The sequence below is a fragment of the Sphingomonas sp. BK580 genome, from assembly GCF_014194975.1.
Taxonomy (GTDB): Bacteria; Pseudomonadota; Alphaproteobacteria; order Sphingomonadales; family Sphingomonadaceae; genus Sphingomonas.
In genome coordinates, this window is sequence record NZ_JACIAY010000007.1 from 1 (window position 1) to 114,629 (window position 114,629).

General features: G+C 71.5%; 94 protein-coding genes, 1 tRNA gene and 1 other RNA gene (1 of these 96 running past the window's edge). 44 read left to right on the forward strand and 52 right to left on the reverse strand.

Going from position 1 to position 114,629, the window contains the following annotated elements; all coding sequences use genetic code 11:
* Window positions 1-1,440 (reverse strand): IlvD/Edd family dehydratase (locus FHY05_RS13200; RefSeq protein ID WP_183944936.1); only part of this gene is annotated, 1,440 nt, incomplete at its 3' end.
* A gap of 13 nt (window positions 1,441-1,453) precedes the next feature.
* Window positions 1,454-2,599 (reverse strand): aldose epimerase family protein, encoded by a 1,146-nt coding sequence (locus FHY05_RS13205; protein ID WP_183944937.1) that lies wholly within the window; start codon window positions 2,597-2,599, stop codon window positions 1,454-1,456.
* A 144-nt stretch (window positions 2,600-2,743) separates the two neighbouring features.
* Between FHY05_RS13205 and FHY05_RS13210 the strand changes: the two genes are divergently transcribed.
* The 3 genes from FHY05_RS13210 (at window position 2,744) to FHY05_RS13220 (ending at window position 5,691) form a co-directional block, all read left to right on the forward strand.
* Entirely contained in the window at window positions 2,744-4,063 is a 1,320-nt protein-coding gene (locus tag FHY05_RS13210) for a sugar MFS transporter (RefSeq protein ID WP_183944938.1), read from the forward strand.
* A 212-nt stretch (window positions 4,064-4,275) separates the two neighbouring features.
* Entirely contained in the window at window positions 4,276-4,698 is a 423-nt protein-coding gene (locus FHY05_RS13215; protein ID WP_183944939.1) for a 23S rRNA (pseudouridine(1915)-N(3))-methyltransferase RlmH, read from the forward strand.
* A 3-nt stretch (window positions 4,699-4,701) separates the two neighbouring features.
* Window positions 4,702-5,691, forward strand: coding sequence for a murein hydrolase activator EnvC (locus FHY05_RS13220; RefSeq protein WP_260181551.1), 990 nt, complete (start codon window positions 4,702-4,704; stop codon window positions 5,689-5,691).
* Window positions 5,692-6,061: 370 nt separating this feature from the next.
* Here FHY05_RS13220 and FHY05_RS13225 read toward each other — a convergent pair whose 3' ends face one another.
* From FHY05_RS13225 to FHY05_RS13240, 4 genes are read right to left on the reverse strand one after another with little or no spacing between them, the layout of a single operon-like run.
* Window positions 6,062-7,003: a Gfo/Idh/MocA family protein gene (locus FHY05_RS13225; RefSeq protein ID WP_183944940.1), complete on the reverse strand. Its 942-nt coding sequence runs from the start codon at window positions 7,001-7,003 to the stop codon at window positions 6,062-6,064.
* On the reverse strand, window positions 7,000-7,995 hold the full coding sequence (araD1, locus tag FHY05_RS13230) for an AraD1 family protein (protein ID WP_183944941.1): 996 nt from the start codon (window positions 7,993-7,995) through the stop codon (window positions 7,000-7,002). Before araD1 ends, FHY05_RS13225 begins: the two co-directional genes overlap by 4 nt.
* A complete protein-coding gene (locus tag FHY05_RS13235) occupies window positions 7,992-8,630 on the reverse strand; it encodes a 2-dehydro-3-deoxy-6-phosphogalactonate aldolase (RefSeq protein WP_183944942.1) in 639 nt (212 codons plus the stop codon). The genes araD1 and FHY05_RS13235 overlap by 4 nt, the downstream gene beginning before the upstream one ends.
* Window positions 8,627-9,505: a 2-dehydro-3-deoxygalactonokinase gene (locus FHY05_RS13240; protein ID WP_183944943.1), complete on the reverse strand. Its 879-nt coding sequence runs from the start codon at window positions 9,503-9,505 to the stop codon at window positions 8,627-8,629. The genes FHY05_RS13235 and FHY05_RS13240 overlap by 4 nt, the downstream gene beginning before the upstream one ends.
* Window positions 9,506-9,601: 96 nt before the next feature.
* On the opposite strand from FHY05_RS13240, the gene FHY05_RS13245 reads away from it, so the two are divergent.
* Window positions 9,602-10,480, forward strand: a complete 879-nt coding sequence (locus tag FHY05_RS13245) for an SMP-30/gluconolactonase/LRE family protein (RefSeq protein WP_183944944.1) — start codon at window positions 9,602-9,604, stop codon at window positions 10,478-10,480.
* A 242-nt stretch (window positions 10,481-10,722) separates the two neighbouring features.
* Here FHY05_RS13245 and rsfS read toward each other — a convergent pair whose 3' ends face one another.
* The 6 genes from rsfS to FHY05_RS13275 are packed head-to-tail and all read right to left on the reverse strand — an operon-like array spanning window position 10,723 to window position 14,029.
* The gene (gene rsfS, locus FHY05_RS13250) at window positions 10,723-11,112 is read right to left on the reverse strand and encodes a ribosome silencing factor (protein WP_183944945.1); all 390 of its coding nucleotides are present in this window, start codon (window positions 11,110-11,112) and stop codon (window positions 10,723-10,725) included.
* 9 nt (window positions 11,113-11,121) lie between these two features.
* Window positions 11,122-11,760, reverse strand: coding sequence for a nicotinate-nucleotide adenylyltransferase (locus FHY05_RS13255; RefSeq protein WP_183944946.1), 639 nt, complete (start codon window positions 11,758-11,760; stop codon window positions 11,122-11,124).
* On the reverse strand, window positions 11,757-12,152 hold the full coding sequence (locus FHY05_RS13260) for a type II toxin-antitoxin system RelE/ParE family toxin (RefSeq protein ID WP_183944947.1): 396 nt from the start codon (window positions 12,150-12,152) through the stop codon (window positions 11,757-11,759). Before FHY05_RS13260 ends, FHY05_RS13255 begins: the two co-directional genes overlap by 4 nt.
* Window positions 12,153-12,192: 40 nt before the next feature.
* Window positions 12,193-12,450: a CopG family ribbon-helix-helix protein gene (locus FHY05_RS13265; protein ID WP_183944948.1), complete on the reverse strand. Its 258-nt coding sequence runs from the start codon at window positions 12,448-12,450 to the stop codon at window positions 12,193-12,195.
* The gene (locus FHY05_RS13270; RefSeq protein WP_183944949.1) at window positions 12,447-13,709 is read right to left on the reverse strand and encodes a glutamate-5-semialdehyde dehydrogenase; all 1,263 of its coding nucleotides are present in this window, start codon (window positions 13,707-13,709) and stop codon (window positions 12,447-12,449) included. Before FHY05_RS13270 ends, FHY05_RS13265 begins: the two co-directional genes overlap by 4 nt.
* Before the next feature lie 47 nt (window positions 13,710-13,756).
* A complete protein-coding gene (locus tag FHY05_RS13275) occupies window positions 13,757-14,029 on the reverse strand; it encodes a hypothetical protein (protein WP_183944950.1) in 273 nt (90 codons plus the stop codon).
* Between the two features lie 93 nt (window positions 14,030-14,122).
* On the opposite strand from FHY05_RS13275, the gene msrB reads away from it, so the two are divergent.
* The gene (gene msrB / locus FHY05_RS13280) at window positions 14,123-14,620 is read left to right on the forward strand and encodes a peptide-methionine (R)-S-oxide reductase MsrB (RefSeq protein WP_183944951.1); all 498 of its coding nucleotides are present in this window, start codon (window positions 14,123-14,125) and stop codon (window positions 14,618-14,620) included.
* 40 nt (window positions 14,621-14,660) lie between these two features.
* Here msrB and FHY05_RS13285 read toward each other — a convergent pair whose 3' ends face one another.
* Window positions 14,661-15,158, reverse strand: coding sequence for a CHAP domain-containing protein (locus FHY05_RS13285; protein WP_183944952.1), 498 nt, complete (start codon window positions 15,156-15,158; stop codon window positions 14,661-14,663).
* Between the two features lie 443 nt (window positions 15,159-15,601).
* On the opposite strand from FHY05_RS13285, the gene FHY05_RS13290 reads away from it, so the two are divergent.
* From FHY05_RS13290 to FHY05_RS13310, 5 genes are all read left to right on the forward strand, one after another.
* Window positions 15,602-16,747, forward strand: coding sequence for an acyl-CoA dehydrogenase family protein (locus FHY05_RS13290; RefSeq protein ID WP_183944953.1), 1,146 nt, complete (start codon window positions 15,602-15,604; stop codon window positions 16,745-16,747).
* Window positions 16,748-16,888: 141 nt separating this feature from the next.
* Window positions 16,889-17,677, forward strand: coding sequence for an SDR family oxidoreductase (locus FHY05_RS13295; RefSeq protein ID WP_183944954.1), 789 nt, complete (start codon window positions 16,889-16,891; stop codon window positions 17,675-17,677).
* A 254-nt stretch (window positions 17,678-17,931) separates the two neighbouring features.
* Window positions 17,932-18,096, forward strand: a complete 165-nt coding sequence (locus FHY05_RS13300; protein ID WP_183944955.1) for a hypothetical protein — start codon at window positions 17,932-17,934, stop codon at window positions 18,094-18,096.
* Between the two features lie 212 nt (window positions 18,097-18,308).
* The gene (locus FHY05_RS13305) at window positions 18,309-18,587 is read left to right on the forward strand and encodes a hypothetical protein (protein WP_183944956.1); all 279 of its coding nucleotides are present in this window, start codon (window positions 18,309-18,311) and stop codon (window positions 18,585-18,587) included.
* Window positions 18,584-19,474, forward strand: coding sequence for a bestrophin family protein (locus FHY05_RS13310; RefSeq protein ID WP_183944957.1), 891 nt, complete (start codon window positions 18,584-18,586; stop codon window positions 19,472-19,474). The genes FHY05_RS13305 and FHY05_RS13310 overlap by 4 nt, the downstream gene beginning before the upstream one ends.
* 357 nt (window positions 19,475-19,831) lie before the next feature.
* Here FHY05_RS13310 and ssrA read toward each other — a convergent pair.
* Window positions 19,832-20,172, reverse strand: a transfer-messenger RNA (tmRNA) gene (gene ssrA / locus FHY05_RS13315).
* A gap of 45 nt (window positions 20,173-20,217) precedes the next feature.
* Here ssrA and FHY05_RS13320 point away from each other — a divergent pair.
* The gene (locus FHY05_RS13320) at window positions 20,218-20,649 is read left to right on the forward strand and encodes an Rrf2 family transcriptional regulator (RefSeq protein WP_132908900.1); all 432 of its coding nucleotides are present in this window, start codon (window positions 20,218-20,220) and stop codon (window positions 20,647-20,649) included.
* Between the two features lie 204 nt (window positions 20,650-20,853).
* Window positions 20,854-22,992: an NAD-dependent DNA ligase LigA gene (gene ligA, locus FHY05_RS13325; protein ID WP_183944958.1), complete on the forward strand. Its 2,139-nt coding sequence runs from the start codon at window positions 20,854-20,856 to the stop codon at window positions 22,990-22,992.
* 358 nt (window positions 22,993-23,350) lie between these two features.
* Here the strand turns inward: ligA and ftsH are convergent, their stop codons facing one another.
* From ftsH to ptsP, 5 genes are all read right to left on the reverse strand, one after another.
* Window positions 23,351-25,333, reverse strand: coding sequence for an ATP-dependent zinc metalloprotease FtsH (gene ftsH / locus FHY05_RS13330; protein ID WP_308462256.1), 1,983 nt, complete (start codon window positions 25,331-25,333; stop codon window positions 23,351-23,353).
* A 64-nt stretch (window positions 25,334-25,397) separates the two neighbouring features.
* Complete coding sequence (gene tilS, locus FHY05_RS13335; protein ID WP_183944959.1) at window positions 25,398-26,396, reverse strand: tRNA lysidine(34) synthetase TilS; 999 nt, start codon at window positions 26,394-26,396, stop codon at window positions 25,398-25,400.
* A 7-nt stretch (window positions 26,397-26,403) separates the two neighbouring features.
* On the reverse strand, window positions 26,404-27,285 hold the full coding sequence (locus FHY05_RS13340) for a YbgF trimerization domain-containing protein (RefSeq protein ID WP_183944960.1): 882 nt from the start codon (window positions 27,283-27,285) through the stop codon (window positions 26,404-26,406).
* A gap of 297 nt (window positions 27,286-27,582) precedes the next feature.
* Window positions 27,583-28,464, reverse strand: coding sequence for a helix-turn-helix domain-containing protein (locus FHY05_RS13345; protein ID WP_183944961.1), 882 nt, complete (start codon window positions 28,462-28,464; stop codon window positions 27,583-27,585).
* Window positions 28,465-28,578: 114 nt separating this feature from the next.
* The gene (gene ptsP, locus FHY05_RS13350) at window positions 28,579-30,846 is read right to left on the reverse strand and encodes a phosphoenolpyruvate--protein phosphotransferase (protein WP_183944962.1); all 2,268 of its coding nucleotides are present in this window, start codon (window positions 30,844-30,846) and stop codon (window positions 28,579-28,581) included.
* Between the two features lie 138 nt (window positions 30,847-30,984).
* Here ptsP and FHY05_RS13355 point away from each other — a divergent pair, with 138 nt between their 5' ends.
* Window positions 30,985-32,265 (forward strand): dicarboxylate/amino acid:cation symporter, encoded by a 1,281-nt coding sequence (locus FHY05_RS13355; RefSeq protein ID WP_183944963.1) that lies wholly within the window; start codon window positions 30,985-30,987, stop codon window positions 32,263-32,265.
* A 58-nt stretch (window positions 32,266-32,323) separates the two neighbouring features.
* Window positions 32,324-32,710 carry a glycine zipper 2TM domain-containing protein gene (locus FHY05_RS13360; RefSeq protein WP_183944964.1) on the forward strand — a complete coding sequence of 129 codons (387 nt, stop codon included), beginning with the start codon at window positions 32,324-32,326 and terminating at the stop codon, window positions 32,708-32,710.
* A 174-nt stretch (window positions 32,711-32,884) separates the two neighbouring features.
* On the opposite strand, the gene FHY05_RS13365 is transcribed toward FHY05_RS13360, so the two are convergent.
* Entirely contained in the window at window positions 32,885-35,854 is a 2,970-nt protein-coding gene (locus tag FHY05_RS13365) for an L-glutamate gamma-semialdehyde dehydrogenase (protein WP_183944965.1), read from the reverse strand.
* Window positions 35,855-35,967: 113 nt separating this feature from the next.
* Between FHY05_RS13365 and FHY05_RS13370 the strand changes: the two genes are divergently transcribed.
* Together FHY05_RS13370 and FHY05_RS13375 are read left to right on the forward strand one after the other, a co-directional pair.
* Window positions 35,968-36,402, forward strand: coding sequence for a MaoC family dehydratase (locus FHY05_RS13370; protein ID WP_183945124.1), 435 nt, complete (start codon window positions 35,968-35,970; stop codon window positions 36,400-36,402).
* 131 nt (window positions 36,403-36,533) lie between these two features.
* Entirely contained in the window at window positions 36,534-37,712 is a 1,179-nt protein-coding gene (locus FHY05_RS13375) for an acetyl-CoA C-acyltransferase (RefSeq protein WP_183944966.1), read from the forward strand.
* A gap of 162 nt (window positions 37,713-37,874) precedes the next feature.
* Here FHY05_RS13375 and FHY05_RS13380 read toward each other — a convergent pair whose 3' ends face one another.
* Window positions 37,875-39,905 carry a S9 family peptidase gene (locus tag FHY05_RS13380; protein ID WP_183944967.1) on the reverse strand — a complete coding sequence of 677 codons (2,031 nt, stop codon included), beginning with the start codon at window positions 39,903-39,905 and terminating at the stop codon, window positions 37,875-37,877.
* A 119-nt stretch (window positions 39,906-40,024) separates the two neighbouring features.
* Here FHY05_RS13380 and FHY05_RS13385 point away from each other — a divergent pair, with 119 nt between their 5' ends.
* The 5 genes from FHY05_RS13385 (at window position 40,025) to FHY05_RS13405 (ending at window position 45,559) form a co-directional block, all read left to right on the forward strand.
* A complete protein-coding gene (locus FHY05_RS13385; RefSeq protein WP_183944968.1) occupies window positions 40,025-41,677 on the forward strand; it encodes a M28 family peptidase in 1,653 nt (550 codons plus the stop codon).
* A 15-nt stretch (window positions 41,678-41,692) separates the two neighbouring features.
* Complete coding sequence (locus tag FHY05_RS13390; protein WP_183944969.1) at window positions 41,693-42,658, forward strand: agmatine deiminase family protein; 966 nt, start codon at window positions 41,693-41,695, stop codon at window positions 42,656-42,658.
* Between the two features lie 430 nt (window positions 42,659-43,088).
* Entirely contained in the window at window positions 43,089-44,417 is a 1,329-nt protein-coding gene (locus tag FHY05_RS13395) for an amidohydrolase family protein (RefSeq protein ID WP_183944970.1), read from the forward strand.
* A 245-nt stretch (window positions 44,418-44,662) separates the two neighbouring features.
* Entirely contained in the window at window positions 44,663-44,929 is a 267-nt protein-coding gene (locus FHY05_RS13400) for a DUF2312 domain-containing protein (RefSeq protein ID WP_132909494.1), read from the forward strand.
* Between the two features lie 99 nt (window positions 44,930-45,028).
* The gene (locus tag FHY05_RS13405) at window positions 45,029-45,559 is read left to right on the forward strand and encodes a PilZ domain-containing protein (RefSeq protein ID WP_183944971.1); all 531 of its coding nucleotides are present in this window, start codon (window positions 45,029-45,031) and stop codon (window positions 45,557-45,559) included.
* Window positions 45,560-45,685: 126 nt separating this feature from the next.
* Here the strand turns inward: FHY05_RS13405 and FHY05_RS13410 are convergent, their stop codons facing one another.
* From FHY05_RS13410 to FHY05_RS13430, 5 genes are all read right to left on the reverse strand, one after another.
* Window positions 45,686-47,398: a long-chain fatty acid--CoA ligase gene (locus tag FHY05_RS13410; RefSeq protein ID WP_183944972.1), complete on the reverse strand. Its 1,713-nt coding sequence runs from the start codon at window positions 47,396-47,398 to the stop codon at window positions 45,686-45,688.
* Window positions 47,399-47,438: 40 nt separating this feature from the next.
* Window positions 47,439-47,654 (reverse strand): hypothetical protein, encoded by a 216-nt coding sequence (locus FHY05_RS13415; protein WP_183944973.1) that lies wholly within the window; start codon window positions 47,652-47,654, stop codon window positions 47,439-47,441.
* Between the two features lie 397 nt (window positions 47,655-48,051).
* Window positions 48,052-49,716, reverse strand: a complete 1,665-nt coding sequence (locus FHY05_RS13420) for a diguanylate cyclase (protein WP_183944974.1) — start codon at window positions 49,714-49,716, stop codon at window positions 48,052-48,054.
* 344 nt (window positions 49,717-50,060) lie between these two features.
* A complete protein-coding gene (gene clpA / locus FHY05_RS13425) occupies window positions 50,061-52,388 on the reverse strand; it encodes an ATP-dependent Clp protease ATP-binding subunit ClpA (RefSeq protein ID WP_183944975.1) in 2,328 nt (775 codons plus the stop codon).
* Between the two features lie 130 nt (window positions 52,389-52,518).
* A complete protein-coding gene (locus tag FHY05_RS13430) occupies window positions 52,519-52,716 on the reverse strand; it encodes a DUF1192 family protein (RefSeq protein ID WP_183944976.1) in 198 nt (65 codons plus the stop codon).
* Window positions 52,717-52,847: 131 nt separating this feature from the next.
* Between FHY05_RS13430 and FHY05_RS13435 the strand changes: the two genes are divergently transcribed.
* Window positions 52,848-53,849, forward strand: a complete 1,002-nt coding sequence (locus tag FHY05_RS13435; protein WP_183944977.1) for an NAD(P)H-quinone oxidoreductase — start codon at window positions 52,848-52,850, stop codon at window positions 53,847-53,849.
* A gap of 150 nt (window positions 53,850-53,999) precedes the next feature.
* Here FHY05_RS13435 and FHY05_RS13440 read toward each other — a convergent pair whose 3' ends face one another.
* Window positions 54,000-55,313: an MFS transporter gene (locus FHY05_RS13440; RefSeq protein WP_183944978.1), complete on the reverse strand. Its 1,314-nt coding sequence runs from the start codon at window positions 55,311-55,313 to the stop codon at window positions 54,000-54,002.
* A 178-nt stretch (window positions 55,314-55,491) separates the two neighbouring features.
* Window positions 55,492-56,982: an alginate export family protein gene (locus FHY05_RS13445; protein ID WP_260181553.1), complete on the reverse strand. Its 1,491-nt coding sequence runs from the start codon at window positions 56,980-56,982 to the stop codon at window positions 55,492-55,494.
* A 182-nt stretch (window positions 56,983-57,164) separates the two neighbouring features.
* On the opposite strand from FHY05_RS13445, the gene FHY05_RS13450 reads away from it, so the two are divergent.
* Genes FHY05_RS13450 through FHY05_RS13460 form a run of 3 tightly spaced genes read left to right on the forward strand, consistent with a single transcriptional unit; the run spans window position 57,165 to window position 61,187 of the window.
* On the forward strand, window positions 57,165-58,916 hold the full coding sequence (locus FHY05_RS13450; protein WP_221191194.1) for an ATP-binding protein: 1,752 nt from the start codon (window positions 57,165-57,167) through the stop codon (window positions 58,914-58,916).
* Window positions 58,913-60,220, forward strand: a complete 1,308-nt coding sequence (locus FHY05_RS13455) for a sigma-54 dependent transcriptional regulator (protein ID WP_183944980.1) — start codon at window positions 58,913-58,915, stop codon at window positions 60,218-60,220. Before FHY05_RS13450 ends, FHY05_RS13455 begins: the two co-directional genes overlap by 4 nt.
* A 10-nt stretch (window positions 60,221-60,230) precedes the next feature.
* The gene (locus FHY05_RS13460) at window positions 60,231-61,187 is read left to right on the forward strand and encodes a M48 family metallopeptidase (protein ID WP_183944981.1); all 957 of its coding nucleotides are present in this window, start codon (window positions 60,231-60,233) and stop codon (window positions 61,185-61,187) included.
* A 120-nt stretch (window positions 61,188-61,307) separates the two neighbouring features.
* On the opposite strand, the gene murA is transcribed toward FHY05_RS13460, so the two are convergent.
* Window positions 61,308-62,591, reverse strand: a complete 1,284-nt coding sequence (gene murA, locus FHY05_RS13465) for a UDP-N-acetylglucosamine 1-carboxyvinyltransferase (protein ID WP_183944982.1) — start codon at window positions 62,589-62,591, stop codon at window positions 61,308-61,310.
* A gap of 138 nt (window positions 62,592-62,729) precedes the next feature.
* Here murA and FHY05_RS13470 point away from each other — a divergent pair, with 138 nt between their 5' ends.
* Window positions 62,730-63,470, forward strand: coding sequence for a Crp/Fnr family transcriptional regulator (locus FHY05_RS13470; RefSeq protein ID WP_311732478.1), 741 nt, complete (start codon window positions 62,730-62,732; stop codon window positions 63,468-63,470).
* A 113-nt stretch (window positions 63,471-63,583) separates the two neighbouring features.
* Here FHY05_RS13470 and pgmG read toward each other — a convergent pair whose 3' ends face one another.
* The 3 genes from pgmG to FHY05_RS13485 all read right to left on the reverse strand — a co-directional run bounded on the left by pgmG (window position 63,584) and on the right by FHY05_RS13485 (window position 66,345).
* Complete coding sequence (pgmG, locus tag FHY05_RS13475; RefSeq protein ID WP_183944983.1) at window positions 63,584-64,960, reverse strand: phosphoglucomutase/phosphomannomutase PgmG; 1,377 nt, start codon at window positions 64,958-64,960, stop codon at window positions 63,584-63,586.
* Window positions 64,961-64,973: 13 nt separating this feature from the next.
* A complete protein-coding gene (locus tag FHY05_RS13480) occupies window positions 64,974-65,234 on the reverse strand; it encodes a J domain-containing protein (RefSeq protein ID WP_183944984.1) in 261 nt (86 codons plus the stop codon).
* A gap of 295 nt (window positions 65,235-65,529) precedes the next feature.
* Window positions 65,530-66,345: a division plane positioning ATPase MipZ gene (locus FHY05_RS13485; RefSeq protein WP_183944985.1), complete on the reverse strand. Its 816-nt coding sequence runs from the start codon at window positions 66,343-66,345 to the stop codon at window positions 65,530-65,532.
* A 95-nt stretch (window positions 66,346-66,440) separates the two neighbouring features.
* Between FHY05_RS13485 and panC the strand changes: the two genes are divergently transcribed.
* Together panC and FHY05_RS13495 are read left to right on the forward strand one after the other, a co-directional pair.
* A complete protein-coding gene (gene panC / locus FHY05_RS13490; RefSeq protein WP_183944986.1) occupies window positions 66,441-67,283 on the forward strand; it encodes a pantoate--beta-alanine ligase in 843 nt (280 codons plus the stop codon).
* A 92-nt stretch (window positions 67,284-67,375) separates the two neighbouring features.
* A complete protein-coding gene (locus tag FHY05_RS13495) occupies window positions 67,376-67,666 on the forward strand; it encodes an SEL1-like repeat protein (protein WP_183944987.1) in 291 nt (96 codons plus the stop codon).
* A 349-nt stretch (window positions 67,667-68,015) separates the two neighbouring features.
* Here FHY05_RS13495 and topA read toward each other — a convergent pair whose 3' ends face one another.
* The 3 genes from topA to katG form a co-directional block, all read right to left on the reverse strand.
* Window positions 68,016-70,601, reverse strand: a complete 2,586-nt coding sequence (gene topA / locus FHY05_RS13500) for a type I DNA topoisomerase (protein WP_183944988.1) — start codon at window positions 70,599-70,601, stop codon at window positions 68,016-68,018.
* A 105-nt stretch (window positions 70,602-70,706) separates the two neighbouring features.
* Window positions 70,707-71,576 carry a 3-hydroxybutyryl-CoA dehydrogenase gene (locus FHY05_RS13505; RefSeq protein ID WP_183944989.1) on the reverse strand — a complete coding sequence of 290 codons (870 nt, stop codon included), beginning with the start codon at window positions 71,574-71,576 and terminating at the stop codon, window positions 70,707-70,709.
* A 307-nt stretch (window positions 71,577-71,883) separates the two neighbouring features.
* Window positions 71,884-74,115 (reverse strand): catalase/peroxidase HPI, encoded by a 2,232-nt coding sequence (gene katG, locus FHY05_RS13510; RefSeq protein ID WP_183944990.1) that lies wholly within the window; start codon window positions 74,113-74,115, stop codon window positions 71,884-71,886.
* Between the two features lie 220 nt (window positions 74,116-74,335).
* Between katG and otsB the strand changes: the two genes are divergently transcribed.
* Genes otsB through FHY05_RS13525 form a run of 3 tightly spaced genes read left to right on the forward strand, consistent with a single transcriptional unit; the run spans window position 74,336 to window position 78,263 of the window.
* Window positions 74,336-75,091, forward strand: a complete 756-nt coding sequence (gene otsB / locus FHY05_RS13515; protein ID WP_183944991.1) for a trehalose-phosphatase — start codon at window positions 74,336-74,338, stop codon at window positions 75,089-75,091.
* Window positions 75,091-76,872 carry a glycoside hydrolase family 15 protein gene (locus FHY05_RS13520; RefSeq protein ID WP_183944992.1) on the forward strand — a complete coding sequence of 594 codons (1,782 nt, stop codon included), beginning with the start codon at window positions 75,091-75,093 and terminating at the stop codon, window positions 76,870-76,872. The genes otsB and FHY05_RS13520 overlap by 1 nt, the downstream gene beginning before the upstream one ends.
* Entirely contained in the window at window positions 76,869-78,263 is a 1,395-nt protein-coding gene (locus tag FHY05_RS13525; RefSeq protein ID WP_183944993.1) for a trehalose-6-phosphate synthase, read from the forward strand. The genes FHY05_RS13520 and FHY05_RS13525 overlap by 4 nt, the downstream gene beginning before the upstream one ends.
* A gap of 306 nt (window positions 78,264-78,569) precedes the next feature.
* Here the strand turns inward: FHY05_RS13525 and FHY05_RS13530 are convergent, their stop codons facing one another.
* Complete coding sequence (locus tag FHY05_RS13530) at window positions 78,570-79,661, reverse strand: mechanosensitive ion channel family protein (RefSeq protein ID WP_260181555.1); 1,092 nt, start codon at window positions 79,659-79,661, stop codon at window positions 78,570-78,572.
* 411 nt (window positions 79,662-80,072) lie between these two features.
* Here FHY05_RS13530 and hppD point away from each other — a divergent pair, with 411 nt between their 5' ends.
* The 4 genes from hppD to FHY05_RS22280 all read left to right on the forward strand — a co-directional run bounded on the left by hppD (window position 80,073) and on the right by FHY05_RS22280 (window position 85,070).
* A complete protein-coding gene (gene hppD / locus FHY05_RS13535; protein WP_183944994.1) occupies window positions 80,073-81,137 on the forward strand; it encodes a 4-hydroxyphenylpyruvate dioxygenase in 1,065 nt (354 codons plus the stop codon).
* Window positions 81,138-81,495: 358 nt separating this feature from the next.
* Window positions 81,496-82,782 (forward strand): homogentisate 1,2-dioxygenase, encoded by a 1,287-nt coding sequence (gene hmgA, locus FHY05_RS13540; protein ID WP_183944995.1) that lies wholly within the window; start codon window positions 81,496-81,498, stop codon window positions 82,780-82,782.
* Window positions 82,779-83,147: a Rieske (2Fe-2S) protein gene (locus FHY05_RS13545; protein ID WP_183944996.1), complete on the forward strand. Its 369-nt coding sequence runs from the start codon at window positions 82,779-82,781 to the stop codon at window positions 83,145-83,147. The genes hmgA and FHY05_RS13545 overlap by 4 nt, the downstream gene beginning before the upstream one ends.
* A 204-nt stretch (window positions 83,148-83,351) precedes the next feature.
* Complete coding sequence (locus FHY05_RS22280; protein WP_221191196.1) at window positions 83,352-85,070, forward strand: DUF6065 family protein; 1,719 nt, start codon at window positions 83,352-83,354, stop codon at window positions 85,068-85,070.
* Between the two features lie 145 nt (window positions 85,071-85,215).
* Here FHY05_RS22280 and FHY05_RS13560 read toward each other — a convergent pair whose 3' ends face one another.
* From FHY05_RS13560 to cysQ, 4 genes are all read right to left on the reverse strand, one after another.
* Window positions 85,216-87,288, reverse strand: coding sequence for a TonB-dependent receptor (locus tag FHY05_RS13560; protein WP_183944997.1), 2,073 nt, complete (start codon window positions 87,286-87,288; stop codon window positions 85,216-85,218).
* Between the two features lie 292 nt (window positions 87,289-87,580).
* On the reverse strand, window positions 87,581-89,485 hold the full coding sequence (cysN, locus tag FHY05_RS13565) for a sulfate adenylyltransferase subunit CysN (RefSeq protein ID WP_183944998.1): 1,905 nt from the start codon (window positions 89,483-89,485) through the stop codon (window positions 87,581-87,583).
* 67 nt (window positions 89,486-89,552) lie between these two features.
* Entirely contained in the window at window positions 89,553-90,449 is an 897-nt protein-coding gene (gene cysD, locus FHY05_RS13570) for a sulfate adenylyltransferase subunit CysD (RefSeq protein WP_183944999.1), read from the reverse strand.
* Between the two features lie 13 nt (window positions 90,450-90,462).
* On the reverse strand, window positions 90,463-91,281 hold the full coding sequence (gene cysQ, locus FHY05_RS13575) for a 3'(2'),5'-bisphosphate nucleotidase CysQ (protein WP_221191197.1): 819 nt from the start codon (window positions 91,279-91,281) through the stop codon (window positions 90,463-90,465).
* Between the two features lie 438 nt (window positions 91,282-91,719).
* Between cysQ and FHY05_RS13580 the strand changes: the two genes are divergently transcribed.
* Both FHY05_RS13580 and FHY05_RS13585 read left to right on the forward strand, forming a co-directional pair.
* Window positions 91,720-92,025 (forward strand): hypothetical protein, encoded by a 306-nt coding sequence (locus FHY05_RS13580; protein ID WP_183945001.1) that lies wholly within the window; start codon window positions 91,720-91,722, stop codon window positions 92,023-92,025.
* A gap of 64 nt (window positions 92,026-92,089) precedes the next feature.
* Window positions 92,090-92,746 carry a hypothetical protein gene (locus FHY05_RS13585; RefSeq protein ID WP_183945002.1) on the forward strand — a complete coding sequence of 219 codons (657 nt, stop codon included), beginning with the start codon at window positions 92,090-92,092 and terminating at the stop codon, window positions 92,744-92,746.
* 280 nt (window positions 92,747-93,026) lie between these two features.
* Here the strand turns inward: FHY05_RS13585 and FHY05_RS13590 are convergent, their stop codons facing one another.
* The 3 genes from FHY05_RS13590 to FHY05_RS13600 are packed head-to-tail and all read right to left on the reverse strand — an operon-like array spanning window position 93,027 to window position 95,976.
* A complete protein-coding gene (locus FHY05_RS13590; RefSeq protein WP_311732479.1) occupies window positions 93,027-93,428 on the reverse strand; it encodes a cytochrome c-type biogenesis protein in 402 nt (133 codons plus the stop codon).
* Complete coding sequence (locus tag FHY05_RS13595) at window positions 93,425-94,024, reverse strand: DsbE family thiol:disulfide interchange protein (RefSeq protein WP_183945003.1); 600 nt, start codon at window positions 94,022-94,024, stop codon at window positions 93,425-93,427. The genes FHY05_RS13590 and FHY05_RS13595 overlap by 4 nt, the downstream gene beginning before the upstream one ends.
* Window positions 94,021-95,976 carry a heme lyase CcmF/NrfE family subunit gene (locus tag FHY05_RS13600; RefSeq protein ID WP_183945004.1) on the reverse strand — a complete coding sequence of 652 codons (1,956 nt, stop codon included), beginning with the start codon at window positions 95,974-95,976 and terminating at the stop codon, window positions 94,021-94,023. The genes FHY05_RS13595 and FHY05_RS13600 overlap by 4 nt, the downstream gene beginning before the upstream one ends.
* 339 nt (window positions 95,977-96,315) lie before the next feature.
* On the opposite strand from FHY05_RS13600, the gene FHY05_RS13605 reads away from it, so the two are divergent.
* Window positions 96,316-98,634 (forward strand): TonB-dependent receptor domain-containing protein, encoded by a 2,319-nt coding sequence (locus tag FHY05_RS13605; RefSeq protein WP_183945005.1) that lies wholly within the window; start codon window positions 96,316-96,318, stop codon window positions 98,632-98,634.
* A gap of 108 nt (window positions 98,635-98,742) precedes the next feature.
* Here the strand turns inward: FHY05_RS13605 and FHY05_RS13610 are convergent, their stop codons facing one another.
* Window positions 98,743-99,612: an S-methyl-5'-thioadenosine phosphorylase gene (locus FHY05_RS13610; RefSeq protein ID WP_183945006.1), complete on the reverse strand. Its 870-nt coding sequence runs from the start codon at window positions 99,610-99,612 to the stop codon at window positions 98,743-98,745.
* A 24-nt stretch (window positions 99,613-99,636) separates the two neighbouring features.
* On the opposite strand from FHY05_RS13610, the gene FHY05_RS13615 reads away from it, so the two are divergent.
* Together FHY05_RS13615 and FHY05_RS13620 are read left to right on the forward strand one after the other, a co-directional pair.
* Window positions 99,637-100,065, forward strand: coding sequence for a DUF2147 domain-containing protein (locus tag FHY05_RS13615; RefSeq protein WP_183945007.1), 429 nt, complete (start codon window positions 99,637-99,639; stop codon window positions 100,063-100,065).
* 218 nt (window positions 100,066-100,283) lie between these two features.
* The gene (locus FHY05_RS13620; protein ID WP_183945008.1) at window positions 100,284-100,427 is read left to right on the forward strand and encodes a hypothetical protein; all 144 of its coding nucleotides are present in this window, start codon (window positions 100,284-100,286) and stop codon (window positions 100,425-100,427) included.
* A gap of 33 nt (window positions 100,428-100,460) precedes the next feature.
* On the opposite strand, the gene FHY05_RS13625 is transcribed toward FHY05_RS13620, so the two are convergent.
* Entirely contained in the window at window positions 100,461-101,300 is an 840-nt protein-coding gene (locus tag FHY05_RS13625; protein WP_183945009.1) for a DUF2306 domain-containing protein, read from the reverse strand.
* Window positions 101,301-101,358: 58 nt separating this feature from the next.
* Window positions 101,359-102,219, reverse strand: coding sequence for a DUF6454 family protein (locus FHY05_RS13630; protein WP_183945010.1), 861 nt, complete (start codon window positions 102,217-102,219; stop codon window positions 101,359-101,361).
* A gap of 473 nt (window positions 102,220-102,692) precedes the next feature.
* On the opposite strand from FHY05_RS13630, the gene FHY05_RS13635 reads away from it, so the two are divergent.
* Window positions 102,693-103,478 carry a hypothetical protein gene (locus FHY05_RS13635; protein ID WP_183945011.1) on the forward strand — a complete coding sequence of 262 codons (786 nt, stop codon included), beginning with the start codon at window positions 102,693-102,695 and terminating at the stop codon, window positions 103,476-103,478.
* Window positions 103,479-103,483: 5 nt separating this feature from the next.
* Here the strand turns inward: FHY05_RS13635 and FHY05_RS13640 are convergent, their stop codons facing one another.
* Complete coding sequence (locus FHY05_RS13640; protein WP_183945012.1) at window positions 103,484-104,110, reverse strand: DNA-3-methyladenine glycosylase; 627 nt, start codon at window positions 104,108-104,110, stop codon at window positions 103,484-103,486.
* A 54-nt stretch (window positions 104,111-104,164) separates the two neighbouring features.
* On the opposite strand from FHY05_RS13640, the gene FHY05_RS13645 reads away from it, so the two are divergent.
* Window positions 104,165-104,482, forward strand: coding sequence for a 2Fe-2S iron-sulfur cluster-binding protein (locus tag FHY05_RS13645; protein WP_183945013.1), 318 nt, complete (start codon window positions 104,165-104,167; stop codon window positions 104,480-104,482).
* A 204-nt stretch (window positions 104,483-104,686) separates the two neighbouring features.
* Here the strand turns inward: FHY05_RS13645 and rlmB are convergent, their stop codons facing one another.
* On the reverse strand, window positions 104,687-105,436 hold the full coding sequence (gene rlmB, locus FHY05_RS13650; protein ID WP_183945014.1) for a 23S rRNA (guanosine(2251)-2'-O)-methyltransferase RlmB: 750 nt from the start codon (window positions 105,434-105,436) through the stop codon (window positions 104,687-104,689).
* A gap of 212 nt (window positions 105,437-105,648) precedes the next feature.
* Here rlmB and FHY05_RS13655 point away from each other — a divergent pair.
* A tRNA-Tyr gene (locus FHY05_RS13655) sits at window positions 105,649-105,734 on the forward strand.
* A gap of 264 nt (window positions 105,735-105,998) precedes the next feature.
* On the opposite strand, the gene FHY05_RS13660 is transcribed toward FHY05_RS13655, so the two are convergent.
* Complete coding sequence (locus tag FHY05_RS13660) at window positions 105,999-107,417, reverse strand: methyl-accepting chemotaxis protein (protein ID WP_183945015.1); 1,419 nt, start codon at window positions 107,415-107,417, stop codon at window positions 105,999-106,001.
* Between the two features lie 1,320 nt (window positions 107,418-108,737).
* A complete protein-coding gene (locus FHY05_RS13665) occupies window positions 108,738-109,979 on the reverse strand; it encodes a hypothetical protein (protein WP_260181557.1) in 1,242 nt (413 codons plus the stop codon).
* Window positions 109,980-110,132: 153 nt separating this feature from the next.
* On the opposite strand from FHY05_RS13665, the gene FHY05_RS13670 reads away from it, so the two are divergent.
* Window positions 110,133-111,938, forward strand: coding sequence for a methyl-accepting chemotaxis protein (locus FHY05_RS13670; RefSeq protein WP_311732480.1), 1,806 nt, complete (start codon window positions 110,133-110,135; stop codon window positions 111,936-111,938).
* A 171-nt stretch (window positions 111,939-112,109) separates the two neighbouring features.
* Here the strand turns inward: FHY05_RS13670 and FHY05_RS13675 are convergent, their stop codons facing one another.
* Both FHY05_RS13675 and FHY05_RS13680 read right to left on the reverse strand, forming a co-directional pair.
* Entirely contained in the window at window positions 112,110-113,303 is a 1,194-nt protein-coding gene (locus tag FHY05_RS13675) for a multidrug effflux MFS transporter (protein ID WP_183945132.1), read from the reverse strand.
* Window positions 113,304-113,504: 201 nt separating this feature from the next.
* Window positions 113,505-114,629, reverse strand: the 3' portion of a protein-coding gene (locus FHY05_RS13680) for a metallophosphoesterase (protein WP_221191198.1). Its footprint extends 15 nt past the window's final position; the window shows 1,125 of its 1,140 coding nt (coding positions 16-1,140); its start codon lies beyond the right edge, outside the window; its stop codon occupies window positions 113,505-113,507.

Here is a 114,629-nt window from a genome sequence, read left to right on the forward strand (position 1 = left end):
GACGCCCTCGGTGATCAGATACGCCGGCGGGCGCATGTTCACCACCTCGGCCGCGCCGGGATAGCCGACCGGCCCGGCGCCGCGCATGAACAGCAAGGTCTCGGGCGTGATCCCGGTGGCGGGGTCGTCGATCCGGGCGTGATAGTCCTCGGGCCCGTCGAACACCACCGCGGGGCCCTCGAAGGCGTTGGGATCCGCCGGGTTGCTCAGATAACGGTCGCGGAACTCGGGCGAGATCACGCTGGTCTTCATCACCGCCGCGTCGAACAGGTTGCCCGACAGCACCAGGAACCCCGCCGCCTCCTTGAGCGGCCGGTCGTACGGGCGGATCACCGCCTCGTCCTCGATGGGAACGCCGCGGCAGTTCTCGCCGATCGTGCGGCCGTTGACCGTCAGCGCGCCCTCGGCGATCAGCCCCTGCCCGATCAGCTGGCTGACCACCGCGGGGACGCCGCCGGCGCGGTAATAATCCTCGCCGAGATACTCGCCCGCGGGCTGCAGGTTGACCAGGAGCGGCACGCCGTGTCCCTCGCTCTCCCAGTCCTTGAGCGGCAGCTCGACGCCGACGTGGCGCGCCAGCGCCGCCAGGTGGATCGGCGCGTTGGTCGAGCCGCCGATCGCCGAATTGACCTTGATCGCGTTGTGGAACGCGTCCCTGGTCAGGATGTCCGAGGGCTTGAGGTCCTCCGCCACCATCTCCACCACGCGCTTGCCGGTGAGATAGGCCACCTCCTGCCGGTCGCGGTAGGGCGCCGGGATCGCCGCCGAGCCGGGCAGCGACATGCCCAGCGCCTCGGCGAGGCTGTTCATCGTCGTCGCGGTGCCCATCGTGTTGCAATAGCCGGTCGACGGCGCCGACGACGCCACCAGCCGGATGAACTCGGCGTCGTCGATCTCGCCCGCGGCGAGCAGCTGGCGCGCCTTCCACACGATCGTGCCCGAGCCGGTGCGCTCGCCCTTGTGCCAGCCGTTGAGCATCGGCCCGACCGACAGCGCGATCGCGGGGATGTTGACCGTGGCGGCCGCCATCAGCGCGGCCGGCGTGGTCTTGTCGCAGCCGATCGTCAGCACCACGCCGTCGAGCGGGTAGCCGTACAAGACCTCGACCAGCCCCAGGTACGCCAGGTTGCGGTCGAGCCCCGCGGTCGGGCGCTTGCCCGTCTCCTGGATCGGGTGGACCGGGAACTCCAGCACGATCCCGCCCGCCTCGCGCACGCCCTCGCGCACCCGCTCCGCCAGCACCAGATGGTGGCGGTTGCACGGGCTGAGGTCGCTGCCGGTCTGCGCGATGCCGATGATCGGCTTGCCCGAGCGCAGCTCGTCGAGGCTGAGACCGAAGTTGAGGTAGCGCTCCAGGTACAGCGCCGTCATGTCGATGTTCGCGGGATTGTCGAACCACGCCCGGCTGCGCAGCGCCGGCGGTGTAGTGCTCTCAGTCATCGGTCGCTCCGGGTCAGCGCGCCGTCGAAACGCGGAAGACCATGATATGATGGTAGGGCTTGCCCGGCTCGACGCGCGCCGAGCCGAACGCCGGCTGGTTGGGCGTGTCCGGGAATTTCTGCGGCTCCAGCGCGATGCCGTCGCCCATGCGATAGACGTGGCCCGACTTGCCGATCAGCGAGCCGTCGAGGAAATTGCCCGAGTAGAATTGCACGCCGGGCTCCGTGGTGAGCACCTCGAGCACGCGCCCGGACACCGGGTCCTCCAGCCGCGCGGCGAGCTGCGGATCCTTGGTGGCGCCCTTGTCGAGCGCGAAATTATGGTCGTAGCCGCGGCCGATCACGATCTGCGGGTCACGCCCGTCGCGCACGCCCTCGCCGACGATACGCCCTTGGGTGAAGTCGAACACCGTGCCCGCCACCGGCTTGAGCTCGCCGGTCGGGATCAGCGTGGCGTCGACCGGTGTATAGCGCTTCGCCGGGATCGTCAGCTTCTGCGCGTAGATGCCGCCGGCGGAGCCCTCGCCCGCCATGTCGAAGAGCGCGTGGTTGGTGAGGTTGACGATGGTCGGCGCGTCGCTCTTGGCGCCGAGATCGATCGTCAGCGAACCGGCGTCGTCGAGGCTGTAGGTCGCGGTCACCTGGAGCGTGCCGGGGTAACCCTGGTCGCCCGCCGGGCTGGTCATCACCATGGTGACGCTCGCCCTGGGGCCGGACTTCACCTCGGTGATCTTCCAGATCACCTTGTCGAAGCCCTTGGTGCCGCCGTGGAGCGAGTTGGTCTTGTCGTTGAGCGGCAGCTGATAGCTCTTGCCGTCGAGCGCGAACTTGCCGCCGCGGATGCGGTTGGCATAGCGTCCGACGGTCTGGCCCCAGAAATTGGGCTTGGTGACGTAGCTGGCGGCGTCGTCATAGCCGAGCGTGATATCAGCGACCTTGCCGTCGCGCCCCGGCACGTTGAGCGACTGGAGCGTCGCGCCCAGCGTCATCACGCGGGCGCTGACGCCGTTGCTGCCGCTGAGCACCACCGCCTCGATCGCGGTGCCGTCGGGCAATCGGCCGAACGCCTCGCGCTTCGCGGTCGCGGCCTCGGCACCCACCGCCGCCAACAGGCTGCCGGCCGCCATCGTCCACCCGCTCCACGCAGCCAATCTCACCATCGCCGACCTCTCCCGAACGTCCAGCACACGCGCCGCAGCACCGCCGGTCCGCGGCGTTTCCGCATTGACCCGACGACCGCCCGGAATATAGTCAGACATATCGAGCACGCGCAACCCAGTTCCGCGCGTCACAGGGAGAGGATGATGGCCGGACCACCGATTTCCAGCGGCGCTGTCGCGACGGGGGGCGGAGGAGCCGTCTCGTATCGCCCCGCGCTCGCGCTGCTGGCCTCGCTGTTCTTCATGTGGGGTTTCATCACCGTCCTCAACGACATCCTGATCCCGCACCTGAAAGCGGTGTTCGACCTCAACTATACCCAGTCGCTGCTGATCCAGTTCGTCTGGTTCATCGCCTACGGCGTCGCCTCCTTCCCCGCCGCCAAGCTGATCGAGCGGATCGGCTACAAGAAGTCGATGGTGGTCGGCCTGCTGATCATGGCGGTCGGCGCGCTCGGCTTCGTCCCGGCGTCGCAGCTCGCCTCCTACGGCTTCTTCCTCACCGCATTGTTCGTGCTCGCCACCGGGATCACGCTGCTCCAGGTCGCTGCCAACCCGTATGTCGCGGTGATCGGCCCGCCCGAGAGCGCCTCCTTCCGGCTCAACCTGGTGCAGGCATTCAACTCGCTCGGCACCTTCGTGGCGCCGACCTTCGGCGCGATGCTGATCCTGTCGCGCTCGGCCTCGGGCACGAGCGAGGGCGGCACGACGCAGCTGAGCGCGGCGCAGCGGCTCGCCGACGCGCAGTCGGTGCAGATGCCTTACATACTGATCGCGGGCGTGCTGGTGGTGATCGCGGTGACGATCGCGCTGTTCAAGCTGCCCCAGCTCGGCTCGGCCACCAACCGCATCGCCGCCGACGAGCGCCGCCGCCACTCGCTGTTCCAGCACCGTAACCTGGTGTTCGGCGTGCCGGCGATCGGCCTGTACGTGCTCGCCGAGATCTGCGTCGGCTCGCTGCTGATCAGCTTCATCCAGCAGCCGCAGATCGCCAACCTCAGCGCCGCCGACGCCAGCGGTTACCTCACCCTGCTGTGGGGCGGGATGATGGTGGGCCGCTTCGTCGGCGCCGCGATCATGCGCTACATCGCCCCGGAGAGGCTGCTGGCGTTCAACGCTTTGGTCGCCTTCGTGCTGGTGATGACCGCGGTGCTGTTCACCGGCCATGTCGCGATGTGGGCGCTGGTGCTGGTCGGGCTGTTTCACTCGATCATGTTCCCGACGATCTTCACGCTGGGGATCAAGGGCCTGGGCCCGCTCACCGAGGAGGGCTCGGGGCTGCTGATCATGGCGATCGCGGGCGGCGCGCTGGCGACGGTGCAGGCGTGGATCGCCGACCACCACGGGCTGAGCATCTCGTTCCTCGTGCCAGCGGCGTGCGAGCTGTACGTGCTGTTCTACGCGGTCTGGGGTTCGCGCCCGACCAATGCCTTCCCCGACAGCGCGGCACAGGAGACCGCCGCCTGACGCGGCGGCGCGCCGCCGATGGCGCGTCGACGGCCGCGGCCTCCCAGGAGATCCCTCCGCGGCGCTCCCGGCATGCTCCCCATCTACCGTCATCTCGGAACACGGCCGGGATGACGGCGGAGGCGCGACAAGCCTCCCTTCGCGGGGATGATCGAGGCGTCGCCCGACACAGGGCAGATGACGCCGCGGCGCGCAGCCGCTAACCTCGCGCCATGCTGCTCCACATCGTCGCGCGCGGACGGATCGGGCGCTCGCCCGAGGGTGAGCTGGTCGACCGCTATCTCAAGCGCATCGCCTGGCCGACGCGGCTGAGCGAGCTGCCCGATCGCGGCGGACGCGAGCCCGATCGACCGGCGCAGGGGCGGCGCGTGCTGCTCGACGAGAAGGGCGAGATGCTCGGCTCCGCCGCCTTCGCCGCGACGCTCGGCCGCTGGCGCGACGACGGCGTCCGCGAGGCGCGGTTCGTGATCGGTGCGGCGGACGGCTTCGGCGACGTCGAGCGCGGCGAGGCCGACCTGCTGCTCTCCTTCGGGCGCGCCACTTGGCCGCACCTGCTCGCGCGCGCGATGCTGGCAGAACAATTGTTCCGCGCCACCAGCATCCTCGCCAACCATCCTTATCATCGCGAGGGCTGAGGCATGCGCTCGCCCGGCCTCGGCGCGACGCTCGCGCTCGCGCTGCTCGCGCCAGGCGCCGCGGCGCTGCCCGAGCCGTCGGCGCGCGCGGCGGGACCGCAGCTCGCCGGCGCCGAGACGGAGATCGCGGTCGAGCGCGCGCGTGCCGACGCGATCGCGGCTCGGCTCGCGCGTCAGCGGTCCGCGCTCGCGGCCGAGCAGGGGCCGGTCGTGCGGCTGGTCGCCGCCCTGGCCGCGGTGGCCCGGCGCCCGCGCGCGGCGCTGCTGCTGCGCCCGGGCAGTGTCGTCGATCTCGTCCACGTCGAGGCAGTGCTCGGCGCCGCGATGCCGCGGCTCGAGCAGCGCACGGCGACGCTGCGGGGCGCCCTCGCGCGCACGCGGGCGCTGGCGGCCAGTGCGGCGGCGACCGAGCGCGCGCTCGCCGCCGAGCGCACGCGGCTCGTCGAGGCACGCGAGCGCCTCGCCGCGCTCGGCGACGGCGACGAGCGCGCCCTGGCGCTGGAGGAGTCGGCGCGCGACACCGCCGACCGGATCGCCGCGCTCGGCGGCGCGCAGGCGGTGCTCGGTGAGCTGATCGCGCTGCCGGCGCCACCGCGGCCGGACGCGGCGAGCGCGGCCGGCGCGGCGGCGCCGGCCTACCGCCTGCCGGCCCGCGGTCGGCTCGTCACCGGCCTGGGCGAGCTGTCGGGCAACGGCGTTCGCTCGCGCGGGCTCACGCTGGCCGTGCCGCGCGGCGCCGCCTTGGTCGCGCCCGCGGCGGGGACGGTGCGCTACGTCGGGGCGTTCCGCAGCTATGGTACGATCGTGATCCTCGACCATGGCGCCGGCTGGCAGACGCTGGTGACCGGGGTCGGCACGCCCGCGGTGACGAACAACACGGCGGTAGCGGCGGGCGCGCTGCTCGGTCGGGCCGCGACGCGCGGCGAGCCGACGGTGACGGTCGAGCTGCGCCGCCGCGGCGTGCCGGTCGACGTGGCGCAGCTGGTGGGGTGAACGGCGTGACCGGATGGGGCCGCCGCGTGCCCGCATGGGCGGCTTCCTCTGCCTCACCCTCGCCTGCCGTCGAGCCCCGCGGCGGCCGTGACCGCCCGCCGCGGTGTGACGAGGACGCTTGAACCCTGCTGGCACCGGGCGTTGGCGCGAGGCTCGTCGCGGAGCCGTGGTCACTCGTTCTCGCGCACACGCGGGAACCCAGGGTCACGCGCGACAACGGTCGCTGACGCCGGCGCCCCCTGGGCTCCCGCCTGCGCGGGGGCACGAGGAACGCATGGGCAAGGCCGCGCTCCTGTCAGCGATGTCGCGCGCGTACCCTGGGGAGGCGGTCGCCGCCGGGGACGCGCCGACCGTCACTCCGGGGGACCGATCACTCCACGAACGGCTCGACGCCGATATGACGTCCGCGCAGGAACGCGTCGGCGACCAGGCGCAGCGGCGCGACGTCCACGTCGGACTCGCCGGCGCGCACGATCTCGGCGAAGCGACGGTACAGTCCGGGATATTCGCCGTGCAGCTCGGCGTCGTGCGCGAGGGCCTCCGCGCCGTCGATCGTCAGCACCGAACCGCCCTTGGCGAGCAGCAGCGTGCCCGCGTCGGTCTCGACCTCGATGTCCCAGTGCTGCGGACCCTCCTGGCGGAAGTCGAGGTCCATCGCGATCGCGCTGCCCGCGGTGTCGCGGAAGGCGACGCGCGCGGCGATCGGGGCGGCGCGGTTCGACGGCACGTCCAGCTCGGCGGTCTCGACGAAGAAGGGGCGCGGCAGGATCCGGGTCGCGATCGACAGCGCGTTGATGCCGGGATCGAACACGCCGAAGCCGCCGGGTTCCCAGATCCAGTCCTGCCCCGGGTGCCAGACGCGCACGTCCTCGCGCCAGGTGATCGTGGCGCGCTTCACCTCACGCCCGGCGAGCCAGGCGCGCGCGGGCTCGACCCCGTCGGCGTAGCGCGAGTGCCAGCTGGCGAACAGGCTGACGCCGCGCGCCGTCGCCGAGTCACGGAGCGCGGTGACCTCGGCCAAGGTCGCGCCCGGCGGCTTCTCGAGGAAGACGTGCCAGCCCTGCTCGATCGCGAACTGCGCGATGGCGCGGCGCACCTGCGGCGGGGTGCAGAGCGCGACCGCGTCGACCGCCACGCCGCTCGCGGCGAGCGCCTCGACGTTGGCGAAGAACGGCAGGCCGTTGACCGGCTCGCCGTGGCGGCTGACCGTCGCGACCAGCTCGATGTCGTCGTTGCCGGCGATCGCGGGGAGGTGCTGGTCGTGCGCGATCTTGCCCATGCCGACCAGCGCGAGGCGGATGCGGGCGCTCACAGTGCGCGCACCTGCACCGGCGCGTCGGGCGCGTCGGTCAGCGGGTTGCGCAGCGGCAGCGCGAAGGGCGCGGCGCTGATCTCGAACACGTCACCCGGCCGGGTCTTGACCCCGTCCGCCACCGACAAGGTCGCGGTGCCGAAGAAGTGGACGTGCACGTCGCCGGGACGGCGGAAGCCGGCGTACTTGAAATGATGGTGCTCGAGGTTGGCGAGATGGTGCGACATATTGTCCTCGCCGGTCAGGAACGGCTTCTCCCACAAGGTGGCGCCGTCGCGGACGATGCGGCTGGTGCCGCGGATGTCCGCCGGCGGCGTGCCCAGCAGCAGCTCGGGGCCGAGCGCGGCCTGGCGCAGCTTGGAATGCGCCAGCCAGAGGTAATTGTGCTTCTCGGTGACGTGGTCGCTGAACTCGTTGGCGAGCGCGACGCCGAGCCGATAGGGCGTGCCATCCTCGCCGATCAGGTAGATGCCGGCGAGCTCGGGCTCCTCGCCGCCGTCCTGCGCGAAGGCGGGCGAGGCGAGCGGCGCCTCGGGCGCCACCAGCGACTGGCCGTCGCCCTTGTAGAACCATTCGGGCTGCTGGCCCACCGCGCCCGCGGCGGGCTTGCCGCCCTCGACTCCCTCGAGGAACATCCGCATCGAGTCGGTCTGGTGCGCGGCGTCGGCCGCGGCCTTGTGCATCTTGTCGCGCCCCTCGGCCGAGGCGAGGTGGGTCAGACCGGTGCCAGCGAGCAGCAGCCGCGCGCCGTCCTCATGGTCGATCGCGGGGAGCAGGCGCTTGGCGTCGAGCTCGGCGACGAGGTCGACCGTCTCCCCGGAGCGGCGCGCCGCCGCCGCCTCGGCGAGCGTGGTGCCGCGCGCGATCGCCTCCAGGGCGAGCGCGCGCGTCGTGTCGACGCCGTCGAGGAACCAGGCGCTGTCGCCCTCGGCGAGGATGACGCGGCGACGACCGTCGTCGCCGCGGTGCTGGAGCAGGCGGGTGAAGCTCATGCGAGGTCCTTGAGCGCGGTGATGTATTGGTGGGCGTCCGCGCCCACCGCCGCGGCCGACTTGCCCGGGCGGTAGAGGTTGGAGCCGAGCCCGAAGCCGTCGGCGCCCGCGGCGCGCCACTCGGCCATGTTCTGCGGGGTGATGCCGCCGACTGCGAGCATCCGCGTCGCCTTCGGCAGCACCGCGCGCTGCGCCTTGAGGAAGGCCGGGGTGGTGCCGTCGGCGGGGAAGAGCTTGAGCGCGGTGGCGCCGGCGGTGAGCGCGGCGAAGCCCTCGCTCGGGGTGAAATAGCCCGGCAGCGACACCAGCCCGGCCGCGACGCTCGCGTGGATCACCTCGGGGTTGGTATTGGGCGAGACGATCAGCGTGCCGCCCGCGTCGCGTACCCGCGCGACGTCGTCGGTGGTGAGCACGGTCCCGGCGCCGACCATCGCGCGCCCGGCGAGACGCTCGGCGAGCAGCCGGATGCTCTCGATCGGCTCGGGCGAGTTGAGCGGCACCTCCAGCAGGGTGAAGCCTGCCTCCACCAGCGCGTCCGCTACCGCGGGTGCCTCGGCCGGGGTGAGGCCGCGCAGGATCGCCACCAGCGGCGCCTGGCGGAAGGCGGCGTCGAACGCCGCGAGATAGTCGGTCATCGGGTCATCTCCCACAGCTGGTGGATCCCGGCGGCGAAGGCGCGCTCGCTGTCGAGCGCCAGGGCGGTGCCGCCGCACGAGTCGATCGCGGCGGCGTAGAGCGTGGCCAGGTCCCCGCTGGCGAGCAGCTGGACGGGGCGGCCCTTGAGGTCGGTGCGCGCGCCGACATCCGCGCCGATCAGCACGCCGCTGGCGAAGCTGGCGGCGTCGAGCGCGTCGAGCCGGTCGAGCAGGACGCGCGCGCGCACCTCGAACAGCGCGACGGTGAGGTCGCGCGCGCCCGCGCCGCGCGCGACGCCGGCGCGGAAGGCGGCGCCGTCGGCGACCGGCCCGTCGAGCATCGCGCTGAGGATGCCGTGGCCGCGCAGCAGCGCGAACAGCTCGCCCGTCAGCGCGGTGGCGACGTCGGTGATCTGACCCGCGGTGGTGGCGATCCACTTGTTGTGGGTGCCGGGCTGGCAGAACAGCGCGTCGTCGGGGGCGAGCCCGGCGGCGAGCGCGCCGAGCACCTGCACCTCCTCGCCGCGCATCACGTCGGCGCGCGCACCGCTGCGCAGCGCGACACCGGGCAGCAGCAGCGCGTCAGCGTCGGGGAGGCGCAGCGTACCGGCCGCCAGCGCGGCGAGGTCCGCGGGAGCATCGACATAGGGCACCTCGCGCCAGCCGCGGTTCGATCCGACCATGCCAGCCGCGATCACCGGCAGCTCACCCAGCTGCGCGCGGATCGCGGCCAGCTCGGCGGGATAGCCCTCGGCGGTGAGCGCGAGCACGCCGCGCGAGTCGCGCACGCACGGCCCGAACGTCCCGTCCGCCGCGACGCGCCAGGCGCGGCGGTTGGTCGTGCCCCAGTCGATGGCGATATAGTCGCCCGCCACGCATCCTCCTTATCTATTTGTAAGACATAAACCGCTGTGCGATCAGGTCAAGCTGCTGCCGGCGTCGATCGGCGACAGAGCAGAAGGAGAGCGAAGATGGCAGACGAGGTGACGACGCTGTGGCGCGGCGGCGCGCTGCTGGGCGAGGGGCCGGCCTGGGATCCCGCGCGCGGGGTGCTGTGGTTCACCGATATCAAGGCTCGCCGCGTTCATCGCTACGATCCCGCGAGCGGTGACGTGACGCAGTGGGACGCGCCGGCGCAGGTCGGCTGGGTGCTGCCCGCGGACGACGGTGCCCTGATCGCGGGGTTGCAGACCGGGTTGGCACGTTTCGATCCCGCCGACGGCAGCTTCGCGCATCTCGCCGAGGTCGAGCCCGAATGGCCCGGCAACCGCCTCAACGACGCCACGGTCGCGCCCGACGGTTCGATCTATTTCGGCTCGATGGACGATAGCGAGAGCGGGCCGACCGGCCGCGTGCACCGCTGGGACGGCTCCTCTTCGGTGGCGACCGCGATCCCGGCGGTGGCGATCACCAACGGCCCCGGTATCGCGCCTGACGGGCGGACGCTCTACCATGTCGACACGGTCGGCGGGGTGATCCACGCGGTCGAACTCGCGCCCGACGGCACCACCGGGACGATGCGCGACTTCGCCCGCATCGACCCGATCGACGGTCATCCGGATGGCGTGAGCGTCGACTCGGCCGGCAACGTCTGGGTCGGGCTATGGGGCGGCTGGCGCGCGCGGCTCTACTCGCCCGCGGGCGCGATCCTGCGCGAGGTGCGCCTGCCCGCGTCGAACGTCACCAAGATCGCGCTGGGCGGGCCCGAGCTGCGTACCGCTTATGTGACGACCGCGAGCGTCGGCCTCGACGACGCCGCGCGCGCGGCGCAGCCCGAGGCCGGCGGGCTGTTCAGCTTCGCCGTCGAGGTGCCGGGTCAGCCGCTGCCGCTCGCACGCGCGGGCGGATAAGGGGCGTCGCCTGTGTCCGCGAGGTGGCCTGGTTCATGCGGAAGGACGATGAGCCGGTCGAGCCGTCGTCTCGAGGCCCCGCCCCCTCGGGGCCGCCTCGAGACCCGGCCGGGACAAGCTCGCCTGCTCTCAACGTGACAGGTGCGGGCGATCCTGTGCCGTCGCGGGCGCGTAATCGCATCGCACCAACAGCACCGGCCGTCCCGCGGGGGGCCTCTATGAGGCAGGGCGTCCCAGCCGGATCACGCCACCCCGGCCGCGGGCGGGGCGTCACCGAACGACCACATCCGCTCGAGATTGTAGAAGCTGCGCACCTCGGGACGGAACAGGTGGACGATCACGTCACCGGCGTCGATCAGCACCCAGTCGGCGCTGGGCAGCCCCTCGATCCGCGCCGATCGGCCCGTCTCGCCCTTGATCTTCTCCGCGAGCTTGGACGCCATCGAGGCGACCTGGCGGGTCGAGCGCCCGCTGGCGATCACCATATGGTCCGCGATCGACGACTTGCCCGCGAGCGGGATCGAGATCGTGTCCACCGCCTGGTCGTCGTCGAGCGATCGCAGGACGAGCTGGTGCAGCGCCGCGGCCTGATCGGCGTCGGCGGAGCGGTGAACGGGGTCAGTGGCGGGCAAGGTAACTCCTCAAGATGCCGCGGACGCTGCGGCGGGCGTGTCGGCTGTGGATATGGGATCGGCGAAACGAACGTGCCAGGCAGGATCAGCGGCGCGAAGCTGCGTCGCGGACGTCGGGTCAGGGCGGAAACGTAGCAGCACCAGGGCTGGCACACTCCACTCGGTCCATTTCCTCGCCTGGCGTGCGGGCCGCCGAAAGCGCCGCAGCCAACCCATCGCGGGGGCCGCGAGGGCGCGCGCATCATAGCCCGGACGCGCCACCACCGCAATCGGCATCGTCCGCGCGATCGTGCGCCAGCGCTGCCACTCGTGGAACTGCGCGAGATTGTCCGATCCCATGATCCACACGAACCGCGCGCGCGGATAGCGGCGCGACAGTTTGGACAGCGTGTCGGCGGTGTAGCGCGTGCGCAGCCGCGCCTCGATGTCGGTGGCACGGATCGGCGCGCGCCGCGCCATCGCGCGGGCGGAGGCGAGCCGCGCCGGCAGCGGCGCCATACCGCGGCGCGGCTTGAGCGGGTTGCCGGGCGAGACCAGCCACCACACCTCGTCCAGCTCGAGCGCGCGGATCGCCTCCAGCGTGAGGTGGCGATGCCCGCGGTGCGCCGGGTTGAACGAGCCGCCGAGCAGGCCGATGCGGCGGCTCACGTCAGCCCCGCCTGGTCGCCGCGCGCCGGCGCGGGGCGAAGGCCCGCGTCGTCCTCACGCCAATCCTCGCGCTCATGGTACACGCGCAGCACCTCGCAGCGCTGCGCGGCCAGCCGATAGTGGATCAGATAGGGCGTCCCCAGCACGCGCAGCACGCGCGTGTCGCGGCGATGGCGTCGGCCACCGTGGGGAAAGTCGCGGAGAAAGTCGGCGCGTCGCCGGATCGCGGTCACCATCGCCAGCGCGGTGGCGGGTGAGACATGCTCGTCGAGCCACGCGTCGATCGCGATCAGGTCGTCGAGCGCGGCGCGGGCCCACACCACCGGCAGCCTGCTCGGCGCGAGCGCGCTGGCGCGACGGCGGGCTGGCGATCCGCTCCCATAGTCCCTCACGCGGCCGACAGCGTCGGGCGCGGCACCGCCGCGGTGGGGACTAGTCGCATCGGGCGCGATGCCGCGCGATCATCGCCTCGAGCGCGCGCATCACCTCGTCGTGGTCGACGATGTCGCCGCGCTCGACCTGATCGATGCCGAGCTGAACGAAGCCGTCCGACGCGGCCTCGCGCGCCACCGCGTCGCGGATCGCGAAGGCGGCGAACGCCTCGCTGGTGATGCCGCGCGCCGCCGCGATCGAGTCGACCAGGGCGACGGTCGCGTCGTCGAGTTCCGCGGTGATCGCGCGTGCCCTCACCCGCGCACCTGGCCGCTGCCGCGCCCCAGCCACTTGTAGGTCGTCAGCCCCTCCAGCGCGACGGGGCCGCGCGCGTGCAGCCGGCCGGTGGCGATGCCGATCTCGGCGCCGAGTCCGAACTCCGCGCCGTCGGCGAACTGAGTCGAGGCGTTCCACAGCACGATCGCCGAGTCGACCGCGGCGAGGAAGCGCTCCGCCACGTGCGCGTCCGCGGCGACGATCGCGTCGGTGTGGTGCGAACCGTGCCGCGCGATATGCGCGAGCGCGCCATCCACCCCGTCGACCACGGCTACCGCGGCGATGGCGTCGAGATATTCGGCATCCCAGTCGCTCGGCTCGGCGGGTTCGACCGCGGCGAGCAGCGCACGCGCCGCGGCATCGCCGCGGAGCGCGCAGCCCGCCTCCGCCAGCGCGGCGAGCAGCGCGGCGGCGTGCGGCCAGCCGCGATCGATCAGCAGCGTCTCCATCGCGCCGCATACGCCGGTGCGGCGCAGCTTGGCGTCGATCACCACCGCGCGCGCCATGGCGGGATCCGCCGAGGCGTGGACGAACACGTGGTTGACGCCGTCCAGATGCGCCAGCACCGGCACGCGCGCCTCGGCCTGGACGCGCGCGACCAGGCTCTTGCCGCCGCGCGGGATGATCAGGTCGATCGCGCCCTCGGCCGCGAGCATCGCCCCCACCGCGGCGCGGTCGGTGGTGGGGACGAGCTGGACCGCGTCGGCGGGCAGCCCGCCCGCGACCAATCCCTCGACCAGCGCGGCGTGAAGCGCCCGATTGCTCGCCACCGCCTCGGAGCCACCGCGCAGGATCACCGCGTTGCCCGAGCGGACGCACAAGGCCGCGGCGTCGGCGGTAACGTTGGGGCGGCTCTCGTAGACGATGCCGATCACCCCGATCGGGACGCGGACGCGGCTGAGCTGGAGACCGTTGGGACGAGTGGTCCGGTCGATCACCTGCCCGACCGGGTCAGGCAGCGCGGCCACCGCGTCGACGCCCTCCGCGACACCGGCGAGTCGCGCTGGATCGAGCCGCAGCCGGTCGACCAGCGCCGGCGCCAGCGCGCGATCACTGGCGCGAGCGACGTCCTCGGCGTTCGCGGAGAGAATGTCGGCGGCACGGTCGCGAAGGGCAGTGGCGGCAAGGCGCAGCGCGCAGGCCTTGGTCGTCTCGTGTGCCGCCGCCAGCGCGTGCGCGGCCCCGCGCGCGCGCGCGGTCATGGTGTTGATCAGAACCGGAGGGGACAGCGGGTCGAGCATGGCGCGGTGGGGTAGCACGCGCGCGCCGTGGCGCCCAGCCGGAAGCGCTAGACCACCGCGGCGATCCGCGACTCCTCGGACGCGGTACAGGCGCCGTCGCGCGCGCCACCCGCCGCTGGTGGCTTGGCACGTCCCATCGTCCAGTTCGCCTGCAGCCGAACCCGCGGGTTTGGCGCGCACCAGATCTCGCCGGTCTCGTTGATCGCGGTGACCCAGATCAGATTGTGCTCCTGGCCGTAGTCGATCACCGCGAAGGCATAGCCCGGCCCACGATCGAGCACATGAACCGGGAGCGGCGGGTCGAGCTGCTGGAAGGACATGGAAAGAGGCTCCGTTGCGCCATCTTAACCCATGCAAGCTTTTTGTGGTTCCCTGTGCTGGCGAGGCGCTGGCACAATCCTATATCGCGCGACATGACTGATACGCCGCTTCATCGCCGCCGTTTTCTCGCGCTCGCCTCGCTCGGCACCGCGGGCGTCGCCTTGGTGGGTTGCGGGCGACAGGCCGAGGCCGCGGCCGAGCGGTTCGTCGTGACCAAGACCGACGCGCAATGGCGGCAGCAGCTCGGCCCGGCGGCCTATGACGTGCTGCGCCACGAGGGAACCGAGCGTCCCTTCACCAGCCCGCTCAACGACGAGCACCGCGCCGGCACGTTCACCTGCAAGGGCTGCGCGGCCCCGCTGTTCTCGTCCAGGACGAAGTTCGACAGCGGCACCGGCTGGCCCAGCTTCTACGCACCGCTGCGTGACGCGGTGGCGACGCGGACCGATCGCAGCCTCGGCATGGCACGGGTAGAGGTGCACTGCCGGCGCTGCGGCGGCCATCTCGGCCACGTCTTCGACGACGGTCCGCCGCCGACCGGCAAGCGTTACTGCATGAACGGAGTGGCGATGACGTTCCGGACGGGGTGAGGCAGCGGCGCGATCCCGCCCGTCGTCAGCCGGCGATCGCTCATTCGCCGTCGACGGGCAGCGCACCGGCGACCGGCGCCGCCGCGGTGGTGGCGATCGTCATCGGCGCGAGCGGCGCGCGCTCTTCGTTCATCGGGGCCTTGTCGCGATAGATGAAGCCGGCGAGGGGATAGCTGGTCGTGCCGAGGTCACCGTTGCCGGCGTACCAGACTCGCACCATGCTCCAGTCGCCGGCGGACGAGACGTCGACCGCGCGCACGTCGCGCTCGATCCCACCACGGCGCGACCAATTGGCGTGGGTGAGCAGCACCTCGCGGTCACTGACGATCCGGCTCACCATCGCGACGTGGCCGACCGGCATGCCGCGGGTCGCCTTGAACGCCATCACCGCGCCCTCCTGCGGCACATGGCCGCGCTCGTAGCGACCGGCGGCCTGGCCCCACCACGTATCGGCATTGCCGCGGATGGCGATCCCCGAGACCTCGCGGGCGTACGGCGCGCACTGCAGGTAGCGCGCCTGCGCCGGCGCCACGGTCATCAGCGCGCACGATATCACCAGCGCGAATCGCGCTGTCAGAGTCTTAGAATTCACGGGCGACCCCCCGGTCTCTCGCAACTGTCGAGCCTCTGCTACGCCGCGATTCCTGACCGAACAAACACCTCAGGAACCTTTCCGGACGAGTCGAGTTGCGGCGGCGGTGAGCCGAACATGTCCCGCGAGAAAACGACAGCGTCACTGTCCCGGAGTGTGAATCGGGGGTTAAAAAACACGTGCCTAGCGCCACCGAATCGCCGTTTTCGCGAGTCGCCGCGCCATCATCAGCCGCACCGTGCGGCGCGGCCAAGCTCCATTCCTCGCATCAGTATGCGGCAACGTAGTAGCCGTGGTGGTATTTTCGAAGATCGAGTCTGGCTCGCCGCTTGTGGCCGCCCGATCGCCCGCCTAGGATCACGGCGCCCACAACAGATGATTGCCGGATCATGGCCCTGGACCCCGACACCTTCGCCGCGCTGACCGACACCGTCCGCCGCTACGTCGCCGAGCGGCTGCGCCCGCTCGAAGCGCAGGTCGAGGCCGATGACGCCGTGCCCGACGCGGTCGTCGCCGAGATGCGCGAGATGGGGCTGTTCGGCCTGTCGATCGCGGAGGATTATGGCGGCCTCGGCCTCACCATGGCGGAGGAGGCGCGCGTCGCGATCGAGATGGGGCACACCACGCCGGCGTTCCGCTCCACCTTCGGGACCAACGTCGGGATCGGCAGCCAGGGCCTCGTGCTCGCCGGCACGGCCGAGCAGAAGGCCAAGTGGCTGCCCCGCATCGCCGCGGGCGAGATCGTCACCAGCTTCGCGCTGACTGAGCCGGGTGTCGGCAGCGATTCCGGCGCGGTAGCGACGCGCGCGGTGCGCGACGGCGACGTCTATCGGCTCTCGGGGACCAAGCGCTACATCACCAACGCCGACCGCGCCGACCTCTTCACCGTGATGGCGCGCACCGGCGACGCGCCCGGCGGCCGCGGCGTCTCGGCCTTCCTGGTCCCGCGCACGCTCGCGGGCGTGTCGGTCGGCGAGCCCGAGAAGAAGATGGGCCAGAAGGGCGCCAAGGTCGCCGACCTCCACCTCGACGACGTCGCCGTGCCCGTCGCCAACCGGCTCGGCGCGGAGGGCGAGGGCTTCAAGATCGCAATGCGCGTGCTCGACCGGGGGCGGCTCCACATCGCCGCCGTGTGCGTCGGCGTCGCCGAGCGGCTGATCGCCGACTGCGTCGCTTATGCCAGCGAGCGACGCCAGTTCGGCAAGGCGATCGCCGAGCACCAACTGATCCAGGCGATGATCGCCGACAGCAAGACCGAGGCGCTCGCCGCGCGCGCGCTGGTGCTCGAGACCGCCGCCGCCAAGGACGCCGGCACCGACGTGGTGCTGGAGAGCGCGGCAGCGAAATATTACGCCAGTGAGATGGTCGGCCGCGTCGCCGATCGCGCGGTGCAGATCTACGGCGGGGCGGGCTATATCGCCGATTACGGGATCGAGCGGCTGTACCGCGACGTGCGGCTGTTCCGGATCTACGAGGGGACCAGCCAGATCCAGCAGCTGATCATCGCGCGCGAGACGCTGAAACGCGGCGGGTGACGCGGGTAATCTGCGCAGGACGTCGCGTGTCCGAGGAGGCGGGGTAACGGTGGTGGAGGGCCGCGGGGCGGACGACCGCGGCGCACGCTCGGCGACGACGAAGAGGGGAAGGAGTGCCCTTCCCCGACACAGGAGAGGCACATGAACACCGATCATCTGTTCCGGCTCGACGGCCGGGTCGCGCTCGTGACGGGGGGCAGCCGCGGCATCGGGCGGATGATCGCGGCGGGCTTCGTCGCGCAGGGCGCCACCGTCTACGTCTCGAGCCGAAAGGCCGAGGCGTGCGAGGAGACCGCCGCCGCGCTGGGCGACCGCTGTCACGCGCTGCCGATGGACGTGTCGACCGTTGAGGGCTGCCGCGCGCTCGCCGCGGCGCTGGGCGAGCGCGAGCAGCGGCTCGACGTCCTCGTCAACAACGCCGGCGCGGCCTGGGGCGTGCCGTTCACCGACTTCCCCGAGAGCGGCTGGGACAAGGTGATGGACCTCAACGTCAAGTCGCCGTTCTTCCTGACCCAGGCGCTGCATGCGCTGCTGCGTGCCGGGGCGGCGGCGCACCCGCCCGCCAAGGTGATCAACATCACCTCGGTCGACGGGCTACGGCTCAACCCCTGGGAGACGTACAGCTATCAGGCGTCCAAGGCGGCGCTGATCCATCTCACCCGACGTCTCGCGGCGCGGCTGGTGGAGGACGGCATCCACGTCAGCTCGATCGCGCCGGGCGCCTTCGCCAGCGAGATGAACCGCGCCGCGCGCGACCATGGCGACGCGGTGGCCAAGCGCATCCCGGCGCGGCGCATCGGCGAGGCGGAGGACATGGCGGGCACCGCGATCTTCCTTGCGTCGCGCGCGGGGGACTATGTGGTGGGCGAGACGATCGCGGTCGATGGCGGGCTGGTCAACGCCTCGCTCGGCGGCGGGATCGACGCGTGAGCGGCGACGGCGCGACGCACATCCTCACGCACGACACGATCCCAGCCGGTCGGCTCCGACAGCGATCCAGCCCCTGACGATCGCATGTCGGGATCGCGCTTCCGGGACGCCGCCCCGAGGCGCCGTCCCGACACGCTCGGCCGCTACTCGACTCGATCGGCGATACCAAGGGCGGCGGGCGGAGGCGCGGCGACGTCGGCTCGTCCGGAACGCGCCTCCTTCCTCACCCGTTTCACCGAAGAAGGAGACGCTGCATGGACAAGGACGACACCAAGCCGACCGAGCTCACCGAGCGGCCCAACCTTTCCACCGAGCACCAGCGCGAGGGCGACGCGCGGCGCCCGAGCGACACGCTCGACAAGGGCCAACCAGTGGAGGAGACGATCCCGCGCAAGTCGTCGCTGCTCGGGAACGACTGATTCGACTTCCGCCGGTGCTGACGCCCAGCCGGCGCCGATGTCGCAGCAGGACATGTTCACGCCGCGGCGCAGCAACGTTCCGGACATGTAGCGGAGATCCGGAGAAATAACCGGGTACGCGGGCACGACATAGTGTTTCCCGGCGCGCGTCGGCGTTGACCCGATGCTGCGTCGCAACCGACAGCGGGAGCCCCGCTCTCGGAGATCGACGCATGATCCATTATCTGGTCGACACGCACCACGACGAGCCGCTCAGTTGGCGTGACGTCGAGGCGCTGCCGCTGGCGATGTTCGCGCTCCTGCTGGTGATCGCGGTGGCGCGGATGCAGCAGGAGCTCGCACCCGCGCTGTCGGGCGAGTTCGTCAAGGCGCTGGCGCTGGTCTTCCTGCTCGGCGCGCGCAAGCTGCTGGGCGACATCATCGCGCGCGCCGACGATCGCGACGCGGCGGTGGCGATGGAGGCCGCGCTCGGGGCAGTGCCCGCCGAATGATCGTCGGACGCGCGCCGCGCATCAGGCAGACGCTCTACCCCGCCTGGCGAACCCTCGCCGTGCTGTTCGTGTGGGACTCCGCCGTCACTCTTTTCTACTACGCGTTGCCCTTCGCCGCGCCGGCGCTGCCGATCACGCTGTTCGGCACGGTGCTCGGGCTGTTTCTCGGCTTCCGCACCAACTCGGCCTATCAGCGCTGGTGGGAGGGACGAACCTTGTGGGGGGCGATGATCAACGCCTCCCGCAGCCTCGCCCGCGCGGTGCTGGGCTTCGTGCCGGACGACAGTCCCGCCGCGGCGGCGATGAAGCGGCTGATCGTGCGGCGCCAGATCGCCTATGTCCACGCGCTGCGCTGCCAGTTGCGGCGGCAGGACCCCGCGCCCGAGATCGAGCGCCTGCTCGGCGCGGATGCCGCGGCCGAGGCGATGGCGCGCACCAACGCCGCCAACGCGCTGCTCGACGGCACCACGCGGATGATCGCCGAGATCCGCCGCGAGGGGCTGATCGACACGATCCAGCAGACCCAGATCGAGCGCGTGATGGTCGACATCGCCAACGCGCAGGGCGGGATGGAGCGGCTCAAGAACACGCCGCTGCCGGCGCAGTACCGCACCTTCCCGGTGTTCTTCGCCAAGCTGCTGTGCCTGCTGCTGCCGTTCGGGCTGGTCGAGACGCTGGAATGGGCGACCCCGGTCGGCTCGTCGGTGGCGGGCTTCATGTTCCTCGCCGGCCTGCAGGTGGCGGACGATCTGGTCGACCCCTTCGCCAACACCGTCCACGACGTGCCACTGAGCGCGATGTGTCGCACGATCGAGATCGATCTGCTCCAGGCCGCCGGCCACGACGCGCCCGCGCCGCTCCAGCCAGTACGGAACGTGCTGTGGTGACGCGCGGTGACCGCGGTGGCCGCGCGGCCGACCGAGGGGACGCTGCGGATGAGCGAGACGCATTCGCCGCGCCGTCGACCGCGCGCACGCTCCGCGCCGCCAGCCAGCCCGGTGCGCCGCCAGCGCATGCGGCCGGTCGTCATCTTGGCGACGGCGCGGATCCATGACCATTGACCTCGCCGCTCGATCGCTGGCGCCAGCATGTCCGGACTTCCGCCCGCGCGGGAACGACGGAGGGACGGAGGCGAGTAGAGGACTTGATCCACCTGCCCGCTGCCCACGCGCCGCCGACGGCCCCTTCGCCATCTGTGAGCGAAGCAGTGGGAGGCTTCTGTTGCCCGGTGCCTCCCGTACCGCTGGAATCCCCTTCTGTTGCCCGGTGGGGTCCGACCGCGCTTTCTTGGTGTAACGTCAGGCCGTTAGGCCGTCAGTTACGCCGCAATCGCGAGTGCTTCGTTGTCGTTGGCACTTGTGTAATGGGCCGTTGCGGTGGTCCCATTCCGAGCGAAAACAGCGCTTTTCAACACACGTCGATCCTGGTTCGGCCCCGTCAGCGCGGCTGCGTGCAGCCGCGATGGTGGAGCCGCCGGGTACTGCCCCCGGGTCCGCTGCGCCTATTGTACGCCGCAGTTTATCGCCATAGCCGGGTAGAACCCGACGTGACTCATATAGGCCGACGCTCGTCGCGGGAAAAGCCCCGGATGGCCATTTGCCCGCCACAATATCCCTGTATATACTGCGATATGCTCACCCAGCGGTCCCGTTACGCCCTTCGCTCCATGCTGTTCCTGGCGGGCGCGCCGGCCGGATCGCCGCCGATCCCGATGACCCGGATCGCCGCCGAGGCCAACGTCCCGCGCAAGTTCCTCGAGCTGATCCTCGCCGACCTGCGCGACGCCGGCCTGCTCCACAGCCATCGCGGCAAGATGGGCGGCTATGTCCTGTCGCGCCCGGCGCATCTGATCTCGCTCGGCGAGGTGATCCGCGTGATCGAGGGGCCGCTCGCGCTGGTGCCCTGCGTCAGCCGCACTGCCTATCGCTCGTGCAAGGACTGCAAGAGCGAGGCCGAGTGCGCGATCCGCCACGCCATGATGCGCGTGCGCGACGAGACCGCGCGCATCCTCGACGGCACCAGCCTGGCCGACGCCACCGCGAACCAGCTCGCCGCGGCCTGAGGCCGGCGCGCGCGCGTGCCCCTATTGCGTCATCCCCGCGCAGGCGGGGATCCAGAAGCGCTGACGTCGCGCCTCTTACCGCACCGTCCGCGCGTCTAGGTTCCCGCCTGCGCGGGAATGACGAAGTATGGGTAACCGGGCTGCGGTGCGGCGCCGGCCCGCCTCCCCCTAGACCCGCCGTCACGCCCCGCTTACCCATCCGGCATGACCGACGCGCCGCTGCCCAGCACCGAGACCGACGCCGCCGCCGAGCTCGAGCGGCTCGCGCGCGAGATCGCCTATCACAACGAGCGCTACCACACCCACGATGCCCCAGAGATCAGCGACGCCGATTATGACGCGCTGGTCCGCCGCAACGCCGCGATCGAGGCCGCCTTCCCCGCGCTGATCCGCGCCGACTCGCCCAGCCGCCAGGTCGGCGCCGCGCCCGCCGCGCACCTCGCCAAGGTCGCGCACGCGCGGCCGATGATGAGCCTCGACAACGCCTTCGCCGACGAGGAGGTGGAGGAATTCGTCCGCCGCGTGCGCCGGTTCCTGCGGCTGGCCGACGACGAGCCGGTCGCGCTCACCGCCGAGCCCAAGATCGACGGCCTGTCCTGCTCGCTGCGCTACGAGGCGCGCCGGCTGGTCCAGGCACTGACCCGCGGCGACGGCACCACCGGCGAGGACGTCACCGCCAACGTACTGACGATCGCGGACATTCCCCGCACGCTCCCCGACGACGCGCCCGCCGTCTTCGAGGTGCGCGGCGAGGTCTATATGGAGAAGGCGGCCTTCGCCGCGCTCAATCAGCGGCTCGCCGCCGAGGCCGCGGCGAGCGGCAAGGAGGCGCGGCGCTTCGCCAACCCGCGCAACGCCGCGGCGGGCTCGCTGCGCCAGAAGGATGCCGCGGTGACACAGGCGCGCCCGCTGCGCTTCCTCGCGCACGGCTGGGGTGAGGCGAGCGCAGTGCCAGGCGACACGCAGGAAGCGATCGTCGCCGCGCTGCGCGCCTGGGGCTTCCCGATCGCCGACGCCTTCGCGCGCTGCGACGACGCCGCGGCCGCGCTGGCGGTCTATCGCGCGATCGAGCACCAGCGCGCCGATCTGCCGTTCGACATCGACGGCGTGGTCTACAAGGTCGACCGGCTCGACTATCAGCAGCGGCTGGGCAGCGTCGGGCGCGCGCCGCGCTGGGCCATCGCGCACAAATTTCCCGCCGAGCGCGCCGAGACCGTGCTCGAGGCGATCGACATCCAGGTCGGCCGCACCGGCAAGCTCACCCCCGTCGCGCGGCTCACCCCCGTGACGGTCGGCGGCGTGGTCGTCACCAACGCCACGCTGCACAACCGCGACGAGATCGCTCGGCTCGACGCGCGCGTCGGCGACCGCGTGCTGCTCCAGCGCGCCGGGGACGTCATCCCCCAGATCGTCGAGGTGCTGCCGCGCGACGCCGAGCGCGCCCCCTACGTCTTCCCCGACCATTGCCCGCGCTGCGGCAGCGAGGCGGTGGCCGAGGAGGGCGAGGTCGACGTGCGCTGCACCGGGGGGCTGATCTGCCCGGCGCAGCGGCTCGAGCGGCTCAAGCATTTCGTCGGCCGCGGCGCGCTCGACATCGACGGGCTGGGCGAGAAGACGCTGGTGGAATTCGTCGCGCTCGGCTGGATCGCGGAGCCCGCCGACATCTTCCGCCTCACCGCGCACCGCGAGAAGCTGGTCGGGCGCGAGGGCTGGCAGGCCCGGTCGGTCGACGCGCTGCTCGCCGCGATCGAGGCGCGGCGCCAGCCCGACGCGGCGCGGCTGCTGTTCGGGCTGGGCATCCGCCATATCGGCATCGTCACCGCGCGCGACCTGCTCAAACATTATGTCACCCTGCCCGCCGTCGCGGCGCTGGCCGACGAGCTGATCGGACTGCGCGAGCGCACGACCGCCGCGCTCGGCGAGGACGAGGGCCGGCTGCGTACCCGGCTCGACAAGGCGATCGCCGAGCTGATCGGGGTGGAGAATATCGGCGCCGCGGTGGGCCACGCGCTCGCCGACTTCTTCCACGAGCCGCACAACCGCGCGGTGTGGGACGACCTGCTCGCCGAGGTGTCGCCACCCGACTTCCGTGTCGAGACCGTCGCGTCCGAGGTGTCGGGCAAGACCGTCGTCTTCACCGGCACGCTGGAGACGCTCAGCCGCGACGAGGCCAAGGCGCAGGCCGAGTCGCTCGGCGCGCACGTCTCGGGTTCGGTGTCAAAGAAGACCGACCTGCTGGTGGCAGGGCCGGGTGCTGGGTCGAAGGCGAAGAAGGCGGCCGAGCTCGGCATCCGCGTCGTCGACGAGGCGGGCTGGATCGCGATCGTCGCCGCTTCCGGGTGAGGGGGATGATGAGCGGTGCTGCTCGCTCGCGCACCCTATTCTGGGACGTGCTCCTGCGCACGCAGGAGCCCGAAGCCACCGGCGATGCCGCTCGACGCCCTGGGCTCCCGCGTGCGCGGGAGCACGATGGAGCGCGATGGGAAGGGCCGCGGCCTAGCGGCCCAAGGAGGGTCGTCATCCCGGACTTGTTGCGGGATCCACCCGCCCGCGAACCTGCGGGCGCATGGGTGTGCGGCGCGGTGGATCCCGGAACCAGTTCGGGACGACGGAAGGTAGGTGGAAAGGCCGCACCTTCCCTCCCCCAAAAAGAAAGGGCGACCCGCAGGCCGCCCTCCCCGTCTCCTCGCTCGTGAGCGCCTCACGCGCCGGCGGGCGACGCGCTCCCGAACGGCCCCGACGGGCGCTTCGTCTTCGGGATCGACGTCCCCGCCGCCGGCACCGCCGGCGCCTTGGGACCCTGGTCGGCGCGGCCGATGTCGTCGCCCGCGATCAGGCGTTTGATCTCCTCACCCGTCAGCGTCTCATATTCGAGCAGCGCGCCGGCGAGCGAGTGGAGCTGGTCGAGATGGTCGGTCAGCACCTGCTTGGCGCGATGCAGCCCGCCCTCGACGATCGCCTTGATCTCGTCGTCGATCAGCTGCGCGGTGGAGTTGGACATCCGCACCGGCTGGCTCGACGAGTAACCGAGGAAGCTCTCGCCCTCGGGCTGGGCGTACTCGACCGGCCCGACCTTGTCCGACATGCCCCACTTGGTGACCATGTCGCGCGCCAGCCCGGTGGCGTACTGGATGTCGCCGCTCGCGCCGCTCGACACCTTGTCGTAGCCGAAGATCACTTCCTCGGCGACGCGCCCGCCCATCGCCACCGCCAGGTTCGCGTACATCTTGTCGCGGTGGTAGCTGTAGCTGTCACGCTCGGGCAGGCGCATCACCATGCCCAAGGCGCGACCGCGCGGGATGATCGTCGCCTTGTGGATCGGGTCCGACGCGGGCTCGTGCAGCGCCACGATCGCGTGCCCCGCCTCGTGATAGGCGGTCATGCGCTTCTCGTCCTCGGTCATCACCATCGAGCGGCGCTCGGCGCCCATCATGACCTTGTCCTTGGCCTCCTCGAACTCGGCCATCGCGACCAGGCGCTTGCCCTTGCGCGCCGCCATCAGCGCGGCCTCGTTGACGAGGTTGGCGAGATCGGCGCCCGAGAAGCCCGGCGTGCCGCGCGCGATCACCCGCGCGTCGACGTCGGGTGCCAACGGCACCTTCTTCATGTGGACCTCGAGGATCTTCACGCGGCCGTCGATGTCGGGACGCGGCACCACGACCTGCCGGTCGAACCGGCCCGGGCGCAGCAGCGCGGGGTCGAGCACGTCGGGGCGGTTGGTCGCCGCGACGATGATGATCCCCTCATTGGCCTCGAAGCCGTCCATCTCGACCAGCAGCTGGTTGAGCGTCTGCTCGCGCTCGTCGTTGCCGTTGCCCAGCCCGGCACCGCGGTGGCGACCCACCGCGTCGATCTCGTCGATGAAGACGATGCACGGCGCCGACTTCTTGGCCTGCTCGAACATGTCGCGCACGCGGCTGGCGCCGACGCCGACGAACATCTCGACGAAGTCCGAGCCCGAGATGGTGAAGAAGGGCACGCCCGCCTCGCCCGCGATCGCGCGCGCCAGCAGCGTCTTGCCGGTGCCGGGCGAGCCGACCAGCAGCGCGCCCTTGGGGATCTTACCGCCCAGGCGCGCGAACTTGGTGGGATCCTTGAGGAAGTCGACGATCTCGGTGAGCTCGGCGCGCGCCTCGTCGATGCCGGCGACATCGTCGAAGGTGACCTTGCCTTCCTTCTGCGTCAGCATGCGCGCGCGGCTCTTGCCGAAGCCCATCGCGCCGCCCGCGCCGCCGCCCTTCTGCATCTGCCGCAGCACGAAGAAGGCGATGCCGAGGAACAGCAGGAAAGGCAGCGACTGGTAGAGCAGCACCATCCAGATCGACGGGCCCTCCTCCGGCTTGCCCGCTACCTCCACGCCCGCCTTGCGCAGCCGCTCGATCAGGCCGGAGTCCTGCACCGGATAGGTGCGGAACTTGTCGCCGTTCGAGAAGCTGCCCGTGATGATGTCACGGCTGACGTTGACGTCCTTCACCGTGCCCTCGTCGACCTTGTCGAGGAAGGTGGAGTAGGCCACGGTATTGCCCTGCGCCGTCGTCGTGCGACCGTCGAACAGCGTCACCACCACCGCCAGCGAGAGCAGCACGCCGACCCAGATCAGCAGGCTCTTCATCCAGGGGTTAGGGTTGCCGCCGCCGCCATTGTCGCCGCCGCCGTTCCCGCGCTGCCTGTCGTTGTCGTTCATCGGGTACCTTTCCAACGAACACAATGTAAGCCACGACGGGTTAATGGCAATGGAACAGCGTCGGTCAGAGTGATCGACGCGGCGGTGCTACGTGAAAAATCCAGCCGTACGCGCGCACTTCTACCTTGATGCCGGCGTGAACCGCGCCGCGCCGTGCCTCGAGCGCGTCGAGCAGTGGCTCGATATTGGACGAATCGGTGAACGCGGGCCGGGCGATCGCGCGCTCCGCCCGAATCGCGTGGAGCGCGCGGCGGAGCAGGCGGCGGCGCAGCTCGCGCGGCTCGTCGGCGATCGCCAGCGGCCGGTCGGGCCCGTGCCAGCGCGCTGCCCAGAGCGAGTCGGCTTGTCGCGCGATCACCTCCTCTGCCTCGGCGAGATAGCCGGCCGCGGCGGCGAGCGCCGCCGGGTCGAGCGCCGGCGTGGCGGCGAGCGCGGCCCGGACGCGGGTGCGATCGTGTCGCGGGTCGGCGTTGGAGGGGTCGTCGACGAACGGGGCGCCCGATGCCTCCACCAGCGCGCGCAGCTCGGCGCGCCGCCACGCGAGCAGCGGGCGCAGCAGCAGCGTCGCGCCCTCGCGCCGCGCTGCCCGGATCGCGCTCAGTCCGGTGAGCCCCGAGGCGCGGTTGAGCCGCATCAGCAGCGTCTCCGCCTGGTCGTCGGCGTGGTGCGCGGTGAGCAAAGCGTCGACCCGCTCGCGTGCGGCCCAGCCGGTCAGCGCGGCGTACCGCGCCTCGCGCGCGCGCCGCTGGAGCGAGCTGCCGACGATCGGCGTCGCGGGGACGAGCGTGGCGTGCGGCACGCGGAGTCGCTCGCACAGCGCAGAGACCATCGCCGCCTCGTCGGCACCGGCGGGGCGGAGCCGGTGGTCGACCGTCGCCGCGACCACCTCGCCCGGCCGAGCCGCGGCAGCGAGCAGCAGCAGCGCGACCGAGTCGGGTCCGCCCGATACCGCCACGCCGACCCGGCCGACGCGCTCGACCGCCGCCACGCCGTGCGCGCGCGCCAGCCCGCGGCGCAGGTCGTCGCCGAAGCGCGCCACCGCCGCCGCGGGCAGCGGCGTCACGTTCAGCTCACTTGCACTTGGCGGCGGTGCGCGCCTTGGCGACATCGGCCTTGAGCCCGGGCGAGATCTTGTCGCCATAGACATCGGTCAGCTCGCCATAGACCTTGCAGGCGTCCGCGGGCTTGTCGAGCTTGAGCAGCGCGGTGCCGAGATAATAGAGGCTGTCGGGCGCGCGCTCGCCGTCGGGGAATTTCTTGTAATTGTCGTAGAAAGCGATCGACGCCAGGCTCGGCTTGCCCTCGTCGAGATAGGCGCGGCCGAGCAGGTTCTGCGCGAAGCTGGCGCGGCGGTGCTTGGGGTAGGTGGCCACCACCTTCTTCAACTGCGCCTCGGCCGCGGGATAGTCGCGCGACTGCCACAGGCGGTAGCCGGCGAGATAGGCGTCCTCGGCGGGGTCGGCGCTGCTCGGCGCGGCGGCCCCGGCGGCCGCGCCGCCGTTCACCGGCTCCGGCGCCTGCGGCACCGTCACTGCGGGGCCACCAGCGGCGTCCGCACCCGGCGTCGGCGCGGGCGCGACCGGCTGGGTCAGCTTGGCGTCGGTCGCCTTGCGATAATCCTCGAACTGCTGCTCGAGCTGGCGCAGCTTGTACTGGGTCTGCTCGATCTGCCCGGTCATGCTCGCCATCTGCTGCTCGAGCGAGGTGACCCGCGCGGTGATGTCGGTCAGCGCGCTGGTGGCCGGCACCCCCGCGGCGTCGACCGGCGCGGTCGAGGGCGCGATCTGCGGCTCCACCATCGCGCCGACGCCGCCGGGAAACACCTTCCGCTGCACCGCGCGCATCTCCGCCTCGAGCTTGCCGACGCGACCCTCGATCTGCGCCGCCGCCGGCGTCGCGATCGATCCCGCCACCACCAGCGCCAGCGCGCTGCCCGCCATCCACTTGGTCATCATAGTCAGTCCCCGGTGCGCACCTATCGCACCTCTCTATAGAAGCGAGCTGTCGCCACGGTGAAGCGCGGCATGGTCTCAGTCGCGAGAGCGCCGGCACCCGCTACTCCGACGCGCGCCCCTCGTCACCAACCCGCCGCCCCCGGACTTGCTCCGGGATTCATCTTCCCGCGCACGCCGCGGTGGTGGCGTGCGCGGCACCGCGTACCCCGGATCACGTACGGTGTGATGACCGCGCGGCGAGGCGGTGCCTCCGATCGCTCGCGCGACCCTGGTGCTGGTCCGAGCACCCGACCCTCATCGTGCGACGTCGCGGAACGCCGCGAGCTGGCCCGCGTCGCCCCGCGCCGTCGTCGTGTTCGCGGCGGTCGCCGGCGGGGTGGTGCTCGCGCTCGGCGCCGGGGCGGGCAGGCCGCGCGCGGCGAGCGCCTCGGCGCTGATGCCGACGTCCTTGATCGCGCGCTTGCCATCCCCGAGCGGCGCGACCTCGCGGCCGTCGACCGTCACGGTGAGCTGGTCGGGGCGGCCGACGTTGATCATCGGACGGTCGGTGCCCGCGGGCACCTCGAACGACTGGCCCGGCTTCATCGTGCCCTCGAATAGGCGCTGCTTGGCGCCGTCATACACGCGCATCCACACCTCGGTGCGCGCGGTCAGCACCACCTTGCCGGTGGCGGCGGGGGTCGGCGCGGGCGGCGGCACCTCCTTGCTGGAGGCGACCTGCGCGCTCGGCGTCGCCTCGGGCGCCTGCTCGGTGGTGCCGCGGAACATGCCGGTGGAGAGCCACAGCACGCCCAGCACCAGCACCGCCAGCGCGAGCCCGGCGGCGACGATCACCAGCCCGCGCGAGGGCGCGCGCGACGGGTCGGCGATCTCCTCGATATGGTGCTGGCGCAGCGGCATCGCGCCGCGCGCGAGCTCGCCGCGGATGGCGCGGCCGACGTCGGCCTGGTCGAGCCCGACGGCGCGGGCATAGGCGCGCGCGAAGCCCGAGGCGTAGGTGGGCGAGGGCAGCAGGTCGAGCCGGTCCATCTCGAGCGCCTCTAGGAAGCGCTGCGTCACGCGCGTGCGCGCCGCGACCTCGGCGAGCGACAGCCCCTGCGCCTCGCGCGCCGCGCGCAGCCGCGCGCCGACGGAGCCGGGCGCCGGTGCCTGTGCGGGTAGCTCGCCGTCGCTCATTCTTCTCTCCGCCCCGCGCCCACAGCGTTCATGCGGGCGTGCGTTCGTGTTCCAAACACGAGCAACAGTGTCAACAGAGGGGCTTCACCCGATTCGACTCGATTCGTCGCGACCTCACGCCAGCTCGACCCCGCGCTCGGCCGCCCAGGCGGCGAGCGCGCCGCGCATGTCGCGCGGCGGGCGGACCAGCAGCTCGTCCATGAAGGCGGTCAGCGCGGCGCGGTCGAGCGTGCGGATCATCGCCTTGACCGGCCCCACCGCCGCCGGCGTGATCGAGAGCCGGTCGAGCCCGATCCCGATCAGCGCCATGGCTTCCAGCGGCCGCCCGCCCATCTCGCCGCACACCGCGACCGGCACGCCGGCCTCGCGCGCGGGCACGATCACGCGGCGCAGGAAGCGCAGGATCGAGCCCGACAGCCAGTCGTAGCGATCGGCCAGCTTAGGATTGGCGCGGTCGGCGGCGAAGAGGAACTGGGTGAGGTCGTTGGTGCCGATCGACAGGAAGTCGATGTTGGGCAGCAGCACGTCGAGCTGATAGGCGAGCGCGGGCACCTCGAGCATCGCGCCGTAGCGCACCTCCAGCGGCAGCCGCTTGTTGCGCTGGTGGAGGAAGGCGCGCTGCGCCTCGAACAGCGCCTTGGCCTCGTCGAACTCCCACGGCTCGGACACCATCGGGAACATGACGTTGAGCGTGCGGCCCGCGCCCGCCTCCAGCAGCGCGCGCGCCTGCGCCTTCATCAGCCCGTCGCGCTCCAGCGCCAGCCGCAGCGCGCGCCAGCCCATCGCCGGATTCTCCTCCTCGCCGGTGTGGGTCAGATAGGGCAGCGCCTTGTCGCCGCCGATATCGACCGTGCGGAAGATCACCGGGCGCGATCCCGAGGCGTCGAGCACCTCGCGATACAGCCGCTGCTGGCGCTCGCGCTGGGGCAGCGTGGCGGAGACGAGGAACTGGAACTCGGTGCGAAACAGCCCGATCCCGTCCGCGCCGGTCAGGTCGAGCACCGCGACATCGTCGCGCAGCCCGGCATTGACCATCACCGTCACGCGGTGGCCATCACGCGTCTCGGGCGCGAGGTCGCGCAGCGCGGCATAGGCGGCCTTGCGCTTCTGCCGCGCCGCGACCTTGGCCTCGAACGCCTCCTCCATCGCCGCGGTCGGGCGCACCGTCAGCGTGCCCTCGGTGACGTCGAGCAGCAGCGCGTCGCCCTCGGCGATCAGCCGGCGCACGTCGCGCACGCGCCCGAGCACCGGCACGCCCATCGCGCGCGCGACGATCGTGACATGCGCGGTGAGCGACCCCTCCTCCAGCACCACGCCCTTGAGCCGGCGGCGGTCATATTCGAGCAGCTCGGCCGGCCCGAGGTTGCGCGCGATCAGGATCGTGTCCTGCCGAAGGCCGAGCTGCGCCGCGGTCCCCATCTGCCCCGAGACGATGCGGAGCAGCCGGTTGGACAGGTCTTCCAAGTCGTGCATGCGGTCGGCGAGCAGCGGATCGTCGATCTCGCGCATGCGCTGGCGGGTGCGCTGCTGCACCCGCTCGATCGCGGCCTCGGCGGTCAGCCCGCTGTCGATCGCCTCGTTGATGCGGCGCGCCCAGCCCTCGTCATAGGCGAACATCTTGTAGGTGGCGATCACCTCCTGATGCTCGTCGCCGACGCCGAACTCGGCCTCGCGCGCGATGCGGTCGATCTGCTCGCGCATCTTGTCGAACGCGGCATAGACGCGGTGGCGCTCGGCCTCGGTATCCTCCGCGACGGTATGCTCGATGTGGATGCGCGGCTGGTGGAACACCGCGCAGCCCACCGCCATGCCGTCGACCAGTTTCTGCCCGCCGATCCGCGTCGAGCCGGTCGACTGCGGGCGGTCGCTCGGTCCGCCCTGGTCGATCAGCCCGGCGTTCGCGATCAGCTCGGACAGCACCATCGCCACCGTCTGCAGCGCCTCGATCTCGACGTCCTCGTACTTGCGCGGATCGGCGTGCTGCACCGCGAGCACGCCGACCGCGCGCTCGCGGCGGATGATCGGGACGCCCGCGAAACTGTGGTAGCGATCCTCGCCGGTCTCGGGCTTGTACGCGAAATCGGGATGGCTCGCCGCCTCGTCGAGGTTGAGCACCTCGTTGTTCTTGGCGATCGTGCCGACGAGACCCTCGCCCAGCGCCAGCTTGGTGACGTGCACCGCCTCGGGCGCGAGGCCGCGGGTGGCGAACAGCTCCAGCACGCCCTCGCGCAGCAGGTAGATCGAGCACACCTCGCTATCCAGCGCCTCGCCGATGATCTCGACCACCGAGTTGAGCTTGGCCTGCGCGTTCGATCGCGCCGCCATCACATCGTGCAGGTTGACCAGGATCTCGCGGGCGGAGCGGGCGGCAGAGACGGGCATGGCGAGGGGCTAACAGACCGATGGCCTGGGTGCCACGCAGCATTTTCTTGGGTGCGACGCAGCGCGCCCAAGCCCCGCTCGCCCGATTGAAACGGAAAGTTGCTGGCGAAGCGCGATCGGGGATCGCACCTCGGCACGATGAAGACCCCTTCCTTCACCGTGCAGGTGTTCGCCGGCATGGCGATCGGCGTCGCGCTCGGCTTCGCGGCGCGCGACCTGCCGGCCCTGGCCGAGGCGCTGCGCCTCACCGGCGACAGCTTCGTCCAGCTGCTCAAGGCATTGGTGGTGCCGCTCGTGTTCACCGCCATCGTCGCCTCGATCGCGGCGCTGCGCGATCTCGGCAACGCCGCCCGGCTCGTGGTCCAGACCTTGCTGTGGTTCGCGGTCACCGCGCTGATCGCGGTGACGATCGGGCTCACGCTCGGCACATTGCTCGAGCCCGGCGTACGCAGCGGGGTCGATCCGTCCGCCGCCGCTCTGCCCGCCACCACCGGCTCGTGGCTCGACTTCCTGCGCGGACTCATCCCGGGCAACTTCCTCGGGATCGAGGCGAGCACCAAGCTCGCCGACGGTGGCGCCACCACCAAGCTGGGGTTCAACGTGCTCCAGCTGATCGTCGTCGCGATCGCGGTCGGCGCGGCGGCGGTCAACGTCGGCGAGGCGGGGAGCGCCTTCCTCGCCGCCAACGCCTCGCTGCTCGCGATCTTCCGCCGGCTGCTGCGCTGGGTGGTGAAGCTGACCCCGATCGGCACCGCCGGGCTGATCGGCGCCGCGATCGTGCGCTACGGCTGGTCCTCGCTCGCGGCGCTCGGCAGCTTCGCGGGGGCGGTGTACCTCGGGCTCGCGCTGGTGCTGTTCCTCGTCTACCCCGCGCTGCTCGCGCTCAACCGGTTGTCGGTGACGCGCTTCTTCGCCACCGCCTGGCCCGCGATCCAGCTCGGCTTCGTGTCGCGCTCGTCGATCGCGACGCTGCCCGTCACCGAGGACGCGGCCGAGCGCGCCGGCGTGCCGCGCGACTATGCCGCCTTCGCGGTCCCCTTCGCCGCGACCACCAAGATGGACGGCTGCGCCGCGGTCTACCCCGCGGTGGCGGCGCTGTTCGTCGCGCAATATTACGGCATCGCGCTGCATGCCTCGGACTATGTGCTGGTGGCGCTGGTCTCGGTGATCGGCTCGGCGGCGACCGCGGGGCTGACCGGCGCGCTCGTGATGCTGACGCTCACGCTCACCACGCTCGGACTGCCGCTCGAGGGCGCGGGGCTGCTGCTCGCGGTCGACCCGATCATCGACATGGGCCGCACCGCGGTGAACGTCGCGGGGCAGCTGCTGGTGCCGCTGATCGTCGCTAAGCGCGAGAACATGCTCGAGCCGGACGGCACGATGACGCCGCTGCCCCGCCACGATACGGTCCCGGCCTGATCGAAGTGAACTCCTCGCCGCCTGCGACGTTCGTGGGCGGCAGAAGGAGACACATGCCATGAAGAAGGCCCTGCTCGCCGCGCTGGCGCTCGCCACCGCCACTACCCCGATGCTCGCCCCCGCCGCGCAGGCGCAGCGCAGCGACCGCGACCGCGACTATCGCTGGCACGGCGACGACCGGAACTGGGACCCGTCGCGCGACTATCGCCGCGGCAGCAGCCGGCGCGAGCGCGCGCTCGGCCGCGATGACCAGATCTACCGCGGGCGCGACGGCCGCGCTTATTGCAAGCGCAACGACGGCACGACCGGTCTGGTGATCGGCGGCGTCGGCGGCGGCGTGCTGGGTAACCTGGTCGGCGGCGGCACGCTCGGCACGCTGCTGGGCGCGGGCGGCGGCGCGCTGCTCGGGCGCTCGATCGATCGCGGTAAGGTCAAGTGCCGCTGAGGTGACGGCGCGGCTTCGCTGAGGCGACGTCGATAGCGCCGCGCCTCTCCCCTCCCCTTCAGGGGAGGGGCCGGGGGCGGGACGCTTCCACGAGCGTGTCGCCGGCGGAGAGGCCCCACCCCCACCCCTCCCCGGAAGGGGAGGGGCTCTTTCTTCCTGGCGCGATCGCCTCCCTCAGATCCCGCCTTCCTCCAGGCTCAGCAGCGTCGCGTTGCCGCCCGCGCTGGTGGTGTCGACCGACACCGCGCGCTCGGCGCAGAAGCGATAGAGATACAAGGGCCCGCCCGCCTTGGGTCCCGTCCCCGACAGCCCCTCGCCGCCGAACGGCTGTGACCCCACCACCGCGCCGATCATCGACCGGTTGATGTAGAGGTTGCCGACCGCCGCCGCCGCCTCGGTCACCTCGGCCGCGCGTGCGATGCGGCTGTGCAGCCCCATGGTCAGACCATAGCCCTTGGCGTTGACCCGCGCGATCGTCTCCTCCAGCGCGCCCGCCTTCCACGTCGCGACGTGGAGCAGCGGCCCGAACCACTCGCGGTCGAGCGCCTCGATCGAGTCGAGCCGGATCAGCGTCGGCGGTACGAACAGCCCCTCCGCGGGCGCCGCCACCGTCTTCACCCAGCGCGCGCGCGCCTGCTCGCGGTACGCCATCAGCCGGTCATAGGCGGCGCGGTCGATCACCGGGCCGACGTCGGTGCGCGGGTCGCCCGCCTCGCCCAGCGTCAGCAGGTCCATCGCGCCCGCGAGCATCTCGATCAGCCCCTCGGCGATATCCTCCTGCACCAGCAGCAGCCGCAGCGCCGAGCAGCGCTGCCCCGCCGAGCGGAACGCGCTGGTGACGACGTCCGCCACCACCTGCTCGGGCAGCGCGGTCGAGTCGACGATCATGGCGTTGATCCCGCCGGTCTCGGCGATCAGCGGCACGATCGGGCGCTCGTCGTCCGCCAGCAGCGCGCGCGCGATCGAGCGCGCGGTCGCGGTCGAGCCGGTGAAGGCGACGCCCTGCACGCGCGCGTCGCCGACCAGCGCCGCGCCGACCTCGGGGCCGCCCGGCACCAGCACGAGCGCGTCGCGCGGCACCCCCGCCTCGTGCGCCAGCGCCACCGCCGCGGCGGCGATGCGCGGCGTCTGCGGCGCGGGTTTGGCGACCACGGTGTTGCCCGTCACCAGCGCGGCGACGGTCTGGCCGAGGAAGATCGCGAGCGGGAAGTTCCACGGCGCGATCGTCGCCCACACGCCACGTCCTTCCAGGTGGAGCGTGTTGCGCTCGCCGGTCGGCCCGGGCAGCTCGACCGAGCCGAGCGTCGCGCGCGCCCGCGCCGCATAATAGCGGCAGAAGTCGGCCGCCTCGCGCACCTCGCCGATCGCGTCGGGGATGGTCTTGAACGCCTCCTGCACGCAGATCGCCATCAGCCGGTCGCGGTCGCGCTCGAGCAGGTCGGCGAGCCGGTCGAGGCAGGCGGCGCGCGCCGCGACCGGGGTCGTCTGCCACGCCGGCAAGGCCGCGCGCGCGCGCGCCACCGCGGCGGCGACGTCGGCGGCGGGCGCGGGCGCCGGCTCGGTCATCGGCCGGTTCACCGCGGCGCGCGTGTCCTCGAGCACGACGCGGTCGCCGAGGTCGAGTCCGCGCGAGTTGCGCCGCTCGGCACCGAACAGCTCGGCCGGCAGCGGGATGCTCGGGTGGCGCGTGCCGCCCACCGACTCGATCTTGGCGACCGGGTCGGCGAGGATGTCCGCCTCGCTCAGCCGCGCGTCGGCGAGCTGGTGGACGAAGCTGGAGTTGGCGCCGTTCTCGAGCAGTCGGCGGACGAGATAGGCGAGCAGGTCGCGGTGCCCGCCGACCGGCGCGTAGATGCGGCAGTGATAGCCCTGGTCGCGCACCAGCCGCTCGTACAGGCCGTCGCCCATGCCGTGGAGCCGCTGGAACTCGAAGTCGCGGCCGTTGCCCGCCCACTCGACGATCGTCGCGACGGTCAGCGCGTTGTGGCTGGCGAAGGCGGGGCGGATGTAGCGCGCGTCGAGCATGTCGCGCGCCACCGCCAGGTAGCTCACGTCGGTCGCTGCCTTGCGCGTGAACAGCGGATAGTCGTCGAGCCCTTCGACCTGGGTGCGCTTGATCTCGCTGTCCCAATAGGCGCCCTTCACGAGGCGGACGTTCATCAGCCGGCCGAGCGAGTCGGCCCAGGCCACCACCGGCCGCGCGCGCTTGCCATAGGCCTGCACCGCCATGCCGAACCCGTCCCAGTCACGCAGCTGCGGCAGCGCCGCGACCGCGCCGATGATGTCGAGGCTCATTTCGAGCCGCTCGCTCTCCTCCGCGTCGACGGTGAGCGCGATGCCGCGCGCCGCCGCCTGGAGCGCGAGCGCCTCGAGCATCGCGGTCAGCGCGGGCACGCACTCGTCCCAGCGCGCCACCTCGTAGCGCGGGTGGAGCGCGGAGAGCTTCACCGACACCGAGTGGCCTGCCTCCGGATCGCTGCCGACCGCGTCGATCGCGTCGACATAGGCCTGGAAGTAGCGCTCGGCGTCGGCGCTGGTGCGCGCCGCCTCGCCGAGCATGTCGAAGCTGGCGGTGAAGCCGCGGTGCTCGGGGCGGCGCATCCGCCTCATCGCCTCGTCGATGGTGCGGCCCATCACGAAGATCTCGCCCATCATCCGCATCGCCGCGCCCACCGCCTGCCGCACGAACGGCTCGCCGGCGCGGCTCAGCAGCCGCTTGAGCGGCCCGGTCTCGCCCTCGCCCACCAGAGCGCGGCCGACCACCAAGCCCCAGGTGGCGGTGTTGACCAGCCGCGAGTTGGACTGGCCGGCGTGCGCGCGCCAGTCGGCGTCCCCGAGCTTGTCCGCGATCAGCAGGTCCGCGGTCTCGGGGTCGGGGACGCGCAGGAACGCCTCGGCGAGGCTGAGCAGCGCGACCCCCTCGGACGAGTTGAGGCGATATTCCTGGAGGAACTGGTTGACCCAGCCGCGCGCCTGCGCCGCGCGCAGGTCGGCGAGCAGCCCCGAGGCGGTGTCGACGATGCGCGCGCGCGAGTCGGCGCCCGCCGCGGCGCGCTCCAGCAGCGGCTTTAGAACATCGGGTTCGCTGGCGCGGTGGAGCGCGCGGAGCTGGGCGAGAGTGGATGACGGTACGGCAGCGGCCATCTTCGTGCTTTCGGTTCGTTGTGTCTTGCGGTCACGGCGAGGCCGGGCCTAGACAGATGCGCGCGCTGTAGCGCGTCGCATGGCGGAGGGGAATCGCGGTGACGGCCGAGGAGATGAGCCAGGCGGTCGGGCGCGAGAGCGTCTCCGACTGGGTCGAGGTGACCCAGGCGATGATCGACCGCTTCGCCAAGGCGACCGGCGACCACCAGTTCATCCACGTCGACCCGGATCGCGCCGCCGCGACGCCGTTCGGCGGGACGATCGCGCACGGATTCCTCACCCTGTCGCTGCTCCCGCTGCTGGCGGCGCGCACCCCGGACGCGCCGCGGCTCGACGGCGTGACGATGGGGGTGAACTACGGGGGCAACAAGGTGCGCTTCCTCGCGCCCGTGCCGTCCGGGTCGCGGGTTCGCGCGCGGTCGGTGCTGGCCGACTTCGCCGAGAAACGAACGGGCGTCTACCAGTACACGACCGCCACCACGGTCGAGATCGAAGGGCAGGACAAGCCCGCGATGGTGGCGGAGTGGATCACGCAGGTGTTCGTGTGAGGGCGCGGCTCCCCTCTCCCTCTCCGTCTACCCGGACCACGCCCGGGATGACGGCAGTCAAAGAGTGAGGCCGTCCCAGACCTCACCGCCCGACACCCCCTCCCCTGACCCTCACTCAAGGACTCACCACCATGCGCTCCGCCGTCATCGTCTCCACCGCCCGCACGCCGATCGGCCGCGCCTATCGCGGCGCGTTCAACAACACGCCCTCGCCGACACTCGCGCATCACGCCATCGCCGCCGCGGTCGAGCGCGCCGGGGTCGACCGTGCCGAGATCGAGGACGTGATCCTCGGCGCCGCGCTCCAGCAGGGGCATCAGGCCAGCAACATCGCGCGCACCAGCCTGCTGCGCGCCGGGCTGCCGACCAGCGTGCCGGGCATGTCGGTCGACCGCCAGTGCGCCAGCGGACTGATGGCGATCGCGATCGCGGCCAAGCAGATCGTCGTCGACGGGATGGACGTGACGATCGGCGGCGGGGTCGAAAGCATCAGCCTCGTCCAGACGCCCGAGATGCGCGTCGCGCCCGACAAGGAGCTGCTGGCGATGCACAATGACATCTACATGCCGATGCTCCAGACCGCCGAGATCGTCGCCGATCGCTACGGGATCGATCGCGAGGCGCAGGACCAGTACGGGCTCCAGTCACAGCAGCGCACCGCGGCGGCACAGGCGGCGGGCCGGTTCGACGACGAGATCGTCGCGGTCACCGCCACCAAGGCCAACGTGAACAAGGAGACCAAGGAGGTCAGCTACGAGGAGGTGACGCTGGCGCGCGACGAGGGCAACCGCGCCGACACCACGATCGAGGGGCTACGCGCGCTCAAGCCGGTGGTCGGGCCGGACCGTCACGTCACCGCGGGCAACGCGTCGCAGCTGTCCGACGGCGCCTCGGCCAGCGTGCTGATGGAGGAGCGGCTCGCCGAGCGGCGCGGGCTCACCCCGCTTGGCCGCTACGTCGGCATGGCGGTGGCGGGCACCAAGCCGGACGAGATGGGGATCGGCCCGGTCTACGCCATCCCCAAGCTGCTCGAGAAGAACGGGCTGACGATGGACGACATCGGCCTGTGGGAGCTCAACGAGGCCTTCGCGGTGCAGGTGCTCTACTGCCGCGATACGCTCGGCATCCCCAATGAGCTGCTCAACGTCAACGGCGGCGCGATCTCGATCGGCCATCCCTATGGCATGTCGGGCGCGCGCATGACCGGCCACGCGCTGATCGAGGGCAAGCGCCGCGGGGCCAAGTACGTCGTGGTGACGATGTGCGTCGGCGGCGGCATGGGCGCCGCGGGGCTGTTCGAGGTGCTGTGAGGTCGCAGACGTCGCTGACTGGATGATCCTCCCCTGCGAGGGGAGGATCGGTCGTGCATCTCTATCAGCGCCGGGCCCAGCAACGGCTGCGGTTGTCACTGCCCCGGATACGGGTACGCAGGAGCAAGGCTCAATCAAGCTCCTGTAAGCAGCTTCGCCCGGTCACTTCCCCGCGAAGGCCGCGCGCAGGAAGCCGTCGCTCTTGCGCAGCATCTCGGCGCGCGCGCGGTCGTCGTCGAGCTGGTGGTCCAGCCCCTCGTACACCACCAGCGTCGAGGGCTTGCCCGCGCCGCGCAGGCGTTTGTCCATCAGCTTCGACTGGCCCACCCCGACGTTGAGGTCGCGGTTCCCGTGGAACATCAGCACCGGCGCCTTGAAGCGGTCGGCGTGGCGCGCGGGCGAGCCCTTGCCGATGTTCTCGCCCGAGCCGATCTGCCGCTCGACCATCGCGTGGTTGCTGAAACCCTCGCTCTCCTGCTTGGTGCGACCGAGGTCGGTCACCGGCGCGATCGCCACCACCGCCTTGAACAGGTCGGGGTCGACGACGTTGCTCTGCAGCGCGGCATAGCCGCCGTAGGACCAGCCGACGATGCCGAGCTTGGCCGGATCGGCGATGCCCTGCTTGACCAACCAGCGCCCGGCGTCGCTGACGTCGCCGATCGCCAGCTCCCAGGAGCGGAAGCCGTTGTTGGCGAACCACGCGTCGCCGTAGCCGGTCGAGCCGCGGAACTGCGGCTGGAGCACCGCATAGCCCGACGCCGCGAAGAACTGGACGAGCCAGTCGAAACCCCATTCGTCGCGATAGGCCGGCCCGCCGTGCGGCATCACGATCGCGGGCAGCCCCTTGGTCGCGCCACCCGGTGGCAGCGTGAGATAGCCCGGCACCATCGTGCCGTCCGCCGCGGGGAACTTGACCGACGTCATCTGGCCGAGCGGCACGCCCTCCAGCTCGGGACGCGCGGCGATCAGCGGGTCGAGCGTGCGCTTGGCCTTGGTGTAGAGATAGTACATGCCGGGATCGACGTCGCTGCCGGCATAGACCAGTAGCCGGCTCTCGTCCGCGGTGGCGCCGACCAGCCCGATCAGCGGCGATTTGGGCAGCGCCTTCGCCAGCTTGGCCGCGAGCGTCTTGTATTCCGGATCGAAATAATCGGTCTGGCGGCGATCGGTCACGTACGTGGCGCCGATCACGCGCCCGTGCCGCCCGATCCGCGCGATACCGCCGACGTCGACCTCGGGATTGCTCCACACCAGGTTGGCTTTCATCGAGCCGTCGAGCGCGACGCTGTAGAGCGCGAGCCGCCCGTCGAGCCGCTGGGTCGCGAACGCCACGTCGCGCGTACCGTCGACCGCGAGCGGCTCGAGCACGCTCGGGCCGTCCTGGCGCGAGGTGCTGAACGGCTTCCACGCGTCCTGGCCGGTCGGTCGGTAGCTGTAGACGGTGTCGCCCCTGAGCTCGCCGTCCTCGCGCCGCGGCATCGTCTCGCGGACGCGGATATGGCCCTGACCGTCGGCCAGCCAGTCCTCGGCGTCGGACACCGGGCGCTCGATCAGCTGCGCCTTGCCCGTGCTGCTGTCGACCAGCTCGACGCCGAGCCCGTCGCGCGACACCGAGCTGGCGTTGAAGCCGTCACCCCGCTCGGGGATGAAGTCGCGCTGCATCAGCACCCAGCCGTCGCCCGCGCGCCAGTCGATCACGTCGCCGTCGAACTGGTTGAGGCGGGTGGCGCCGAGCCGGCTCTTGCGGCCGAGGTACAGCGGGTGGCCGCCGTCGGCGTCGAAGGCGAACAGCCGCGAGTAACCCACCTGCTTGTCGTAATAGTCGGCCACGCCGCGGAATTTGCAGACCAGTCGCGCGGCGGATGCCCAGCCGCACAGCGACGGTGTCAGCCGCTCGCCGTTGCCCAGGTCGACCATCTCCTCGCGCTGCTTGGCGACGTCGATCAGCCGCACGGCGCTGCCGCGCCCCTGCGTCGCGCTGATATAAGCGATATGCGCGCCGTCGGGCGCCAGGCTGATCTGGCCGACATGCTCGCGCGCGCCGAAGCGGCTCGCCAGGTCGCCCGTCACCGGTGCCGCCGGTGCCGCCGGCACCGCAGACGCGCCGTCCGTCCCCGCCGGCGCCGCGGTCGCGGCCTGGCCGGTGAGCCCCGCGAGCAGCGCGCACAGCGCCGCCCCCGTCTTCCCCTTCATCACATCTTCCCCCTGTTCCCCGTCACAAATCTAGCCGGCGCTGCGCGCGCCGCAAGGGCCGCGTGGACAGCGGTGACCCAGCTTGGCATGAGGCGCCGGCATCCTCCTGGAGTACGTCCATGCGTCTGCGTCTCTCGTCCTTGTCCCTGCTCGCGCTGGCCGCGGCGAGCGCCGTCGCGGCGCAGACCGTGCCGATCGCGCCGATCTCCGAACAGACACTCAAAGAGGTGACGAAAGAGTTATCCTCGGACGCTTACGAGGGCCGCGCCCCCGGCACCGCCGGCGAGGAGAAGACCGTCGCCTATCTGGCCAAGCGCTTCGCCGCGGCGGGGCTGACGCCGGGCAACAAGGGCAGCTGGTACCAGGACGTGCCGCTCGTCGAGCTGACCGCCCGCAACGTCTCGCCGCTCGTCTTCACGGGCGCGGGCGCGCCGCTCAGTCTCCGATACGGGCCGCAGATGGTGGTGGGCAGCCACCGCATCGCCCCGCGCGAGGAGGTCAAGGACAGCGACGTCGTCTTCGTCGGCTACGGCGTCAACGCGCCCGAGAAGGGCTGGAACGACTATGCCGGGGTCGACGTGCGCGGCAAGACGGTGCTGATCCTGATCAACGATCCCGACTGGCGCACGCCCACCGTCGGCGGCACCTTCAACGGCCGCGCGATGACTTATTACGGCCGCTGGACCTACAAGTTCGAGGAAGCCGCGCGGCAGGGCGCCGCGGCCGCGCTGATCGTCCACCAGACCGAGCCCGCGGCCTATGGCTGGAACGTCGTCCAGTCGAGCTGGACCGGCGCGCAGCAGGTCGCCGACGCCGCCGACGGCCATGCTGACCAGAGCGCGGCGATCGGCTGGATCCAGTACGACCAGGCCAAGGCGCTGTTCGCACGAGAGAAACTCGACTTCGACGCGCTCGCCGCCGCGGCGTCGCGCAAGGGCTTCCGCGCGGTGCCGCTCAAGGGCGTGACCGCCTCGGTCTCGTTCGACGAGACGGTTCGCAAGCACATGTCGCGCAACGTCGTCGGCGTACTGCCGGGCAAGACCCGTCCGGACGACTATGTCCTCTACAGTGCGCACTGGGATCATCTCGGCCATTGCGAGGCCGCGCCGGACGGCGACGACATCTGCAACGGCGCGATCGACAATGCCAGCGGCACCGCCGCTCTTGTCGCGCTCGCCGAGGCCAATGCCAAGGCGGGGCCGGCGGCGCGCAGCCAGGTCTTCGTCGCGGTGACGGGCGAGGAATCGGGGCTGCTCGGCTCCGAATATTACGCCGCCAACCCGCTCTACCCGCTGGCGCGCACGGTCGGCGGGGTCAACATGGACGCGCTGTCGCTCGCCGGGCCGGCCAAGAACGTCGTGGTGGTCGGCAAGGGCAAGTCCGAGCTCGACTCTTATCTCGACGCGGCGCTCAAGGCGCAGGGGCGCTATGCCTCGGACGAGCCGACCCCGGAGAAGGGCTTCTACTATCGCTCCGACCATTTCAGCCTCGCCAAGCGCGGCGTGCCGATGATCTACTTCGACGCGGGCGACGACTTGGTGGCGGGCGGCAAGGCCGCGGGCGCCGCGGCGGCGAAGGACTATGAGGAGCACCGCTACCACGGCCCCAAGGACGAATATGATCCGAACTGGAACTGGGCGGGAACGGTGCGCGACGTGCAGCTCTATTACTCGATCGGGCGCGCGCTGGCCGAGAGCGACGCCTGGCCCAACTGGGTCGCTGGCGACGAGTTCCGCGCGATCCGCGACCGCAGCCGCGCCGCGGCGCGCTGAACAGGAGTGACCCACGTGTCCCGTACCCCGCTGCCCGAATGGGCGCCGCACCAGGCGGTGTGGATCGGTTTCCCGAGCCACCCCGAGCTGTGGCAGGACGATCTCGACCAGGCGCGCGACGAGGTCGCCGCCTTCGCGCGCGCGGTCCATGCCGAGGGGCGCGGCGAGCAGGTGCTGCTCGTCGCCGCCGACGCCGAGGCCGCCGCGGCGGCGCGCGCGCTCGCGCCCTTCGCCGAGGTGCTGGTGCAGCCGTTCGGCGACATCTGGCTGCGCGACACCGCGCCGATCGTCGACGGCGACGGGCGCGCGCGCGACTTCCAGTTCAACGGCTGGGGCGGCAAATACGACCTGCCCGGCGACGACGACATCGGCGCGCGGCTGGCGCGCGCGCGCGGGATGGTGGTGCTGCCGTGCGAGTGGGTGCTGGAGGGCGGCGCGATCGACGGCGACGGCACCGGGCTGGTCGTCACCACCGAGCAGTGCCTGCTCAACCCCAACCGCAACCCCGCGCTGACCAAGGAGGCGGTGGAGCGCCGCCTCGCCGCGGACCTGGGCTATACGCGCGTGCTGTGGCTCGGCGACGGGCTGCTCAACGACCATACCGACGGCCATGTCGACAACCTCGCGCGCTTCGTCGGCCCGAACCGGCTGGCGCTGCCCGTCGGCGCGGAGAACGACCCCAATTGGCGCGTCTACCAGGACGCCGCCGCGCGCGCCCGCGCCGCGGGGGTGGAGGTGGTCGAGATCCCCTCGCCCGGCCGCGTGCTGCGCGACGAGGACGTGGTGCCGGCGAGCTACATGAACTTCTACGTCGGCAACGCCGCGGTGGTGGTGCCGGTGTACGGCACGCCGCAGGACGAGGCCGGCGTCGCGGCCGTACGCGCGCTCTTCCCCGACCGCGAGGTGATCGGGCTGCGCGCCGACGCGATCCTGACGGGCGGCGGCAGCTTCCACTGCATCTCGCAGCAGATCCCGGCGTAAGGGCGGAGCGGGCGGCGCGCGGGAGGCGAAACGAAGCCGGATGGTCGCTCTCTGCTAGCGGCCCCACTCGTCCGCCCCTCCCGGCACCTCTCCTCCGTACTCCCCGCCCGTATCGCTCCGCGATCGCGCCTCTCCGCCCACCGTCCTTCTGCCTTTTGGCTCGTCGCCTCTCGCCCCCCTCGTCATCCCCGCGCAGGCGGGGATCCATAGACGCTGACGTGGCGGCCCTTGCACGAGCGGCAGCGTGCCTGGATCCCCGCCTCCGCGGAAATGACAAAGCGTGGTGCGGGGAGAGGACAGGGACGAGGACGTGGGGGCGGGGCATGACCGGGCGGGGCGCGGATCAATTCGTCGCCCTCCTCATCATATCACCCCCCGTGACGAATGCCGCGCGGCAGCCTAGCCTCGTCCCACGACAACAGGGGGCAACATGCTGAGAACACTCGCCGTCACACTCGCGCTCGCGCTCGCCGCCGGGGCCAACGCCCAGCAGCCGACACCGACCGCCCCGCCCGCCACGCCCGCGCCCACGCTGATCTACGTCCACGCCGGCCAGCTGCTCGACCGCCCCGGCGAGCGCCCGCGCGGCCCCAGCACGGTGATCGTACGCGACGGCGTGATCGCCGAGGTGCGCGACGGGCTCGTCCCGCCACCGGCGGGCGCGCGGCTGGTCGACCTGTCGCGTGAGTTCGTCCTGCCCGGGCTGATCGACATGCACGTCCATCTCTGGGGCATCGGCGGCGACCCGCTGCGCGAGCGGCTCACCCGGCTCAACACCGACTCGGCCGACGACCTGATGACGGCGGTGGTCAACGCGCGCCGCACGCTCGAGGCGGGCTTCACCACCGTCCGCGACCTCGGCGGCGATCCGCGCGGCATCCGCGCCTTGCGCGACGCGGTCGAGCGCGGCGACGTGGCGGGGCCGACGATCGTCAACGCCGGGTCGATGATCTCGGTCACCGGCGGGCACGGCGACGGCGGCAACGGTCTCGCCGAGGAATGGGCCGACGCGGTCCACGCGCATCAGATCAACGTCTGCGACGGGCCGGACGACTGTCGCCGCGCGGTGCGCGCGCAGGTCGGGCTGGGCGCGCAGGTGATCAAGTTCGCCGCCACCGGGGGCGTGCTGTCGAACGTCGCGGGCGGGCTCGGCCGCGCGATGACCCCCGAGGAGATGCGCGCCATCGTCGAGACCGCGCACGCGCTCGGCCGCAAGGCCACCGCGCACAGCCACGCCGCCGAGGGGACCAAGGCGGCGCTGGAGGCGGGCGTCGACTCGGTCGAGCACGCCAGCTACCTCGACGACGAGACGATCCGGCTGTTCAAGGCGAGGGGAGCCTATCTGGTACCGACCGAGATCGCCCCGCTCGCCGCGCTCGCGCAGGCGCGCGCCGGGGCGCTCCCGCCCGCCACCATCCCCAAGGCCGAGGCGGCCGCGGCGGCGCTCCACGCCAACCACAAGAAGGCCTGGGCGGCGGGGGTGAAGTTCGCCTTCGGCACCGACAGCGGCGTGTCGCGCCACGGCGACAACGCCACCGAGTTCGTGCACCTGGTCGACCTCGGCATGACCCCCGCACAGGCGATCCGCAGCGCCACCGTCGCGGCCGCCGACCTGCTCGGCCGCGACGACCTGGGCGTGATCGCGCCGGGCAAGCGCGCCGATCTGATCGCGGTCACCGGCTCGCCGCTCGACGACGTGCGCCGGCTGGAGGCGGTCGACTTCGTCATGCACCGCGGGGTGGTGGCGAAAGGCGGGTGAGCGGACGGACGCGCTCGCTTCTCTCCCGTGCCCGTCGAGTAGCCGCCGAGCCCGTCGAGACGACGCATCGACAAGGCGCCGCGGGGGGCGCTCCCTCAGTGCGTCCTCATCGCCACACTTGAGCCCGCGCGCCCGCCCGGATAGACGCGCGCGCTCACCCGATCAGGGTCGAACCTCGCCGTCCGCCGCCGTGCGATTCGTCTGCGTCCGCGGGCGGCGTCATCTTTTGCGAGGAAAACAGCGACATGGCGGAAGAGCGGGGCGAGGGCATGGGCGGCGGGGCGGTCGCGGCGGACGAGCTGCGGCTGCTGATCGAGCGCGCCGAGCGGCTCGAGGAAGAGAAGAAGGGCATCGCCGACGACATCAAGGACGTCTTCGCCGAGGCCAAGAGCCGCGGCTACGACGCCAAGGCGATCCGCCAGATCATGAAGATCCGCAAGCAGAAGCGCGAGGAGTATCAGGAGGAGCAGTCGATCCTCGAGGTGTACATGCAGGCGCTCGGGATGCTCTGATCGCCGGAACGGGTCACGATCGCTGTCGCGTTAACGGCTTCTTCGCGCCGGCGGTGGCATAGCCGCCTCCTGGTTCAGCGATGAGGGAATGCGACGACGGTGCTCGCGGCGCTACAATCTGGCTTTCGCCCGCGCGAGGAGCGGATCACGGTCCTGATCCCGTCGCGGATGCGGCTGGGGGCGAAGTGGGTCGACGTGGTCATTCACAACGTCTCGTCGCGCGGGCTGATGGGTGGCTGCGACGAGCCGCCCCAGCCGGGCAGCTATATCGAGATTCGCCGCGGCACGATCGTGATCGTCGGCCGCGTGCAATGGGCCAAGGGCCGCTTCTTCGGCATCAAGTCGCAGGAGCGGCTGTCCGTCAGAGCGCTGGTCGACGAGCCGCGGCTCGCCAGCCGACCGCAGCAGAAGCCCGAGCAGGACCTGGGCGAGCGCCGCGCCGAGCGCCGCCTCGCGCATGAGGCGCAGATGGCGCGCAAGGTGGAGCGCTCGCGCGCCTTCGCCTCGGCCTTCCAGTTCATCGTGATGGCGCTGGTGGGCGTGACGCTCGCGGTGATCGCGGCGCAGGGCGTCTACGGCCTGCTCTCGCGCCCCGCCGACGCGATCGGCGCGGCGCTCGAGGGGAAGTAGGGGCGCAGCGTGCTCCTGCGCACGCAGGAGCCTCGGTTCGCCAGCGAAGCCGCCCGGGTCCTGTGTTCCCACGTGCGCAGGAACACCGCCTTCAACGAGGCCACGCCCGCGCCCGAAGGCAGTCGCTCAGCTCGGCGTGATCGGCGGCGACTCCATCTCGGCGCGGATCTCCGCCACCAGGTCCTTGCGGCTGAGCTTGCCGATCATCGTCTTGGGCAGCGCCGCGCGCACCACCACGCGGTCGACGCGCTCGTGCTTGCCCAGCTGCGGGTTGAGCCAGTCGCGCAGCGCGGCGCCGTCGACCCCGCCCATCTCCTCCGTCAGCGTGACATAGGCGCGCGGGACCTCGCCGCGGTAGGTGTCCGGCATGCCGATCACCAGCGCCTCGCGCACCGCGGGATGGTGGTAGAGGATCGCCTCGATCTGGCTCGGGAACACCTTGAACCCACCGACCGCGATCATGTCCTTGAGCCGGTCGACGATGGCGATGAAACCGTCCGAGTCGATCGTGCCGACGTCGCCGGTGCGCAGCCAGCGCCGCCCCTGCGAGTCGAGCGCGAAGGTCGTCTCATCGGCGTCGGGGCGGTTCCAATAGCCCGCCATGATCTGCGGCCCCAGTGCGACGATCTCGCCAGGCTCCCCTGGCGCCGCCTCGCGCGTGGCGTCCTCCTTGTCGACCAGCCGGATACGGGTCGACGGCAGCGGCTGGCCGATCGTGCCCGGCTTCTGCGGCGGGTCGTAAGGGTTGGTGGTGAGCACGCCGGTGCTCTCCGACAGGCCGTAACCCTCCACCAGCGTCGAGCCGGTCGCCGCCTCCCAGCGCGCCTTGAGCTCGGCGTTGAGCGGCGCGCCGCCCGAGATGCAGACGCGCAGGCTGGTCAGGTCGGTCCTGCCCAGCGACGGGTGATCGAGCAGCGCCTGGTACATGGTCGGCACGCCCGGCAGCGAGGTCGGCCGCGTCCGCGCGATCGCGGCGAGCGCCTGGCCGGCGTCGAAGCGCGGCAGCAGCACCATCTCGCCGCCGGTCACGATCGTGCGGTTCATCACGCAGGTGTTGGCGAAGACGTGGAACAGCGGCAGCACGCCCAGGATCCGGTCGGTCTGGTCCCGGTGCGGGTCGAGGCAGGCGACCTGCCGCGCGTTGGCCGACACGTTGGCGTGGGTCAGCATCGCGCCCTTGGGCACGCCGGTGGTGCCGCCGGTGTACTGGATCAGCGCGACGTCGCGCTCGGGCGCGATCGCGGCAGGGGGCAGCGCGCCGTCGTTGGCGATCAGCTGCGAGAAGGCGAGCACGCGCGGGTCGTCCGGGCGCGGCGCCACCTCGCGCCGCTTGAGCAGACGGTAGGCGACCGACTTGGCGGGCGGCAGCACGCCCGCGACCGAGCCGACCACCAGCCGCTCGAGCCCGCTTTGGTCGAGCACCGCCAGCGCGTTGGGCAGCAGCGCGGTGGCGGAGAGGGTGAACAGCAGCCGCGTGCCCGAGTCCTCGACCTGGTGGCAGAGCTCGTCGACACTGTAGAGCGGCGAGAAGTTGACGACGGTGCAGCCCAGCCGCAGCGCGCCGTGATAGGCCGCGAGATAGTGTGGCGTGTTGGGCAGGAACAGCCCGATGCGGTCGCCCTTGCCATAGCCGAGCGCGGCGAGCCCGGTGGCGACTCGCCGCACGCCGTCGGCGAGCTCGTCGTAGCTGTAGTGGCGCCCGAGGAAGTCGATCGCGGGGCGCTGGCCGTGCTGGCGTACCGAATCCTCGAACAGGTCGATCATCGACCGCGGCGCGAAGCCGGTGGCCCAGGGCACCGGGTGGCGATAGGCGTCCTGCCAGGCGTGCTCGTCCGTCATTGACATCGCTGTAAGCAACCGCGCCGCCAGCGACAAGCGGTCAGCGTACCAGATATTCTCCGAGCAGGACGACCGCGGCGGCGAGCGGGCGCAGCGCGGGGGCGGCATCGGCCGTCACGCGGGGCAGATGCGCGCCGTCGGCACGGATCGTGAGCGTGCCGATCATCGGCGTCTCGCGCTGCGCCATGGCAAGCAGCAGCAGCGCCAGCCCACCGATCACGGCGCGGCGGCGACGAAGGTCTGGCGGCTGGGTCATGACGGGACTTCCTGTGAGGTGCGCGGAGCTTAGCGCGTCCGTACCGATGCGGGAAGCGGGGGTGTAAGGAAGTGCGAAGCGCCGGGTTGACGGGTCGGGTTGCGGGCTGGCTCAAGCCGGCATCCTGAGGTGACGGGCTTCCGTCGCCGTTCCGCCCTTCGAAGCTGCGCCCGCCTCTCCCACCGAAGGCGCTCGCCGGTGACGTCGCCCGAGTCCATATTTCGTCATCCCTGCGAAAGCAGGGATCCAGACGCGCGACGCGGTGTAATAGAGCCGCCACGTCAGCGCGTCTGGATCCCCGCCTACGCGGGGATGACGACCGAGAACGGGGAAGCGCGGTCCCGCAGGTGTTGCGCCACGAAGTTCCCTCACGGAGCGCCGGAGGCGCCCGCCTTCGCTACGCCGCCGCGGCCCAGCGCACGCGGTCGCGCCCCGCGGACTTGGCGGCGTAGAGCGCGTCGTCGGCGCGGCGGTAGAGCCGCTTCCACTCCGCCTCGGTCGCGATGGTACCGCGCTCGCTGCCGAGTGACGCCGTCACGGTGAGGTCGAACGGCATCCGCGCCGCACGCACCGCGCCCAGGATCTGATCGGGCAAGTCGTCCCGCCCGGCGCCCGCCAGCACCGCGAACTCCTCGCCGCCGATCCGCGCCACCAGCGCGTCGTCGGGCACCACCGCGAGCAGCGCGCGCGCGAAGACGCGCAGCACCTCGTCGCCGCCGTCGTGGCCGAGCGTGTCATTGACCTGCTTGAAATGGTCGATGTCGATCAGCACCAGCAGCTGCGGCTCGCCGCGCCCGATCGCCTCGCGCAGGAAGCTGCGACGGTTCATCAGCCCGGTCAGCGGATCGCTGTCGGCGAGCAGCCGCGCCAGCATCTCCTGCTCGCGCGCGGCGTCGCGCTCCTCCACGACCAGCTTGATCCGCCACGCGATCACCAGCGCGCTGCATGACGCCTCCAGCGCCATCGCCAGCAGCGTCGAATTGTCGATGAAGAAGTTCCAGCGCACCAGCCCGGCGGCCTGCCCGATCCTCAGCCCCGCGAAGATGAAGGGTGTGCCCCAGGCGAGCATGAACACGCGCGCGTGCGGCGTATCGGCACGCCAGCCGCGCCACAGCAGCGGCAGCGCCAGCGCGGCCACGGCCGCGAAGCTGACGGTCAGCGCGGCATCGAGCGCGTGCGACGCCCGGGGCATCAGCGTGCAGTAGAGCGTCGCCGTCACCAGCACCGCGCCGACAGACCAGGTCGCCGCGCGCCCGACCCAGCCGGCGAACACGCGCGGGTGGAAGAAGCGCCGCGCGAACATGATCGCGAAGCTCAGTGCCAGCGACAGCAGCGCGGTGTTGAGCCGCAGCCGCAGGTTGTTGTCCATGCCCGCGAGCTGTCCGAGCAGCCCCGAGGAGCTGACGCCATAGACCAGCAGGCACAGCACCATCGCGCAATAGGGCGGGTGGAAGCGCTGGCGCAGCGCCGCGCCGAGCGCGAGGTTGGACATCAGCAGCGCCACGCACAGGCCGGCGAAGGCGGCGTAGAAGGCGGCCATGGCGACTTCCATCCGGGTCGACTGTGCCGGCGTGGCGACGCGCGGGTCGATGACGATGCCACGGGTCACCGGTGCGCCGCGCACGTGCCATAGGAGTGCGACCGCCCGCGCGGGGTGCGGCGGCAGCGGCAGCTCGAACACGGCGCCGAGCTTGAGCCGCTGCCACGCGGTGGCGCTCGTGAATCCGGTCGAGCGCACCGCCCCGTCGGCGTAGCGGACGTGGAGCGTCGCCGCGTCCTGCCAGACGCTCGCGGAGCGGATCAGCGCATCGGGCGGGAGCGCCGGCAGACGCGGGGCGAGCACCCAATAATCGCCGGGTCCGGCGCCCCGCTGATCGCTGGTGCAGTCGAACCCGCGGGGGGCGGCCAGCACCGCGGCGGCGCGCTCGTCGGGCAGCGCCCGGCGAAAACAGGTGGTGAGCGGCGCCCCCGCCAGCGCGGCGGCCGGAGGCGCGAGCGCGACCCAGGCGGCGAGCAGCGCGAGCGCGCGTGCGATCCAGCGAATGACGTTGCCCCCGTCCATGGCAGAGGGCGTAACAGGGTGATGCCGAAGGGAAGGTTAACGGCGCGATCATATGTTACGCGGTGCGGGGAGAAAGAGGGCGCATCGCTGCGGCGGCCGACTTCGCCACGTTCGACTCTGTCGCGTCACACAAGCTGAAGTAATGAGAGGCAGCGTCTCCGCCCATCCTTGAGCCGTTCCCCGGCAGAGGCCGGGGCCCAGTCAGGAACGGTCATGGCTCTCACCACCACCTTCCCACCTGGGCCCCGCCCTTCGCCGGGGAACGATGTTCCATGCGAGGAGAGCTTCGCCTCCACGATGGCAGCGGGGAACGCTGGGCCGCCGCCCCCTCGTCAGCCCTCGCCTCAGCCCGCCTCGACCGGCGCGGCCTTGCCACCCTTCTTCTTGCCCGGCTTCTTCGGCGCGGCGGGCTCGATCGCGAAGGAGAGCGCGCCCTCCTTCAGCTTCACGGTCACCTCGCCGCCGTGGACCAGCTTGCCGAACAGCAGCTCCTCGGCGAGCGGCTGCTTGATCTTCTCCTGGATCAGGCGACCCATCGGGCGCGCGCCGTACAGCTTGTCATAGCCCTTGTCGGTGAGCCACTTCTTGGCCTCGTCGTCGAGCTTGATGTGGACGTCGCGGTCGGCCAGCTGGAGCTCCAGCTGGAGGATGAACTTGTCCACCACGCGCGCCACCACCTCGGGGGGCAGGTAGCCGAACGGCACGATCGCATCGAGCCGGTTGCGGAACTCGGGCGTGAACATCTTCTGCACCGCCTGCTCGTCCTCGCCCTCGCGGGTGAGGTTGCCGAAGCCGACCGTCTCGCGCGCCATGTCCGCCGCGCCCGCGTTCGTCGTCATGATCAGGATAACGTTGCGGAAGTCGACGGTCTTGCCGTGCTGGTCGGTGAGCCGCCCGTTGTCCATCACCTGCAGCAGGATGTTGAACAGGTCGGGATGCGCCTTCTCGATCTCGTCGAGCAGCAGCACGCAGTGCGGGTTCTGGTCGACCGCGTCGGTCAGCAGCCCGCCCTGGTCGAAGCCGACATAGCCCGGGGGCGCGCCGATCAGCCGGCTGACCGAGTGGCGCTCCATATATTCGCTCATGTCGAAGCGCTGGAGCGGGATGCCCAGGATCGTCGAGAGCTGCTTGGCCACCTCGGTCTTGCCGACGCCGGTCGGGCCGGTGAAGAGATAGTTGCCGATCGGCTTCTCCGGCTCGCGCAGCCCCGCGCGCGCCAGCTTGATCGCCGACGACAGTTTCTCGATCGCGGCGTTCTGGCCGAACACCACGCGCTTCAGGTCGGTCTCGAGCGTCTCGAGCTGCTTCTTGTCGTCGGTCGACACGCTCTTCGGCGGGATCCGCGCCATCGTCGCGATGACCGCCTCGATCTCCTTGGCGGTGATCGTCTTCTTGCGCTTCGACGGCGGCACCAGCATCTGCATCGCGCCGACCTCGTCGATCACGTCGATCGCCTTGTCGGGCAGCTTGCGGTCGTTGATGTAGCGCGCGCTCAGCTCCACCGCCGACTTGATCGCTTCGGGCGTGTACTTGACCGAGTGGTGGTCCTCGAACGCCGAGCGCAGGCCCGCGAGGATCTTGATCGTGTCCTCGATCGACGGCTCGTTGACGTCGATCTTCTGGAAGCGCCGCAGCAGCGCGCGGTCCTTCTCGAAGTGGTTGCGGAACTCCTTATAGGTGGTCGAGCCGATGCAGCGGATCGTGCCGCCCGACAGCGCCGGCTTGAGCAGGTTGGACGCGTCCATCGCGCCGCCGCTGGTCGCGCCCGCGCCGATCACGGTGTGGATCTCGTCGATGAAGAGCACCGCGTGCGGCAGCTTCTCCAGCTCGTTGACGACCGCCTTGAGCCGCTCCTCGAAGTCACCGCGGTACCGCGTGCCGGCGAGCAGCGCGCCCATGTCGAGCGAGTAGATCACCGCGGGCTTGAGCACCTCGGGCACGTCGCCCTCGACGATCTTGCGCGCCAGCCCCTCGGCGATCGCGGTCTTGCCGACGCCGGGGTCGCCGACGTAGAGCGGGTTGTTCTTGGAGCGGCGGCACAGGATCTGCACCGTGCGGTCGACCTCGGCCATGCGGCCGATCAGCGGGTCGACCTTGCCGGTCTTCGCCTTCTCGTTGAGGTCGACGGTGAACTGCTTGAGCGCGCTCTCGCCCTTCTTGCCCGACGTGTCCGCCTTCTCCTTCTTCTCCTCCTCGGCCGCGCCCTTCACGCTGGTGGCCTCGGGGGTGGCGGCGCCCTTGCCGACGCCGTGGCTGATGTAGCTGACCGCGTCGAGGCGGCTCATGTCCTGCTGCTGCAGAAAATAGACCGCGTAGCTCTCGCGCTCGGAGAAGAGCGCTACCAGCACGTTGGCGCCGGTCACCTCGTCGCGGCCCGACGACTGGACGTGCAGGATCGCGCGCTGGACGACGCGCTGGAAGCCCGAGGTGGGTGACGGATCGGTGGCGGCGTCGACGCGCAGCGCGCCGAGCTCGGTGTCGAGATAGTGCGCGACCGTGGTCTTGAGCTCGCCGAGGTCGACGCCGCACGCGGACATCACCTGGCTGGCGTGCTCGTCGTCGATCAGCGCGAGCAGCAGATGCTCCAGCGTGGCATATTCATGGCGGCGCGAGGAAGCGGCCTCGAGCGCCTTGTGCAGCGTGGTCTCGAGAGCGCTGGCGAATGAGGGCATCAGATTACTCCTAGCGGACCGCGTGAGGACACGCGGCCCATCGTCACGAATGTCGTGATTGAGTGGCCCCGCATCAAGCGCTGGCCGTCCGCACCGGGAGCGATCGTTCGCCAGCCCAGTGCGCCAGCGTTCATCGCTTGAATAGCGCGTCCGCGCTTGCGCGATGGTTAACGGCCCCGTCAATTTTGCGGCGGATCCGCGCGATCTCGCCCTCCAGCGCGGCGGCGCGCGCCTCCAGCTCGGCGACGGAGAGCCGGTCGAGATCCTCGCGCAGCAGCGCGGCGAGCGGGTCGTCGCGCTGCGGGCCGAGGATGTCGTCTAGGTCCATGCGCCGATCGTCCTCCCCGAAAAGCGCGAAGTCAAGCCGCGGCGAACCCCGGAACGGGCGCGCGCGTTGACGCCCGCGTCGCGCCGGCCATAAGTCGGGGAAGACGCCAGTACGAAAGGGTTGCCCGAGCGATGACCGACCTGCCCGAGGTGATGCTGGCGATCGATCCCGCGGAGGCCGGCGGCCCGGAGGTGCTGGTCCCCGTGGAGCGCGCGGTGCCGCGGCCGGGCGCGGGCGAGCTGCTGGTGCGAGTCGCCGCGGCGGGGGTGAACCGGCCCGACGTGCTGCAGCGCCAGGGCAACTATCCCCCGCCCGCCGGCGCGCCGAGCGTGCTCGGGCTCGAGCTCGCGGGCGAGGTGGTGGCGCTCGGCGACGGTGTGGAACCGGCGCTGCTGGGGCAGACGGTCTGCGCGCTCGTCGCCGGGGGGGCCTATGCCCAATATGCGCTGGTGCCCGCCGGGCAGGTGCTGCCCGTGCCCGAGGGGTTGCCGCTGGTTGAGGCGGCGGCGCTGCCCGAGACGCTCTACACGGTCTGGACCAACCTGTTCGAGCGCGCCTTCGCGATGGAGGGCGATACCGTGCTGGTGCACGGCGGCACCAGCGGCATCGGCACCATGGCGATCACGCTCTCGAATCTGTTCGGGCTGGAGATCATCGTCACCGTCGGCTCGGACGAGAAGGCCGCGGCGGCGCGGCGGCTCGGCGCCGACCACGCGATCAACTATCGCAGCGAGGATTTCGTCGCGCGCGTGCGCGAGATCACGGAAGGGCGCGGCTGCGCGGCGGTGCTCGACATGGTCGGGGGCGATTACGTGCCGCGCAACCTCCAGTGCCTCGCCGAGGACGGCCGCCACGTCTCGATCGCGGTGCAGCGCGGCGCCAGCGCGACGGTGCCGCTGTTCGAGATCATGCGGCGGCGGCTGACGCTGACCGGCTCGACGCTGCGCGCCCGCGACGCCGCGTTCAAGGCGCTGGTCACCGACGAGATCGCGCGCACGGTGTGGCCCTTCGCTGCGGCGGGCAAGCTCAGGCCGGTGATGGACCGCAGCTTCCCGCTGGCACACGCGGCCGAGGCGCACCGCCGGATGGAGAGCGGCGATCATATCGGCAAGATCGTGCTGACGATGGGGTGAGGAGGATCTGAGATCCACCCCGCTCGCGTGAGGGGGACCGCCGGCGCAGCCGTGGTGGAGGGAGCTCTCCGCGAATGCGCCGGCGCGCTCGGCCCCCCTCCACCACACCCTGCGGGCGCGGTCCCCGTGCCGGGGAGGATCGATACACCCTCAATCCTCGGCGATCAGGCTCGCCTTGCCCGTGTCGCGCATGCGCAGGTACACCAGCAGCGACACGCCGATCATCACCGTGACATACCAGTAGAAGCCCTGCTCCCAGCCGTGCTGCTTGAAGCTCAGCGCGACATATTCCGCCGTGCCGCCGAAGATCGTGTTGGCCAACGCATAGGGCAGCGCGACACCCAGAGCGCGGATGTGCGCGGGGAACAGCTCCGCCTTCACCACCGCGTTGATCGAGGTATAGCCCGTCACGATCACCAGCGCCGCCATCACCAGCAGCCCCGCGACGGTGGCGTCGCGCGTCCGCTCCAGCGCGGAGAAGATCGGATAGGTGAACAGCACACCCGCCACGCCGAACGCGACCATCAGCGGCTTGCGCCCGATCCGGTCGGACAGCCCGCCCGCGACTGGCTGGAGCAGCATGAAGGCGAACAGCGTCACCGCGTTGATCTGGGTCGCGGTCTCTTTGGAGAAGCCCGAGGTGTTGACCAGGAACTTCTGCATGTAGATCGAGTAAGCGTAGAAGGCGAGCGTGCCCCCGGCGGTGAGCAGCATCACCAGCGCGGTCTCGCGCGGGTGGCGGCGCAGCAGCGTGCCGAACCCCGACTTGGGCGCGTCGCTCGCCTTGGCCTTCTCGAAGCTCTGCGTCTCGGCCAGCCCGCGGCGCAGCCAGAACACCACCAGCGCCAGCACCGCGCCGATCGCGAAGGGGATGCGCCAGCCCCAGCTGGTCAGCGCCGCCTCGCTCATCACCGCCTGCAGCACCACCAGCAGCAGAATCGCGAGCAGCTGCCCGGAGATCAGCGTGACGTACTGGAAGGACGAGAAGAAGCCGCGCCGCTCCTTGCCCGCCATCTCGGACAGATAGGTCGCGCTGGCGCCATATTCGCCGCCGACCGACAGCCCCTGCATCAGCCGCGCGAGCACCAGCAGCGCGGGTGCGCCGTAGCCGATCGTCTCGATCCCGGGCGCGCAGGCGATGATCAGCGAGCCGGTGCACATCAGCGTCACCGACAGCGTCAGCCCCGCCTTGCGCCCGCGCCGGTCGGCGTAGATGCCCATGATCCAGGCGCCGATCGGCCGCATCACGAAGCCGACCGCGAACACCGCCGCCGCGCTCAGCAGCTGCGCCGTGGGGTCGTTCTTGGGGAAGAAGTGGCCGACGAAATAGAGTGTGAAGGCGGAATAGACGTACCAGTCGAACCACTCGACGAGGTTGCCGGTCGAGCCGCCGATGATCGACTTGAGCCGGCCGGAAACCGGGGCGGTAGGCGGCGCGGCGGCCATGGCGTCTCTCCTTGTCATCTGTGATCTATTGCGCGTCGGTGCCGGCGCCAATCCTCCCCGCTCGCGGGGAGGGGGACCGCTCGCGAAGCGAGTGGTGGAGGGGGCTCGCCACGAAGCGCGGCGCTTGCGGAAGCCTCCCTCCACCAGCCCGCGGCTGGTCTCCCTCCCCGTGCCGGGGAGGATTCCAGGGCGCCCATCAGAACCGCAGGCTCAGCCACGCCGCGAGGAAGTCGGAGTTCTGGTACCCCGCCCGCTTCAGCGCGTCCTTGGCGATCAGATGCTCGTAGCGCCCGGTGACGTTCACCCGCGGCGTCACCGCCCAGACCGCCTGAAAGCGCATCAGGTCGGCGATCCGCCTCCCCGCCACGTCCTGCGTGCCGGCGAAGGCGGCGCCTGACGCGCGGTACACCGCGTCTCTCTCGGTCGCGCGCCACGCCATCGTGTACTCGCCCGTCACGCGCAGCCGCTTGACGGGGGTGAACGACACATTGGGCGAGACCGACATCAGGTTGGTCGGCGTCAGGAACAGCTGGTAGCTGTAGTAGATATTGTTGCCGTACAGCCCGCTCGCGGTGCGCAGCGTGCCGTCGTCGTAGCTGCCCCCGCCGCTGGCATAATCGAGGTGGACGCCGACGCGCGGCGCGCTCGCCGCCCGGCCCAGCCGGTAGGTCTGCGCCGCGAACGCCTGCCACGCGCGGATCGGCCGATCACCGAAGGTGCCGCGCTGGTGGTTCACCGTCCAGTCGAGCGTCACCGGACCGGCGTCGCCGTAGAGGTGGAGCCCGTAGAACAGGCGCTCCTCGCGCGCGACCGTGCCGTTCGACGTCGCGGCGCGGTTGCGCAACCGCCACACGAAGGGATCGAAGAAGAGCTTCGACCCGCCGAGGAATTCACCCGGCAGCGCATAGCCGAAGGTGACGCCGCTGAAGCGCCGCCCGCCGTCGGTGCGATCGTCGCTCAGGCCCTGCTGGCCATAAGCGACATAGCGCAGGTCGAACACGTCGGCGCGCACGCGCCGGCCGCGCGCATAGGCGCGGACGCCGTCGAGCACGAAGTGGAGCGTGGGATCGTCGCGCACCGAGGTGAGCAGGTTGGGCCCGTCCGAGAACTCCTGCCGCCCGGCGCGCACGCCCACGCTGGCACCGGCGAGCGTGCCATAGACCTCACCGAAGCCCTGCGACAGCGTCAGCGCGTTGCGCAGATTGCCCGCGGGCGTGCCGATGTTGACCCCGTCGACTCGCGCCTTGGCGAGCTCGCCGTAGACCCGCACGTGCTCGCCCAGGTGGAGGTCGGCCCCCGCATAGACTCGCATCCGCTCCTGCCGCTGCGCCTCGCGGTCGCGCAGGTCGGGGTTGGTGGTGGCCTGCACGCGGTAGCGGATCTCGCCCGAGAGCGTGACATAGACCGAGCCGTCCTCGGTCAGCGGCAGATATTTGAGCCGGTCGAGCGGGTCGTCGCGCTTGTCCGGATCGGCCATCGCGCGCCAGTCCTCGGCCCAGCGCGAGACGTTGTACTTGCCCTGCGCGGTGCCCTCGCCGATCCCGGCGGCGGGATATTCCGACGCGATCGGCGTCGCGGGCGCGGCCTTGCCCCCGCCGGGAGGAGCGCCCGCCTGAGCGCCCGCCGGGACCGCGACGAGCAGCGCGGGGGCGAGCAGCGCGCTCGACATCAGTGAACCTCGTACCATGACCTCTCCATGGGCAGGCGGCTCGACCCGGCAAGACGGCGGCCGTCGCTCTCACCGCCATCCTACGCCGCGGCCACCGGGCGCGCGAAAACACGCTCATCCTAGGATTTCCGCGGCTCACGGCGGCGCGAGGCGCGGGTTTCCGCATGGTCTCGGCGGCCCGGATGCGGTATCCCGCACGCGTGTCTTCGCCGCGTCGCCCCGGTCTGCTGCTCGCCGCGCTCGCGGTCGTGCTGCTCGGCGCGCTGTTCTACGTCGCGGCGGCGCATCTCACCCGGCAGCGCGCGCTCGACCGCGTCGGCGACGAGGCGCTGCGCACCGCACGGCAGCAGGCGCGGCTGATCGACAGCGAGCTGGCCAAGTTCCGCCTGCTGCCGATCGTGCTGAGCGAATATGGCGACCTGCGCGACGCGCTGGTGCAGGGCGCCGCCTCGCGCGCGGCGACGCGGCTCGACGACAAGCTCGCCTCGCTGGCGCGGCGCACCGGCGAGCCGGTGATCTACGCGATCGACTTGCGCGGGATGACCGTCTCCGCCTCCAACGCCGCTAGTGCGCAGAGCTTCGTCGGCCACGATTACCGCTTCCGCCCGTATTTTCAGCAGGCGATGCGCGACGGCGCGGCGGAGCATTTCGCGCTCGGCAACGTCAGCGGGCGGCCGGGGCTGTTCATGGCGCGGCGGATCGACGGCGCCGCGGGGCCGCTCGGCGTCGTGGTGGTGAAGGTCGAGTTCGACGCGATCACGCGCGCCTGGGCCAACGATCCCGGCGAGACCCTGCTCGCCGACGAGCGCGGCATCGTGCTCGCCGCGACCGACCCGCGCGCCGCGCTCCGCGTGCTCGCGCCGCTGCCCCCCGCGACGCTCGCCGCGATCCGCCGCACCGGCCAGTTCCTCGACCGCCCGCTCGCGCCGACCGGCTATCGCCTCGCCGGCCGCGACGCCAGCGCGCCCGGCGGCGCGCCGCTGCGCCTCACCGCGGTACCGGCGGCGCACCCCGGCTGGCGGCTGCTCCACCTCGTGCCGGTCGAGCGCGCGCTGCGCGACGCCGCCAACCTCGCGCGGCTCGCCACCGCCACCGCGATGCTGCTGCTGGCGCTGGTCGCGGCGCTGCTGCTGTGGCGCACCAGCCGGATCGCGCGCGCCGCCGCGGACCGCGCCGAGCTCGAGCAGGCGGTGGCGGCGCGCACCGCCGAGCTCAGCGCGGCGATGGCGCGGCGCGAGGACGCCGACCGCCGCTTCCGCGCCGCGCGCGAGGAGCTGGCGCAGGCCAACCGGCTCGCCTCGCTCGGCTCGATCACCGCGGGGCTGGCGCATGAGATCAACCAGCCGGTGGCGACGATCCGCACGCTCGCCGAGAACGCGCGCCATCATCTCGCGCAGCAGCGCACCGAGCGGGTGGCCGCCAGCCTCGACAGCGCGGTGGCGCTGACCGAGCGGATCGGCACGATCACGCAGGAGATGCGCCGCTTCGCCCGCCGCGGCAGCGGCACCGCCGGGCCGATCGCGCTCGACGACGTGGTCGACGGCACGCGGCTGCTGGTGGGCGACCGGCTGCGCGCCGCGCGCGTCGCGCTCGACTGGCCCGCGCCGGGGCAGCCGAGCGTGTTCGCCGGGCGCGTGCGGCTGGAGCAGGTGCTGGTCAACCTGATCAACAACGCGGTCGACGCGCTCGCCGGGCGCGCCGACCCGCGCGTGGCGCTCACCGTGACGACGAGGGAGGAATGGGTGGAGCTGACCGTGGCGGACAACGGGCCCGGGATCGACCCGGCGCTGGGCGACGAGGTGTTCAGCCCCTTCGTCACGGGGCGACCCGACGGGCTCGGACTCGGGCTCGGCATCGCGCGCGACATCATCGCGCAGTTCGACGGCTCACTGCGGATCGTGCCCTCCCCGCTCGGCGGCGCGGCGTTCCGTGCGACGGTGCGGCGCGCATGAGCGCGGCGCCGCTCCGCGTCGTGCTGATCGACGACGACGAGGGCCTGCGTACCGCGCTCGTCGATTCCTTCGCGATCGCCGGCATCGAGGTGGAACCGCACGGCGACGCGCGCGCCGCGCTGGCGCAGCTCGACGCTCATTTCCCCGGCATCGTCGTCAGCGACATCCGCATGCCCAAAATGGACGGCCACGCCCTGTTCGAGGCGGTGGCGGCGCGCGACCCCGAGCTGCCGGTGATCCTGATGACCGGCCACGGCGACATCGCGATGGCGGTGGCGGCGCTCAAACAGGGCGCGTTCGACTTCATCGCCAAGCCGTTCGCCGCCGACCACCTGATCGCCAGCGCGCGCCGCGCGCTCGAGATGCGCCGGCTGGTGCTGGAGAACCGCCGGCTGCGCGTCGCCGCGGCCGAGGCCGAGACGCACTATCCGCTGATCGGTGAGACCCCGGCGATGGTGCGGCTGCGCGACACGATCCGCCAGCTCGCGGACGTCGACGTCGACGTGCTGATCGAGGGCGAGACCGGGACGGGCAAGGAGCTGGTCGCGCTGCTGCTGCACCGCTGGAGCCACCGCCGCGCGCGCCAGTTCGTCGCGGTCGACTGCGCCGCGCTGCCCGACGCGGTGGCGGACGAGGCGCTGTTCGGCAGCCGCGCCCAGCCCGGCCGTGTCGCCGACGCCGACCGCGGCACGCTCTTCCTCGACGAGATCGACAGCATGTCGCCCGCGCTCCAGGGCAAGCTGCTCCGCGTGGTCGAGGAGCGCGAGCTGCCCCAGCCCGGCGGCGCGCCGCGCGTCGTCAACCTGCGCGTGGTCGCCGCGGCCAAGACCGACCTGGCCGCCGCGGTCGCGGAGGGCCGCTTCCGCGCCGACCTGCTCTACCGGCTCGAGACGGTGCGGCTGCGCATCCCGCCGCTGCGCGAGCGCCGCGCCGACGTGCCGCTGCTGTTCGCCTATTTCCTCGGCGAGGCGGCGGAGCGGTTCGGGCGCGAGCGGCCCAACATCGATCCCGCGGTGGAGGCGCGGCTCGTCGCCGACGACTGGACCGGCAACGTCCGCGAGCTGCGCAACTATGCCACGCGCGTCGTGCTCGGGGTGGCGGAGGGGACGCCGAGCGCGGCCGACCAGCTGCCGCTCGCCGAGCGCGTCGACCGGTTCGAGGCGGCGACGATCCGCGCCGCGCTCGACCGCGTGCGCGGCGACGTCGGCGCCGCCGCCGCCGAGCTTCAGCTGCCGCGCCGCAGCCTCTATGACCGCCTCCAGCGCCACGGCATCGAGCCCGCGGCGTTCCGCCAGCGCGAGTGATCCTGCCCCGATGCGTCTCCTGTTCCTGTTCGCTTCTCTTCTCCCCGCGGCGCTGCTCGCCGCCGTTCCCGCCGCGGCCGAGCCGACATTGCTCGAGGTCGACCAACGGCTCGCGGCGATCGCGTGGCGGCTGACGACGGCCAACGCGCCACTGTGCCGCGACCAGCAGCCGGTGATCGGCGCCACGCTCCACGCCGCCGACCAATACCCACCCGCGCTGCGTACCGCCTTCGCCGCGCCGGTCACGGTCGAGCTGGTGGTGCGGGGCGCCCCGGCGGCGGCGGCGGGGGTGACGGCGGACGACGGGCTGATCGCGGTCGACGGCGCGGCGGTCGCGCCCCCGGCCGGCGGTGACTCGACGACGAGCGTGACCCGCGACGCGGCGCAGGCGCTGATCGCCTCGCACCCGCCGACGGCACCGCTCGCACTGACGCTCCGCCGCGCCGGCGCCGACCGCTCGGTAACCGTGCAGCCGCGCGCGGGCTGCCGCGTCGAGTTCGAGGTGCTCGCGGGCGACAAGCTCGGCGCCTCGTCCGACGGCCGCGTGGTGCAGGTCGCGGGACGATTGTTCGAGCTGTTCGGCGACGACCAGGTCGCGGTGGTGGTCGCGCACGAGCTGGCGCACGCCATCCTGCGCCACCGCGCGCGGCTGGAGGCGGCCGGCGTGACATGGGGGCTGTTCGCCGAACTGGGTCGCAACGGCCGGCTGTTCCGCCAGACCGAGACCGAGGCCGATCTGCTCGGCGCCTATCTGCTCCGCAACGCGGGCTGGGACGCGCAGCTGGCGGTGCGGTTCTGGCGCGAGGAGGGCGGCAAGATCGACGGCGGCTTCTTCCGCAGCCGCACTCACCCTTCCGCCAAGGCGCGCGCCGACGCGATCGCGGCCGAGTTGGCGACGATGCCGGCGGACGCGCCGCTGCCCTATGCGCCGCCGCTGCTGGCGAAGCGCGACGCGCCGCTGGGGTGAGGGACGGCGCAGGGCGCGCCGGAGATAGCGCAGCGCGACATGCATGAGGCCGTTGCTACCCTCCCCACCCGATGCGATGCGGGGGTGCAGCTCAGGCAGTTGAACCGCGCCGAGGCGCGGTCATCCCCCTGAGTCGCGCTCGATGTCCGCGCCGACCGCCGACAGCTTCTCCTCCAGCCGCTCATAGCCGCGGTCGAGGTGGTAGACGCGCGCGACGCTGGTCTCGCCCTCCGCCACCAGCCCCGCGATGATCAGGCTCATCGAGGCGCGCAGGTCGGTGGCCATCACCGGCGCGCCGACCAGGCGATCGACGCCCTTCACCACGGCGGTGCGGCCGTGCACCTGGATGTCCGCTCCCATCCGCGCCAGCTCGGGCACGTGCATGTAGCGGTTCTCGAAGATCGTCTCGGTCAGCACGCTGGCGCCCTCGGCCTTGCACAGCATCGCCATGAACTGCGCCTGCATGTCCGTGGCGAACCCCGGGTAGGGCGCGGTGGAGAGCGTCAGCGGCGCCAGCTTGCCCTCGCTCGTCACCACGATCGAGTCGCGCCGCTCCTCGATCCCCACGCCCGCCGCGCGCAGCGCCTCCAGCGTCGCTCCCATGTCGGCGGCGTCGACGTTGGCGAGCTCGACCGTGCCGCCCGCCACCGCCGCGGCGCAGGCGTAGCTGCCCGCCTCGATCCGGTCGGGCATCACGCCATAGGTCGCGCCGTGCAGCTCGGCCACGCCCTCGATCTCGAGCGTCTCGGTGCCGATCCCCTCGATCCGCGCGCCCATCGCGACGAGGCAGCGGCACAGGTCGACGATCTCGGGCTCGCGCGCGGCATTCTCGATGCGGCTGCTGCCCCGCGCGGTGACCGCCGCCATCAGCACGTTCTCGGTCGCGCCCACCGAGACGATCGGGAAGGTGTAGCGCCCGCCGCTCAGCCGCCCGCCGGGGGATGTCGCGGTGACATAGCCCGCGCTCATCTCCAGCTCGGCGCCGATCGCCTGCAGCGCCTTGAGGTGGAGATCGATCGGCCGGTTGCCGATGGCGCAGCCGCCCGGCAGCGACACCCGCGCCTGCCCCGCGCGCGCCAGGATGGGCCCGAGCACCAGGATCGAGGCGCGCATCTTGCGCACGATGTCATAGGGCGCCTCGGTCGAGGTGAGCTGGCCGGCGCGGATCGTCATCACGCGGCCGAAATCCTCCGGCCGACTGCCCTCGATCGTGGTCGAGGCGCCGAGCTGGTTGAGCAGGTGGCCGAAGCCGTCGACGTCGGCGAGCCGCGGCAGGTTGCGCAGCGTCACCGGCTCGTCGGTGAGCAGCGCGCAGGGCATCAGCGTCAGCGCGGCGTTCTTGGCGCCGGAGATGGGGAGACGACCGTTCAGGCGGTTACCGCCGCGGATGAGAATGCGATCCATCGCGCCGCTCTATCGAAGCCCCGGGCGGTCGCCAAGGATGAGCGAACATGGTGACCCCCGCGTGCGCTTGATCGGTTTTAATGCACGTTGGTCGATCCCCCGCGTAACGAACGCACAGATCAAGGGGATATCCACCGGGTGCCAGCGCGTAGCCTCGCCGACAGGATCGGCGACATGATTGTCCTCACCGCGCCCGAACGCGCGGCGCTCGATCAGCTGGGCGAGCGCGAGCGCACCGTCCGCAAGGGCATGACGCTGGTCCGCGAGAATGAACGCGCCACCGAGCTGTTCGCGCTGAAGAGCGGCATGCTGATCGCTTATGTCCTGCTCGACGACGGCAGCCGGCAGATCCTGCGTTTCATCTTCCCCGGCGACCTCGCCGGCATGGCGGTGATCGCCTTCGGCAAGGCACCGCACGCGCTGCTGGCGCTCGCCGACAGCGTGGTGGTGCCGATCGACCGCGCGCAGGTGGCCGATATCGTCTTCCGCTTCCCGCGCGTCGCGCTCGCGCTCGCCGCGCTCGAACAGGTCGAGCGCGCGACGCTGACCGATCGGCTCGCCGGCCTCGGCCGCCTCTCCGCCAAGGCGCGCGTCGCCGCGGTCCTGCTCGACCTGCGCGATCGTATCCGTCGGCAGGACGACAGCACCGGCGACACCTTCATGCTGGGGCTGACGCAGGAGGAGATCGGCGACGCCACCGGCCTCACCGCGGTGCACGTCAACCGCATGCTGCGCCAGCTCGAGGACCAGGGGCTGATCGCGCGCTCGGGCGGGCGGGTCACGTTGCTCGACGAGGCGCGGCTGACGCGCAGCGCCAACCACGTCGACCGCCTCGCCGCGGTCGACCTGAGCTGGCTGCCCGGGCCGAGCGAGGGGTAGCGCGGCGACAGCGGCGCTCGCTCGCCTCCGCGTCGCCGTTATCCTGAACGCGTCTCAGCATCCGCCGCGCCGCGCGACCGGCGGCCGTGGCGTCATGCTCGCTGCGCGCCGCGCTACCGCCGCACCCCGCTCGCCGCCAGCTCCGCGTCGATCGCCGCCACCAGCGGCGCCAGCCCCGCCGCGTCGCGCGCCTCGGCGCGCAGCGTCAGCGCGGCCTGGGTGTTGGACGCGCGCAGCAGCCACCAGCCCTCGTCGGTCGACACGCGCACCCCGTCGGTGCGGTTGACCCGCGCGCCCGCGGCGTCGAGCCGCGCCGCCACCTCCGCCACCACCGCGAGCTTGCGCGCCTCGTCGACCGGCACGCGCCACTCGGGCGTGGTGCAGCGCGGCGGCAGCGCGGCGCGCAGCTCCGCGAGCGGCTCGCCCGAGCGCCGCACCGCGCGCAGCAGCCGCACCGCCGCGTACAGCGCGTCGTCGAAGCCGTAATAACCGTGCGCGAAGAAGATATGGCCCGACAGCTCGCCCGCGAGCGGCGCGCCCACCTCCTTCATCTTCGACTTCATCTCGCTGTGACCGGTGCGCCACATCAGCGCCTTGCCGCCCAGCGCCGCGATCCGGTCGAACAGCGCGTCGCTCGATTTCACGTCGGCGACGATGGTCGCGCCGGGCAGCTCCTCGAGCAAGGGCGCGGCGAGCAGCGCCAGGATCTCGTCGCCCCACAGCACGCGCCCGTCGGCGTCGACCGCGCCGATGCGGTCGCCGTCGCCGTCGAAGGCGACACCCAGGTCGAGCTGCTCGCGCGCGACCAGGGCCTTGAGGTCGGCGAGATTGGCCTCGACGGTCGGGTCGGGATGATGGTTCGGGAAGCGACCGTCGACGTCGCAGAACAGCAGGTGATGCTCGCCGGGCAGGTGCGCGGTGAGCGCGCGCACCACCTCGCCCGCGGCGCCGTTGCCCGCGTCCCATCCCACGCGGAGCGGCCGCCCCTGCTCGCGCTCGGGGTCACCCGCGAGGAGTCGCTCGACGTAGTCGGCGCGAACGTCGCGCTCGCTCACCATACCCTGACCGCTGGTCCAGTCCGCCGCTGCGGCGAGGCGCGCGAGATCGGTGATGTCGTCGCCGAAGAAGCTGTCGCCGCGGAGCACCAGCTTGAAGCCGTTGTCGTCGCGCGGGTTGTGGCTGCCGGTCACCTGCACCCCGCCATCGACCCCGAGCGTCGCGGCGGCGTAATAGAGCATCGGCGACGGCCCCAGCCCGACGCGCACCACGTCGACCCCGCCCTCGCTCAGCCCGCGCACCAGCGCCGCCTCGAGCGCGGGCGAGTGGACGCGCCCGTCATAGCCGACCGCGACGCGCGAGCCGCCCGCGCGCCGCAGCCGCGTCGCGAAGCTTCGCCCGACGGCATAGGCGTCCGCCTCGGACAGGTTGGTGCCGACGGTGCCGCGCACGTCATATTCGCGCAGGATCACGGGATCGAAGCGATGGCTCATGCCGGCGATCCGGTCAGTCGCGGCGCAGGCGTGCGAGCAGCGCGTCGCGCGCGGCATTGGCCTGGCGCGCGCGCTCGGGCGAGCCGCCGCGATCGGGATGGATCTCCGAGATGAGGCGGCGGTGCGCGGCACGGATCGCCGCCTCGTCGGCGTCGTGGGTCACGCCGAGCAACGCCCGCGCCTCGGCGAGCGGCGAGCGCGGCCGCCTCGGCGCGGGGCGGAGGAAGCGCCAGACCGCGTAGACGATCGCGAGAAGGAGGAGCCACTTCAGCATAAGTGATGGTCGCGGCAAGAGGGCGTGACGATGGCGTGGGCTGGTGCAACCCCGCCCCGCCCGCCGGCGTCATCCTGAGCTCGTTGCAGCATCCACCTTCCCGCATGGACCGCGGCCGCCGGGTCCGCGGTACGGTGGATCTCCAGCCGCGTTCGGGATGACGGCAGGTAAGTGGAGGGGGCATCCGCCTCACCCGCTGCGTGCTTCCGCGTACGCGGTGCCTTGGGGTGGTGCGGCGCAGCGCCGAGGTCGCTGGTTTCCTGCCCACCCAGACGCACGGTCTCTCCCAGCACCCTCACGCGAACAGCGGCATCGTCGACTCGGGCAGCGCCAGCGCCGCCATCATCTCGCGCAGCTCCTGGCGCGCGGCGACGTGGCTCAGCCCCATCCCGCCGAACGCCTTGGCGTCGAGCAGCGTGAGCCCCTTGGGGAAGAGCTCGCGGTAGATCACGCGCTCGCCCAAACCGGGAATGATACGGAAGCCGACGCGTCGGGCGAGCTGGTCGAGCGCGTCCGACACCCGGCGCATGTTGCGCGCCTCCAGATATTGCAGGCGGTTGCGCAGCACGACCCAGTCGATCGTGGTGCCGTCCTCGCGCGCGCGCGCCTTGCGCGCGTCCCAGATCAGCTCGGAGTAGAAGCTCGGCCGCGTGACCTTGTAGGTCTCGGGATCGACCTGGCCGATCAGGTCGAAGTCGACGAAACTGTCGTTCATCGGCGTCACCAGCGTGTTCGACAGCGCCGCCGCCAGCCGCGCCGCAGGATCGTCGCGCCCCGGCGTGTCGATCACCAGGAAGTCATAGCCGTCGGTGAAGCGCTGGTAGAGCTCGGCGAAGATCCCGTCGGCGCGACCGTCGCCGGTCGCGTGGTCGGGCAGCGGCAGGTCGATCGCGGAGCGCTTCACCGTCGACTCGCGGTTCTCCAGGTAGCGGCCGAGCGTGCGCTGGCGATGGTCGAGGTCGATGCAGGCGACGCGCGCGCCCTTCGCCGCGAGCGCGATCGCGACATGCACCGCCGTGGTGCTCTTGCCCGTCCCGCCCTTCTCGTTGGCGAAGACGATGACGTGCGTGCGCCCGCCCGGCGCCCCCGCGCCCGGGCTCTCGTCGTGCACGCCTGCAACGGTATCGGACAATTCGTCGCATCCCTGATTGATCGCGGTTCGTCGCGACCATAGAACCCGACGCCGCGAGTTTCGAGGGGTAACGGGTGGAGATATATCGGGAGCTCGCCGGGCTTCGCGCGGCGCTGGAGGCGGCGCGCGCGAGCGGCCGCGAGGTGGCGCTGGTGCCGACCATGGGGGCACTGCACGCCGGCCATATCGCGCTGGTCGAGGCGGCGCGGCGGCCGGGCACGACGGTGGTGGCGTCGATCTTCGTCAACCCGCGCCAGTTCGGCGCGGGCGAGGACCTGTCGCGCTACCCGCGCAAGGAGACCAGCGACATCGCCATGCTGAGCGAGGCCGGCTGCGACCTGCTGTGGCTGCCGCCGGTGGAGCAGATGTACCCGGACGGCTTCGCCACCGCGGTGTCGGTGAGCGGGGTGAGCGAGGGACTCGACGGCGCCTCCCGGCCGGGCCATTTCGACGGCGTCGCCACCGTCGTGGCCAAGCTGTTCAACCAGGTGCGCCCGACCCGCGCCTATTTCGGCGAGAAGGACTTCCAGCAGCTCGCGGTGGTGCGGCGGATGGTGGCGGACCTCGACTTCGACATCGAGATCACCGGCGTGCCGACCCAGCGCGAGGACGACGGGCTCGCGCTGTCGTCGCGCAACGTCTACCTCTCGCCCGAGGAGCGGCAGAAAGCGGTGGCGCTGCCGCGCGCGCTGGGGGTCGCCGCGCGCGCGATCCGCGGCGGCGGCGAGTCGGCCAAGGCACTCGACGATGCCAGCGCGGCGCTGACCGCGGCCGGCTTCGAGGTCGATTACGTCGCGCTGGTCGACGCCGAGACCCTCTCGCCGGAGCCGGCGCCGGGAAGACGGCGGCAGCTGCTCGCGGCGGCGCGGCTCGGCAACACGCGGCTGATCGACAATCTCGCGGTCGACCTCGGCTGAGTTCGACCGAAGTCGCATTAACCCATTAACCAATTAGAGACTCGAATCAGCGAGAACACTCCTCATTCCAAGGATTAGAGGGGTAATCCGAGATGCCAACCGATTTCGAAGGCGCGCTGCTCGCCCGCCGTACCGCCGAGGCGACCCGCGGTAATGAAGACGCTGCCTATGACCTGGGCGTGGCCTATTCGACCGGCACCGCCGGCGCGACGCTCGATCTGATCGAGGCGCACAAATGGTTCAACCTCGCCGCCGCGCGCGGCCACGCGGCGGCCGCCGCGGCGCGCGCCGAGGTGGCCGAGGACATGACCGCGCGCGAGATCGCGACCGCGCAGCGCGCAGCGCGCGACGTGCTCGCGCTGGGCACCCGCCGCGCCGCCTGAGCCACGCTGCCCCCCCTGCGCCCGGTCGATGACGGCGCTGTTGAGTGCGGTGGGTAGAAGGCCAGAGACGCTTGCGCCCTGCCCTATTCCGTCGTCCTGAGCGTGTCTCGGGATTCACTGTGCCGCTTACTCAGCGGCGGGTGGAAAGGCGGACGGGTGGATCCTGAAACGAGTTCAGGATGACGGCTGCGGCTGTGCGCGCAACGCATCCTGCCACCCGATCCAGCGCGATTGAGCCGCTCGCGTGCCCCTGCGCACGCAGGAGCCCAGAGTCACGAAGACTATCCCTGCGGCTCTGGGCTCCGGCGTTCGCCGGAGCACGGCTCACCCGCGATGGAGACGGCTGGCGCTACTTCTTCGCGGCAGCCTTCTTCGCGGGCGCTTTCTTGGCCGCCGCCTTTTTGGCCGGCGCCTTCGCGGCCCCCGCCTCCTTCGCCGCGGTCGCCTTCTTCGCCGGCGCCTTCTTCTTGACCGGCTTCTTCGCCGGCGCCGCGGCGGCGCGATCGTCGATGAGTTGCGCCGCCTCCTCCAGCGTCAGCTGATCGGGCGCGATCGTCTTGGGCAAGGTCGCGTTGGTGGTGCCGTCGGTCACGTACGGCCCGTAGCGCCCTTCCATCAGCCGCAGCTCGGCCTCGGTCCGCGGGTGCGCGCCCAGCACCTTGAGCGGCGCGCGCGCGGCGCCGCGCTGCGGCCGCCCACCGCCCGCCGCCGCCTCGGCGAGCTTCACCACCGCGGCGTTCATGCCGGTCTCGAACACCTCGGCGGTCGACTGCAGCCGCGCGTATTTGCCCTCGTGCACCAGATAGGGGCCGTAGCGCCCGATGCTGGCGGCGATGTCCTTGCCCGTCTCGGGATGCTGGCCGATCACGCGCGGCAGGTGGAGCAGCTTGAGCGCCATCTCCAGGTCGAGCTCGCCGATGTCCTTGGGGATCGAGGCGCGCTTGGCGTCCTTGCCGTCGCCGAGCTGGATGTACGGGCCGAACCGCCCCGATTTGCGCTCTACCGGCAGCCCGGTCTCGGGATCGTGGCCGAGCTGCTCGGGCGTGGCGTCCTCGGTCGCCTCGCCGCCCTGCGCGAAGCGGCGCGTGAACTTGCACTCGGGATAGTTGCTGCACGCGATGAAGGCACCGAACTTGCCGCCGCGCAGCGCCAGGCTGCCGACATGGCACGCCGGGCACAGCCGCGGGTCGGTGCCGTCGGCCTTGTCGGGGAAGAGATAGGGCGCGAGGAACTGGTCGAGCTGCGCGGTGACCTCGCTGGGCTTCTGCTCCATCACCTCGGCGGTGCGCGGCTTGAAGTCGCGCCAGAACGCCTCGAGCACCGCCTGCCACTGCGCGCGCCCGCCCGAGACGTCGTCGAGCTCCTCCTCGAGCCCGGCGGTGTAATCGTAACCGACGTAGCGCTCGAAGAAGCGCTCGAGGAAGGCGGTCACCAGCCGGCCGCTCTCCTCGGCGAAGAAGCGATTCTTCTCGACGCGGACATAGGCGCGGTCCTTCAGCGTCTTGATGATCGAGGCATAGGTCGACGGCCGGCCGATCCCCAGCTCCTCCATCCGCTTGACCAGCGACGCCTCGGAGAAGCGCGGCGGCGGCTGGGTGAAATGCTGCTCGGCCTCGACACCCTTCTTGGCGGGCGAGTCGCCCTCGCGCAGCCGCGGCAGGCGCCTGGCGTCCTCGTCCTGGCTGTCGTCCTGCCCTTCCTCGTAGAGCGCGAGATAGCCGGGGAAGAGCACCACCTGCCCGGTCGCGCGCAGCACGTGGCGGCCGGTGCCGTCGGCCAGCTCCACCGTCGTGCGCTCCATCCGCGCCGAGGCCATCTGGCTCGCGAGCGCGCGCTTCCACACCAGCTCGTACAGCCGGGCGTGGTCGCCCGAGCCGACGCGGTCGCGCGAGAAATCGGTCGGGCGGATCGCCTCGTGCGCTTCCTGCGCGTTCTTCGCCTTGGTCTGGTACATCCGCGGCTTGTCGGGGACGTAGCCGCCGTCGTAGCGCTGCGCGATCGCGGCGCGCGCGGCGGAGATGGCGCTGCCGTCCATCTGCACGCCGTCGGTCCGCATATAGGTGATCGCGCCGTCCTCGTAGAGCTGCTGCGCGATCCGCATCGTATGGTCGGCGGAGAAGCCGAGCTTGCGCGCCGCCTCCTGCTGCAGCGTCGAGGTGGTGAAGGGCGGCGGCGGGTTGCGCGTCGCGGGCTTGGTCTCGACCGACTCGACCGCGAACCGTCCCGCCTCGACGTCGGCCTTGGCGCGCAGCGCGTCGCCCTCGTTGCCGATCGAGAGCCGGTCGAGCTTTCGGCCCTCCCATTGCACCAGCCGCGCGACGAAGGGCGTGCCGTCGTGCTCGAGGTTCGCCGTGACCGACCAATATTCCTGCGCGCGGAACGCCTCGATCTCGCGCTCGCGCGAGACGATCAGCCGCAGCGCCACCGACTGCACGCGCCCCGCCGACTTGGCGCCGGGCAGCTTGCGCCACAGCACCGGCGAGAGCGTGAAGCCGACGAGATAGTCGAGCGCGCGGCGCGCGCGATAGGCGTCGATCAGGTCGGTATCGAGCTGGCGCGGATTGGCCATCGCCTGCGTCACCGCCGGCTTGGTGATAGCGTTGAAGGTGACTCGCTGGACGTCCCTGGGCAGCGCCTTGCGCTTGGCCAGCACCTCCTGGACGTGCCACGAGATCGCCTCGCCCTCGCGATCGGGGTCGGTGGCGAGGATCAGCCGGTCGGCACCCTTGGCGAGATCGGCGATCGCCTTGAGCTGCTTGGCCTTGTCCGCGTAATTCTCCCATTCCATCGCGAACCCCTCGTCGGGGTTCACCGACCCGTCACGCGGCGGCAGGTCGCGGATATGGCCGTAGCTCGCGAGCACGCGATAGTCGGAGCCCAGATACTTTTCGATGGTCTTCGCCTTGGCGGGCGATTCGACGATGACGAGCTGCATAAGCGGTCGGTAGCGGTCCTTACGTGTACGCGCGAGGGTGGGTGGCCGGAGCGGGCACGTCAAGCGAGGGTAATCCTCCCCGCATCGGGGGAGGATCTTAGGACCTCACCGCGTCGGCACCGGCGTCTCGCCGCCGTAATCGTAGAAGCCGCGCCCGCTCTTGCGCCCGTACCAGCCCGCCTCGACGTACTTCACCAGCAGCGGCGCGGGCCGGAACTTGGGGTCGCCGGTGCCCTCGAACAGCACGCGCGTGATCTCCAGGCAGGTGTCGAGCCCGATGAAATCCGCCAGCGTCAGCGGCCCCATCGGATGGTTGAGCCCGAGCTGGCAGGCGGCGTCGATGTCGGGGATCGTCGCGACGCCCTCGCCCAGCGCGAACACCGCTTCGTTGATGTAGGGCATCAGCACGCGGTTGACGATGAAGCCCGGCATGTCGCTGGCGTGGACCACGCGCTTGCCCAGCCGCTCCGCGAAACGCTCGATCGCTGCGACGGTCGCGTCGCTGGTGGCGAGGCCGCGGATCACCTCGATCAGCCCCATGACCGGGACGGGATTGAAGAAGTGCACGCCGATGAAGCGCGCCGGGTCGGGCGCCGCCTGCGCCAGCCGCGTGATCGGGATCGACGAGGTGTTGGTCGCCAGGATCGCGTCCGCGCCGAGCACCGCGCCGACGCCGGCGAAGATCGCGCGCTTGATCTCCTCGCGCTCGGTCGCCGCCTCGATCACCAGCGCGCAGTCCGCCATCGCGTCATAGCCCGCGACCGGCTCGATGCGGGCGAGCGTCGCGTCGCGCGCGGCGACGTCGATCTTCTCCTTGGCGACGTCGCGGTCGAGCCGCTTGGCGATGCCGTCGCGGCCCTTGGCGGCGCGCGCCTGATCGACGTCGGCGAGCAGCACGTGCGCGCCCGCCGCGGCGGCGACCTGCGCGATCCCCGCCCCCATCTGCCCCGCGCCGATGACGCCGATCCTGTCCATGTCCATCTCCCGTGCGGCGCGCGGCGCCTTGTCGTGTCGGCGACGGCTCGCCGGCCGCCGCTTCTCCGCGAGCGCTGTAGCGGGACGCAAGTGGGAGGTGAAGCGGCCCGGCGGAACATGCCGGCGCCAAAGCTAAGGTTAAGCCCGCCCTGGGCTCCGGCGAACGCCGGAGCCCAGGGCCGCAGGGATCACGCCCGTCGCCCTGGGCTCCTGCTTGCGCAGGAGCACGGTAGCGACACAAAGGAATGGATCAGGTTGTCAAGGAAGACGCGACCCCGCCGACGTACAACGGGGTCGCTGCCTCAGCTCAGGCCGACAGCTTCTGGCTGAACGCGTCGGCCGGCTTGAGCTGGTCGATGCGGTCTGCGTTCATCACCTTGTCCCACGCCTTGACGAAGTCGCGGACCATCTTCTCCTTCGAGTCCGACTGGGCATAGACCTCGGCCTGGGCGCGCAGCTCGGACTGCGAGCCGAAGATCAGGTCGACGCGGGTGGCGGTCCAGGTCGGCGCCTTGGTCTTGCGGTTCAGGCCCTGGAAGCGGTTGTTCGACTCGGTCGCGACCCACTCGTTCTCCATCGTCAGCAGGTTGACGAAGAAGTCGTTGCTCAGCACGCCGACGCGGTCGGTGAACACGCCTTCCTTGGCGTCGAACGCATTGGCGCCGAGCACGCGCAACCCGCCGACCAGCACGGTCATCTCGGGCGCCGACAGCCGCAGCAGCTGCGCCTTGTCGACCAAAGCCTCCTCGGGGGCCATGAAGGCGCCGTCCCAGTAGTAGTTGCGGAAGCCGTCGGCCATCGGCTTGAGCGCCTGGAACGAGTGCGCGTCGGTCCACTCCTCGCTCGCGTCCATCCGGCCGGGGGTGAACGGCACCTCGACGTCGACGCCGCCGTCGCGCGCCGCCTTCTCCACCGCGGCGGTGCCCGCCAGCACGATCAGGTCGGCGATCGACACCTTCTTGCCGCCGGTGGCAGCGGCGTCGAACTCGGCCTTGACCTGCTCCAGCTTCGGCAGGACCTGCGCGAGCAGCGCGGGATCGTTGACGTCCCAGTCCTTCTGCGGCGCGAAGCGGATGCGCGCGCCGTTGGCGCCGCCGCGCTTGTCCGAGCCGCGGAAGGTCGAGGCCGAGGCCCAGGCGACCGACACCAGCTGCGGCACGGTGAAGCCGAGGTCGAGCAGCTTGGCCTTGAGCTCAGCGATCTCGCTCGCCTCGATCACGGGATGGTCGAGCGCCGGGATCGGGTCCTGCCAGATCAGCGTCTCTTCCGGCACCAGCTTGCCGAGATAGCGCTCGCGCGGCCCCATGTCGCGGTGGGTCAGCTTGAACCAGGCGCGCGCGAAGGCGTCGGCGAACTCATCTGGATTCTCGAGGAAGCGGCGCGAGATCTTCTCGTAGATCGGGTCGGCGCGCAGCGCGAGGTCCGAGGTGAGCATCGTCGGGCGGTGCTTCTTGTTCGGATCGAACGCGTCGGGCACGTCCTCGGGGGCGTCCTTGGCGACCCACTGGTGTGCGCCCGCGGGGCTCTTGGTGAGTTCCCACTCGAAGCCGAACAGATTCTCGAAATAGCGGTTCGACCATTGCGTCGGGGTCTGACTCCACGTCACCTCGAGCCCCGAGGTGATCGCGTGCGGGCCGACCCCGCTCTCGAACTTGCTGCGCCAGCCGAGCCCCTGGTCCTCGATGACCGCGCCCTCGGGCTCGACGCCGATGAACGACGGGTCACCCGCGCCGTGCGTCTTGCCGAACGTGTGGCCGCCGGCGACCAGCGCCACCGTCTCCTCGTCGTTCATCGCCATGCGGCCGAACGTCTCGCGGATGTCGATCGCCGAGCGCGCCGGGTCGGGCTCGCCGTTGGGGCCCTCGGGGTTGACGTAGATGAGGCCCATCTGCACCGCGCCCAGCCCGGGGTGGAGCTGGCGCTCGCCCGAGTAGCGCTCGTCGCCGAGCCAGGTGCCCTCGGGGCCCCAGAACAGCTCCTCGGGCTCCCAGGTGTCGGCGCGGCCGCCGGCGAAGCCGAAGGTCTTGAACCCCATCGACTCGAGCGCGGCATTGCCGACGAGCACGAACAGGTCGGCCCAGCTCAGCGCGTTGCCGTACTTCTGCTTGATCGGCCACAGCAGGCGACGGCCCTTGTCGAGGCTGGCATTGTCGGGCCAGGAGTTGAGCGGGGCGAAGCGCTGCTGCCCGCCGCCCGCGCCACCGCGCCCGTCGGTGATGCGATAGGTGCCCGCCGAGTGCCAGGCGAGGCGGATGAACAGGCCGCCATAATGGCCGAAATCGGCCGGCCACCAGTCCTGCGAGTCGGTCATCAGCGCCTTGAGATCGGCCATCACCGCGTCAAGGTCGAGCGTCTGGAACGCCGCGGCATAGTCGAAGTCGGCGCCGAGCGGGTTGGAGCGCGGCGAGTGCTGGTTGAGCGCGGTGAGGCTGAGCCCCTCCGGCCACCACTCGCGATTGCCCTGGCGCTTCGAGCGATTGCCCCCGCCGTGCCCGACGACGGGGCAGCCGCCGCCTACTTCGCCCGTCTTCGCGTCCATGCTCGCTCTCCTCAGCATCGTGGCCCGCGCGCTCGTGCGCGGCGGTACGCCACCGTTAACGGCGGGATAGGACGTTCCGATGACGCGAGTAAAATCGATTAAAGGCGTGTCTTTGAAGGAGTGCGTCGATCAGTGAGCAGATCCTCCCCGCATGACGGGGAGGATCTTGACCAGCCGCACCCCATTGCATCCCCCGCCCCTTGGCGTCACCACGCGCGGCATGACCGCGCTCCCGTCCCCGCCCGTCGACCTGCTCCGCGACGCCAGCCTGTTCCTCGACTTCGACGGCACGCTGGTCGAGATCGCCGATACGCCCGACGCGGTCGCGGTCGCCGAGCACGTCCCGGGCCTGCTCGCGCGCCTCATCGACGCGCTCGACGGCCGCGTCGCGATCGTCAGCGGGCGCCCGGTGGCGGAGGTGCGCGCGCTGCTCGCGCCCGCGCTGCTCACCGTCGCCGGCAGCCATGGGCTCGAGATCGCGGGCGCCGAGGGCGGCTGCTACGCCCCCGAGCGCCCGCCCGCGCTCGACCAGGCGCTCGCCGCCGCGCGCGACCTCGCCGCGGACCACCCCGGCGTGCTGATCGAGGACAAGCCCTTCGGCGTCGGCCTCCATTATCGCCGGGCCCCCGACGCCGAGGCGGCGGTGACCGCGCTCGCCGACGAACTCGCCGCGACGCACGACCTCAAGGTACAGCACGGCAAGATGGTCGCCGAGCTGCGCCTGCGCGGGCGCGACAAGGGCAGCGCGGTTGACCTGCTGATGGCGGAACCCGCGCGGCGCCACACGCGTCCTGTGTTCATGGGGGACGACGTGACCGACGAGGCGGGCTTCGCCGCCGCGCGCGCCCAGAGTGGCGCGGGCGTGCTGGTGGGCCCGGCGCGCGACACCGCGGCCGCCTACCGGCTCGACGACGTCGCCGCCGCGCTCGCCTGGCTCGCCGCCGCCTGCCCCTCCCCTCACCCGACGGAGACGTGATGACCAACCTCGACCTGTGGCCGATCGGCAATTGCCAGGTGAGCGCGCTGGTGGACCGGCAGGGGCGCTTCGTCTGGGGCTGCGTGCCGCGCGTCGACGGTGACCCTTTGTTCTCGTCGCTGCTCGGCGGCGAGGCGCCAGACAGCGGCTATTGGGGGATCGAGATCGAGGACAGCGTCTCGGTCGAACAGGAATATATCCGCAACACCCCGATCCTGGTCACGCGCCACATGGACAGTCACGGCGGCGCGATCGAGGTGATCGATTTCTGCCCGCGGTTCCAGCGCGAGGGGCGCACCTATCGCCCCGTCGGCTACGCGCGGATCGTCCGCCCGGTCGCGGGCAGCCCGCGCGTGCGGGTGAAGCTGCGCCCGACCTGCGGCTGGGGCGGCGGCTGCCGCGAGCAGATCGGCGGCTCCAACCACCTGCGGCTGCTGCTCGACACGATCGCGCTGCGGCTCACCACCACCGCACCGATCGCGATGGTGCAGGGCGAGCACGCCTTCCGCGTCGAGCGCCCGCTCCACTTCTTCCTCGGGCCGGACGAGAGCTTCCAGGGCGACCTCGCCAGCACCGTCGACCTGATGCTCTACCGGACCACGCAGGAGTGGCAGGGCTGGGTGCGCGGTCTCGCCGTCCCGCTCGAGTGGCAGGAGACCGTGATCCGCTGCGCGATCACGCTCAAACTGTGCCAGCACGAGGAGACCGGGGCGATCGTCGCGGCGCTGACCACCTCGGTGCCCGAGCACGCCGGGTCGCAGCGCAACTGGGACTATCGCTACTGCTGGATCCGCGACGCATATTATACCGTGCAGGCGCTCAACCGGCTCGGCGCGCTCGACGTGCTGGAGGGCTATCTCGGTTACCTCCGCAACATCGTCGACGCCGCGCGCGGGGGGCATATTCAGCCACTGTACGGCGTCCTCGGCGAGGCGCAGCTGCCCGAGCGGATCGAGGAGCAGCTCGCCGGCTATCGCGGCATGGGGCCGGTGCGCGTCGGCAATCAGGCGGCCGAGCAGATCCAGCACGACGCCTACGGCCAGATCGTGCTGTGCTCGGTCCACGCCTTCTTCGACCATCGCCTGTTCCGCGCGAGCGGCATCGAGGATTTCGAGGCGCTGGAGCGAGTCGGCGAGCGCGCCTGGGCCTATTACGACCAGCCCGACGCCGGCCTGTGGGAGCTGCGCACGCGGCAGAGCGTCCACACCTATTCCAGCGCGATGTGCTGGGCGGCGTGCGACCGGCTCGCCAACGCCGCCGAGCGGCTCGGGCTGGCCGAGCGCCAGGCGGTGTGGGCCGAGCGCGCGCAGGTGATCCGCGCGCGCATCGAGGGCGCGGCGTGGCGCGAGGAGACTCGGCGCATGTCCGCCACCTTCGCGGGCGACGACCTCGACGCCAGCGTGCTCCAGCTGCTCGACCTGCGCTTCCTCGAGGCCGACGACCCCCGCTTCCTCGACACGCTGGCGGCGATCGAGACCGGCCTGCGCCGCGGCTCGACCATGCTGCGCTACGACACCGAGGACGATTTCGGCCTGCCCGAGACCGCCTTCAACGTCTGCACCTTCTGGCTGATCGAGGCCTTGTATCTCACCGGCCGCAGCGACGAGGCGCGCGCGCTCTTCGAGGAGATGCTGTCGCGCTGCACCGCCGCCGGGCTGCTGTCGGAGGACATCGATCCCCATAGTGGCGAACTGTGGGGAAACTATCCGCAGACCTATTCGCTGGTCGGCATGATCAACTGCGCCAGCATGCTGAGCAAACCCTGGAGTAGTATCCGTTGAGTCGTCTGATCGTCATCTCGAACCGTGTCACCGCGCCCAAGGGTTCCACCTCGGGGGCACAGGGCGGGCTGGCGGTGGCGATGGCGGCGGCACTGCGCGACCGCGGCGGATTGTGGTTCGGCTGGTCGGGCGAGCAGACCGACCATTTCACCGGCCATATCAACTTCCAGCGCAACCAGGGCGTCACCACCGCGACGGTCGACCTCGAAGAACAGGACGTCCAGGAATATTACGACGGCTACGCCAATCGCACGTTGTGGCCGCTGTTCCATTACCGGATCGACCTGGCGGAATATGAGCGCGAGTTCGCCGGCGGCTATCAGCGCACCAACCAGCGCTTCGCGGACACCGTCCGCCCGCTGATCGAGCCCGACGACCTGGTATGGATCCAGGACTATCACATGTTCCCGCTCGGCGCCGAGCTGCGCCAGCGCGGCTGCCGCAACAAGATCGGCTTCTTCCTCCACATCCCCTGGCCGCCGCGCCGGCTGCTCGGCACCTTGCCCAACGCGCAGGAGCTGGTGGAGACGCTGTTCGCCTACGACCTGATCGGCTTCCACACCGCGGAGTGGCTCGACTCGTTCCGCGACTTCGCGGTGCACGACATGGGCGCGACCGTGGACGAGCACGGCATCGCCCGGCTGGGCGACCGCTGCGTCAAGCTGGTCGCCTGCCCGATCGGGATCGACGCCGCCGAGTTCGCGGAGATGTCGAAGGGCGTCGCGGCGCGGCTCGCCTATCGCCGCATGCGCGACAGCGCGACCGGGCGCGACATGATCGTCGGCGTCGACCGGCTCGACTATTCCAAGGGGCTGGAGGAGCGCTTCCTCGGCTACGAGCGATTCCTGATCGAGCATCCCGAGGAGCGCAAGGAAGTCTTCCTGCTCCAGATCGCGCCCCCCAGTCGCGTCTCGGTGGAGAGTTACCAGCGGATCCGCACCTCGCTCGAGCAGATCTCGGGGCGGATCAACGGCGAGTACGCCGACGTCGACTGGGTGCCGGTGCGGTACGTCAACCAGGGCTATCCGCGCGACCAGCTCGCCGGCATCTATCGCGCCGCCAAGATCGGGTTGGTGACCCCGCTGCGCGACGGCATGAACCTGGTGGCGAAGGAATATGTCGCCGCGCAGGACCCCGCCGACCCGGGCGTGCTGGTGCTGTCGCGCTTCGCCGGCGCGGCCGAGCAGATGGGCGAGGCGCTGCTGGTCAACCCATATAGCGCGGAGGAGGTGTCCGACGCGATCTGGCAGGCGCTTCGCATGCCGCGCGACGAGCGCGTGCGCCGCTGGGAGGCGCTGATGGAGGGCGTCCAGAGGCAGGACGTGACGTGGTGGGCGAGCGAGTTCCTCGGCGCGCTGGAGCGGGTCGAGCTGAGCGAAGCGGCGGAATAGCGCGGGGCGCTCCCCGTCGCGAGACCCACCTTGTCCCGGCCTGGCGCCGGGATCCATCGTTCCGCGAACGCCTGAGCCGTCGCCCTCGCGGAGTTATGAACGCCCGCTCAAGGCCGGGATGACGTGGGTGGGAGAGCGTGATCTCGATGACGCGACGTTCCGCTCAGGCGGAGGGGAGATCATCGGACTCTGAGCACCGACCTCTCCCCTTCAGGAGAGGGTCGGGATAGGGCGTTTCCCTTCGCGCGGCGTTGGCGGACAGCCCCGCACCCCCGACTTCTCCCCTGAAGAGAGGGGAGAACGCCATCAGGCCGAGCGGCTGACCTCACTCTCCACCACCACCCGACGCCGCAGCAGCGCCTCGGGCATCTCGGCACGGATGTACGCCAGCAGCGCCTCGCGCGCGTCACAGCGCAGGTCGAACGCGGTGGACGCATCGCGCGCGGTCATCAGCCCGCGCAGTTCGAGCGAGCCGTCGGGCTTGGTGTCGGTCACCTGCAGGTTCCAGAAGCGCTTGTCCCAGCGCGGGTTGCTCGTGACGATCTCACCCAGCTTCACGCGCAGCCGCTCGACGTCCACCGCCGGGTCGAGATACCAGAACACGCTGCCCAGCAGGGCGCTCGACTGCCGCGTCCAGTTCTGGAAGCTCTGCTCGAGGAACTTGGAGACGGGCACCACCAGTCGGCGCTCGTCCCAGATCTTGACGACGACATAGGTCAGCCGGATCTCTTCGATCCGCCCCCATTCGCCGTCGATGATCACCACGTCGTCGATCCGGATCGGCTCGGTGAAGATCATCTGGAAGCCAGCGATCAGATTCTTGAGCGCGGGCTGCGCGGCGGCGCCCACCGCGAGGCCGGCGAGACCCGCCGAGGCCGCCAGCGTCACGCCCAGGCTGCGGACGGTGGGGATCGTCATCAGCATCGTGCAGATCGTCACCAGCAGCACCACCGAGACGATGATCTGGCGCAGGATACCGAGCCGGGTGCGGCGCCGGCGCGCGCGCAGATTGTCCTCCACGCTGATGTCGGCGCGGCGCATCATCACGTCGATCACCGTCCCGATCGCGACGATCGCGCACCAGCCCATCAGCCCCGGCACCAGCAGCGCGGAGAGCCGCGCCCACAGGGTGGCGGCGCCGCGGCTGAGATCGAGCGCGGGCTGCACCGCCGCCAGCGCGATCGCGATCAGCAGCCAGCGCAGCAGCTTGCGCACGCGCTCGACGAACACCGCGGCGGTGCTGTCGGGGCGCGCGCGGGTCGTGCGCCGCGCCACCCAGACGATCAGGCGGTGCATCACCAGCGCCAGCGCCACCGCCGCCGCGACATAGACGATGCCGAGCAGCCAGTCGGGCATCTCGCGCGTCCACGCGCGCAGCGGTCGGGTCAGCGCGGCCATCGATGCTCCCTGCGATGGTGTTCCGGAGGCGCAACGAGGGCGCGCGGGCGGGCGTTCCCTCGGCGGCACGGTGAGCGCCCGCGCACCCCTCTTCCAGCGTCATCCTGAACTCGTCTGAGGATCCTCGGTCCGCAGGCATCGCACCGACGGGGTGTGCGCGGGGTGGATCCCGGGACGATCTTAGGAGGACGCCCCATCGCGGGGAGAGGAGGCGCTAAGCTCCCGCCCGTTGCTGTGCCCCGGCGAAGGCCGAGACCCAGGTGGCGAGGCGGTTGTGGCTCTCGTCGACGGCACGCGGCTGGGCCCCCGCCTCCGCCGGTACGCGTGGGAACACGTTATCGCCGCCCCCTACGTTGACCTCACCTAGTCTCCCCTGATATCGTCTCACGCGATACCATTGCGAGACCGACCATGCAGCATATCGACGTCAATCCGATGGGGCTCGACGGCTTCGAGTTCTGCGAGTTCACCGCCCCAGACGCGGACGCGCTGGCGGCGCAGTTCGAGGCGCTCGGCTTCGTCGCCACCGCGACTCATCCCACGCGCGCGCTGACCCGCTACCAGCAGGGCCGCATCAACCTGCTGATCAACCGCGAGCCCGGCGGCCACGCCGCCGCCTTCCGCGCCGCGCACGGCCCGTCGGCGAGCGCGATGGCGTTCCGCGTGCAGGACGCGCGCGCCGCCTGTGACGCCGCGATCGCGCGCGGTGCGAAGCCGGCGCCGGCGGGCCAGGCGCTCGACGACGTCCCAGCGCTGGAGGGGATCGGCGGCTCGCTGCTGTACCTCGTCGACCGCCACGGCGCGACGGGTTCGATCTACGACGGCTGGGACCAGGTGCCCGGCGCGGCCGCGGCGATGGCGGCGAACGATGTCGGGCTCGACCTGCTCGACCATCTCACCCACAACGTGCGTCGCGGGCAGATGCGCGTGTGGGCCGAGTTCTACGGCCAGATCTTCGGCTTCGAGGAGCAGAAGTACTTCGACATCAAGGGCAAGGCGACCGGGCTCTTCAGCCAGGCGATGATCGCGCCCGATCGCGCGATCCGCATCCCGCTCAACGAGAGCCAGGACGACAAGAGCCAGATCGAGGAGTTCATCCGCGACTACAACGGCGAGGGCATTCAGCACCTCGCGCTCACCACCGACGACATCTACGCCACCGTGGAGAAGCTGCGCGCGCGCGGGGTGAAGCTGCAGGACACGATCGAGACCTATTACGAGCTGGTCGACCAGCGCGTGCCCGACCACGGCGAGGACCTGGAGCGGCTGCGCAAGAACCGCATCCTGATCGACGGCAACGTCGGCGAGGAGGGGCTGCTGCTGCAGATCTTCACCGAGACGATGGTGGGGCCGATCTTCTTCGAGATCATCCAGCGCAAGGGCAACCAGGGCTTCGGCAACGGCAATTTCCAGGCGCTGTACGAGTCGATCGAGCTCGACCAGATCCGCCGCGGGGTGATCACCGTGGACGCGTGAGCGGGCGGCAGATGGCGGGTAGCGGGGCGGCAGGCGAGCAACGGACAGGCCCCTGCATCGTCGCCCCCGCCCCTTCCTCGTCCGCCCCTTCCTCGTCCGTCATCCCCGCGCAGGCGGGGATCCAGACGCGCTGACGGGGCGCCTCTCTCACCGACGTCCGCGTTTATGGATGCCCGCCTGCGCGGGGATGACGGATAATGGCGGGCGATGACGGTGGAAGGGGCGATGACAGAGGAAAGGGGCACGTCGTGATCGACCGACGAAGGAAGTGGAAGACCGAGCCGTGTGCCGTGACCAGCGTCGCTGACGGCGATCGGCCCGACCCTTCACGCGGCAACCATCGACAGGAGAGCGGCGCATGAGCGACTACATCCCCGGCTTCGGCAACCACGTCTCGACCGAGGCGGCGCCCGGCGCGCTGCCGATCGGGCGCAACTCGCCGCAGCGGCCCGCCTTCGGCCTCTACGCCGAGCAGCTCTCCGGCACCGCCTTCACCGCGCCGCGCCACGAGAATCGCCGCTCCTGGCTGTACCGGCTGCGCCCCACCGCCGAGCACCCGCCCTATCAGCGATACCCCGGCGCGCCGCTGTTCGCCCCCGGCACCGACGCCGCGCCGCTCGCGCCCAACCGGCTGCGCTGGGATCCGCTCGCCGCGCCGGAGGCGCCGACCGACCTGATCGACGGCATGGCGACGATGCTCGCCAACCGCGATCCCGCCGAGCTGGAGGGGGTCGCGCTCCACGTCTATGCCGCCAACCGCGACATGACCGACCGCGTCTTCATGGACGCCGACGGCGAGCTGCTGTTCCTGCCGCAGGCGGGGCGACTGCGGCTCGACACCGAGCTCGGCCGCGTCGACGTCGCGCCCGGGCAGGTCGCGCTGGTGCCGCGCGGGGTGCGCTTCCGCGCCACGCTGCCCGACGGCGAGGCCAGCGGCTATGTCGCGGAGAACCACGGCGCGCTGTTCCGCCTGCCCGATCTCGGCCCGATCGGCGCCAACGGTCTCGCCAACCCGCGCGATTTCGAGACTCCGGTCGCGCGCTATGAAGACAGCGATCGCGCGACCGAGGTGATCCAGAAGTTCCTCGGCGCGCTATGGACCACCACGCTCGACCACAGCCCGCTCGACGTCGTGGCGTGGCACGGCAACCTCGCGCCGTGGCGCTACGACCTGGCGCGCTTCATGACGATCAACACCGTCAGCTTCGACCATCCTGACCCGTCGATCTTCACCTTGCTGACCAGCCCCAGCGACGTGCCCGGCCGCGCCAACGCGGACGTCGTCATTTTCCCGCCGCGCTGGATGGTGGCGGAGGACACGTTCCGGCCGCCGTGGTTCCACCGCAACGTGATGAGCGAGGCGATGGGGCTGATCACCGGCGCCTATGACGCCAAGGCCGAGGGCTTCCGCCCCGGCGGCGTGTCGCTGCACAACATGATGGCCGGGCACGGCCCCGACCTGGCGAGCTGGCGCGGCGCGTCGGAGGCCGAGCTCAAACCGCACAGGATCGAGGGCACGATGGCGTTCATGCTGGAGAGCTGCTGGCCGTACCGGCCGACGGCGCACGCGCTGGCGCACGCGCAGCTCGACTACGATGCCGTGTGGAAGGATTTTCCCAAGGCGCAGGTGCCGCCGCGCGCGTGAGCGAGGGGGAGCCAACGGGCACGCGCGTCGCGACGACGCCGCCGGGGGTGACACTGGCGCCGCTCGCCGCGATCGCGGACGGCGCCGCGCGCAACTTCGTTCTCCAGCTGCGCGCTGGGCGGTTCCACGGCTTCGTGGTCCGCCGCGGGGACGCGGTGTTCGGCTATGTGGACCGCTGCCCGCACGCCGGCTTGCCGCTGGCACAGCGGCTCGACGATTATGTCGCCGCCGGGCACGTGCGCTGTACGTGGCACGGCGCGCTGTTCGGCGTGGAGGACGGCGTCTGCGTCGCGGGGCCGTGCGTGGGGGCGCGGCTGGTGGCCTGGCCGGTGACGGTGCGCGACGGCGTGATCGTGACGCTCTAGCGCACCTCGGTCACCGTGAAGGGGCACGCCACGACGAGCCCGGAGGAGCGCGGGACGGGCGCCGCTCTCACGAAAAAGCGTTGCGTGGCCGAGCGAAGCATCGCGCCATCCTATGATGACAGGGCGGCGTGGTACCCGGCTGGCGGGCGCCACCGCAGCGGTCGTCGTCGCGACCGCTGACCTGGAGCTCGCGCGGAAGCATCGATGGATCTGACCTGCTATCTCCACCCGTCCTGGACTCCCAGACTGCGGCCGGCGTCGTCGAAGCGGGAATGGATGGACGCGACGCCCGAGAGCTACGCTTACCGCTGCCTGCCGCTCGCCATCGCGAACGCGCATGGCTGGGAGATCGGCAGCCCCTGCGCCTTCCGCGCGCGCTGGCACGGCGGCGTCAGCCCGGATGCGGTGGAGCTCGAGATCGACGCGGACGTCGACGTGGCGAACCGGCCGGTGTCGCTGTTCGGCTCGGGGACGATCACGTTCCACGTGGAGGGCCTGTTCCGCACCTCGCCCGGCTGGAACCTCTGGGTGGGCGGTCCTCCCAACGCGGCCAAGGACGGACTGGCGGCGCTCAACGGCGTGATCGAGACCGACTGGTCACCCTACACCTTCACGATGAATTGGCGGTTCACGCGCGTGGGAGAGTGGGTGAGCTTCGCCGAGGACGAGCCCTTCTGCTTCCTCTTTCCCGTGCAACGGGGCGTGCTGGAGGCGATCAAGCCCGTCGTGCGGCCGCTCTCCGAGGCCCCGGAGCTGGAATCGGCCTTCTCCGCGTGGAGCGCGTCGCGCGACGCCTTCCAGGAACATGTCAGCCGCACGCGGCCGACCGCCCCGGCCGACAAATGGCAGAAGCTCTATTATCGCGGCGTCCAACCCGATGGCCGTCCCGGGCCCGCCGACCATGAGGCCAAGCTGCGACTTCCCCCGTTCGACAAGGTGCCGGCGCCGCGCTGCCCGGTCCGCCACGGTGGCGACGGACGCCCTCGTCCCGCCGCGCTCCGCTTGTCCGCCGAAGCGCGCGACCCCGACCTCCTGGCTTTCCATCTGAGCGCCAGCCGCCGTGCGCGCGTCACGGCCGCGCTGTCGGGCAAGGCCGATGACGCGAGGCTGATCGCGCGGCGCCGATGGCTGGCGCGCGTCGCCGAACGACAGCGCGCGATCTCGCCCGCGCAGCGCGAGATCGCTCGACTGCGCGATCTGCCCACCGCCGTCTTCCGCGACGCTTTTTACGTCCCGGGTGAGCCGGTCATCGTCGAGGGCGTCGCGGCCGATTGGCCGGCGGTCCGCGACTGGTCGCCCGCCGGGCTCGTCGCCAAGGTCGGATCGGCGGAGGTGACCTTCCAGGGAGATCGCGAGACCGCCGCCGACTTCGAGCTGTCGAAGGATCGCCATACACGCACGATGCCGTTCGACCGTTTCATCGAGCGCGCGACCGGTAAGGACGGTAACGACGTCTATATCACCGCCTACAACAACGGCGCGAACCAACGGGCTTTCGCACCCCTACTCGAGGACCTCCGGCAGCTTCCTTACCTCGACGGTCCGGAGGGCATGCTGTGGGTCGGCCCGAGCGGCACCTTCACGCCGCTCCACCATGACCTGACCAACAACCTTCTGGTACAAGTGACCGGCACGAAGCGGCTGCACCTGCTACCCCCGAGCGAGACCGCCAGCCTCGCGAACAGGCGCCATGTCTTCAGCGATGTGCACGACATCGAGGACCCGGAGCGGCTGGCGCTGTACCCAGCCGCCGCCGAAGCCCGGCGCTACGTCGTCGACCTGCGCCCGGGCGACGCGCTCTTCATCCCGGTCGGTTGGTGGCACCAGGTGCGGTCACTGTCGTTCAGCGTCACGCTGACCTACACCAATTTTCTCTGGCCCAACGACGCCTATGCCGACTTCCCGCAGGACGGCAGCTGGTGACGCGAGGCGCCGCCACCGGTGTGATCGCGGCCCCATGCCGCAGATCCGGTACGAGACGAGCGCCGCGGAGACGAGTACCGTACGACAGCGCCATGCGCTCCGGTGGCTCTCCCGACGCGGGACGGGCGAGGGCTGATCTCCCTCGTCACCCGCCCCTGAAGCGCAGCCCCACCCACAAGGTCCGCGGCGTGGCGCGCTCGACCACGTCGGCGCCGCTGATCCCGGCCTCGACGCGCGCGTCGAAGAGGTTCTCCGCGCGCGCCTCCACCGCCACCGTCCGCGTCAGCGGCAGCGCGAGATAGCCGTCGAGCGTGGTTGCCGGCGCCAGCGCGCGCAGGTTCTGGTCGTCCTCGAACTGGCGCGCGACGTGGCGCAGCGTCGCCGACGCGGCCAGCCGGTCGCGCCGCCAGCCGAGCGTCGCGGAGAGCTGGTCGAGCGGCGTCTGCGCCGGGCGGAGCCCGTCGAGCGCGACGGCCGCGCCGCTCGCCGCGACGCGCGGGTCGACATGGCTCCACGAGCCCGAAGCGGTCACCTCGCCGAGCGTCCAGCGCGCGTCGAGCTCGACCCCGCGCGAGCGGATCGAGTCGAGGTTCTGCCGCACGCGATACGCCCCCGCGACGAAGCCGACGCCGGGGAAGGTGCCCGGCCCGTTGCCCGCGGTGACGTTCGCGATGGCATCGTCGAGCCGGTTCCAGAAGACGGTCGCGGTCAGCGCCACGCCGCTGACCGGGGTCACCGTCACGCCGCCGTCCACGCCGGTGAGCGTCTCCGGCGCCAGCGCGGCGTTGGCCGCGGTGGCGTCCGCGCCGACGCGGAACGGGCGGTAGAGTTCGTTGAGCGTCGGCAGCCGCCAGCCGCGATAGCCCGCCGCGCGGAACGTCACCGCGCTCACCGGCGCCCAGGCCGCGCCGACGCGGCCGGTCGCCTCGCTGCCGCTGCGATCGGCGAAGCGCGCGTTCGTCAGCGCCGCACCCGCGGCCAGCGGGGTCTCGCGCAGGAAGCCCTCGTCGATCTTCCACCAGTCGACGCGTCCGCCCGCGGTGAGCGTCAGCGTGCCGAACGTCGCGCTGGCGTCGGCGAAAGCGCCGAGGGTGCGCTGGTCGCCGCCGGCGACGCGGCGGCGCGTCGGCGCGGCGTTGACGAAGGTGTAAAGCTCCTGCGTCCGCCCGCTGACGTCGCGCCACTCGGCGCCGAGCCGCAGTTCGCGCCCCTCGCCGACCGGCGGCGCGATCTCGAGCCGCGCGCCGGTGCCGGTCGCGGGCGTGTTATATTGGTTGAGCGTCTCGGTGGCGCGGGTGCGCGCGGCGTCGACGCTGGCGAAGCGCGACGCGAAGGCGCGCGTCTGGAGATAGGCGAGCGCAGTGAAGCCCCACGTGCCGCGCCCGACCAGACGCAGGCTGGCGTCCGCGCCCTCGCTGCGATTGTCGGTGAAGGCGGTGCCGCGCTCGCGCGTGTCGGTGAAGGCGGAGACGTTGGCCTGGAGCTCGATCGCGGGCGCGAGCGCGATCACCCCGCGCACCGCGCCCGAGGCCTGCTCGTACGGCGCGGGCCGGTCGGCCGGGCCGCGATCCTCGCGTACCGTAGGAGTGAAGCCGTCGCCGCGCTGGTACGCGCCCGAGATCGTGGCGAAGCCCGCGCCGCTGGTCAGCGTCGCCGAGGCGTTGGCGTCGACCGAGTCGCGGCTGCCGTAGGCGACCGACGCCATCACGGGGGCGAGCTGGCGCGGGTCGGCGCTCTCCAGCTCGACCGTGCCGGCCAGCGCGCCCGCGCCGAGATAGCCGCTGCCGCCGCCGCGCGTCACGCGCACGCGGCCGAGCCGATCGGTGGCATAGGCCGGGAACGGCACCCAGCCGCCGAACGGGTCGGTCTGCGGCACGCCGTCGAGCAGCAGCAGCGCGCGGCTCGACGCGTTGCCGCCGATGCCGCGCAGGCTGATGCCCTGGCTGGTCGGGTTGGCCGAGCGCGAGTCGGAGCGGCGGAACTGCTGGAGACCGGCGACGTCGGCCAGCACGCTCTCGAGCCGGTCGCTGGCGTTGGCGCGGAGCCGGTCCTGGTCGATCGTGACGATCGAGAAGGCGCGGTCGCCAGCGCGCTCGTCGAGCCCGCGCCCGGTGACGACCACGTCGGGGGTGGAGGAGCCGACGGGGCCGGCGGGGGCGTCCTGCGCCGCGGCCGGGGCGGAGGCGAGAAAGGCGGCGGGGAGCAGGAGCTTGCGCATGTGCGGCGGCGGTAGCGGAGCGCGCGCGCGGGGGCGAGCGGGATGTGACTGATCGCGATCGTGGTGGGCTGCTCGATCCTCCCCGGCGCGGGGAGCGGGACCGCCGCGCGTCAGCGCGGTGGTGGAGGGGGATCTCGGCGACCGTCGCGCTGTGCGGAAGGCGCCTTCCGCAAGCGCTGCGCTTCGTGGAGAACCCCCTCCACCACGCCGCTTTGCGGCGCGGTCCCTCTCCCCGCGATGCGGGAGAAATCTGAGGAGACCATCGTCGACCGCCGTTTCCCCGCGCGCCGCCTTATTCCTCGCGCTCCAGCAGCCACGCCACGATCCGCTCCGCCGCCGCCTCGGCGCTCTCCGCCGCGGTGTCGACGCGCAGCTCGGGCGCCTCGGGCGGCTCGTAGGGGCTGTCGATCCCGGTGAAGTTCGCCAGCTGGCCGGCGCGCGCCTTGGCGTACAGGCCCTTGACGTCGCGGGCCTCCGCCGCCGCCAGCGACGTGTCCACGTGCACCTCGACGAACTCGCCCTCGGGCAGCATCGCGCGCACCATGTCGCGCTCGGCGCGGAACGGCGAGATGAAGGCGGTCAGCACGATCAGCCCGGCGTCGGTCATCAGCCGCGCCACCTCGCCGATGCGGCGGATGTTCTCCACCCGGTCGGCGTCGGTGAAGCCGAGGTCGCGGTTGAGCCCGTGGCGCACGTTGTCGCCGTCGAGCAGGAAGGTGTGGCGGTTCATCCGCGTCAGCTTCTTCTCGACCAGGTTGGCGATGGTCGACTTGCCCGCGCCCGACAGGCCGGTGAACCACAGCACCGCGGGCCGCTGGTTCTTGAGCGCCGCGCGCTTCTCGCGCGTCACGTCGGTCGGCTGGCGGTGGACGTTGCTGGCGCGGCGCAGCGCGAAGCGGATCATCCCCGCCGCGACGGTGGCGTTGGTGGCCTTGTCGATCAGGATGAAGCCGCCGAGCTCGCGGCTCTGCTCATAGGGCTGGAACACGATCGGCCGGTCGAGCGACAAGGTCGCCACGCCGATCGCGTTGAGCTCGAGCGTGCGCGCCGCGGTCTGCTCCAGCGTGTTGACGTTGACCTGATATTTGGGCTGGCGCAGCACCGCCGAGGCGCTCTGCGTGGCGAGCTGGAAGGCGTAGCTGCGCCCCGGCAGCATCGCCTCCTCCGCCATCCACACCAGGGTCGCCTCGAACTGATCGGCCACCTCTGGGGGATCGTCCGACGCGGCGATGACGTCGCCGCGCGAGCAGTCGACCTCGTCGGCGAGCGTCAGCGTCACCGCCTCCCCCGCCTCGGCGCGCGCGCGGTCGCCGCCCATGGCGACGATGCGCTGCACCGTGGTGGTCCGCCCCGACGGGACGATCCGCACCGCGTCGCCGGGGTGCACCGCGCCGCCCGCGATCGTGCCGGCGAAGCCGCGGAAGTCGAGGTCGGGGCGGTTGACCCATTGCACCGGCAGGCGGAACGGCGCGCGCGCGGCGCGGTCGGCGTCCACCGGCACCTGCTCGAGATGCTCGATCAGCGTCGGGCCGTCATACCAGCCCATGTGCGGGCTGCGCGTCGCGATATTGTCGCCGCCGAGGCCGGAGACCGGGATGGCGCGGAAGTCGGTGATGCCGATCTCGCTGGCGAAGGCGCGATAGGCCAGGCGGATGCGGTCGAACGCGCCCTGGTCGTAGTGCACCAGGTCCATCTTGTTGATCGCCAGCACGACGTGGCGGATGCCGAGCAATTGCGCGAGATAGGAGTGGCGCCGCGTCTGCGTCAGCACGCCCTTGCGCGCGTCGACCAGGATCACCGCGAGATCGGCGGTGGAGGCGCCGGTGACCATGTTGCGCGTGTACTGCTCGTGGCCGGGCGTGTCGGCGACGATGAACTTGCGCGTCTCGGTGGCGAAGAAGCGATAGGCGACGTCGATCGTGATGCCCTGCTCGCGCTCGGCGGCGAGCCCGTCGACCAGCAGCGCGAAGTCGATGTTGCCGCCCTGCGTGCCGACGCGCCTCGAATCGTCCTCGAGCGCGGCGAGCTGGTCCTCGAAGACGTGCTTGCTGTCGTAGAGCAGCCGGCCGATCAGCGTCGACTTGCCGTCGTCGACCGAGCCGCAGGTGAGGAAGCGCAGCAGCGACTTCTCCTCGTGCCGCGCCAGATAGGCGGCGACGTCCGCGCGGATCAGCGCGTCGGGCTGGTAGCTGGTCATGCGCTGGCTTCCGGGTGTTCTAAGATCCTCCGCGGCACGGGGAGGAATTGCGTCGCCCGAACCCCCATCAGAAATACCCCTGCTGCTTCTTCTGCTCCATGCTCGCGCCGGCGTCCTGGTCGATGGCGCGGCCCTGGCGCTCGCTGGTGGTGGTGAGCAGCATCTCGCGGATCACGTCGTGCAGCGTCGCCGCCTCGCTCTCCACGGCGCCGCTCAGCGGATAGCAGCCGAGCGTGCGGAAGCGGATCGAGCGCTCCACCGGCACCTCGCCAGGCGCCAGCGGGAAGCGCTCGTCGTCGACCATCAGCAGCAGCCCGTCGCGCTCCACCGTCGGGCGCGGCGCGGCGAAATAGAGCGGCACGATCTCGATCCTCTCGCGCGCGATATATTGCCACACGTCGAGCTCGGTCCAGTTGGAGATCGGGAAGACGCGCATGCTCTCGCCCTTGGCGTGGCGCGCGTTGTAGAGCTGCCACAATTCGGGGCGCTGCGCCTTGGGGTCCCAGCGGTGCGTCGCGCTGCGGAAGGAGAAGATGCGCTCCTTGGCGCGGCTCTTCTCCTCGTCGCGGCGCGCGCCGCCGAACGCGGCGTCGAAGCGGTGCAGGTCGAGCGCCTGCTTAAGCCCCTCGGTCTTCCACAATTCGGTGTGGAGCGCGCCGTGGTCGAACGGGTTGATCCCGCGCGCCAGCGCCTCGGGATTGCGGTGGACGATCAGCTCCATCCCCGCCTCGCGCGCCGCCCGGTCGCGCAGCGCGTACATCGCCTGGAACTTCCAGGTCGTGTCGACGTGGAGCAGCGGGAACGGCGGCGGCGCGGGATAGAAGGCCTTGCGCGCGAGATGGAGCATCACCGCGCTGTCCTTGCCGATCGAGTAGAGCATCACCGGCCGCTCCGCCACCGCGACCACCTCGCGCAGGATATGGATGCTCTCGGCCTCGAGCCGGTCGAGGTGGGTCAGCGTCATCGTCGGGCGGCTCTCAGCGGAGATAGGGGCGCAGCGGCGCGGGCTGGTAGCCGCCGGTGGCGACGAAGCCGGCGTTGCGATAGCCCGGCTTGCCGTAGGTGAAGGGCGCGCCGTCGACGTCGAGCGTGCGCCCGCCCGCGGCGCGCAGCACCGCGTCGCCCGCGGCGGTGTCCCACTCCATCGTCGGCCCGGTGCGCGGGTAGACGTCGGCCTCGCCGCACGCCACCAAAGCGAACTTGAGGCTGGAGCCGACCGCGACGCGCTCGCTCACTCCCCCGGCGTCGAGCCACTCGTCGAGCCCGGGCATGGCGTGGCTCTTCGACGCCACCGCGCAGGGTTGGCCGCCGCACGTGCGGACACGGATCGGCTGCGCCGTGCCGCGCGGGCCGCCCGGCGCGCGCGCGGCGGTCCAGGCGGCGCCCTGCGCGACGTCGCCCCAGTAGAGCGCGCCGCGCGCGGGGGCATAGACCACGCCCATGGTGGGCACGCCGTGCTCGACCAGCGCGATGTTGACGGTGAAGTCGTCGCCGCGGCGGACGAACTCCTTGGTGCCGTCGAGCGGGTCGACCAGGAAGAAGGCGTCGGCCACCGCGGGGATGTCGCCCGCCGCGGCCTGCTCCTCGGCGACCACCGGTATGGCGGGGGCGACGGTCGCGAGCCCGGCGAGGATCGCCGCCTCGGCGTCGCGGTCGGCGGCGGTGACGGGGCTCTCGTCGCTCTTGTGCATCACCGCGCAGCCGGCGGTGAAGTGGCGCCACACGATGTCGCCCCCCGCCTCGGCGAGCGCGACGATCGCGGCGAGCAGCGCGGGACGGTCGGTGATGTCGGTCATGGGCATCATATGTGGCGTGGCACGCGCGCCGCGACCAGCAAGAATAAGCGCGATCCTCCGCAAGTTGGGGTTGGGCGGGGGCGATAGGGCGGGCGGGGTACGCCGTTTGGAAGCGGCCGGGGCGGAAGGAGCGGGGCTGCGCTCGAGCCGCGCGGGCGCCAGAGGGTTAGGTCGATTGCGCCAATCTGAGAGTTATCCTCAGGAGCGCGCCGACTTTGGACCGCGCGCCCGTCCTAATATGAGACCGAGTAGGACGAGGCATCGCCCCTCCCGCTCGATGTCGCACCCTTCTCGCAACGGAGGCGCACGTGAAGCACAGCACGATGATCGTTATGGCAGCGGCCCTGTCCCTGGCGGCGACGCCGGCCACGGCCAGTATCTCCGCCAGCTATGGTTCGGACACACAGACGCCAGCTATGGGTGATTCGAACGACTTCTTTGACCGATTATCTTAGCGTACCCAGCAGCGTTCCTGATAGCGGCTCAATTGACCACGTCACCTGGGCGGTAGGAGATTACGGCCTTAGCAACGACTCAATAGCAGTCGAGTTGTGCGTGAAAGGTGAAGGATCGGGCGGCTGCACGGGCGATTTCACCGGCTACAAAGGCAGGACGAGCCAATTTTTAGGACGGAAAGCAACAACAGTTTTCTATCTCAAAATCAAGATCAAAACAGATGTTTATCAGAGATTTCAATCAAACTACACCTCAAGGCAGCAGACCCATCTAGAGTTTTATTACTGACACTAAGTTTCGTCGCACGGGAGCGGGGCGTGCTCCGCTCCCGTGCTCGCGTAAAGAGAATTTTATGAAAATTAGCCAAGCTCATAGCCTTTCACCGACTATCGCACCGCTCCATACCTCCAGCATCAGAGAAGTGCTCGATACGCGAAAAATAATCGCAAACACCGATTCCGCGAGGCAAGCACCGATGATTTCGGTAGAAGAGCGAGCGCCGCAGCTCGGCAACCTTCTTATACCGCGCGACGCGCCTCGACTTCTACGCTTCCTAGACGTCGAGGTTCCTTCGGTCTTCACAAAGCCGCTTACCGATGATCAGATGATGGCGAAGTGGATGAAAGAATCGATTTCTCATCCGCTCCGTCCAACTGGCAAAGGAGTTTCAAACGGCTACACGCAGGACGACGTCGACACGATCAAGGCCATGACCGGCTATAATTTCATCGCCTTCGATGGTGGCACGACAGTGGTTGACGATGATGGCAACCCGGTGCCCTACGAAGTCTCTAGGATGATCATGAAGATTGCCGACCGCATCGAGACCGATCGATCGCTCGGCCTTCTGGTCGGCGACATCACCGAGAGCTACTTGCGCGGTGTGTTCAAGGACTTCGAGAAGAACGGCAGAGCGCTCCCCGAGGAGTGGCTGAAACGCGGGCTGGCGTATGTGCGCGAGCGCGACACATACCGCCCCGCCGCGGTGCGGCGCTCGATCACCGCCTAAGCGAGACTTTCAACTGGCGCTCGAGATTTGGCTGATGGCGAGGCTGGTGAAACGCTGCGGCGCGGGTGGGTTGAGGCTGGCCGACAGCAACGAGTGCCCTGCCTTAGAGCTGAGCCGTGCTCCGGCGAGCGCCGGCGCCCAGGGTACGACGAGTGACGCTCGTGACCCTGACCTCCTGCATCCGCAGGAGCACGCCGGTGGTCCGAACGCGTTGTGTCAGATTTTAGGCCGAGGCCTTAGCAGCCTTGCGCGCGCGAGTGAGCGCCCGCCTCGCCCCGCCTTAACGCCCCCGCCGCCGAAACGAGCCGCGCGCCACCACCACGCCGATCGCGAGCAGCAGCAGCGGCGCCAGCCACAGCGGGAGCGTCGCGCGCGACACCGGCGGGTCGTAGCTGACGTAGTCGCCGTAGCGCGCGATCAGCCAGTCGCGCACCGCGCGCGGCGACTCCCCCGCGGCGACGCGCTGGCGCACCAAGGCGCGCATCTCGCCGGCCATGTCGGCGTCGCTGTCCGCGATCGACTGGCCCTGGCAGACGAGGCAGCGCAGCGTCTCCATCAGCGCGCGCGCCTGACGCTCCTGCTCGGGGTCGCGCAGCTGGGTATAAGCGAGCGGGGGCAGCGCGGTCTGCGCCATCGCCGGCACCGCCAGCCACAGCGCCAGCAGCGCCGCGGCGCGCCTCACCGCGCCGCTCCCGCGCCCGGCGTCCGCGCCGCCGCGAGCGCCTGGAGCAGCTCGGGTACGTCCTCGGCGCGGATATCGCCGACGTGCTGGAGCCGGATGATCCCCTGCCCGTCGACCACGAAGGTCTCGGGCACGCCCGACGAGCCGAGCGCGAGCTGGAGCCGGCTGTGCGGGTCGCTGCCGACGCTGGCATAAGGGTCGCCGTGGCGCTGGAGGAAGGCGGTGACGTCCGCCGGCGTGTCCTTGATCGCCACCGCGTCGATCGGCACGCCCGCGGCCTTGAGCGTCAGCAGCTGCGGCGCCTCCGCGACGCAGGGCACGCACCAGCTGGCGAAGACGTTGAGCAGCCGCGGCGCGCCGCGCCGGAAGTCCGCGTCGGTCACGCCCGGCTTGCCCGGCGCGATCGCGGGCAGCGTGAACGCGGGCAGCGGCTTGCCCACCATCGCCGAGTAGACGGTGCGATCGGCCGGACGCCACAGCCCCCACAGCACCACCGCCAGCAGAATGCCGAAGGCGCAGAGCGGCAGCCACAGCAGCCAGCGCGCGTGGCGCGGCCCGGCGCCGGTCGCGCCCTCCCCCTGTGCGCCCGCGCTCACGCCGCGCCCCAGGCGGCGGTCTCCGCGTGCGCGTCGGCGCGGCGGCGCTGGTGCCACAGCCGCCACTGATGCCCCACCAGCGCGAGCGCGCCGCCCAGCGCGATCAGGAAACCGCCGAACCAGATCAGCGTCACCATCGGCTTCCACCACAGCCGCAGCTGCCAGCGCCCGTCCTCGCCCAGCGTGCCGAGCACCGCGTAGAGCTGCCCGTCCCACCGCGTCAGGATCGCGCTCTCGTTGGTGGTGGTCACCGGCGTGGTGAAATAGCGCACTTGCGGGCGCAGCACCGCGATCGCCTCATCGTCGAGCGTCACCGCCAGGCGGCCCTCGAGCGCGGTCCAATTGTCCCCCACCAGCGGACGCACGCCCTCCAGCCGCACGGTGAAGCCCGCCACGCGCGCGGGGTCGCCGGTGCCGACCGCGACCAGCCGCTCCTGCGTGTAGGCGGTGCTCGCCGCCATGCCGACCAGCGACACCGCGACGCCGAGATGCGCCACCACCATGCCCCAGAGCTGGAGCGGCGCGCGGCGCAGGTTGCGCTTCGCCAGCGGCGCGACGCTCGCCACCGCCAGGCCGACGCCGAGCGCGATGCCGAGCAGCGGCAGCGGCGCGATCGGGCCGCCCAGCACGAAGGCGCCGACCCCCGCAAACAGGGTGGCGGCGATCGCGGGGAACAGCCGCTGCGCCACCTCGCCGGGGTCGTCGCGGCGCCAGCGCATCACCGGCCCGGCGGCGAGCACCGCGACGAGCAGCAGCGCCACCGGCCCCGCGGTCGAATCGAAGAAGGGCGGCCCGACCGAGAGCTGCACCCCCATCGCGGCGGCGACGATCGGGTAGAAGGTGCCGATCAGCACGATGCCGAGGATCACGGTGAGCAGCAGGTTGTTCGCCACCAGCGAGCCCTCGCGGCTGACCGCCTCGAACAATTTGCCCTGCCGCACCGTCCCGATCCGCAGCCCGAACAGCAGCAGCGCGCCGCCGATGTAGATCACCAGCAGCGCCAGGATGAAGGCGCCGCGGCGCGGGTCGACCGCGAAGGCGTGGACGCTGGTGAGGATGCCCGAGCGCACCAGGAAGGTGCCGATCATGCTCATCGAGAAGGCCACGACGGCGAGCATCACGGTCCAGGCGCGCAGCCCGTCGCGCGTCGCCAGCACGCTCACCGAGTGGAGCAAGGCGGTCGCGGCGAGCCACGGCATCAGGCTGGCGTTCTCGACCGGGTCCCAGAACCACCAGCCGCCCCAGCCGAGCTCGTAATAGGCCCAGTAGCTGCCCGCGGTGATGCCGAGCGTCAGGAAGATCCAGGCGCCGAGCACCCAGGGGCGCATCGCGCGCGCGAAGGCGGCGCCGACGTCGCGCGTCACCAGCGCGCCCACCGCGAAGGAGAAGGCGACCGAGAGGCCGACATAGCCGGCGTAGAGCGTCGGCGGGTGGAAGGCGAGCCCGGGGTCCTGCAGCAGCGGGTTGAGCCCCGCGCCGTCGGCGGGCGCGGGGTCGAGCCGCGCGAACGGATTGGAGGCGAACAGCAGGAAGGCGTAGAAGCCGAGCGCGATCGTCGCCTGCGCCGCCAGCGTGGCAACCAGCGTGTCGGCGCGCAGGCGATGCTCCAGCCGCGCCACCGCCGCGCCGGCCAGGCCGAGGATCGTGACCCACAGCAGCATCGAACCCTCGTGGTTCCCCCAGGCGCCCGCGAACTTGTAGAGCGTCGGCTTCATCGAGTGGCTGTTGGCGGCGACGAGCGCGACCGACATGTCCGACGCGAGGAAGGCCGCGATCAGCGCCGCCATCGCGATCAGCGCGAGCACCCCCTGCACGGTGGCGACGGCGCGCACCGTCGGCGCGGCGCGCGCGGCGTCGGCGCCCTGCTTGAGCGCGAGCGCGCCGAGGACGAGCTGCGCCAGCGCGAGCGCGGCGGCGAGCCAGAGCGCGACGAGGCCGGTCTCGGCGGTCATGCTGGGAGAAACGCGGGCGACACGCGCACGGCTTTAGCGGCGCGGCGGGGGAGCGTCGAGGCGGAACCATCGGGCTCGGCGGTGCCGCACACGATCCTCCCCGGCACGGTCGGGGGACCACCCGCAGGCTGGTGGACGGGGCTCTCCTCCAGCGTCGCGTCGCGTGGAAAGCCTCCACCACGCCGCTCCGCGTCTCGGTCCCCTTCCCCCGCGAGCGGGGAGGATCTGCCCCCACCCAATCTCCCCCATTCTGGCGACAGCCTTGTTTCCGCCACGCTCCGGCTGCGATCCGGCGCGCTTTGGCGGCTTGGCTGCGCGCGGGCGAACGGAGCGGTGCGGATGCCGGGCGAGCGGATGACGATGCTGATGCTGGGCGCCGCCGCGCTCGCCACCCCCGCGACGGCGCAGCAACGCGCGGACGCGCCGCCCGCGGGGGCCGAGCCCGACGTCGTCGTCGCGGCGCGGCGGCCGCCCGGCTCGGCGATCGGCAGCAACGAGCCCATCGCGGTGCTCGACCAGCGCGCGCTGCGCTCGCTCGGCGTCACCGGGCTCAAGGAAGTGCTCGATCGGCTCCGCCCGCTCACCGCGGGGGTCGGCGGCGCCGAGCCGGTGATCCTGCTCAACGGCCGGCGGATCAACGGCGTCGCGCAGATCCAGTCGATCCCGCCCGAAGCGATCGAGAAGGCCGAGATCCTGCCCGAGCAGGACGCCGCGCGCTTCGGTTACCCGCCCACCGTCCGCGTGCTCAACCTGATCACCGCCAAGCATTTCCGCTCCACCGTGGCGCAGCAGCTCGCCGGCCCCACCACGCGCGGCGGCGGCGCGACGCAATATGCCGAGGCCACCGCGACGCAAATCGACCAGTCGCGCCGCGCGACGCTGCAGGTCTCGCACTTCCGCCAGTTGCCGGTGCGCCAGTCGCAGCGCGCGATCGCGCCCGAGCCGGTGCCGCTGCTCGGCGGCGGCAGCGCCGACGTCGGCGCCGCGCGCTATCTCCAGCCGCTGACTGATACGATCAAGGTCGACGCCACCGCCGCGCGTCCGATCGCGGCCAAGCTCGACGCCGACCTCAACCTGACGATGGAGGCGACCCGCAACCTGCGCCGCAACGGCCTCGCCCCGCTGCTGGGCGAGGACGAGACGACGCCCGGCCGCTATCTCCCCGGCACGTCGCTGCGCCAGCGCGACACCGCGCTCACGCTGCGCGGCAACGCGGGGCTGCACGGCAGCGCGGGGCGGTGGATCTGGGACGCGACGGGCGGGTATGAGCGGATCCGCGGCGCCGTCACGGCGGAGCAGGCGCGCGCGCTCGACGATCCCGCGCGCGTGCTGTCGACGCGCGGGCGCTCGCTCACCGGCACCGCCAGCACCCGGCTGACCGCGAGCGGGCCGCTGCTGCGGTTGCCCGCGGGCGAGCTGCAGGTCACCACCAGCGCCGACCTCGCGCGCGCCACCAGCGACGGCAGCGCCGCGGCCGACGTCCCGCTGTACGCGGCGCCGGTGCCGCGGCTGCGGCGCACCAGCGCGGGCGCGAGCGTGGGCGCGGTGCTGCCGATCGCGGCGGCGAGCGAGGGCGTGCTGGCGCCGCTCGGCCGCCTCGCCGCCACCGCGACGCTGGGCGTGAACCGGGTAACCGGCTTCGAGCGGCTGACCAGCCTCAGCTATGGCGCGACGTGGCAGCCGGCGCGCGCGGTGGAGCTGACCGCCACGGTCAACCTCTCCCAGACCGCGCCGCCGATCACATCGCTGACCGGCACGCTGGTGGCGGTGCCCAACATCCCCGTGTTCGACTATGCCACCGGTACCAGCGCCTTCGTCGACGCCGTCTACGGCGGCAACCCCGCGCTGCCGCCCGAGCGCACCCGCCTGACCACGCTCGGCGTCGCGCTGCGTCCCTTCGCCGAGCGCAGCCTCGACCTGCGGCTCGACTATCTCGTCACGCGCGCGCGCGATCGCGCCATCACGCCGGTGAGCGGCTCGTCCGCGTTCGAGGCGGCCTTCCCCGACCGCTTCGTGCGCGACACCGCCGGGCGGCTGCTGCGGCTCGACCTGCGCCCGGCCGCGGTGGCGGCGGAGGACGAGCGCAGGCTGCGCCTCACGCTCAACCTTTTCACCGAGCTCGGGCCCAAGCCGCCCGCGCCGCCCGCCACGGTCGACCCCAAGGCGCCGCCGCCCGCGCCACCCAAGCCGCGCCCGAGCGTGTACGTGATGGGCAGCGCGACGTGGCGGCTCTCGGATCGGCTCACCCTGCTCCCGGGCCAGCCAGCGCTCGACCTGCTCGCCGGGGCCACGCTCGACGGCAACGGCGGCCGACCGCGCTGGGAGGTGGAGGGCAACACGGGAGTCGGCTACGGGCCGGCGTCGCTCGGCGTCTACGCGCGGTTGCAGGGCGCGACGCGGGTGCGTGACCTGCTGCCCGCGGCCGACCTGCGCTTCTCCGGGCGTGACTGGCTGGTGCTGTACGGCAACCTCGACGCCGAGAAGCTCGTGGCGCGGCCGTGGGCGAAGCGGCTGTCGCTGTCGTTCACGGTCGAGAACCTGTTCGACGACCGGATCGCGGTGCGCGACGGGCTGGGCGCGACGCCGCTGCGCTTCCAGCCGGGGCTGATCGACCCGGTCGGCCGTGCGATACGACTGGGCGTGCGCAAGCTGTTCTGAGCCGCGTAGGAGGCGGCACCTCGATGACGCCGTGCTCCGGCGAACACCGGGGCGCAGCGCCTCAGGCGGGCGCTCGTGGCTCTGCGCTCCTGCGTCCGCGGGAGCAGCTCAGCCGAGCACGCGCGCCAGGATCGCGGCGTTGCGCTCGAGCAGCGCGGGATCGCGCGCCGCTGCCGCGGTGAAGATGGCACCGTCGAGCACGGTGTCGGCGGGCACGGCGGATCGCTCGGACGGCAGCAGCGCCGCCAGCGCCGACACCGCCGCCCGCGCCACCCGGCCGTTCGCCGCGGCCTGCGCCACCACGGCCGCGAGATCGACCGCCGGCCCCTCGTCGCGCCACGAGTCATAGTCGGTGACCATGCCAACGAGGGCGTAGGGCAGTTCGGCCTCGCGCGCGAGCCGCGCCTCGGGCAGCGCGGTCATGCCGATCACGTCGCAGCCCCAGTCGCGGTACAGCCGGCTCTCGGCGCGGGTCGAGAACATCGGCCCTTCCATCGCCAGGTAGGTGGCGCGCTCGGCCACGCGCCCGCCCGCCGCGGTGACCGCCGCCGCCGCCAGCGCGGAGAGCCGCTGGCACACCGGGTCGGCGAAGCTGGCGTGCGCCACCAGCCCGCTGCCGAAGAAGGAGGCGGCGCGCGCGACGGTGCGGTCGACGAACTGGTCGACCAGCACGAACGTGCCCGGCGCCAGCTCGTCGCGCAGCGACCCGACCGAGGAGAGCGCGATCACGTCGGTGCAGCCGGCGCGCTTGAGCGCGTCGACGTTGGCGCGCGCGGGGATGTCGCCGGGCGCGAGCCGGTGGCCGCGACCATGGCGCGGCAGGAACCGCACCGGGACGCCGCCGAGCCGGCCGAACAGGAGCTGGTCGCTCGGGGCGCCCCATGGCGTCGCCACGTCGCGCCACTCGGCCTCCTCCAGGCCGTCGATCGCGTACAGGCCCGAGCCGCCGATGATCCCGATCGTCCATTGCGCGTTCATCATTGTTCCTCGATAGTCCGGACCATGCGTTCCTCCCCCTTCGCCGCCTTCGTGCTGCTCGCCCCGGTCGCGCTGACCGCCCCCGCTATCGCTGACGCAGCGACCCCGATCGCGGGACGCTATGTCACCGAGGACGGCGCCGGCGTGGTCACGGTCGGGCCATGCGAGGGCACCGTCTGCGGCCGGCTCACCACCATCCTCCGGAAGCGCCCCGGCGCGCCCGACACCGACGTCAACAACTCCGACGCGGCGCTGCGCACGCGCCCGATCCTGGGCCTGCCGATCCTGTCGGGCTTCACCGACGAGGGCAAGGACTGGCGCGGCAAGATCTACGATCCCCGCAACGGCAAGACCTACAAGTCGATCGTCGCGCGCAACGCCGACGGGACGCTCAACGTCAAGGGCTGCATCGCCTTCTTCTGCCAGACGCAGGTGTGGAAGCCGGCGAGATGAACGCGATCGCGCGTGCTCAGCGGCTACGAACAGGGTAGCGTCGCTCTCTCGGATCGGAAGGAGTCGTCTGATCCCCGCCACCGGGCTGGCTCTGCCGCTCACCGCCGCACCCGCGTCCGCGCGATATATCAACGGCAGCGGGCTGGTGCCCGACACGTCGGCGAGCGCGCCGCTCTCACGCCCCGAGCGCGCTTTCGGAGCCCCCGGGCACGCCGACGATGCGGCGCCAGCGTCTCGCCGCGGCGGCCGCGCTTCGCACCGAAGTCGACCCGATGCCCGCCGCCGGTAAGGGTCGACTGACCGACGAGCAGGTCACCTGTGTCCGCCGGCGCGTGCGCCGGATCAACGGCGCGCGCGACTGATCCGGGCCGTCGCGACGATCGGCGCGCGCTGGCTCAGCCGCTCCACCCCGCCGCGATCCCCGGCCCCCACGACCGGGCGGTGAAGAACCAGGTCGCCGACGCGACGAAGGCCGTGGCGGCGAGCAGCACCGCGGCGACGCCGACGTTCGTCGCGGTGCCCGTCGCGGATCGACGCACGCGCACGAACAGCTCCGCCACCGCCAGGTTCGGCAAGTAGAAAAGGAAGGCCATCGCCTGGTCGAACCCGCCGCGGAAGTCGGGGGTATGGCCCTCGCGCCCGATCGCGAGGAACCAGGCGCCATATTCCATCCGGTACAGCCACGAGCCGACGGTGAGCGCGAACAGCCGGATCGCCCAGGCGCGATGCGCCGCGGTGCGGCCGGTGCGCGCCGCGGCATAGGTCAGCACCGCGGCGCTCGCCATCAGCGCGCCGTACAGCGCGAAGCCGGTGCTCATCACCGCGCCGCCGATCGTCCCACGCAACAGGATGAAGCCGAGCCCGCCCACCCCCGCCGTCCCGGCGCACAGCACGTACAATCGTCCCAGCCGGCGGTGCAGCGCGGGGTGACGCCGTCGCAGCGCGCCGATCAGCTGGAGCGGGCCGAGCAGCAGCAGCACCCCGCCCGTGGTGAAGTGCGCGCCGATCGCCAGTGTCGCCAGCGGCGCGGCGGGATCGTGCAGGTTGGCGAGCGACCCGTTCCAGCGCGCCGCCTCGCCGCGGAGCGCGGCGCCGCCGAAGAAAGCGATGATATAGGCGCCGAAGATCGCGCCGCTGCACCAGCAGCACGCCACCAGCAGCCGCGCACTCCAGCGCAGCACTCGCGCCGACCGCGCGTCCCGTCCCCGCCCCGCGGCCGCCGCGACCGTCGCCATGCGCCACCTCCCTCGCGCCGCGATCGTCGCGCCGCGCCGCGCGATTGGCAAGCCGCGCTCAGGCGGCGAGGCGGAAGTGGAACAGCCGGCTCGGCCCGTCCTCGGGCAGCAGGTACAGGTCGCGCCCCTGGATCGCCATGCCCTCGCCGGTATAGGGGCCGCCGCGCCCGAACGGTCGCACCGGACCGATCGCGCCGGCGCGCAGCGTGCGCCGCAGCGCGAGCGCGGGCCAGTCGAGGAAATCGACCGTCCCGTTCCACAGGTCGAGGTTACCCCCGGCGACCAGCGCGCCGTCGACGAACTTCATATCCTGGTAGTGTGTCGCCGAGGGGCTGGCGACGGCGCGCACCGTCGCGCCGTCGGTAGGATCGATCACGTAGAGCAGCCGGCTGTCCCAATTGCCCGCGACGAGCCGTCCATCGGGCGCGACCGCGACGCAGCCGAGATGGTCGGCGACACGCAGGCGGCGGCGCACGCGCAGCGTCGCGGCGTCGAGCTCGATCAACACCGCCGAGCTGTAGGGCCGCATCTCGGCGACGGGCACCCACAGGCTGCCGTCGTGGAAGGAGAGCCCGCCGGGATGGTAGCGCGCGCCGTCAGTGAGCTCGACGCGGCGCAGGAAGCGGCCGGTGGCGCGATCGAACTCGTGGAGGTAGCCGCGGCGTGCCGCACCGTCCACCGACGTGACCCAGATGCGGTGCGCGCCGATCTCGACGCCCTGGACATGGTACAGGTCGCCATCGAGCGACAGTGCCCCGAGCAGCCGCGCGTCCTCGACCGCGCCATCGAACCGCTCCGAGGCGCCCGCCACCGACAGGCCCGAGAGCAGCAGCAGCGCCGCGGTGACCGCCGCCCGCGCCGACCGCCGCCCGATCGCCTGCCGCCCGATCGTCTGCCGCCCGATCGCCTGCTGCCCCATCTGCGCCTCCGCCGCCGCGTCCCCGCGTCGCCCTTGGCAGGCCGATGTGTCAGCGACGCTGAGCTTTGGTTGCAGTTCGGCGGCAGCGCGCCGTGATGGGTCGGCGACGGCGGTCTCGCGATGCCTGCGTTCTCGTCGCGGCGAGACCGCGACATCGCTCGAGCGCCGTCATCTCCCCTCGGAGCCGGGATCCATTCCGCCGCGGGCGCAGCGCGGACGGTGCTCGCGGCACCATGGTCCCGGGTCGGGCCCGAGCTGACGAGGTGGTTCGGCAGAGATCGCGCGCAAGTGGGTAAGGCCCCCCTGGCGCTTGTAAGGATCGCCGCGGTCGCGGCTGAGTCCGTCCAATCGAAGCGCGGCGCGAGACGATATCGTGGCCGCGCCGGGGGAGAACGGCGAGCGCGCGATCGGCCGGGTCAGCGACGCGGGAGCGGAAAGGGACGGCGATGCCCTATCGTCATACATATCGGGCAGTGCTGCTGCTATTGCCGCTGATCCTGGTGGCCTTCTGGCCCGGCTATTTCGGCGCGCTGCGCGCCGCGCCGATGGCGCTCCACGTGCACGGGCTGAGCGCCACCGCGTGGCTGGTGCTGCTCGCACTCCAGCTCTGGTCGATCCACGACCGACGCGTCGCGCTCCACCGCGCCGCCGGGTTGGCGCTGTTCGCGCTGGTGCCGCTGTTCGCCGGCGCCAGCCTCGCCGCGGTACAGGGCGGCATCGCGCTGTTCGCGGCGCGCAGCGATCCCTTCCATTCCAGCTTCGGCGCGCGGCTCGCACTCGTCGACCTGCTCGCGCTCGCCACCTTCGTCGCGCTGGTACGCCAGGCGCTGCTCGCACGGCGCCAGGTGCGCCCCCATGCCGCGGCGATGCTGGCGACCGCGCTGCTGGTACTGCCGCCGATCGTGGGACGGCTGTTCCCCGCCATTCCCGGCTTCTTCGACTGGAACGTGGCGGGGCACAGCGGCTTCGCGCTGTCGTTCCAAATGGCGATGCTGGCGTCGATCGGCGGCGCGCTGGCGCTATGGCGCGGACGGCGCGACGGCGGGGCGTTCCTCGCGACCGCGGGCTCGCTCGCGCTTCAGGCGGCGGCGTTCGACACGGTCGGCGCGGGCGCAGCGTGGGAGAGTGCGGCACGCGCCCTGCTCGCGGTGCCCGCGGCGCTGCTGTTCACGCTCGGCGCGCTGGCCGCGGCGGGCGCGCTCGCCGAGGGCTGGCTGCGCGTCCCGCCGCGGGCGCGGCCGCGGATCGGCCTGGCCTAGCGACCTCACACCGGCGCGGCGTCCGCCCCCGCGCCGTAATGATGCCAGGTGAAGATCGCGGCCGCGCCGCGGTGCGGGCGCCACGGCTCAGCCAGCGCGCGGGTGAGCTTCTCGCTCGGGCGCTCGGCATGGCCGAGGATGCGCCCGGTCTCGATCTGCACCGCCAGGTCGCCGGCGGGCCAGATATCGGGGCGCCCCTCGGCGAACAGCAGGTACACCTCGGCGGACCAGCGCCCGATGCCCTTCACCGCGACGAGCTGGGCGATCGCTTCCTCGTCGTCGGCGGGCAGCGCGGCGAGATCGAGCGCGCCGCTCGTCACCAGATCGGCGAGGCTGCGCGCATAGCCCGTCTTCTGCCGCGAGAAGCCGCAGGCGCGCAGTTCCTCGTCGCTGAGCGCGGTGACCAGCGCCGGGTCGCCGGGGTCGCCGCGCTCGGCGAGCTTGCGCCACACCGAGTCGGCCGCGCGCACGCTCACCTGCTGGCCGACGATCGTGCGCAGCAGCGTGGCATAGCCGGTGGCGCGGATGCGCGGCGCGGGATAGCCGACGCGCTCGATCGCGGCGGCGAAGGCGGGCTCGATCACGGCCAGCGCGTCGAGCCCGGCGGTGAGCGCCGCGGCACTCAGCCCCATTGCGCGGCCCTCGCGCAAGCGGCATGGACGGGGCGATTCTCGGTGGAGACCAGCATGCCCAAGCTTATCGTCGAGACGCGCGCGGGGGAAGAACGCGAGATCGACGGCGCCGCCGGCCTGTCGGTGATGGAAGTGATCCGCGAGGCCGGGATCGACGAGATCCTGGCACTGTGTGGCGGGTGTTGCAGCTGCGCCACCTGTCACGTTCACGTCGATCCGGCGTTCGTCGCGCTGCTGCCGCCGATCGGCCAGGACGAGGACGACCTGCTCGACGCCGCGAGCGACCGCGACTCGACCTCGCGCCTGTCGTGCCAGATCGAATTCGGCCCGGCGCTCGACGGACTGCGCGTGCGCGTCGGCGCGGACGACTGAGCGCCGCCCGGCAGGTTCAGCGCGACGCCGCGACGCGTCGAAGCGAGGCGGGTCCAAGCGGCGCGCGGAGACGCGGGGGCACCCCGCCCGCCCCACCTGTACAACACACCCGCGCGCCGGGTTCAGAGCGCGCTCCGGCGCTTCGCCTCCGCGCCCCCGCGTGACACACGTCCTTCGCGTCCTCGCCGCGTCGCGTGGCTGGTCTCAGCCGACCCTCGCCGCCGCGGCGTAGAGCGCGATCGCGGCGGCGTTGGACACGTTGAGGCTCTCCACCTTGGCCGAGATCGGCAGCCGCGCCAGTTCGTCGCAGTGCGCCTCGGTGTTATGGCGCATGCCCTCGCCCTCGGCGCCGAGCACGATCGCGACGCGCTGCGCGCCCATCGCCTGCGCCAGCGTCTGGGTCGCGTGACCGGTCAGCCCGATGCGCCAGAAGCCGGCCTCGCCGATCTCGTCGAGCGCGCGCGCGAGATTGACCACGCGGACCCACGGCACCGTCTCGAGCGCGCCCGAGGCGGCACGCGCCAGCGCGCCCGACTCGGGGGGCGCGTGGCGGTCCTGCGTGACGATGCCGAGCGCGTCGAAGGCGGCGGCGGAGCGCAGGATCGCGCCGACGTTGTGCGGGTCGGTCACCTGATCGAGCACGACGAGCGGGCGCTGATCCGCGCGGCCCTCCTCGAGCAGGTCGCCGAGCCACACGTCCTCGAGCGGATCGACCTCCGCGACCAAGCCCTGGTGCGGCGCGTCGGCCGGGACCAGCCGCCCGAGATCGGGCGCCTCGGCGAAAACGATCGGCAGCACCGGCGGGAGATCGAGCGGCGCCAAGGCCTCGCGCGTGCCCCAGACCTTGCGCACCGTGCGCTGCGGGTTGGCGAGCGCCGCGAGCACAGGGTGGCGCCCCCACAGCCGCGTGCGGTTGCCCTGCTGCTGGCTGGGCCGGTGTCCGCGCCGCGCCATCAGCCGCGTCCCCGGGGCGTGGTGAGAAGAGCGAGCGGACGACGCGACATGACGAGGAGCTTTCCGTGACTGGCGGGGAGTGCGGCGGACGCTATGCGCGCACGCGCTGGGACGCAACCGCCGCGGCGCTCGCGAGACGGCGGGACGGAAGGCGTTGACAGGCCGGTCCGCCGCGGGCATTGGGCGCCCTCGCTTTCGACAGCGGCGCTCGTGGAAGGGTGGCCGAGTGGTTAAAGGCAGCAGACTGTAAATCTGCCCACGCAAGTGTACGCTGGTTCGAATCCAGCCCCTTCCACCAAAATTCAGTCTCACCTGCTGCCGTCGCCGCATGGCGGGCTACAATGCGGCGGCGCGACGGGCAGTTCCCGTTCCCGCTGACGCTCGAACAGACTCCCGCCGTCGCGAGCGCATGCCGGAATCGAACAACGCCACCGTCGCGTAGACGGGTCTCAGCTCGGTGATGATCGTCTCGGCGACCTGTCGGACGACCTGATTGTCGCATGGTGCCATCGCTCATCGACCGCGTCGGCGTCGTCGCGGCGTCGGGCGGGCATCGATCGGGTCAGACACCGCCCCGCTCCTCCCGGACGCCGCCCTTCATCGCCGCCACGGGCCGGGCCGGCCGCGCGCGCAGCTCGGACCAGTTCTGGGAACGCCCGAGCCGGTGCACGTTGCCGCTGGCGGGCTGCGGCGCGTCGGCGTGCGCCGCGACGCGGAAGCGCGCGACCTCGCGGGTCAGCTCCTCCGCCTCCGAGGCCAGGCTGCGCGTCGCCGCGGTGGCCTCCTCGACCATGGCGGCATTCTGCTGCGTCACCCCGTCCATCTCCGCGATCGCGGTGTTGACCTGCTGGAGCCCGCTCGCCTGCTGTTCCGCCGAGGACGCGATCGACGCGACGATCGTGCTGATCGAGCCGACGCGGCCGATGATCCCCTGCAGCGCCGTGCCGGTGGCGGTGACCAGCTCGACGCCGAGCTCGACCTGCTCGGCCGAGGCGGTGATGCGCGCCTTGACGTCCTTGGCCGCGTCGGCCGAACGCTGCGCCAGCGCGCGCACCTCGGAGGCGACGACGGCGAAGCCCCGCCCCGCGTCGCCCGCGCGCGCCGCCTCGACGCCGGCGTTGAGCGCGAGCAGGTTGGTCTGGAAGGCGATGCCGTCGATCACCGAGATGATCTCGGAGATCTCCGCCGAGGATCGCTCGATCCCACCCATCGCGGTCATCGCGCGCTGGACCACCTCGCCGGACCGTCGCGCCTCGGCCTGCGCGTCCGCCACGAGCGCGTTGGCCTGCGTGGCGCCGCTGGCGGTCTGGCGCACGGTGGAGGTGATCTCCTCCATCGCCGCGGCGGTCTCCTCGAGCGCGGCGGCCTGCTGCTCGGTCCGGCGCGACAGGTCGTCCGAGGCCTGGCGGATGTCGCTGGCGCCACTGTTGATGTCGCCCGCGGCCGCGGTGACCTTGCCGAGCGTCGTCGCCATCTCGGCCAAGGCGTTGTTGAAGTCGTGGCGCAGCGTCTCATAGTGCGCGGCGAACGGCGTCTCGATCCGCCGCGAGAGGTCACCCGCGGCGAGCCGGCCGAGGCCGAGCCCCAGCTCGCGCACGATCGTCTCGGCCGCCGCGTTCGAGCGCTGTACCGCCTCGGCGTTGGCGCGGAACACCTCCATCGCGCGCGTCATGCGGCCGACGCAGTCGCGATGCTCGGTGCGCCGGATCGGCGACGTCAGGTCGCCCGCGGCGAGCCCCTCCATCCGCACCACCGTCGCGACATAGGGATCGCTGATCACCCGGCCGCTCCACCAGGTGAGCAGCACCGGCACCAGCACCAGGCCGCACCCCCATGCCATCACCGACCAGACGCGGTCGGGCGGCGTCATCGCCGCCGCATAGACCGCCGCGACGCTCAGCGAAGCGACGACGATCTGTATGACGAGGAGCACCTTGAACTTGGTGCGAACGGGCGCATGCTGTGCGAACCACGCGATCATCACTGTACCTCTTCCTGCTGCTGCGAAGAGTATACGGTAGTCTGATTAAGTGATCGCAACCGTATACGACCACGGGGTCGACCCGCACGCCGGGTTCGGCGAGATCACGGTAAACCAAGACTTATGCACCTGATCGGCGGAAAACTGCGATCGTTGACCTATGTAAATCCTGCAAAAAGGGTGGCAGCAGGCTATAGGATCGAAGTTACTGAAAAAAGTATCACAGGAATGGAGTCAATACTAGTTGAAGAGGGACGCACACCTAATGCGCGTCGGTCGTCGCTTCGTCCGTCCAGCGTCGAGCGGTTGGCGCAGGAGGATCCCGTGTGTGACCTGGCCGATCTCTCCAGAAAGACGCGTCGTCCTGCTTCGTGGTCAGACCTCACGGATCGTTCCGGCGCCTGCAGCCGTCCTGAGCGTCACAGAGTCACCTTCCCGCCGCGACACGCGGCGGATGAAGCTGGGTCCTGACGAAATCATCGCGGCGGTGGTGTTCCTAAGCGAGATCGGGACCACGGCGGGTGGCGCGCGACGAGGCGCCGGGCGGGCCGACGCTTCCAGCGCAGCACCTCCTTCGCGGAAATGTTTCAAAACGGTACATTGGTCTGAAAAAAAGCCGGAGGCCGCTGGGAACATTGTACGAAGTTTCCATTCCGAAGAAGCTTCACACCGGTTAATAGAACTCCCGACAGTGGTGACGGGGGCCAACGATGGCAACGGATAGAAGTGGCGCTCGGCTTTCCGGAAGTCGTCGCGATTTCCAGAACAACGCAGACAAGTTCGATCTCAATCAGCGGTCGATGGTGGAGTTGGTCGAAGAGATTCGAGCGCTCAAGTCTGCGGGTGACAAGCAGCGGACCCGAGATAGCCTCAACAGGCCTTGGTGGCTGCCGCGGACCGGCAGGTGAACATGGACCTGGCAGCTTGGATCTCAAGCGTGTCATCGGCCCATATACTACAACTTACGCAGCTTATGGCCGGCATCTGCACCTTGCCGCTCATCGGCCCGGCCGTCGGGACGACGGCGACGATCCTCGTCCGACGGAGATGACGCCCGTATCGGGGAGCGACGACCGCAGATGTCAGCATCGCTTCGCCTCAACTTGCTCGCCGATACGTCATCGTCGCTGACGTCATCGAGGCGGCGAGCGCCGGCGGTGACGGGCCGGTCGAGACGCGGGCATCTCGGACCGGAGTCAGCGCCGGAGAGCGCGACGGGCCGGGCGCGGGGAGCGCCCGCGGTGCCGGATCGGCGACGATGCCGTCGGCCGGGCCTGTTCTCAGCGTTGGCGACCGAGGGCGTCACCGCGCTCGATCACCTCACAGCGCCCAGGTGAGCTCCAGCCACAATTTGCGCGTGTCAGTGGCGAAGCCGTCCGCGTGATACGTGGCGTAGCGCGCCGACACGCCGTAGCGCGCCAGCTTGGCCGCGGCCAGCAGGTCGACCTCGTCGCCGTAGCGGCGATCGACCCGCTCGGCGTCGAAGCGATGGTACACCGCCTGCACCCCGACGGCCTTGAACGCCCCCAGCTTGGGCCAGCTCCAGCCCAGGCTGCCGTACAGGTCGCGCACGCCGTCGGGCGGCGTGGTGGTGAGCTTGTCCGCCCAGCCCTGGAACTTGAAGATCGAGGCCAGCGGCGTCTGGAACGAGGTCAGCGCGGTGCCCTTGCCCGCGCCGAGCACCTCGTAGCCGGCACCGACGTGCAGCGCCCGGAGGTCGAGCCCCCCGTCGATCAGGTAATAATCGGCGCGGTAATCGTTGGGGTTGCGGTGATAGTCCGACTGGGTCGCATAGCTCAGCTGCCACGACGCCTTCACCTTGGGCGCGAGCGCGCGCGTGCCGACCAGCCGCGCGCCGTAGCTCTGACTCGACAGGCGATAGCCCTGCACCGCGGCCTCGTCCTGATCGATCAGATAGGCGAAGCCGGTCAGCGTGCCCAGCGGCGTATCCTGCGCCAACAGCGCGAAGACGTTGTCGCCGCCGATCGCGGTCGGCTTGGCACCGCGGCCGTTGATGCCGCTCGGCGTCCGCACGCTCCACGCGTAGGTGAGGTCGGCGCGCAGGTGCTTGGTCAGGCTCAGCTGGCCGCGCACCGCGTCGAACGAACGCGAGTTCTGCCGGATCGCGGCGGCGCCGACGAAGCGCTCGTCCTCCAGCCCGATCTTCTGTCGACCGCCGATGAGCGTGAAAGGCGCGGTCTTGTACTGCACCTGCGCGCGGTACAGCGCGATGTTCTCGGGGTCGCCGACCGCGGGATAACCCGCGCCGTTGCCGACCGTGTCGTCGTAATGGTCGACGATCGCGAGATTGCCCTGCGCCTCGACCAGCGCCGACCACGGCCCGCTGCTCGCCGCCACGCCGCTGCGCACGCGGATCGTCACCGCGTCCGCGGCGCGCGCGATCCCGTCCTGCTCGACATGCTCGTAGCGCAGCCGCACGTCCTGCGTCGGCGTGAGCGTGATCGAATCCGCGAGCGCGGGCGCGGCATCGAGCGACAGCGCGGGAAGCGCGACGATGGTGGCCGCGGCGAGGCGGCGGGTCAGCAGTGACGAATGAGCCATGGTCCCCCGCTAGGCGCGCCCGCTTGCGATGTCGTTAACGCGCACCGCGCGATTAGCGCGTGGATTACGCCGAACAACAGGGCTTTGGGCCGCGAAGTTAGCCGCCTCTTAACCCGGGATGGCTACCACGACCCCGATCGCCAGGAGACGTTCGTGACCCTTCGTAACATCGCCATCCCGCGCAAGCTCGCGCTCGCCTTCGCGGTGCTGATCGCGACTTTCTCGATCGTCAGCCTCGTCGTCTTCGCCAACGTGCGCACGCTCCACGAGGTGGCGGTGACGCGCGACGAGGCCAAGCTCGCTTCCGACCATGCCGACGACATGCTCAACGGCGTGGTCGAGGGGCAGAGCGCGGTGCGCGGCTATGTGCTGCTCGGCAAGCCCGCCTTCCTCGATACCTATAAGGAAAATGCCGCGGCGATCACCGCGGCCGCGGCCGAGTTCTCGCGATACGCCGCGCGGCCCGACCAGGCCGAGCGCGTGCGGCGCTTCCTCGCCGCGGTGGAGACGTGGCAGCGCACCAAGGTGGAGCCGACGCTCGCCGCCTTCGCCGACCCGGCGACGCGCGAGCAGGCGCGCGAGCTCGCCGGGTCCAAGCAACTCGGCCCGATGCGCGACTCGATCAAGGAGATCCAGGCGGCACAGCAGGCCTGGGTCGACGAGCAGGACGCGGCGCAGCGCCACGCCGAGACGATGGTGATGCTGGCGCTCGCGCTCGGCGGCGCGATCGCGGTGGCGCTGGCGGCGACGCTGGGCATGCTGCTGTCGCGCTCGATCGCGCAGCCGGTGGTGGCGATCGCCGCGGTGATGGAGGAGCTCGCCGCGGGTCGTCACGAGGTGACTCTGCCCAACGCCGACCGCCGCGACGAGATCGGCACGATGGCGCGCGCGGTCGCGGTGTTCCGCGACGCCGCGGTGGAGAAGGCGCGCGACGAACAGGAGCGGCAGGCGGTCTTCGCCGAGGTGGGCGACGGGCTCGCCCGGCTCGCCGACGCCGACCTCGCCGCGCGCTTCAGCGGCTTCCCGCCGGCCTATGCCAAGCTGGAGCAGGACTTCAACGCCGCGATGGACGCGATGGCGCAGGTGATGGGCGCGGTGACCAGCGCCACCAACGGCATCAACGACGGCGCCGCCGACATCCGCGCCGCCTCCGACGATCTCTCGCAGCGCACCGAGCAGCAGGCGGCCAGCCTGGAGGAGACCGCCGCGGCGATGGAGGAGATCACCTCCACCGTGCGCGAGACCGCCGCCAGCGCCGCGCAGGCCAACCGCACGGTCGAGGCCGCGCGCACCGAGGCGGAGCAGTCGGCCGAGGTGGTCGAGCGCGCGGTCGCGGCGATGGGCGGGATCGAGCGCGCCTCCGGCGAGATCGGCGAGATCATCGGCGTGATCGACGCGATCGCCTTCCAGACCAACCTGCTGGCGCTCAACGCCGGCGTCGAGGCGGCGCGCGCGGGCGACGCGGGCAAGGGCTTCGCGGTGGTGGCGAGCGAGGTGCGCGCGCTGGCGCAGCGCTCCGCCGACGCGGCACGCGACGTGAAGAGCAAGATCACCGCCGCGACCGAGCAGGTCGACGCCGGCGTGGCGCTCGTCAACGAGGCCGGCGGCGCGCTGGCGCGGATCAACGCGCGCGTCGGCGAGATCAGCGGACTGGTGCGCACCATCGCCACCGCCGCCGATCAGCAGGCGACCGGGCTCCAGCAGGTCAACACCGCGGTGGCCGAGATGGACAATGTCACGCAGCAGAACGCCGCGATGGTCGAGGAAGCGACCGCCGCGGCGCGCAGCCTGGCGGTCGAGGCCGACTCGCTGGCGCAGCAGGTGTCGCGCTTCAAGGTCGGGGCGGCGCCGCGCGCGGCGAGCCCGGTCCACCAGTTGCAGCAGCGCGCCGCCGCGGGCGTGCGCCGTATCGCCGGTTCACGCGCGACCGCGACGAGCGACGACTGGTCGGGGTTCTAAGCGCCAGCTCCTTCCCGGCGCGGGGAGGGAGACCAGCCGCGGGCTGGTGGAGGCGGCATCAGCGAGCGCTGCGCCGCTCGAGAGTTGCCTCCACCACGGCCTGACCGGCGCGGTCCGCTACCGGTCCGGAAAGGATGCGCTTCCGCTCACCTCGGGCGGATCATCCAACCCTCACCCCATCCGCGCGCGGAAGAGTTGGCCGCCCTCGATCACCCACACTAGCGCGAGCACCGCCAGCCCGATCGCGAGATAGCCCAGCGCCAGCGGCAGCGTCGTCCCCGCGTAGGACTGGCCGATCGCGCTGCCCACCAGCACCGCGCCGATGCTGGTGATGAAGCCCTGCACCGAGGAGGCGGTGCCAGCGATATGGCCGACCGGCTCCATCGCCATCGCACCGAAGTTCGAGCCGCACAGGCCGATGCAGGTCATGCTCAGCGCCTGGAAGACGATGTAGCTCACCAGCGTCTCCCATCCCGCGGTGATCACCAGCAGGTGCAGCACCGAGAGCGCGATCAGCGCCAGCACCGCGGTCTGCGAGATCAGCCGCGTGCCGAGCCGCTCGACCAGCCGGCTGTTGGCGAAGGAGGCGCAGCCCATCGCGCCCGCGCACAGCGCGAACAGCAACGTGAAGCGGTCGCCCGCGCCGAACTCGTCGACGAAGATCTGCTGCGCCGAGGAGACGAAGGCGATGATCCCGCCGAAGGTCAGCGATGCCGCCACCGCATAGCCGGCGGAATAGCGGTTGGTCAGTGTCTGGCGATAGTTGGCGCGCAGGTTGGCGAGCGAGATGGCGACGCGCCGCTCCGCCGCCAGCGTCTCGGGCACGCGCAGCAGCGTCCAGCTCAGCACGAAGGCGGCGAACCCGCCGAGCGCGTAGAAGATGAAGCGCCATGGCCCGAAGGCGAGCAGCCCCTGCCCCAGCGTCGGCGCCATGATCGGTACGATGAAGAAGATCATCTGCGCGATCGACATCGTCCGTGCCATCTGCCGCCCCGAGGCGGTGTCGCGCACGATCGCCACCGCCAGCACGCGGGTCGAGGCCGACATCAGCCCCTGCAGCAGGCGCGCGCCGAGCAGCGCGGGGAAGGTGGCGGCGCTCGCCGCGAAGACGCTCGCGCCGACGAAGCCGGCCAGCGTCACGATCAGCACCGCGCGGCGGCCGTAGCGGTCGGCGAGCGGGCCGTAGAGCAGCTGCCCCAGGCCGAAGCCCATCATGTACACGGTGACGATCCACTGGCGGTGGTTGGCCGCGCTCACCGCCAGGTCGTGCCCGATGTCGGCGAGCGCGGGCAGCATGAGGTCGACGCCGAGCGCGTTCACCCCCATCAGCGCCGCGATGAAGGCGACGAACTCGCGCGGATGCATGCCCCGCGGCGCGGGGTGCGGGTGCGGGGCGGAAAGGGACGTCATGCCTGCCCTATCGTCCTCCCCGCCGCAGCGCACAAGCGGCTGACGGCGCGAGACTTCGGCCATCTCACCCGGCGCGCTCCGGAGCGGCGAACGACAGCGTGCGGGGCGCTGGGCTCCCGCGTCCGCGGGAGCACGACCGAACCCGATGGGCCTGCCTTACGTCGTCCGCCGCAGCGTGATCCGCGTCATCTCGGACGGGCGCCCCAGCCGCAGCGCGAACCCCGGCCACAGCGCGGTGCCGTTGCTGACATAGAGCGTCATCGCGCCGACCGGGTAGCGGCGCGACACGAAGCCGTCGTTGCCCCGCGCCACCAGCCGGTCGAGCCCGACGATCATGCCGCCGTGCGTATGGCCGGAGAGCTGGAGCGCCACACCCCGCGCCGCCGCGGCGCGAGCGTTGCGCGGCTGGTGGTCGAGCAGTACCACCGGCACGCCAGCGGGCGCGCCTGCCAGCGCCGCGGCGAGATCGGGCGCGGGGTGGCCGCTGTGCGTCGCCGAGGCGTCGGTCACGCCGGCGAGCACCAGCCGGTCGCCGCCACGCTGCACGATCGTGTGTGCGTTCGGCAGCAGCCGCACGCCCAGGCCGGCGAGGTGCCGCATCCAGGCGTCGTAGTCGAAGAAATACTCGTGATTGCCCGGTACCGCCCAGACGCCGTCGGGCGCGCGCAGGGCGGCGAGCGGGATCACGTCGTCGCGGCGCATCGCCACCGAGCCGTCGATGAAGTCGCCGGTGACGACGATGAGGTCCACGCCCGTCGCGTTGGCACGCGTGACCATCGCCTCGGCCCAGCGCGCCGGGAACAGCTTGCTGAGATGCAGGTCGCTGAGCTGGAGCAGCGTGTAGCCGTCGAAGCGCGGCGGCAGTCCGGCGATCTCGACTGTGATGTCGCGCACCGGCGGCTGGCGCATCGCGCCCGCTACGCCGACCGCGGCGAGCACCGCCGCCAGCGCCGCCGCGGCGTAGCGCGCGGCGTCGGACAGCGCCGCGCCCCGCCGTACCAGTTGCGCGGCGAGCAGTCCCAGATCGAGCAGCAGCTGCAGCGCGAACAGCAGCACGATCGCGCCGAACGCCCAGTTGAACAGCACGACGACCGCGCGCGGGAACTCGGGCGCGAACACCGAGCCCGACGACAGCTTGCTCCAATAATGGAACTGCGACGCGGCGAGCAGCAGCAACGCGGCCCCGCCCTTGGCCCAGAGCGGCAGCGCGAGCGGCCAAAGCGTGCGGACGACGACGTAGAGGCACGGCGTCGCGAAGATCAGATGGAAGATCGTGGGTCT

Coding starts and splice junctions, on each gene's coding strand:
- FHY05_RS13205 (WP_183944937.1), bottom strand. CDS start 2,599: ATGGTGAGATTGGCTGCGTGGAGCGGGTGGACGATGGCGGCCGGCAGC.
- FHY05_RS13210 (WP_183944938.1), top strand. CDS start 2,744: ATGGCCGGACCACCGATTTCCAGCGGCGCTGTCGCGACGGGGGGCGGA.
- FHY05_RS13215 (WP_183944939.1), top strand. CDS start 4,276: ATGCTGCTCCACATCGTCGCGCGCGGACGGATCGGGCGCTCGCCCGAG.
- FHY05_RS13220 (WP_260181551.1), top strand. CDS start 4,702: ATGCGCTCGCCCGGCCTCGGCGCGACGCTCGCGCTCGCGCTGCTCGCG.
- araD1 (WP_183944941.1), bottom strand. CDS start 7,995: ATGAGCTTCACCCGCCTGCTCCAGCACCGCGGCGACGACGGTCGTCGC.
- FHY05_RS13235 (WP_183944942.1), bottom strand. CDS start 8,630: ATGACCGACTATCTCGCGGCGTTCGACGCCGCCTTCCGCCAGGCGCCG.
- FHY05_RS13245 (WP_183944944.1), top strand. CDS start 9,602: ATGGCAGACGAGGTGACGACGCTGTGGCGCGGCGGCGCGCTGCTGGGC.
- FHY05_RS13270 (WP_183944949.1), bottom strand. CDS start 13,709: ATGCTCGACCCGCTGTCCCCTCCGGTTCTGATCAACACCATGACCGCG.
- FHY05_RS13275 (WP_183944950.1), bottom strand. CDS start 14,029: ATGTCCTTCCAGCAGCTCGACCCGCCGCTCCCGGTTCATGTGCTCGAT.
- msrB (WP_183944951.1), top strand. CDS start 14,123: ATGACTGATACGCCGCTTCATCGCCGCCGTTTTCTCGCGCTCGCCTCG.
- FHY05_RS13285 (WP_183944952.1), bottom strand. CDS start 15,158: ATGACCGTGGCGCCGGCGCAGGCGCGCTACCTGCAGTGCGCGCCGTAC.
- FHY05_RS13290 (WP_183944953.1), top strand. CDS start 15,602: ATGGCCCTGGACCCCGACACCTTCGCCGCGCTGACCGACACCGTCCGC.
- FHY05_RS13295 (WP_183944954.1), top strand. CDS start 16,889: ATGAACACCGATCATCTGTTCCGGCTCGACGGCCGGGTCGCGCTCGTG.
- FHY05_RS13300 (WP_183944955.1), top strand. CDS start 17,932: ATGGACAAGGACGACACCAAGCCGACCGAGCTCACCGAGCGGCCCAAC.
- FHY05_RS13305 (WP_183944956.1), top strand. CDS start 18,309: ATGATCCATTATCTGGTCGACACGCACCACGACGAGCCGCTCAGTTGG.
- FHY05_RS13310 (WP_183944957.1), top strand. CDS start 18,584: ATGATCGTCGGACGCGCGCCGCGCATCAGGCAGACGCTCTACCCCGCC.
- FHY05_RS13320 (WP_132908900.1), top strand. CDS start 20,218: ATGCTCACCCAGCGGTCCCGTTACGCCCTTCGCTCCATGCTGTTCCTG.
- ligA (WP_183944958.1), top strand. CDS start 20,854: ATGACCGACGCGCCGCTGCCCAGCACCGAGACCGACGCCGCCGCCGAG.
- ftsH (WP_308462256.1), bottom strand. CDS start 25,333: ATGAACGACAACGACAGGCAGCGCGGGAACGGCGGCGGCGACAATGGC.
- FHY05_RS13340 (WP_183944960.1), bottom strand. CDS start 27,285: ATGACCAAGTGGATGGCGGGCAGCGCGCTGGCGCTGGTGGTGGCGGGA.
- FHY05_RS13345 (WP_183944961.1), bottom strand. CDS start 28,464: ATGAGCGACGGCGAGCTACCCGCACAGGCACCGGCGCCCGGCTCCGTC.
- ptsP (WP_183944962.1), bottom strand. CDS start 30,846: ATGCCCGTCTCTGCCGCCCGCTCCGCCCGCGAGATCCTGGTCAACCTG.
- FHY05_RS13355 (WP_183944963.1), top strand. CDS start 30,985: ATGAAGACCCCTTCCTTCACCGTGCAGGTGTTCGCCGGCATGGCGATC.
- FHY05_RS13360 (WP_183944964.1), top strand. CDS start 32,324: ATGAAGAAGGCCCTGCTCGCCGCGCTGGCGCTCGCCACCGCCACTACC.
- FHY05_RS13365 (WP_183944965.1), bottom strand. CDS start 35,854: ATGGCCGCTGCCGTACCGTCATCCACTCTCGCCCAGCTCCGCGCGCTC.
- FHY05_RS13370 (WP_183945124.1), top strand. CDS start 35,968: ATGAGCCAGGCGGTCGGGCGCGAGAGCGTCTCCGACTGGGTCGAGGTG.
- FHY05_RS13375 (WP_183944966.1), top strand. CDS start 36,534: ATGCGCTCCGCCGTCATCGTCTCCACCGCCCGCACGCCGATCGGCCGC.
- FHY05_RS13380 (WP_183944967.1), bottom strand. CDS start 39,905: ATGAAGGGGAAGACGGGGGCGGCGCTGTGCGCGCTGCTCGCGGGGCTC.
- FHY05_RS13385 (WP_183944968.1), top strand. CDS start 40,025: ATGCGTCTGCGTCTCTCGTCCTTGTCCCTGCTCGCGCTGGCCGCGGCG.
- FHY05_RS13395 (WP_183944970.1), top strand. CDS start 43,089: ATGCTGAGAACACTCGCCGTCACACTCGCGCTCGCGCTCGCCGCCGGG.
- FHY05_RS13400 (WP_132909494.1), top strand. CDS start 44,663: ATGGCGGAAGAGCGGGGCGAGGGCATGGGCGGCGGGGCGGTCGCGGCG.
- FHY05_RS13410 (WP_183944972.1), bottom strand. CDS start 47,398: ATGACGGACGAGCACGCCTGGCAGGACGCCTATCGCCACCCGGTGCCC.
- FHY05_RS13415 (WP_183944973.1), bottom strand. CDS start 47,654: ATGACCCAGCCGCCAGACCTTCGTCGCCGCCGCGCCGTGATCGGTGGG.
- FHY05_RS13420 (WP_183944974.1), bottom strand. CDS start 49,716: ATGGACGGGGGCAACGTCATTCGCTGGATCGCACGCGCGCTCGCGCTG.
- clpA (WP_183944975.1), bottom strand. CDS start 52,388: ATGCCCTCATTCGCCAGCGCTCTCGAGACCACGCTGCACAAGGCGCTC.
- FHY05_RS13430 (WP_183944976.1), bottom strand. CDS start 52,716: ATGGACCTAGACGACATCCTCGGCCCGCAGCGCGACGACCCGCTCGCC.
- FHY05_RS13435 (WP_183944977.1), top strand. CDS start 52,848: ATGACCGACCTGCCCGAGGTGATGCTGGCGATCGATCCCGCGGAGGCC.
- FHY05_RS13440 (WP_183944978.1), bottom strand. CDS start 55,313: ATGACAAGGAGAGACGCCATGGCCGCCGCGCCGCCTACCGCCCCGGTT.
- FHY05_RS13445 (WP_260181553.1), bottom strand. CDS start 56,982: ATGGTACGAGGTTCACTGATGTCGAGCGCGCTGCTCGCCCCCGCGCTG.
- FHY05_RS13455 (WP_183944980.1), top strand. CDS start 58,913: ATGAGCGCGGCGCCGCTCCGCGTCGTGCTGATCGACGACGACGAGGGC.
- FHY05_RS13460 (WP_183944981.1), top strand. CDS start 60,231: ATGCGTCTCCTGTTCCTGTTCGCTTCTCTTCTCCCCGCGGCGCTGCTC.
- murA (WP_183944982.1), bottom strand. CDS start 62,591: ATGGATCGCATTCTCATCCGCGGCGGTAACCGCCTGAACGGTCGTCTC.
- pgmG (WP_183944983.1), bottom strand. CDS start 64,960: ATGAGCCATCGCTTCGATCCCGTGATCCTGCGCGAATATGACGTGCGC.
- FHY05_RS13480 (WP_183944984.1), bottom strand. CDS start 65,234: ATGCTGAAGTGGCTCCTCCTTCTCGCGATCGTCTACGCGGTCTGGCGC.
- FHY05_RS13495 (WP_183944987.1), top strand. CDS start 67,376: ATGCCAACCGATTTCGAAGGCGCGCTGCTCGCCCGCCGTACCGCCGAG.
- topA (WP_183944988.1), bottom strand. CDS start 70,601: ATGCAGCTCGTCATCGTCGAATCGCCCGCCAAGGCGAAGACCATCGAA.
- FHY05_RS13505 (WP_183944989.1), bottom strand. CDS start 71,576: ATGGACAGGATCGGCGTCATCGGCGCGGGGCAGATGGGGGCGGGGATC.
- katG (WP_183944990.1), bottom strand. CDS start 74,115: ATGGACGCGAAGACGGGCGAAGTAGGCGGCGGCTGCCCCGTCGTCGGG.
- otsB (WP_183944991.1), top strand. CDS start 74,336: ATGACCGCGCTCCCGTCCCCGCCCGTCGACCTGCTCCGCGACGCCAGC.
- FHY05_RS13520 (WP_183944992.1), top strand. CDS start 75,091: ATGACCAACCTCGACCTGTGGCCGATCGGCAATTGCCAGGTGAGCGCG.
- FHY05_RS13530 (WP_260181555.1), bottom strand. CDS start 79,661: ATGGCCGCGCTGACCCGACCGCTGCGCGCGTGGACGCGCGAGATGCCC.
- hppD (WP_183944994.1), top strand. CDS start 80,073: ATGCAGCATATCGACGTCAATCCGATGGGGCTCGACGGCTTCGAGTTC.
- hmgA (WP_183944995.1), top strand. CDS start 81,496: ATGAGCGACTACATCCCCGGCTTCGGCAACCACGTCTCGACCGAGGCG.
- FHY05_RS22280 (WP_221191196.1), top strand. CDS start 83,352: ATGGATCTGACCTGCTATCTCCACCCGTCCTGGACTCCCAGACTGCGG.
- FHY05_RS13560 (WP_183944997.1), bottom strand. CDS start 87,288: ATGCGCAAGCTCCTGCTCCCCGCCGCCTTTCTCGCCTCCGCCCCGGCC.
- cysN (WP_183944998.1), bottom strand. CDS start 89,485: ATGACCAGCTACCAGCCCGACGCGCTGATCCGCGCGGACGTCGCCGCC.
- cysD (WP_183944999.1), bottom strand. CDS start 90,449: ATGACGCTGACCCACCTCGACCGGCTCGAGGCCGAGAGCATCCATATC.
- cysQ (WP_221191197.1), bottom strand. CDS start 91,281: ATGACCGACATCACCGACCGTCCCGCGCTGCTCGCCGCGATCGTCGCG.
- FHY05_RS13585 (WP_183945002.1), top strand. CDS start 92,090: ATGAAAATTAGCCAAGCTCATAGCCTTTCACCGACTATCGCACCGCTC.
- FHY05_RS13600 (WP_183945004.1), bottom strand. CDS start 95,976: ATGACCGCCGAGACCGGCCTCGTCGCGCTCTGGCTCGCCGCCGCGCTC.
- FHY05_RS13605 (WP_183945005.1), top strand. CDS start 96,316: ATGCCGGGCGAGCGGATGACGATGCTGATGCTGGGCGCCGCCGCGCTC.
- FHY05_RS13610 (WP_183945006.1), bottom strand. CDS start 99,612: ATGAACGCGCAATGGACGATCGGGATCATCGGCGGCTCGGGCCTGTAC.
- FHY05_RS13615 (WP_183945007.1), top strand. CDS start 99,637: ATGCGTTCCTCCCCCTTCGCCGCCTTCGTGCTGCTCGCCCCGGTCGCG.
- FHY05_RS13620 (WP_183945008.1), top strand. CDS start 100,284: ATGCGGCGCCAGCGTCTCGCCGCGGCGGCCGCGCTTCGCACCGAAGTC.
- FHY05_RS13625 (WP_183945009.1), bottom strand. CDS start 101,300: ATGGCGACGGTCGCGGCGGCCGCGGGGCGGGGACGGGACGCGCGGTCG.
- FHY05_RS13630 (WP_183945010.1), bottom strand. CDS start 102,219: ATGGGGCAGCAGGCGATCGGGCGGCAGACGATCGGGCGGCAGGCGATC.
- FHY05_RS13640 (WP_183945012.1), bottom strand. CDS start 104,110: ATGGGGCTGAGTGCCGCGGCGCTCACCGCCGGGCTCGACGCGCTGGCC.
- FHY05_RS13645 (WP_183945013.1), top strand. CDS start 104,165: ATGCCCAAGCTTATCGTCGAGACGCGCGCGGGGGAAGAACGCGAGATC.
- rlmB (WP_183945014.1), bottom strand. CDS start 105,436: ATGGCGCGGCGCGGACACCGGCCCAGCCAGCAGCAGGGCAACCGCACG.
- FHY05_RS13660 (WP_183945015.1), bottom strand. CDS start 107,417: ATGATCGCGTGGTTCGCACAGCATGCGCCCGTTCGCACCAAGTTCAAG.
- FHY05_RS13665 (WP_260181557.1), bottom strand. CDS start 109,979: ATGGCTCATTCGTCACTGCTGACCCGCCGCCTCGCCGCGGCCACCATC.
- FHY05_RS13675 (WP_183945132.1), bottom strand. CDS start 113,303: ATGCATCCGCGCGAGTTCGTCGCCTTCATCGCGGCGCTGATGGGGGTG.